The sequence below is a fragment of the Reyranella sp. GW821-FHT12G01 genome (assembly GCF_058806575.1).
In genome coordinates, this window is sequence record NZ_JBXAPV010000001.1 from 614815 (window position 1) to 726742 (window position 111928).

A 111928-nucleotide genomic window follows, 5' to 3' on the forward strand; every position below is an offset into this window, starting at 1 on the left:
CGACACCGAGTACGAGCTGCGCGTGCTGTGGGCGGTGGCGATCTACGAGACCTTCACGGGAAGATCGCGCGAGGCGATCGGCCATCTGCTCGAATTCGAATCGATTGCCGAGCGGGCGCAGGACTGGTCGGTGCTTCCCGACGGGCAACGCCTGATGGCGCTGGCGCGCGTCTATGTCGGTGACGTGCGCGAGGGCGAAGAGCTGCTGGAGCAACTCGCGCGGCGCTTCAACCGCGTCGAGAAGCAGGCGCGCGTCACGCGCTTCTCGATCGACCGGTACTGCATCATCCGAAGCTCGCTGGCCTTCACGCGCTGGCTGCGCGGCCGCGCCGACTCCGCGCTCTCGGCCACGACGGAATCGGTCGATGCCGCGCGCGCGGTCGGCCACGTCTCGCACTCCAACGCGCTCGCGTTTGCGGGCGTGCCCCTGGCGCTGTGGACGGGGGATCTCGACCGCGCCGGTGAGGCCATCGTGGCGCTGCGGCGGAACCTCCACTTCCGTAACAACTCGATCTGGCACCGGCTCACGCGCTTCTTCGAGGCGTCACTGCGTCATGCACGGGGCGAGCGGGCGGCGATCCCGGAGATGAGCGAGAGCCTCGACGAGCTGCTGGCGACGCGGTTCGTCACCCGCGCGCCGATGTATCTTGCCATGCTCGCCGAAGCGCTCCTCGCGGAAGGTCTGCTCGCGGAAGCGCAGGCGCGGATCGACGACGCTTCGGCGCGGCTCGACCGATATCGGGAATGCTGGTGCCGGCCGGAGATCCTGCGCCTCCGAGGCCTGATCCAGGCGGCGAAGGGCGATGGCGCGGCCGCACGGGCCAGTTTCGCGGACGCCATCGCGGATGCCGATGAACTGGGCACGCTGGCCTTCGAACTGCGCGCGGCGCGTGATCTGGCGAAGGTGCTGGCGGCCGACGGGCGCCGGGAGGCGGCCGTCGAGGTCCTGGGCCGCACCTGCGCCAAGTTCCCGGAAGAAGAGCGCGGCCGGGAAATCGTCACGACGCGGGCGCTGCTTGACCGCCTCGCTGCCCATTAACTGCGATTAACTCGCCATACGCCCGGTCGCCGGCGCATCCCTGCGCGATGCCCATAAGGGAAAGGATCGCGGGATGAGACTTCACGGGAAAGTGGCGCTGGTCACCGGTGCGGCGAACGGCATCGGCCGCGCCGTCGTCGAACTCTTCGTCAAGGAAGGCGCGACCGTCGTGGCGAGCGACATTGTCTCGCCGGGGCAGGCCTATTCCAGCGGGATCGAGGAGATGCGCCTCGACGTCACCAGCGAGGCGGAGTGGAAGGCCGTCGTCGATGCCGTCGTCGGCAAGCACGGTCCTCTCGACATCCTGATCAACAATGCCGGCATCATCGCCTACGAGCCGCTGGACGCGCTCGACATGAAGGACTGGATGAAGATGATCGCCGTCGACCAGACCGGCGTGTTCCTCGGCATGCGCGAGGCGGTGCGCTCGATGCGCGGTCGCAAGGGCGGCTCCATCGTCAACATCTCGTCGATCTGGGGCTGCGCCGCGGTCGCGGGAGCCCATGCCTATCACGCGACCAAGGGCGCGGTCCGCAACATGACCAAGAACGCGGCGATGACCTATGTGGCCGACGGAATTCGCGTCAACTCGGTGCATCCCGGTTTCATCGACACGCCGCTTACCCAGGCGCAGGCGGCGGATCTCAACGCCGCCGTCATCGCCGCGACGCCGATGAAGCGCGGCGGAAAGCCGATCGAGGTCGCCTATGGCTGCCTGTTCCTGGCCTCCGACGAGGCGAGCTTCGTGACCGGCACCGAGCTGGTGATCGACGGTGGCTACCTGGCCCAATGAAGGGCGCTACGGGGTCGGCTTGAGCGTGTTCAGCACGCTGCCCAGCGATGCCTGGGGCTCGTGCGGGATGAAGTTCTGGAACGGCGAATCGAAGATCGCCGCGAAGGCCAGGCACACGCTGAAGGCGACCGTGAACAGGCCCACGGCAACCCGCATCGCCCGGCGCGGACCGCCGACATGGACGAGCATGATCGCGACCTGCGTCAGCGCGCCGAAGAGCACCATGGCGAGCCGCTTGAGCGGCAAGGTGCCGTCGTCGGCGAGATGCGCCCGGTCGTCACGCGCCTTCATCATGTCGCGGGCCTCGCCGACCAGGATCGCGCGTGACGAAGCGTCGAGACGCGGCTCTCGTACGATCGAGGCCACCAGCTCGGCGAATGCCTGTTCCGTCCGGGCGCGGGCCGCGGCGATCATCGTCCCGCGATTCATCTCGCTGCCGGATGCTTCTAGATAGGCCCGGAGCTTCGGCACCACGGCCGTCTCGACGTCCATGGCGTTCGCCGTGTGGGCAATGAGGCGGGCGGCGTTGGCCTCGTCGCTGACGAGGCGGCGGGCGTGGACGTCCTTTTCCCAGGCGTCGCTGGCGAGCAGGGCGGCATACAGGCTGAAGAGAATGGCGACGGCGTTGAAGTAGGGCGTGACGATGCCCTTGCAGGACTGGATCGGCGCGGCGAGCGGGCCGCGTGCTTCGGCCGTCAGGATGATGATCGCCAGCAGGACCGGGACGGCAATCGCCAGCGCAAGCTGCCAGCCGATGCCCAGCCCCAGCTGGCTCATCCGCCGAACATTTCCTTCACCTTGCTGAAGAAGCCCTCGGATTCGGGGCTGGTCTTGCCGGCCTTCTCGAACTCCTTGAGCAGTTCCTTCTGCTTGGACGTGAGATTGGTCGGCGTCTCGACGTTGATCTCGATGTACATGTCGCCGCGCTGGCTGGAGCGCACGATCGGCATGCCCTTGGCGCGCATGCGGAACTGGTGTCCGCCCTGGGCGCCGGCCGGGATGTTGATGCGGGCCATCTTGCCGTCGAGCGTCGGCACTTCGATGCTGCCGCCGAGCGTGGCCTGCACCATCGAGATCGGCACGCGGCAATGCACGTCGGCGCCCTCGCGCTCGAACAGCTGGTGGCGGCGCACCGACAGGAAGACGTAGAGGTCGCCCGCGGGTCCGCCGCGCGCGCCGGCTTCGCCCTCGCCGCTCAGGCGAATGCGCGTGCCGTCCTCGACGCCGGCCGGGATGTTGACCTTGAGCGTCTTCTCGCGACGCACGCGGCCCTGGCCCGCGCAGTTCTTGCACGGCTTGTCGATCACCTGGCCCGCGCCATGGCAGGTGTGGCAGGCGCGCTCGACGGTGAAGAAGCCCTGCTGCGCGCGGATGCGGCCGCGGCCCTGGCAGGTCGGGCACTGCTGCGGCTTGGAGCCGGCTTCGGCGCCGCTGCCGTGGCAGACTTCGCAGGAAACGGAACTGGGCACGCGCACCGTGGCTTCGGTGCCGCCGTAAGCCTGCTCCAGCGTGATCTCGAGATTGAAGCGCAGGTCCTGGCCGCGCATGTCGGCGCGTCCGCCGCGCCCGCGCTGGCCGCCGAACATCTCCTCGAAGATGTCGCCGAACACCGAGCCGAAATCGAAGCCCTGGGCGCCCGGACCGCCGGGACCCGCGCCACCCTCGAAGGCGGCCGCGCCGTAACGGTCGTAGGCGGCACGCTTCTCCGGATCCTTCAGGATGTCGTAGGCGTGGTTGATTTCCTTGAACTTCCGTTCCGCCTCGGCGTCGCCGTCGTTGCGGTCCGGATGGAATTGCATGGCGAGCTTGCGGTACGCCTTCTTGATGTCGTCGGCACTGGTCGTGCGACTCACCCCAAGCAGCTCGTAAAAGTCTTGCGCCATAACGCTCTACGCAGCCCCCGCTCGCCCCTTACAGGTCGGCCTCCCGCTTGCGCGGGAGGCCGTCTTGTCGTCCCGGATGTCCCTGATCAGGAACCCGTCTTCTTGTTCTTGTCGGTGACGTCCTCGAACTCGGCGTCGACGACCTTCTCGCCCTTCGCCTCGTTCGCAGCGCCTCCGGCGGCACCGGCCGCGGCACCCGCACCGGCCTGCGCCTCGGCCTGCTGGGCCTTGTACATGGCCTCGCCGAGCTTCATCGCCGCCTGGGTCAGGTCGTTGGTCTTGCCCTTGATGGCCTCGACGTCCTCGCCCGTCAGAGCCGTCTTCAGGCCCTCGAGCGCACCTTCGATCTCGGCCTTCTCGGTGGGGCTCACCTTCTCGCCGTACTCCTTCAGGTGCTTGTCCGTGGAGTGGACCAGCGCCTCGCCCTGGTTGCGGGCGTCGATCAGCTCGCGCTTCTTCTTGTCTTCCTCGGCATGCAGCTCGGCGTCCTTCACCATCTTCTGGATGTCGGCCTCGCTGAGGCCGCCCGAAGCCTGGATGCGGATCTGCTGCTCCTTGCCGGTGGCCTTGTCCTTGGCCGAGACCTGCACGATGCCGTTGGCGTCGATGTCGAACGTGACCTCGACCTGAGGCACGCCGCGCGGCGCCGGCGGGATGCCGACCAGGTCGAACTGGCCCAGCATCTTGTTCTGGGCGGCGATCTCGCGCTCGCCCTGGAACACGCGGATGGTCACCGCGGTCTGGTTGTCGTCGGCCGTCGAGAAGGTCTGGCTCTTCTTCGTCGGGATCGTCGTGTTGCGCTCGATGAGGCGCGTGAACACGCCGCCCAGCGTCTCGATGCCGAGCGACAGCGGCGTCACGTCGAGCAGCAGGACGTCCTTGACCTCACCCTTCAGCACGGCCGCCTGGACCGCCGCGCCGACCGCGACGACTTCGTCGGGATTGACGTTACGGGCCGGCTCCTTGCCGAAGAACTGCTTCACGACCTCGATGACCTTCGGCATGCGCGTCATGCCGCCGACCAGGATGACCTCGTCGATCTGGCCGGCCTGCAGGCCGGAGTCCTTGAGCGCCGCCTTGCAGGGCTCGAGCGTCCGCTGCACCAGGTCGTCGACCAGGGCCTCGAGCTTGGCGCGCGAGAGCTTGATGACGAGATGCTTCGGGCCGCTGGCGTCCGCCGTGATGAACGGCAGGTTGATCTCGGTCTCCTTGGAATTGGAGAGCTCGATCTTGGCCTTCTCGGCCGCTTCCTTCAGGCGCTGGAGCGCGAGCTTGTCGTTGCGCAGGTCGATGCCCTGCTCTTTCTTGAACTCGTCGGCCAGGTAGCTGATCACGCGCTGGTCGAAGTCCTCGCCGCCCAGGAACGTGTCGCCGTTGGTGGCCTTCACCTCGAACACGCCGTCGCCGATCTCGAGGATCGACACGTCGAACGTGCCGCCGCCCAGGTCATAGACCGCGATCGTGCCGCTCTTGCGCTTGTCCATTCCGTAGGCAAGGGCAGCCGCCGTCGGCTCGTTGATGATGCGCAGCACTTCGAGGCCGGCGATGCGGCCGGCGTCCTTGGTGGCCTGGCGCTGGGCGTCGTTGAAGTAGGCCGGGACGGTGATGACCGCCTGGTCGACCTTCTCGCCGAGATAGGCCTCGGCGGTCTCCTTCATCTTGCCCAGGATGAACGCCGAGATCTGGCTCGGGCTGTACTGCTCGCCGTTCACGTCGACCCACGCGTCGCCGCTCGGCGCCTTGTCGATCTTGAAGGGGACCAGCGACTTCTCCTTCGCGACCATCGGGTCGTCGAAGCGGCGGCCGATCAGGCGCTTCACGGAATAAAGGGTCTTCAGCGGATTGGTGACCGCCTGGCGCTTGGCCGACTGGCCGACCAGGCGCTCGCCGCCGTCGGTGAAGGCGACCATGGACGGCGTGGTGCGCGCGCCCTCGGAATTCTCGATGACCTTGGTGTCGCCGCCTTCCATGACCGCGACGCACGAGTTGGTCGTACCCAAATCGATGCCAATGACTTTCGCCATGATTTCTACTCTCTTCCCTCGGCAGATCGTCCCGGACCCAAAGGCGCCCGACCGATCCCCGTACTATGGTTACCTGCCGGAAAAACCGGATCAGGACAGGGGCTATATAGGTCCTGTCCGGCTGCCTGCAATGGACTTAAGGACCAAAATCTCCGCTGGAAAGCGCCGTTTTCAGCACTACCCGCGGATTCGCGAGGAAAGGCCGGCGGGGCCGGCCGTTCCCTAGTTTTCGTTGCTGGCGTTGGGGCTGGCAGCGGGGCCGCCCTTGGACACCGCGACCATGGCCGCCCGCAGCAGGCGGCCGGCGATCAGGTACCCCGGGATCAGCTCCTGGACGACCGTCCCGGCCGGCACGTCGGGCTTCTCGACCTCCATCATGGCCTGATGGAACTCGGCGTTGAACGGCTTGCCCAGGCTCTCGATGCGGGTGACGCCGTGGCGCTCCAGCACCGACTGCAGCTCGCGGTCGGTCGCCTGGATGCCGACGATCACGTTGCGCAGCGCCGGATCGATGGCGCCGGTGTCGGCCGGCAGGGCCGACAAAGCGCGGCCGAAATTGTCGGCCACCGACAGCACGTCGCGGGCAAAGCGCTCGACACCGAACTTGCGCTCCTTCTCGACATCCTGCTGGGCCCGGCGGCGCACGTTCTGCGCCTCGGCCAGGGCCCGGAGCTGCTTGTCCTGGAGGTCGGCCTTCTCGGCCTGGAGCTGCTCGACGAGGCGCTGCCATTCGGCGGCGCTTTCCGGACGGGGCGGAATGTCGAGGCTGTCGGGGTCGACCGGCATATCCGCCGGGGCGCCGCCCGCGGATGGATCGCTGGCCATGTTGTGTCCCTTTTGTTGGTCTCTTGAGGTGGCCTTCACTTAGGGACGACCCCGGCGCGGGTCAACTGCGCTCAAACAGCCGCGAGCGGGGCCTGCAGCTTGGTGCCGCGCACGATGATGCCGCCGCGGTCGCCGATGGTCACCTGGCCGTAGCGCTGGGCGAAGATCTCGGGCAGCGGCCGGGCGCGGGCCGCCGCCAGCCACAGTCGCAGCAGATGGCGGCGACGCTCCGGCTCGGGCCAGTCCTCGAAGCCCGTGCGGTCGTGCAGCATCGTGTGGTTGTGAACCAGCTGCACGTCGCCCGGCTTGAATTCCATGAAGGTGTTGAGCGCGGGGTCGTTGGCCAGCGAATCGAACATGTCGAGCGCCTCGACCAGCTCGGGCGTGAGCCGCGGCGCCTCGGGGAAGCGCTGGGCCGAGTCGATGTACTGGCGCTGGTAGATCGCGGTCAGGTAGCCCTGGTGCCAGTTGAACACCGGGATCTCGAAGAACGGCTTCTGGCCTTCCGGCACCTCGCCGCGGCGGTCGGTGGCGATCGGCTGGAACAGCAGCTTCAGCAGGTCGGGCCGGCGGCGGCGCATCTCGTTGAAGATGGTCGTGGAGCTGACCAGCGCCGACAGGCCGCCCGACTTGGCGGTCTTGAGGCAGAGCAGCCCGACGATGTCGCAGGAATCGGTGTGGTAGGTCTGGCGCTCGTGCGTCTGGTAGATGCGGACGTTGGGATCGTTCACGTCCATGCCGAGATCCTGGACGTGGCCCAGCACATGGCCCTTGCCGTTCTGCGAGCGCGCGCTGCCCATGTGGGCGCCGAGGCCGAAGAAGGCCGTCGCCGCCTCGCGCATCGACCAGCGCTCGACCGGCAGGCCGCGCAGCAGCAGGAAGCCGCGGCCGTTCAGCACCTCGTCGTCGACGCGCGCGCGCAGCTTGGGTCCAAGCGTCGGCAGCGGGAAATCCTGCGGCTTCAGGGCGGCGATGTCGGCATCGCGCGCCACCAGCGCCTTCGTGGCGGCTTCGACCTCGGCCACCTCGGCGGCGCCGAGCGGCATCATCCAGTCGTCGCGCCTGGCGATCTCGGGGCCGTACCAGGCGGCAGCGCCGGTCTGCTCCGGCGGGAGTTCGTACGACATGATCGGCGTTCCTCGGTTCGTCTTGTTTATGCGTCCCAGGGAAACCTTGGGGCGAAGAGTTCGGTGTCGCTGGTCGACAGCCGGTAGCTTTCGGTGGCGTTGACGAGGGCGGCGCGGATGCCGGGCTCCAGCGCGCTATGGCCGGCATCGGGCACGACGACGTAGCGCGCCTCGGGCCAGGCGCGGGCCAGCGCATCGGCGGTCACCGGCGGGCAGACGATGTCGTAGCGGCCCTGCACGATGGTGCTGGGCAGGTGGCGGATGCGGCCGAGATCGGCCCACGGCCAGCCTTCCGGCACGAAGGTGCCGTTGGCGAAGTAGTGGGCCTCGATGCGCGAGAGGGCGAGCGCGAAGCCGCCATGGTCGGTCTCGAACGGCGCCCGCACCGTCGGATAAAGCGTCGAGCAGGCCGCCTCGTAGCGGCTCCAGGCGCGCGCCGCGGGCCGGTGCAGGTCGGGATTGCGGTCGATCAGGCGGCGGTAGTAGTTGCCCAGCAGGTCGCCGCGTTCGTCCGGCGGCAGATGCTCGGAGAAGTCGCGCCACGCCTCGGGGAAGATCGTGCGCATGCCGTGGAGGAACCAGTCGATCTCCGGTCGCGCGCCGAGGAAGATGCCGCGCAGGATGAAGCCGGTCGCGCGCTCGGGGTGCGTGAGGCCGTAGGCCAGCGCGAGCGTGCTGCCCCACGAGCCGCCGAACAGCAGCCAGTTCGGAATGCCGAGATGCTTGCGCAGCTTCTCCATGTCGGCCACGAGCGCCGACGTGGTGTTGTCCTGCAACTCGCCGAGCGGCATCGAGCGGCCGCAGCCGCGCTGGTCGAACACGACGATGCGGTAGAATTGTGGATCGAAGAAACGGCGATGCACCGGCGCCGAGCCCGCGCCCGGCCCGCCATGCAGGAAGACCACGGGCACGCCTTCGGGGTTGCCGCTCTGCTCCCAATAGATCGTGTGTCGGCCATCGACCGCCAGCATGCCGCTGGCGTAGGGCGAGATCTCGGGGAACAGATCGGAACGGAGCGGAGTCTCTGAGCGCGGCATGCGATTGTCCTCGCGCATCACTGCCATAGAGGCGGCGCTCATGCCAGCCTTGCGGGCGATTGCCGCCGCGTCGCCCGAGCGTCTAAGGTTGTGGCGTCCCAGGAGGATTCGTGGAAATTCGCCGTATTCTGGCGCTGGTCGCGTTGCTGGCCGGCGTCGTTGCCTGCACGCCATCCGCAGAACCGCCATCGACGTCGGCTTCGGCTGCGGCGTCCGGACGCGCCACCGGCACCCTGCCCCGCGAGATCGAGAAGCTCGTCGGACCGGCCGATCCCGATCCCGCGCTCCAGGCCTATGTCGATCGCGTGGGCCAGCGGGTGGTCGCGGCCGCGGGCATCTCCGGCGGCTTCCGTTTCGCCGTCCTCGACTCGCCGGTCTCCAATGCCCACGCGGTTTCGACCTATGTCTTCGTGACGCGCGGGCTGCTCGCGCTGCTCGAGGACGAGGCCGAGCTCGCCGCCGCGATCGGTCACGAGCTTGGCCATCTGGTGCAGCGTCACGCCGCTCAGCGCGCGCGCGTCCGGCAGGGTGTGCTCGATGCCGCCGTCGAAGCCGCCGCCACCAGCGGTTCGGTCACGGTCGGCCGCTCGGTGGCGCAGGACGGCCTGCTCGCCCTGCGGCGCTACTCGCGCGAACAGGAACTCGAAGCCGACCGGCTGGCGCTGGGCTACATCGTGAAGGCCGGCTACCGCGGCAGCGCGGTGGCCTCGCTGATCGACCGGCTGCGCCGGCAGTCGTCGCTCGAGGCACAGATCATGGGCGAGTCGCCCGACATCGGCGACCGGCCCAGCGCCTCGTCGACCCATCCCGTACCGATCGAGCGGACCTCGGCCATCGCGGCGCTCCCGCAGGCGAATGCGCCGGGCGAATCGAACCAGAAGGGCTACTTCGCCGCGATCAACGGCATGTCGGTCGACGATTCGCCGAGAGAAGGATTCATCCGGGGGCAATCGTTCCTGCACCCCACGCTGCGGATCGCCTTCACCGCGCCGCCGGGTTTCCGGCTGATCAACGACAGCGACGGCGTGCTGGCGGTCGGCCGCGACCGGTCGATGATGGTCTTCTCCTGCCTGCGGACGCCGGTGGCCGGGCCGCTCGACGACTGGATGCGCAACAAGCTGAAGCCCACGCCGACCGACATCCATCCGCTCGAGATCAACGGCGCCGAAGCCGCGATCGGCGCGCGGCCGCGCGGCTCCGATACGGGGCTGGGGCAGGCCCGCTACGTCGTGGTCCGCCAGGGTGAACGGGTCTGCAACTTCGCGCTGGTGAGCGAAGGCGCCAACCAGGACCGGCAGATCGAGAACATGATCCGCGCGGCGCAGACTTTCCGGTCGCTCTCGCCCGGCGAGGCCGCCGCCCTGCAGCCCTACCGGCTGCGCATCATCTCGCCGGCCGGATCGACGCCGGCGTCGCTCGCGGCCTACATGCCCTATCCCGATCTCAAGATGGAACGGCTGCTGGTCCTGAATGCCGCCCAGACGCCGGCCGAACTCAGCAGCCGGGCGCAGATCAAGGTCGTCGAGCGTTAAGGCTCGATCCTGTCGATCACCGCGCCGTCGGCATCGAGCGCCACCACGGCGGGCGTTCCGCGCGTGACGGTGAGCACGCGGCCTCCGTCCTGCACGGTGTTCTTCGACGGGCCCGCGCCGCGCACCACGCGGGCGATGGCGGGCCAGCCGCCGTCGCTGGCCTTGCCCAGGGCCTCGTCGAGCGCAGCGTCCGATTGCGCGTTCCACCAGAAGGCGTCGGCCTGCTCGCCGAGCGGGCGGCCGGGGTCGACACCGGTGGCGGCGAACACGAGGTTGCCCTCGGCGCTGAGGGCGGCCCGCGACAGGGCGTTCAGCAGGTCGTTGTGGCCGGGCTGCAGGGCCTGACGTTCGCGCAAGCCCGTCGTCCAGCGCGCGATTGCCAGCGGCCCGTTGCGGCAGGCCACCCGGCCCTCGACGATCGAATGGCCGTAGCCCTCGATGATGGCGGCCAGGCCGCGGGCCAGCATCCAGTCGAGCACGTCGAGTGGCGCCAGGGCGAACTGGAGCTGCAGCACCTTGTGCCACATCTCCTCCTGGGCGCCGCGCAGGAAGACGAAATCCTCGACCTCGGCGCCGGGCCGCGCCAGCAGGCGGCGGCGCAGCAGCAACATCAGGTCGATCATGCGCTGGGTATGGCCGGCCGCGCCCAGCATGTTGCCCAGCACGACCAGCCGGTCGCCGGGCTGCCAGCGCTGCATCAGGGCGCCGCCCAGCCGTTCCAGCGCGGCGTCGTCGCCGTCCAGGGCCCCCAGGGCCCAGGTGGAGCCGCCATCACGCAGGCGGGCGATCGAGGCGACTGTACTCATGAATCAGATGGCGGGTCTCAAAAGGCGGACATGAAAAAGGCGGCACGACATTTTTGTGTCGGCCGCCCTTTTATCTCATTCCGTGACAGAACCGCCTAGGCGACCTTCTGAAGAACGCTGTTGAGCTTTTGGGTCGCGACTTCCTTGTCGATGCGCTCGACGGCGGCCAGCTCGCGGGCCAGACGGTCCAGCGCCGCTTCATAGATCTGGCGTTCGCTGTAGGACTGGTCGGGCTGGCCGGCATTGCGATGCAGGTCACGCACGACTTCGGCGATCGACACCGGGTCGCCGGAGTTGATCTTGGCTTCGTATTCCTGGGCGCGGCGGTTCCACATGGCGCGGCTGACGCGGCTGCGGCCCTTCAGGGTCACCAGCGCGCTCTCCATGATCTTGCGCGAGCTGAGCTTGCGCAGGCCGGAAATCTTGGCCTTCGCCACCGGAACGCGGAGCATCATGCGCTCCTGCTCGAACGAGATGACGAACAGGTCGAGCTTGTGACCCGCGATCTCCTTCGCCTCGATATCGATAACGCGGCCGACGCCATGCGTCGGATACACAACGAAATCGCCCTTTTCGAAGGCATATTCCTTCGGCTTGGCGGGCGCCTTCTTCGGCTTGGCCATATCGTCTAGTCCCTTCACAACAGCCCCGCTTTCTGCGATACCGCGACCCACCGCATACGCTCCCCTGCGTATTCGGCCCAGTGCCTCGGCATCGGTAAGTTTCTTTCGGATACCGACGCGGACACCGAGCGAGCGGCGGACCGGACCCCGGACCGCTTCAAGCCGTACTGTTGTATCACAAATTCCGCACAGAGTCGCGCCCGATGTTGCATTTCAGCAACGGTCTGGCTATGCAAAAACTGCATGCCTATTGCAAAAGGTACAATAAAAGACTTGCGAGACGTAGAATCTAGCGGGCGGCGGGCTTGTCGCTGAAATACTTCTCGAACTTGTCCTTTTGGTCCCTGAACTCTTCGGCATCGGCCGGCGCCTCACCCTTGCGGGTGATGTTCGGCCAGGAGGCCGACAGGTTGCGGTTCAGCTCCAGCCACTTCTCCAAGCCCTTCTCGGTGTCGGGCAGGATGGCATTGGGCGGGCATTCGGGTTCGCACACGCCGCAATCGATGCATTCGTCCGGATTGATGACCAGCATGTTCTCGCCCTCGTAGAAGCAATCCACGGGGCAGACTTCAACGCAGTCCATGAACTTGCACTTGATGCAAGCATCGGTGACGACATAGGTCATATCGGCTCCAGCAACGAGCGGCGCGTGCTTAACGTGCCAACTCCAGTGACGCAAGGCTCGCGATGCGAAGGTCGTTCGTCAGGGCGAGTCAATCTCCTCATACAACGTGCGTGCTTCGGGTGCCGGACCCCGTCGTTCGCCCAGAGCCATGACACGCACGACCCTTACATTGGGCCCGAGCGCGAAGGTAAGCACCATTCCCGGCGCCACGTTGGCGTGCGGCTTGTCGACGGCGCGTCCATCGATCCTGCAGCGCGACTTTTCGACGTAGCGGGCCGCCAGGGTGCGTGTCTTGAAGAAACGCGCGTGCCAGAGCCACTTGTCGAGCCGCATCGCGCGTCAGGACCTCAACGGCGGCTACTTCTTTCCACCGAGCTTGAGCTCGAGCAGCTTGGCGAACGGCGAATCGGCGGTCGAATCGCCCTTCGTTTCCGTCGTCGCGTAGAGGCGCAGCGCCGGGCCGCCACTGTCGCGGCGCGGCGGGCGCGGACCGCGCCGGTCGTCGCGTCCCCTGTTGTCCTGCGGCGGACGTCCGTCCTTGTTGCCCGGGCCGCGATCGTTGCGCGGGCCGTCGGCACGCTGACCTTCGGGCCGCTGACCATCGGACCGGTGGCCCTGCGGCCGCGGTCCGTCGTTGCGCGGGCGATCGTCCTTGCCGCGCGGCGGGCGCGGCGTGTCGGAGAAGAACTGGCGTTCGTTGGGGCGCTCCGGCCGGTCGCGGCGGCGCTGGTCGCGCTCCTCGCGCTGCTGCTTCTGCTGCAGGCGCTGCCGCTCGCGCTGCTCCTCGCGCTCGCGCACGAAGCGCGGCTTGATCGAGAAGGCGTAGAGCGGACCGTTCTCGTCCGACGGCGGATGAACCCGATAGCCCAGGCCGCGCAGCACGTTGGCCATCTCGGGCTCGGAGCAGCCGACCAGCGACATCATCTGCGGCGTGGCGCGGAACCAGCCCGGCGGCAACGGCCGGGGTTCTTTCTTCGCAGGCTGAGCAGCTTCTGCCGTCGTCTCCGGGGCGGACGCTTCGGGAGTCGGTTCAGCGGCAGCCTCGGTGGCAGGTGCCTCTTCGGCGGCAGGCGCTGCGTCAACGGGAGTCTCGGCAGCGGATTCGGCAACCGGTTCCGGCACGGCCTCGGAAGCCGGTTCGGCGGCGGCCTCGACGACGGGCTCGGCCTCGGCAACGGGTTCAGGCGCGGCGGACTCTGCCTCGGGGGCAGCCTCGGCCATCGGCGCGGGTTCGTTTTCGCCAAAGGCGGCGGCAACGATCGCCCATTCGCTGATCTCGTCGGCCGTCGCGGCCGGCGGGATCGCGGGCGCAGCATCGGCGGCCGGCTTCTTCTCGGGCTTTTCCTGTTTCTCCTGCTGCTGCGAACGTCGCGAGGCCTCGCGGCTGTCGCGCACGGCGGCGCGGGCCATGGCGGCCAGCCGCTCGACCATGTCGGCGCGGATCGCATGATCGCCCAGCGGCAGGTAGCCGATGGCGGCGTAGAAATCGCGCTCGGCATCGCGCGGCAGGTCCATCGACGTGCGGCCTTCGGCCGGCAGCGTCGGGATCGTCTCGCGGCCCTTGGCGACCATCCAGAGGCCGGCGCGCAGGCGAATCGGCACCGGCTTCAGCATGCTGGGGAAGTAGAGCGAGAAGACGCCGACCCTCACGCCGAGGCGCGCCAGGGCCTTGCGGTCCTCCTCGCCGAGCTGGGCGAGCTGTTCCTCGATCGCGCGGCGCGGCAGGACGCCGAGGCCTTCACAGAGCTGGAAGATGACGCCGCGTGCGCCGGCCGGCAGTTCGGTCGTGGCGCGAGCATCCATCAATTCGCTGAGACCGAGCCGGATGCGGGTCTCGACCCAGGTCGCGGCGCGCTTGCGCACGTCCTCGCGGGCCGGGCCATCGAGCAATTCCGACGCGATCGCTTCGACCTTGGGCGCCAGCACGTCGCCCGACGGCAACAGGCGCGCGACCGGGCCGCCGCCCCAGCAGACGCGGAGCTGGGCGTCGAAAACGATCTCGCCATCGGGACTGTTGGTGAAGGCCGCCAGACGGTCCGGCAGATCCTGGCGCAGCGCGCGCAGAGCCGCGGTCAGCACCGCCTTCTGGTCGGTCTGTCCTTCCGTCGCATCCGGCACGAAGCGGAAGCCCTCGATGCGTCCGAGATGCTCGCCTTCAACCGTGACTTCGCCTGCAGCGGCGACCGTCGAATTCATTTCACCCTCATCGCGCAATCTTCGTACAAGCAGCGCCGCACGTCTATCGACAAACCGTTGCGTGAGCCGCTGGTGCAAAACGTCGGACAGCCGGTCCTCTATGGCACGCGCGCGTTCCTGCCAATGGCTGGCGCGCTGAATCCAGTCGGGACGATGTGAAATATAGGTCCACGTGCGAACGTGCGCGATGCGTGCCATCAGCGTGTCGATGTCGCCGTCGAAACGCTCCAGGCGCTTCACGTGACTGTCGATCCAGTCCTCGGGCAGTCGCTCGCCGCCTTGCGTCAGATGCTCGAAGATCTGCCCCAGCAAGGTCGTGTGCTCTTCCGTCATCGTCTTGCGGAAATCGGGGACCTGACACACTTCCCAAAGCAGCTTCACGCGCTTGGGCGAGTGCAGGCGCGGCATAAAAGCCGAGTGCGCGGCGAGAGTCTGCAGAGCGAGCTGGTCGTCCTGCTCGCGCACGCGCTGGAGCGCCGCGTGCGGCGGACTCGCATTCAACGCGGCGATCAGGGTCTGCACGGAGCGAAAGTCGAGCTCGCTGTTGCGCCACTGCAGATCGCGCAACGGATCGAAGCGATGGTTCTCGATCGCTTCCACGACATCGGGATCGAGGCCGCTGACGCCGGCCGTCGTGCCGAAGGTGCCGTCATTCATGTGACGGCCGGCGCGGCCCGCGATCTGCGCCAACTCGCCGGTGCGCAGCGGGCGCGAGCTGCGGCCGTCATATTTTCGCAACGACGCGAACCACACATGGTTCACGTCCATGTTGAGGCCCATGCCGATTGCGTCGGTGGCGACGAGATAGTCGACCTCGCCCGACTGGAACATGTCGACCTGCGCATTGCGCGTGCGCGGGCTCATCGCGCCCATCACGACCGCCGTGCCGCCGCGCTGGCGCCGGATCAGCTCGGCGATCTCGTAGACCTCGTTGGCCGAGAAGCCGACGACCGCAGAACGACGTGGCAGGCGCGTCGCCTTCTTCGAACCGACATAGGTGAGGTTGGAGAAGCGCGGACGCGCGACGACATCGATGTCGGGCAGCAATCTGTTCAGCACCGGACGGATCGTGTCGGCGCCCAGCAGCATGGTTTCGTTCAGGCCGCGCGCATGCAGCAGCCGGTCGGTGAAGAAGTGGCCGCGCTCGGGATCCGACGCCATCTGCACTTCGTCGATGGCGAGGAAGGAGACCGCCCGGTCGACCGGCATCGATTCGACGGTGCAGACGAAATATCGCGCGCTGGCCGGCGCGATCTTCTCCTCGCCGGTGATCAACGCGACCTGGCTCGCCCCCTTCAGCTTGACGATGCGGTCGTAGTTCTCGCGCGCCAGCAGACGCAGCGGGAAGCCGATCATGCCCGAGTCGTGGCCGAGCATGCGCTCGATCGCGAGATAGGTCTTGCCGGTGTTGGTGGGTCCGAGGACGGCGGTCAGGCGGCCGGAGGCGCCGGAAAACGACATGCGCGGAGCTTCGCCCGCAGCCGCGGCGGAAGCAAGGCGGTCGGCTCAGCCCGAGTAGGAAGGTTCCAGCTTGTTGCAGCCGATCATCGGCCCGTGATCGGTCTGCTGCACCAGCACCGCCACGCCCTGGGTCGGACCGATGCGATCGGCGGAAATGGTCCAGCTCTTCGCCGTGCCGTCCCAATGGTCGATCAGCTCGACCTGCCGCACGATGTTGAAGTTCTCGAGCATGCGGCCCTGGTTTTCGCCGCTCTTCACCGGCGTGGTGTGCCGGCGGTCGTAGATGGCCAGGGTCACGTCGGCGATGCGGCCCTCGAGCGGGAACGCAGCCAGCTTGATGGTGAGCGGGCTGCCCAGCGCGCGTGAAAGTTCAGGCGTCGCGCGTTTCGGAGACTGGGCCTGCGCACGGGCCAGCAGCGCCTCGATGGGTGCGCGCTCGCGGCCGGTGTCGTGGGCGATGCCGTCGACCACCATCTCGGGCGTATAGACGTAGCGCTGCTTCAGGACGCGGGCATAGGCGCGCTGGCGTTCCGTCGTGTCGCGCGAGGCGAACGGATCCTTCCAGCCGATGTAATCCCAGTAGTCGACATGGAAAGCCAAGGCGACGATGTCGGGTCGCATGGACAGGCGGCCGAGATGGACGTCGGCCGGCGGGCAGGAACTGCAGCCCTGCGAGGTGAAGAGTTCGATCGCCCACGGTCCCTCGCCGGCCGGCTTGGCCGGGACTGCCTGCGAAAGGCTGGTCACCGCGACCGCGGCGCCGCCGATCAGCAAGGATCTCCGGCCGGGGAAAGAGGGCATCGACATGGCGACAAGATGCGCGCGCGGGCCACCGCCTGCCAATCAACAATCGGTCACTGACAGGTGACGTCGACATCACGTCGGCCAAGCTCTCCCCTTCTGGACTCTGTGAGGGTAATATTATAACAATCTATTTCCATGCACCGGCCCGTTTCCCCCGGCACGACCCTGCTCGCCATGAGTGCGCCCACGCGCGTCGCGGCGGCGCTCGGCCTGTCGGCCGTGCTGTGGCTGTGCGCCTGGTGGGCGCTCTAGGTCCTTCATGAATTCAGCCCTTCGCCTGGTCGACCTGACCGTGAGCTACGATCGCCATCCCGCGGTCCATCACGTGTCGGCGGAAATCCCGGCTGGTGAGATCACGGCCATCGTCGGCCCCAACGGCGCCGGCAAGAGCACCTTGCTCAAGGCGATGCTCGGCCTGGTGCCGAGGGTCGAGGGCCGCATCGAATGCAAGGCGAGGCGCATCGCCTATCTGCCGCAACAGGCCGAGATCGATCGCTCCTTCCCGATCTCGGCGCTCGACACGGTCCTGCTCGGCCGCTGGTCGCGCTTCGGCGGCTTCGGGTCGGCCACGAAGGCCGATCTGCACGATGCCCAGCATGCGCTAGAGGCGGTCGGGCTCTCGGGCTTCGAGCGCCGCCCGATCGATACGATGTCGGTCGGTCAGTTCCAGCGCGTGCTGTTCGCGCGCCTGCTTCTGCAGGACGCCGATCTCGTCCTGCTTGATGAGCCGTTCGCCGCCATCGACAGCAAGACCGTGGCAGACCTGATGGTCGTGATCCGTCGCTGGCAGGAAGAGAAGCGGACGGTCGTCGCGGTGCTGCACGACCTCGACCAGGTGCGACGCGACTTCCCGAATTCGCTGCTGCTGGCACGCGAGCTGGTCGATGCCGGCCCGACCTCGCGCGTGTTGTCACCGGAGAACCTGTTGCGCGCCCGTGCCATGGCCGAGGCCTGGGACGAGCATGCCGGCGCCTGCGAAGTGCCGATGCGGCTCAGCGCCTGATCGAGCGCTTCGCGTCATGCTCTACGAATATGTGATCGCGCCCTTCGCCGATTTCGGCTTCATGCGCCGTGCGCTGGTCGCGAGCCTGGCGCTGTCGATCGGTGGTTCGTCGATCGGCGTGTTCCTGATCCTGCGTCGCATGAGCCTGATGGGCGATGCGCTGGCGCATTCGCTGCTGCCGGGTGCGGCCATGGGCTTCCTGATCGGCGGGCTGTCGTTGCCGGCGATGAGCCTGGGTGGCTTCATCGCGGGCGTCGCCACGGCGCTGCTCTCGGGCGTGATCGCGCGCTTCTCCAGCATGCGCGAGGATGCGAGCTTCGCGGCCGCTTACCTGACGGCGATGGCGCTGGGCGTGCTCATCATCTCGATACGCGGGTCGGCGGTCGATCTGATGAACATATTGTTCGGCGCGATCCTCGCGGTCGACGATGGCGCGCTGATCCTCGTCGTGTCGACGGCGACGGTGACCTTGATCGGCCTCGCCGCCATCTATCGCCCGCTGGTCGTCGAATGCTTCAACCCGGGCTTCCTTGCCGCGATGGGCGTGCGCGGCTCGCTCTATCACTATCTCTTCCTGTCGCTCGCCGTGCTGAACATGGTGGCGGGCTTCCAGGCGCTGGGCACCTTGATGGCGCTGGGCCTCATCCTGCTGCCAGCCGTCGCCTCGTCCTTCTGGGCGCGCGAGGTCTGGTCGATGAGCCTCGTCGCGGCGCCGATGGCGTTTGCCTCGGCGGCCATCGGTCTTCTGGTGTCGTTCCATGCCGGCCTGCCGTCGGGTCCGGTGATCGTGCTGTTCGCCAGCTTCTTCTTCCTGCTGTCTCTGCTGTTCGGCACGCGCGCCTCGGTGCGGGCGCGCCTGTCACGGCCGGTTCACTTGCGCGGCTAACACGGCAGGCTAGGGTGACCTCCGCGGAGGAAACCAGAATGACGAACTCACCGGTGCCGGGCGTCACGCTCAAGACGACGACCGCCAACAACATTCACATGCGATACGCTGAAGCGGGAACGGGACCGCTCGTGCTGTTCTGCCATGGTTGGCCGGAGAGCTGGTATTCGTGGCGCCATCAGCTCCAGGCGGTGAGTGCCGCCGGCTTCCGCGCCGTCGCGCCCGATATGCGCGGCTATGGCGGCACGCAATCGCCCGAACCGATCGACCAGTACACGCTCTATCATCTCGTGGGCGACATGGCCGAGCTGGTGAAGGCACTCGGCGAGACGAAGGCGGTGATCGTGGGTCACGACTGGGGCGCGCCCGTCGCCTGGCATGCCGCCCTCTGGCGGCCCGATCTCTTCACCGCCGTCAGCGCAATGAGCGTGCCTTATGCGCCGCCGGGCTATGTCGACATCCTGTCGGCGCTGGAGAAGCTCGGCATCGACAACTTCTATCTGCAGTACTTCCAGAAGCCGGGTGTCGCCGAGGCCGAACTGCAGCAGGACATTCGCGGCGCCCTGCGCAAGCTCTACTACACGGCCGGCGGCGAGATGATGGAGAAGGACAAGGGCTTCGGCCGCCTCACCGGCGGGTCGCTCCTGGCCAACACCGTCGATCCCGAAACGCTGCCGGCGTGGCTGAGCGATGCCGACCTCGATTACTACGCCGGCGAGTTCGCGCGCGCGGGCTTCCGCGGTGGCCTCAACTGGTACCGCAACCTGCGCCGCAACTGGGAGCTCAGCGGTCCGTGGCGCGGCCAGCCGATCCGCCAGCCCTCGCAGTTCATCGCGGGCAGCCGCGACGGCGTGCTGCGCTTCCCGGCCGCCAAGAGCCAGCTCGAAGCCTATCCGAAGACCCTGCCGGGTCTGCGCGGCAGCCACATCCTCGAGGGCGCCGGCCACTGGGTGCAACAGGAGCGCGCCGCCGAGGTGAACCGTCTGCTGATCGAGTTTCTCAAGGGCCTGTAAGCCCTAGACCAAGGTGCGCAGCTCGGCGGTAGCGACCGACAGCATGGCGAGGTCGATCGCGCCGGTGGCGGCGAGGTCTTCCCGTAGAAGACGGTCGACCCGCTCCAGCGCGAGCTTGCGCGGTTCGCTCCAGGCCGCCAGCGCGGCATCGGGATCGCAGTCGTTGCCGCCGCCCGCGCGCAGGGCCGACCGCAGCAGGTCGGCATGCAGCGCCGCCAGCTCGTCCTGCATCGCAAGTGCCGCCTGCGAGGGCCACAGTCCGTCGCGCGGCAGCTTCTGCGCGGCGTTGGCCAAGAGGGCCAGCGACAGCCGTTCGCCCAGCCGGAAATAGAGGCGGGCCGTACTGCCGATCGAGCAACCATTGGCTTCGGCGGCCAGTGCGAGATCGCCGGCGGCGGCCAGCGTTTCGAGCGCGGCCGCGCGGCGGGCGAGGTCGGCCGGCGCGCCCATGGCTTCGAGCGCCGCCGAGCGTTCGCCCAGCGCCGCGCCTTCGGCCTGGCCGACCAGATCGGCGGACAGATCGCCCAGCTCCGCGACGGCGCGGCCGAGCTGCGCCGTGGCCGCGGTCGTGTCGAGCGGCTGCGGCAGGCGACGCAAGGTCCATTGCACGCAGCGCAGCACGAAGCGCTGCGAGGCGACCAGCATGCGCACTTGCGCCTCGGCCTTGAGCATCGGATCGAGTGCCTCGATGTCGGCCCACAGGTCGCGTAGTTTCCAGGCATCACGCACGACGGTGAAGGCCTGCGCGATGGCGGCGGCCGAGGCGCCGGTCCGTTGTCCGACCGTGTGCACGAAGGTCGGGCCGCAGCGATTGACCAGCGAGTTCACGACCTGCAGCGCGGTGATCTCGCGGCGCAGGCGATGGCCCTGGATCGCCGCCGGATATTTTTCCTGCAGCAGGGTCGGGAAGTAGCGCAGCAGTTCTTCTTCCAGGCGCGGATCGTCGGGCAGGTCGGAGGCCAGGATCTCCTCGTTGAGGTCGATCTTGGCGTAGGCCAGCAGCACGCAAAGCTCGGGGCGCGTCAGCGGCTGGCGATTCTGCGCGCGCACGCGCATCGCAGCCGAGTCGGGCAGGAACTCGACGGCGCGATCGAGCTTTCCCTTGCGCTCCAGCGCGCGCATGAAGCGCTCCAGCCGATCATGTTCCTCGGCCGCCTGTCCCTCGACGACGCTGATCGCCTGGCTCTGCTGGTAGTTGTTGCGCAGCACCAGGCTTGCCACTTCGTCGGTCATCGAGAACAGCAGCGGATTGCGCGCCTCGGCTTCCAGCGCGCCGGCCGCGATCGCGCCGCCCGTCGCGATCTTGATATTGACCTCGTGATCGGACGTGTCGACGCCCGCCGAATTGTCGAGCGCGTCGGTGTTGATTTTGCGCCCGGCGAGCGCTGCTTCGACACGACCGCGTTGCGTGAAGCCGAGATTGGCGCCCTCGCCGACCACGCGCGCCCGCACCTGACCGGCGTCGATGCGCACCGCGTCGTTGGTGCGATCGCCGGCATCGCCATGGCTCTCGCTCGCCGCCTTCACATAGGTGCCGATGCCGCCGAAATAGAGCAGGTCGACCGGCGCCGTCAGGATGGCGCGCAACAGGTCGAGCGGCGCCATGGTCGGCGCCTCGATGCCGAGTACCGCGCGCGCCTCGGGCGAGAGCGACACCGACTTGGCGGCCCGATCGAAGATCGCGCCGCCCGCCGACAGCAGGCTCTTGTCGTAGTCCATCCACGAGGAGCGCGGCAGCGCGAACAGCCGTTGCCGTTCGGCCAGGCTGGTCGCCAGATCGGGCGAGGGATCGATGAAGATGTGGCGGTGATCGAACGCCGCGACCAGCCGGGTGTGCGGCGACAGCAGCATGCCGTTGCCGAACACATCGCCCGACATGTCGCCGACGCCGGCCACGGTGAACGGCGTTTCCTGGATGTCCTGGCCCAGTTCGCGGAAATGGCGCTTCACCGACTCCCACGCGCCGCGCGCGGTGATGCCCATCTTCTTGTGGTCGTAGCCCGCCGATCCGCCCGAGGCGAAGGCATCGTCGAGCCAGAAGCCGTAGTCGTGGGCCAGGCCATTGGCGATGTCGGAGAAGGTGGCGGTGCCCTTGTCGGCGGCGACCACGAGATAGGGATCGTCCACATCGTGGCGAACGACGTCGGCCGGCGGCACGATGCCGCCGCCCGCATAGTTGTCGGTGATGTCGAGCAGGCCGCGGATCAGCGTCTGGTAGCAGGCGATGCCCTCGGCTTGGACCTGTTCGCGCGTGCCACCGACCGGTGGCTGCTTCACGTAGAAGCCGCCCTTCGAGCCGACCGGCACGATGACGGCGTTCTTCACCATCTGCGTCTTCATGAGGCCGAGGATCTCGGTACGGAAATCCTCGCGCCGGTCGGACCAGCGGATGCCGCCGCGCGCGACGCGGCCGCCGCGCAGGTGGATGCCCTCCATGCGCGGGCTGTAGACGAAGATCTCGACCAGCGGGCGCGGGGCCGGCAATTCGTCGATCGCGCGGCTGTCGATCTTGAAGGAGATCCAGTCCTTCGACCCGCCGGCCTGCCAGTAGTTGGTGCGCAGGGTGCAGAGCACGGCGTTGTGCAGGCGCCGCAGGATGCGGTCCTCGTCGAGCGTCGTGACCGCTTCGAGGGCCGAGGCGAACTCCGTCTCGATATTCGCGATCTTCCCGGTGCGCGCGTCGGACGCCGCCTCGCCCAGCGCCGGATCGAAGCGCGCCACGAAGAGATCGACCAGCAGGCGCGCCACCTTCGGATAGGCCGACAGCGCGCGCTCCATATAGTCCTGGCTGAACGGTATGCCGGCCTGCCGCAGATACTTCACATAGGCGCGCACGATGGCGATCTCGCGCCACGCGAGGCCGGCGCCCAGCACCAGCCTGTTCAGCCCGTCATTCTCGAGCGCGCCGCCGCGCAGTTTCTCGATCGCCTCGATAAAGCGCGGGCCCGCGGCGTCGAGATCGACCGCCGACTTGTCCGCGGTCTCGACGCGCAACACCTGCATCGCCACGCCATGCGTCTGGTCGTCGCCGCCCTCCTTGCGCAGCAGGAACGGCGCCTCGCTGATGACCCGCAGGCCGAGATTCTCGGCGAGTGGCAGGATGTCGGAGAGCGCGATGGGCTTGCGCGGATGGAACAGGCGGAGCGCGAAGCGGTGCGCGGGCATGCCGGTCCGCCGCCCGACCTGCACGCCGAAGCCCGCGCCGTCGCCGAACGTCTTCAGCAGGTCGATGTCGATGACGGCTTGCGCCGCGTCGAAGGTCTCGCGATAGACCGGCGGGAACCAGTCGCGCCAGCGCTTCGCGGCGGCGCGGCCCTCGGCCTCGCCGAGCTTCGCCTGGAGCGCGTTGCGCAGCCGGTCGCTCCACGAGGTCGCGGCCTCGGCCAGCCTGTTCTCGAGTTCGGTGAGATCGGGGCCAGGCTGCTCGGGCGCCTGGAGCTTCAGCGTATAGAGTGACTGGATCAGCGCGGAATCGCTGCTGCCCGACGCCACGATCGACGTCACCTTGCCGTTCCAGGCCTTCTCCAGCATCGCGGCGAAGCGCGCCGAGAGCGTCGCATCGAAGCGTTCGCGCGGCGCGAAGACCAGCGCGGTGGCGAAGCGGCCGACCGTGTCGAGGCGCGAGAACAGCGCCACCCGCCGCCGCTCCTGCAGCTGCAGAATGCCCAGCACGTGGTCGTAGAGCGTGTCCTCATCGATCTGGAACAGCTCGTCGCGCGGATAGGAATCGAGGATCGCCAGCAGCGCCTTGCCGTCGTGGCCATGCCGGTCGAAGCCCGACCGGCGCAGCAGTGTCTCGATCCTGCCGCGCAGCAGCGGCACGTCGTGTACCGCCGCGTGATAGGCCGCCGAGGTGAACAGGCCGACCAGCCGATGCTCGCCGGTGACCCTTCCGTCGGCATCGCAGGTCTTCACGATCACGCAGTCCATCGCGCCGCTGCGATGGACCAGCGAGGCACGGTCGGTCTTCACGACCAGGATGTTGTGCGGCCCGCGTGCGAAGCGGGCCATCGCCTCGCCGCTGCCGACGCCCGGTTCGAACAGGCGAACCTCGTCGCGACGCAGGATGCCCAGCGCCGATCCCGGCACCAGTTCATAGCGCAGGCCGGCGGGCTGGCTCGCATCCTCGACGTAGCGATAACGGCGATGGCCGAGGAAGGTGAAGTGGTTGGCTTCGAGCCAGCGCAGGAAGTCTTCGTATTCCGCGAAGTTCGGCGCGCGACCGGGCGCCAGGTTGGTGATGGCGTCGAGACACGCGTGACGCATCGCGCGCCAGTCGTCGACCGCCAGGCGCACCTCGGCCAGCACGCGGGTGAGCGCGGCGGCGATCTCGTCGATCACGATCGCATCGGCCTGCCGGTCGATTTCGATATGCATCATCGATTCGGCGCGCGCGCGTTCACCGGCTTCGAGCGCGATGCCCACCAGGTCGCCGTCGAGATCGCGGCGCGCCGCCATCACGGGATGGGCGAGCAGGTGGACAGAGATGTCGCGGCGATCGAATTCGTTGGCGATCGAATCGACCAGGAACGGCATGTCGTCGTTGACGATCTGCACGATCGTATGCCGGCTCTCGAACCCGTGGTCGGCCATCGACGGATTGAAGAGGCGCACCTTGGCTACGCCGGGCAGCCGGCGGCGGGCGAAGGTCAGCAGCGAGGTCGCGGCGGCGGCCCGCTGGTCGACGGGCGCGGCGGCCAGGTCCTTATCGGACAGACGGCCGAACAGCCTGCGCGCAAATTGGGCGGATTCCTCACCGCCGGCCTGCAGGGCGGCGGCACAAATGGCGTCCAGCCCGTAGACTCGCGGCACCGAAGCGATGGCCATATTTTGTGCATTCCTCCGGGATTTCGCGGCGGATGTTACGCCTCACCATGACATTCTGACGACGGACTCTTGGCGATGCCAAGAATGCCCATCGAATCTCGCCTTTCGCGGACTCGACCCGACGCGCTGAGCCGATTCGCTGCGGTTTCTGTCTGGGATCCACGGAATCCGTGGAGAAGCGCGTTTTGTTCTCATAGAATGCTGCACTTGCGAAGGTTCGTGAACGGTCAAAGAAATACAATTTCAAACCTATTTTTCGCACGCTTTTTCAATGGCTTAACCAACCATTCTTGAGATTCACAAACCGGGAATAAATTTCGCAATGACAGGGTCGGCGGCTCGCGTACTATCTATGGATAGTGGGGAGAGACGAACCGCTCCCTACATCTAGGTGTCTTCCACAGACTGTTCTATCCACAACTGTGGACAAAAAGAAAAAGGGGACCGCAAGTGTTTGATGTCGTTCAAGTTCGAAGCGGTGCGCGGGTTGTTACCGATTCCTCTCGGGATTCCCGGCTCACCATCTTTGGCAAGGCTACACTGAACGACCGGTACCTGTTACCGGGCGAAAGCTATCAGGACATGTTCGCGCGCGTCGCGGCGGCCTATGCCGACGACGACGCCCACGCCCAGCGTCTCTACGACTACATCAGCAATCTGTGGTTCATGCCGGCCACACCCGTTCTCAGCAATGGGGGGACCAGCCGCGGCCTGCCGATCTCGTGCTTCCTCAACGAGGCGAATGACAGCCTCGAGGGCATCGTCGGGCTGTGGAACGAGAACGTGTGGCTCGCGTCGCGCGGCGGCGGCATCGGCTCCTACTGGGGCAATCTCCGTTCGATCGGCGAAAAGGTCGGCATGAACGGCAAGACCTCGGGCGTGGTGCCGTTCATCCGTGTGATGGACTCGCTCACGCTCGCGATCAGCCAGGGCTCGCTGCGCCGCGGCTCGGCCGCCGTCTACCTGCCGGTGAACCATCCCGAGATCGAGGAGTTCATCGAGATCCGTCGCCCGACCGGCGGCGACCCGAACCGCAAGGCGCTGAACCTGCATCACGGCCTGCTGATCTCCGACGCCTTCATGCGCGCGGTGGAGAACGACGAGGAGTGGGCGCTGGTCAGCCCGAAGGACGGCGCCGTGCAGCGCACCGTCTCGGCCCGCCACCTCTGGATTCGCATCCTGACGGCGCGCGTCGAGACCGGCGAGCCGTACCTGATCTTCGTCGATCACGTGAACAATGCCCGTCCCGAGCACCACAAGCTCGCGGGCCTCGAGGTCAAGACCTCGAACCTGTGCAGCGAGATCACGCTGCCGACCGGCATCGACCATCACGGCAAGCAGCGCACCGCCGTTTGCTGCCTCTCGTCGCTCAACCTCGAGACCTACCTCGAGTGGCACGAGCATCCGACCTTCATCGAGGACGTGATGCGCTTCCTCGACAACGTGCTGCAGAGCTTCATCAACACCGCCGGCTCCGACTTCGCGCGCGCGACCTATGCCGCCATGCGCGAGCGTTCGGTCGGTCTCGGCGTGATGGGTTTCCACTCCTTCCTGCAGGCCAACAACATTCCGCTGGAATCGGTGATGGCCAAGGTGTGGAACAAGAAGATGTTCAAGCACGTCCGCGCCCAGTGCGACGAGGCGTCGATGACGCTCGGCAAGGAGCGCGGTGCGTGCCCGGATGCTGCCGACTTCGGCTTCCAGGACCGCTTTTCCAACAAGCTCGCGATCGCGCCGACCGCGTCGATCTCGATCATCTGCGGCGGCGCCTCGCCCGGCATCGAGCCGTCGGCGGCCAACGTCTACAACCACAAGACCCTCTCGGGCTCGTTCGTGGTGCGCAATCCGTACCTCGAGAAGGTCCTGATCCAGAAGGGCAAGAACGACGAGGACACCTGGACGGCGATCACGACCGACCAGGGCTCGGTGCGCAACGTCGACTGCCTCGACGATCACGAGAAGGCGGTGTTCAAGACCGCGTTCGAGATCGACCAGCGCTGGCTGGTCGAGCATGCGGCCGACCGCACGCCCTATATCTGCCAGAGCCAGTCGCTGAACCTCTTCCTGCCGGCCGACGTGCACAAGCGCGACCTGCACCAGATCCACATGATGGCCTGGAAGCGTGGCGTGAAGAGCCTCTACTACTGTCGCTCGCTGTCCATCCAACGCGCCGAGAGCGTCGCGGGCGAAGCCCTCGCCGCACCGCTCGGCGACCATGCCCTTACGGCGCCTAGAATCGATGCTCCCTCTTCTCTGCCGCTCGGAACGCCGCCGGGTACTCAGAGCAATGACTACGAAGAATGCCTTAGCTGCCAGTAACTAGCGTCATCCCCAGCTGCGCCCCCCTTGCTTCGGGGCCGTGGCTGGGGATTTTGATTTCAAGCGATCCCATTTTTATACGCCCGACCGAATTGGACGCCGCGCCATGTCACTCCTCGACGCCAAGCCGATCTACAAGCCGTTCCACTATCCCTGGGCCTACGACGCCTGGCTGACGCAGCAGCGCATCCACTGGCTGCCCGAGGAAGTGCCGCTGGCCGACGACGTGAAGGACTGGCGCAACAAGCTCACCGACAGCGAGCGTCATCTGCTGACGCAGATCTTCCGCTTCTTCACCCAGGCCGACGTCGAGGTGAACAACTGCTACATGCGGCACTATTCGCGGGTCTTCAAACCCACGGAAGTGCAGATGATGCTGGCCGCCTTCTCGGCGATGGAGACGGTGCACGTCGCCGCCTACAGCCACCTGCTCGACACGATCGGCATGCCCGAGACCGAGTACTCCGTCTTCCTCACCGTCAAGGAGATGAAGGACAAGTACGACTACATGCAGGGCTTCAACGTCGATTCGAAGGCCGACATCGCCAAGACGCTGGCCGTGTTCGGCGCCTTCACCGAGGGCCTGCAGCTGTTCGCCAGCTTCGCGATGCTGATGAACTTCCCGCGCTTCAACAAGATGAAGGGGATGGGCCAGATCGTGACCTGGTCGGTGCGCGACGAGACGCTGCACTGCAACTCGATCGTCAAGCTGTTCCGCACCTTCATCCAGGAGAACCCGGAAGTCTGGACCGAGGAGCTGCAGCGCGAGATCTACGTCGCCTGCTCGACCATCGTCGATCACGAGGACGCCTTCATCGACCTCGCCTTCGAACTGGGCGGCATCGAGGGCATGACCGCCGTCGACGTGAAGCGCTACATCCGCTACATCGCCGACCGCCGCCTGACCCAGCTCAGCCTGCAGCCCATCTATCGCGCGGACGCCAAGAACCCGCTGCCGTGGATGGACCAGATGCTGAACGCCATCGAGCACACCAACTTCTTCGAGAACCGCTCGACCGAATACTCCAAGGCGTCGACGCGCGGCACCTGGGACGAGGCGTTCTCCTAAGACGGGCCTCCCGGCGTCTTCCCCTCGACTGAAACTGGAGCAACCGCTAGGTTGCTCCAACGGGGGGAATTTAAAGATGATCAAACTACTTGGGCTGGCATTCACGATCGTCGCGCTGACGTTGGTCGGCGCCTGCGCCAGTCCGTCGATGTCGGGCTACATGGTTCCCACTCCCGAGACCATCGACACCGCCCGCGGACCGGCTCCTGCCTATCGCGATGCCATAACGGTGGGCTCCGTGACGGGCGGCAAGGACACCACGATTCTCCACGTCCCGAACGTCAGCAATGCGGAGCTTCGCGATGCCCTGCTGCAGACCCTGGCTCGCGCCAACTTGGGGCGCGCCGAAAACGGCCGCTTCCGCCTGGACGCGGTCCTTCAGAATCTGGAGCAGCCGTTCATCGCCTTCGACATGACTGTGACGGTGACGGTCGCCTACAAACTCACGGAAGTGGCGACGGGCGCGGTCGTCTACGACAAGGTGCTGACGACTCCGGCCACGGCGAAGCTCACCGAGCAGGTTGTCGCGTCCGAGCGCATGAGGCTCGCCAATGTGAGGGCCATCAAGGCCAACATGCAGCGGCTGGTCGACGAGCTCTATGCCCTTCCCGATCGTGGCGTGAGCACCTCCTTTCTTCGGGCCTCGTAGCGCGGCAGGAGCAGCAGCGCCGCGCCGGCCCCGACGGCCGCCGCAAGAGCCGCCCACAGGAAGAGGTCTGCATAGGAACTTGTGGCACGCTCGGCGCCGAGGGCCGCGCCCAAGGCGGCGATGCCGATGGCGAAGCCGCCCTGGCGCATGACGATGGTCAGCGCCGAGGCCATGCCGGCCTGCGCCGGCGGGGCGAGCGTCACGACCGCGCCCGAGAGTTGCGACTGTACGAGAGCCGTGCCGGTCGCGATCACCACCATGCCGACGAGCGCCATCGTCCATGTCGGCCACAGCGCCAGGATGATGTCGCCGATCGCGATCAGCGCGAGCCCGCTCGTGAACAGGACGCGCCAACCCCAATGCGTCGCCAGCCGGCCGGCAAGCGGCGGCAGGAAGATCATGGGCAAGGTCGCGGCCAGCAGCATCACTCCCGCCTGCTCGGTCGACAGGCCGAACAGCGCCGTCGCATAGAGCGGCAGATAGACCAGGACCGCCCAGTAGCCGATCGACACCGTGACCAGGAGGAGGGCGACCGCGATCATCGCGGGTTGCGCCAGCAGCGCCAGATCGAGGATCGGTCGGGCCTGTCGCCGCTGCTGCAGTACGAAGAGGGCCGCGAACCCGAAGCTGGCGACGGCGCCGATCGCGAGATGTGCCGCCGTGCGACCGGCCAGCAGCGTCTCGATGGCGATCCCGAGCGCCAGGGTGAGCAGGCCGATGCCCAGCGGATCGAGCTGTCGTGGCTCGGCGGCGCGTTCTTCGGGGACGAGGCGCGGCACGATCCAGGCGGCCAGCAGGCAGAAGGGAATGTTGGCGAGGAAGATCCAGCGCCAGCCGAGCCACGCCGCCACCATGCCACCCAAGGTCGGCCCGATCGCCATCGCCGCGCCCGAGACGATGCCGGCGAGGCCAAAGGCTCGCGCGCGATCGGCCGGATCGGGATAGGCGCTGGCGGTCAGCGAGATCGAGCCGGTGATGACGAAGGCCGCGGCGAACCCTTGAGCGACCCGCGCGGCCCACAGTGTCGGTCCGTCCCAGGCCAGTCCACAGGCGAGCGATGCCACGGCGAACAAGGCGTTGCCGGCCAGCAGGGCGCGGCGGCGCCCGTAGCGGTCGGCCAGCGCGCCTGAGGCAAGCAGGGTCGCGGTGAAGGCCAGGCTGTAGGCATCCACCGTCCAGGCATAGGCCGCGAGGCCGAAGCCGAGATCGTCGCCGATCGCGGGCAGGGCGACGATGACGGCGGTGACGTCGAGCTGGGTCAGGAAGCCCGCAAAGGAGAGGGCGAGGGCAGGGGTGCTGCGGAAGCTTTTCATGGTGTCGAGTGATGCCGCCGCGCGCGCGTGAGGCCGAGCGACAAGCATTCACTTCGACATGAATGTGGTTCATGATGGGGGAAATGCGCTCACTTCCGCCTTTCGACGCCCTCGTCGCCTTCGACACCGCGCTCCGCCATCGCAGCATGACCCTGGCGGCGGCCGAGCTCGGCATGACGCAAAGCGCGGTCAGTCACCGCCTGCGCCGGCTCGAAACCTATGTCGGCGCGCCGCTACTTCATCGCTCCAGCACCGGCCTCAGCGCGACGCCTGCCGGTACGGCGCTCGCCGCCGGCCTCGCCGACCTTCTCGACGGACTGTCCGATCTCCGTACGAAGTGCCGCGCCATCGCCGTTCCCTCGAGCCTGCGCGTCGGCGTGGGCGCAGCACTTGCCGACTACTGGCTGGTGCGGCGGCTGCCGTCCTTTGCCGCGGCCAACGCTGGGATGGAAGTCGAGCTCACCGTCGTGGAGAGCGAGATCGAAGCACGCGCTCCGGAAATCGACGTCCAGATCCTGTGGCAGCCCGCTGCGACGGCGCGCTCATCCTCCACGCAGCGCCTCCTGTTCCAGGAGCAGGTCTTTCCCGTCTGCGTCCCCGGCCTGTTGCCGGGCGGCAAGCCGCTGCGCGATCCGCAGGCGCTGGCAAAACTGCCGCTGCTGCACAAAGGCCAGCCCGGCCGCGGGCAGGGCGCGGAATGGTCATGGCCCGTCTGGTTCGAGCGGCTTGGCATCGCGGGCAAGCCGCCGGCGGCGGCGCTACGCTTCGGCAACATCCACACCGCGATCTCAGCGGCCCTGCAGGGGGCGGGCGTCGTGATGGCGCGCTCGCTGCTGGTGCACGATGCGCTGAAGGACGGACGGCTGGTGCGCGTGCTGCCATCGTCGTGGGACATGCCGTCGAGCAAGGCCCATGTCGTGCGCTGGCCCGCCGCCCTGATGGGCGACGAGCGTGTGCGCCAGTTCGTGAAGTGGGCGGTCGGTGAGGCCGAAGCCACCACCGGCCGCCGCGCGGCTTAGCTCTCGCCGAAGGTCTTCTTGTAGGCCTTGGTCATCACTTCATCGAAGCGCGAGCCCGGCACGAAGTCGGACATCTCGTCGGGACGCGTCAGGCCCGGAAGCTGGCGCGGGCAGTCGGACGGCTCGCCGAGCACCTGCGTGATCGGATACATCGCCGACCAGGCGGGAACGCCCTCGTAGTCTTCCTCCTCGTCGGCAACGTGCGTGTTGCGGATCTTGCCCGACGCCGTCTCGATCTCCATGCCGATCATCGTCGTCGCCTTGAACTCCTGCTTGTTCGGCTGGCGAATGAGCTTGGAGCGGCCGGGATAGATGCGGTCGATGAAGCGGTCCATCAGCTTCAGCTTCTCTTCCGGATCGTCGATCACATGGGCCTTACCGAAGGCCATGACGGCGCGATAGTTCACCGAGTGATGGAAGCCCGAACGCGCCATCACCAGCGAGTCGAGATGGGTGACCGTGAGGCAGACGTCGACGCCTTCCTTCTGGTTGCGGATCATGCGGCTCGCGGAAGAGCCGTGCCAGTAGAGGTGGCTGCCCTCGCGCCAGAAGCCGGTCGGCGTGCAGTAGGGACGGCCGTCGATCACATAGGCGATGTGGCAGACCAGGGCGGCATCCAGGATCGCGTGGATGCTCTCCTTGTCGTAGCGACCACGATCGTGGACGCGCTTCACCTTGTTGACGTTGGTGACGGGATAGCTGTCGGCCGGAGGAGTGACTGAATCGGGAGGGCTCATGACGTGACCTTTGGCGCACCGAGAAAGGGGTTGCTTGCAGCCCGACCATCGTTGGAATACGGATCAGGTGAAAGAGCCAGTTTGGTGGAAAGAGACTGGACCAGTTGAAGCCCCGCACAACGCCTCGCTCCCGCCGCGCCCCGCCGCTCGGCCTGGCGCTCGATCCTTCCTCGCCCGAGCCGCTGCATCGGCAGATCGGCGAGCAGATGCGGCGCGCCATCCTCGAAGGGCGGCTGAAACCCGGCACGCGGCTGCCGTCCTCGCGGCTGATGGCCCAGGATCTCGACTGCGCGCGCGGCACGGTCGTGCTGGCCTTCGACCAGCTCGTCGCCGAAGGCTACGTCGTGAGCCAGGCGGGCTCGGCCATGTCGGTCGCGGCCAACCTGCCCAACGAGATGCTGGTCGTGCCGCGCACCGGCGCACCGGCCGAGGGCAGGGCGGTCGCCAAGCCCGCTGTCGCGCGCCGGACGCGCGCCCTGATGGCCCAGGAGCCAGCGCCCCTCTCGGGCGGCCTGCCGGTCGCTTTTCCCACCGGCCAGCCCGATCGCGAGGCCTTTCCCTTTGCGCTATGGGCCAAGCTGCTGGAGCGCGAATGGCGGCGGCCCGGCGCGGAGGAGGCCAGCGCCGCCCATCCGTTCGGCCATGCCGGGCTGCGCGAGGCGATCGCGACCTATCTCGGCGTGGCGCGCGGCTTCACGTGCGATCCGAACTCCGTCGTGGTCACGACCGGCATCCGTCATGGCCTGTCGCTGTTCGCCCAGGTCGTGCTCGACGCCGGCGATACGGCCTGGATCGAGGAGCCGGGCTTCATTGGCGTGCGGGAGTCGCTCGCGGCGTCGGGCGTCCGCGCCGTGCCGGTCGACATCGACGAAGCAGGGTTCTCGCCCGAAGCGGCGTTGGCTCTTGCGCCCGAAGCGCGTCTCGCGGTCGTGGCGCCGGCGCATCATTTTCCGCTGGGGGCGGTACTCAGCCTGCAGCGCCGTCTCGAGCTGCTGAACTGGGCGGAACGCACCAAGGGCTGGATCGCCGAGGACGATTTCGACGGCGAGTATCGCTACAGCGGCCGGCCGCTGGCGCCGCTGCGCGCGCTCGACCGGTCGGGCCGCGTCGCCTACTTCAGCAGCTTCTCCAAGCTGCTGTTTCCCGCGCTCCGTCTCAGCTTCCTGATCCTGCCCGCCTCGCTTGTCGAGGCCACCGAGCGGATCATGGACCGCGTCTCGGTGCGTGCGCCGCTGCTGGGGCAGGGTGCGCTGGCCCGTTTCATCGCCGAGGGCCACTTCGCCAGCCATCTGCGCCGCACGCGGCAGCTCTATGCCGGCCGCCGGCAGGCCCTGCTCGACGGCGCGGCGCGACATCTCGATGGGCTGCTGACCGTCGAGCCCGATCCCGGCGGCATGCATGTGATCGCCAGCCCCACGCCCCAGCTTGCGCCCCGCTTCGACGACGTCGCGGTGACGGCCGCCGCGGCGGCTGGGGGCCTGATCGTCCAGCCGCTGTCGGTCTGCTACGCCGGCCGTGCGCGGCAGCACGGGCTCATCCTGGGCTATGCCGGAACAGCCGAGCCTGAGATCGACCGGGCGCTGGTCAGGCTGCGCGAGGTTGTGCTCGCAGCGACTCAGCGCGGCAAGCGGGCACGCCCCGCCCTCTAGGGGCGCCATTCCAGACCGGGAATCCGGTGTTGTCATCCGATTGCATGACAAGAGACTTTTGCACGTCGTATAAAATTCGATTGCACCTGGAAATGGTCGCCGGTGCGATCGGGGGACGACTATGCGGATTGCAGGGATAAATCTTCTTGTCTGTGTCGCGTTGTTGGTATCGGGCTGCAGCGGCCAACAGCAGGGCCTGTTCCGGTCGGCGGCGAACCGGGTCACGCTCGCCAGTTCGCATCAGGCCTATCTGTTCCAGGCCGAGGTGGCGATGATGTTCCTGTCCTACGTCGCGACCGAAACGAGCGACCGCACGCCGGCGCAGGCGGTCGCCGCGGTGAGTGCGCTCAACGAGGCCTCTTTGGCAATCGACTGCATTCGAGGCGGGAACGCGCAGTCCGCTTGGAAGGCCGAGGACTGGGACGCCAACTGCGGCAACCCCGGTTATGCGGAGTTCTTCTACACCAAGCTGTTGACGGTGGCCCGTTCGGTGCTCGCTCTGGCGCGGGCGAGCCTGCCCGACGCCAGTCTCGGCAACCTTCTCGCGGCCCTGCCACAGGCAACCACCAATCCGCTTGCGCTCGTCACGCCACTGCTCGGTGTCGCAATGGATGCTGTTGTCATCCTGCCGCGCGGTGGCGCGGCTTACCTCGACTACCGGGACATCATCGTCGTCTCCTACTGCCGCAAGCTCGGGAACCCTACCGATTGCATGGAGACGGCGCTCGACAAGTTGAGAGGCAGCGTGAAGGAGGGGCAGGATCTCCAGATCGAGAGCGGATCGTTCGAAGCCGCGCGCAGCCTCACCAGGGTCAACTGCGAACGGCTGGCGGAGCGGGTCAAGTCGCCGGCGGGCGCGGTCAAGGTCGAATGCAAGCTGGGAGTTCGCGCAAGCTGACGGAGGTCGGCGACTCGGCTAGCCGGCGCGTGCCGCCTTCGCAGCTTCGAAGGCGGCCAGGCGTTCGGGGAGTTTGCCGAGAGAAGAACTCGCCGTTGAGGCTGCCGCCGGCTTGGGCAGCGTCTCGTAGAAATGACAGGCGACGCGATGGCCTTCGCCGGCGTCGCGCAGTTCGGGCTGTTCCTGTCGGCAGCGCGGCTGGGCGTGGATGCAGCGAGTATGGAAGCGGCAGCCCGGTGGCGGCGCAAAGGGGCTGGGCACGTCGCCGGCCAGCAGCACGCGTTCCTTGCGCACGCTGGGGTCGGGACGGGGAATCGCCGACAGCAGCGCCTGCGTATAGGGATGCAGCGGCCGGTCGTAGAGGTCGCGCTTACGCGCGATCTCTACGAGCTGGCCGAGATACATCACCGCGACGCGATCGCTGATGTGCTTCACCACGGCGAGGTCGTGGGCGATGAACAGATAGGAGAGGCCGAAGCGCTGCTGCAGGTTCTGCAGCAGGTTCACGATCTGCGCCTGGATCGACACGTCGAGTGCCGAGACGGGCTCGTCGCAGATGATGAGGTCGGGATTGACTGCCAGCGCGCGGGCGATGCCGATGCGCTGGCGCTGGCCGCCCGAGAACTGGTGCGGATATCGCCGCGCGTGTTCGGGCAGCAGGCCCACGACGTCGAGCAGCTCCTTGACCCGCGTCGCGCGCTCGGCCTCGGTGTGCAGATCGTGCACCGCCATCGGCTCGGCCAGGATCTCGCCCACCGTCATGCGCGGGTTGAGCGAGGCGTAGGGGTCCTGGAAGATGATCTGCATGTGGCGGCGCAGGCGGCGCAGCGACTGCTTGTCGAGGGTGGCGATCTCCTCGCCCTTGAAGCGCACCGAGCCCGCCGTCGGGTCCATCAGGCGCAGCACGAGGCGGCCAGTCGTCGACTTGCCGCAGCCCGATTCGCCCACCAGCGCCAGGGTCTCGCCGCGCGCGATCTCGAAGCTCACGCCCTCGACCGCGCGCACCATGCCGATCACCTTGCGGCGGATCAGGCCGCGGCTCACCGGGAAGTGCTTCACCAGCCCGTCGACCTGAAGGACGGGCGTCGGCTCCATGAGGCTCATGCCGCCCTCGCCAGTTCGACGGGCGCCTTCCAGCAGGCGACGCGATGCTGCGGTCCGAGGTCGCGCAATGGCGGCGGCTCGACATGACAGCGCGGATCGGCGAAGGGGCAGCGCGGTGCGAAGCGGCAACCCTTGGGCTGGTTGTTGGGGCTCGGCACCGAGCCTTCGATCGTCGACAGCCGCTCGCGGTCGACCTCGATGCGCGGGATCGAGCCCAGCAGGCCGATCGTGTAGGGATGCTGCGGATCGGCGAACAGCGCATCGACCGGCGCGCTTTCGACGATCTTGCCGGCGTACATCACCACCACCTCGTCGGCGATCTCGGCGATGACGCCGAGATCGTGGGTGATGATCAGCATCGCCATACCAAGCCTTCGCTGCAGGTCCTGCAGCAGGTCGAGGATCTGGGCCTGAATCGTCACGTCCAGCGCCGTCGTCGGCTCGTCGGCGATCAGGAGTGCTGGCTCGCAGGACAGCGCCATCGCGATCATGACCCTCTGGCGCATGCCGCCGGACAGGAGGTGCGGATAGTCGTCGACCCGCTGCTTGGCCGAGGGGATGCGCACCAGTTCGAGCATTTCGATGGCGCGGGCCTTGGCGGCCTGCGGCGACAGTTGCGTGTGCGCCATGATCGCTTCGACGATCTGCTGGCCGATCGTGTGGACCGGGTTGAGCGAGGTCATCGGCTCCTGGAAGATCATCGACATCTTGCCACCGCGCAGGCGACGGCGTTCGTCGGCGGAAAGGCCGAGCACGTCGCGGCCCTCGAACAGGATCGCCTCGGCCTCGACCTGGCCGGGCGGGCTTGCCACCAGGCCCATGACCGAGAGCGAAGTCACGCTCTTGCCGCAGCCGGATTCGCCGACCAGTCCGACCGTGCGGCCGCGACCGACGGAGAAGTCGATGCCATCGACCGCGCGAAACAGGCCGCGGTCGGTGTGGAAGTGGGTGCGGAGACCGCGGACCTCTAGGAGCTTTTCCATCAGAAGGAATAATCCAGGCCCTTGTAGAAGGTGTTCTGGTAGAGCATGTGCGGCCGCACGCCCTTCAGCTTCTTCAGGCTGGTCGTGTACATCGCGATGTTCATGACCGGCATCCAGAGATGCTCCTCGGTCACCCGCTGCTGGGCCAGCGCGTAGTACTTGGCGCGGTCGGCGTCGGAGATCGAGGCGCGACCCATCTTCAGGTACTCGTCGGTCTTGGCATCGTTCCAGTTCATGCGGTTGGGCGCCGGCATGTTCTTGGAATCGAAGTAGAAGTTCAGCAGGTCGCCGGACGAGATGTAGGGGAAGGTCACCGTCCACAGCTCGAAGTCCTGCTTGCCCATCTCGGCCGGTGCGATCGTCGAGTCGTAGCCCACGATCTTCCAGTCGACGCCGATCTTGCGCATGTAGCCCTGGATCGCCTCGGAGACGCGCGGGAAGTAGGCGACCTGGGTGAACAGGACCTTGGGCGCGAGCTTCACGCCGTCCTTCTCACGGATGCCGTCGCTGCCGACCTTCCAGCCGGCCTCGTCGAGCAGTTTCTTCGCCCGTTCGACATCCTCCTTGATGATGCTCTTGGTCGATTCGGCGAAATCGAGCGTCTTGGGATCGATGAAGGTGTAGGCGGGCTCGGCGTTGCCCAGCATGATGCCCTTGGTGATCTCGGCGCGGTTGATGGCGATGTTCATCGCCTCGCGCACGCGCTTGTCGGCCACCATCGGGCGCGTGGTCTTGTAGCCGTAGTACATCAGCTGGAAGTTGGGCTTGGCCTCCTGGACGTTGAGGTTGGGCGAGGCCTTGACCTGCTGGATGAACTGCAGCGGGATCTGGTGTGTGACGTCGAACTGCCCGCCCATCATCGCCGCCAGGCGGCTGGAATCCTCCGGTACGATCTTGATGCTGAGCTTCTCGAACTTCACCGGCCCCTTGTTGGCGTACATGGAGGGCCCCCATTTATAGGCGTCGTGCCGCTTCAGCACGATCTCGGTGCGGGGCTGCCAGCTCTCGAAGCACCAGGGTCCGGTGCCGTCGATCGCCTTGGTGCCGTAATCCTTGCCGAGCTGCTCCACGCTCTCCTTGTTGTGGATCGCCGTGGTGAACATGGTGAGCTGCAGCAGCAGGTCGGCGAACGGCTCGTTCAGCTCGTACTCGACCGTGTAGGGATCGGGTGCGCGCAGGTCCTTGATGTTGCCGGCGCGCCAGGCGAGCGGCGCCTTCAACTCGGGGCTGGTCAGCCGCTTGAAGGAGTAGATTACATCCTCGGCCGTGAACTTCTTGCCGCTGCAGAAGCTCACATCGTCGCGCAGCTTGAAGGTGTAGAGCTTGCCGTCGGGGCTGATCGTCCACGACTTGGCGAGGTAGGGAATCGCCGTCTTGCCGTCCCAGTCCATCGCCACCAGCGTGTCCTGGAACATGTTCACGATATCGGAGGTCGGCGACCAGGTCGTGCGCTGGCCGTCGTAATGCGGCGCGTCGAGAGCCTTCATCATCCGCAAGGTTTGCGCCTCTGCCACCGAGGAGAGACCTGCTACGCCGAGCAACGCTGCTACGCCCTTCAAGAAGTTACGCATCGTTTCCTCGCTCCGTTGTCGTTGTTCGTTCAGTGCGTCGCGTCGAGCCCCTTGTAGAAGGTGTTCTGGTAGATCATGTGCGGGCGGGCACCCTTCAGCTTTTTGCTCGTCACCTGGTGCATGTTGATGTTCAGCACCGGGATCCACAGATGCTCGCGCGTCACCTGCTGCTGCACCGCCGCGTAATACTTTGCGCGGTCGGCGTCGTTCAGCGCGGCACGGCCAAGGCGCAGCGTCTCGTCGGTCTCGTCGTTCTTCCAGTTCATCCGGTTGGGCGTCGGGATGTTCCTGGAATCGAAGTAGATGTTCATCAGGTCACCGGCCGAGAGATAAGGCACGGTCACCGACCAGATCTCGTAATCCTGCTCGGCCATCTTCACCGAGGAGATCGTCGAGTCCCAAGGCTGGAGCTGCCATGCCACGCCGATCTTGCGCATGTAGCCCTGGATCGCCTCCGCAACGCGGGCCGAGTTGCTCGACTGCGTGTAGTAAACCTTGGGCGCGAGCTTCACGCCGTCCTTCTCGCGGATGCCGTCAGCGCCGGGTTTCCAGCCGGCCTCGTCTAGAAGCTTCTTCGCCCGTTCGACATCCTCCTTCACGATCTCGCGGCTCTTGGGATCGAAGTCGAGCGCGTCGGGATCGACGAAGGTGAAGGCGGGCTCGGCATTGCCCAGCAGCACGCCCTTGGCGAGTTCGGCGCGGTTGATGCCGATGCTCATGGCCTCGCGGACGCGCTTGTCGGCCACCAACGGCCGCGAGGTCTTGAAGCCGTAGTAGAGGAGCTGGAAGTTGGGCTTGGCCTCGGTCACCGCCAGCATCGGCGCGGCTTTGGCCTGGGAGATGAACTGCGACGGGAATTGATGGGTGATGTCGAACTTGCCCGCCATCATCGCCGCGACCCGGCTGGAATCCTCAGGGACAATCTTGATGACCAGCTTCTCGAACTTCACCGGCCCCTTGTTGGCGTACATGGAGGGGCCCCACTTGTAGGCGTCGTGGCGCTTCAGCACGATCTCGGTGCGTGGTTGCCAGCTTTCGAAGCACCAGGGGCCGGTGCCGTCGGCGCCCCTGACGCCGTAATCCTTGCCCAGCTGCTCCACGCTTTCCTTGTTGTGGATCACGTTGGTGAACATGGTGAGCTGCAACAGCAGCTCGGAGAACGGCTCCTCGAGTTCGTACTCGACCGTGTAGGGATCAGGTGCGCGCAGCTCCTTGATGGTGCCGGCGCGCCAGGCGAAGGGGCCCTTGATCTCGGGGCTCTTCAGGCGCTTGAAGGAATAGACGACATCGTCGGCGGTGAACTTCTTGCCGCTGCAGAAGCTCACATCGTCGCGCAGCTTGAACGTATAGAGCTTGCCGTCGGGGCTCACCGTCCACGATTTGGCGAGATAGGGTATCGGCGTCTTGCCGTCCCAGTCGAGCGCCACCAGCGTATCCTGGAACATATTGACGATGTCGGAGGTCGGCCCCCAGGTGGTGCGCTGGGCGTCGTAATGCGGTGCATCGATCCCCTTCATCATGTTGAGGGTCTGCGCCGTCGCCGGATACGCAATACTCAACGCGAACGCTGCACTCAGAGCATGTCTGATCATGTCTGCAGCCTCGGATCGAGGACGTCGCGGAGTGCGTCGCCCAGAAGATTGGCGGCCAGCACGATCACGAAGATCATGAAGCTCGGGATCGTCGCGATATGCGGCGCCATGAACAGGAAATCGCGGCCTTGTGCGGCCATCATGCCGAGCTCGGCGGTCGGCGGCTGGGCGCCCATGCCGAGGAAGCCCAGCGCCGAGCCGATCAGGATGATCTGGCCGAAGCGCAGGGTCAGGAACACGAAGATGGTCGAGATGCAGTTGAGCGTCAGGTAGCGCCAGATCAGCGTCCGGTCGGAGACGCCGACGGCGCGGCCGGCCTCCATGAATTCCTGGCTCATGATGCCGATCGCGGCGCCACGCGCCACGCGCCCCACGTCCGGCACCGTCGCCACGACGAGCGCGATAACCACCGCGGTGAGGCCGGCGCCGAAGATCGCCGCCACCGCGAGGCCGATCAGGATCGCCGGGAAGGCCAGCATCACGTCGACCAGGCGCATGATCCAGCCGTCGAGGCGGCGGTGATAGGCCGCCATGATGCCGAGGAACCCGCCCAGGAAGCCGCCGAAGATGACGCCGATCAGGCCCAGCATCAGCGTGTTGCGCGAGCCGTAGATGACGCGGCTCAGTATGTCGCGGCCGGTATTGTCGGTGCCGAACCAGTGCTCGGCGCTGGGCGGCTGCATCACCTTGGTGAGGTCGGTGAGGTAGGGATCGTAGGGCGCGACCAGCGGCGCGAAGATGGCGGCGAGGCCGATCGTGGACAGCAGCAAGGCGGCCACGACCGCCACCTTGTCGCGCATCAGTCGGCGCAGGACGCCGGACCGCGAGAAGATGCCGTTTTCTTCGCTGCGGGCGGGGGCGGTGTTGAGGGCTTCGACGCTCATGACCGCTGCATCCTCGGATCGAGATAGACGTAGAGAACGTCGACGATCAGGTTGATCGTGAGGAAGGCGATCGCGAGGATCATGATCGCGCCTTGCGCGGTCGGGAAATCGCTCGACACGATGGCGCCGACCGCGAGCCGCCCGACCCCCGGCCACGAGAACATCGTCTCCGTGACGACGGCGCCGCCCAGCAGAAACGCCGCCTGCAGACCAATCAAGGTGACGACCGGGATCATCGCGTTGCGCAGCGCGTGGTGGATGATCACCACCGTCTCGCGCAGGCCCTTGGCGCGGGCGGTGCGGACATAGTCGGCGCCCAGCACTTCGAGTACGGCGGTGCGCGTCAGCCGCGCGATCGGCCCGATCAGCACGCTGCCCAGGGTGAGGGCCGGCAGCACGAGGCTCGGCAGGCCGCCGTCCCAGATCGGCCCGGTGCGGCCGGTGAAGGGGAACAGGCCCCACTGGAAGCCCATGTACTGAATGAGGACCAGGCCGATGAAGAAGACCGGCATCGACACGCCGGCGACCGAGACGGCCATGATCGCGCGGTCGACCAGGGTGCCGCGCCGCACGGCGGCCAGCGTGCCCAGGGTCAGCCCACAGGGAATGGCGATCAGCATGCCGCCCAGCATCAGCTCGACCGTCGGGCCGATGGTGAGCGCCAGTTCCTCGCTCACCATCTTGTTGGAGATGATGGAGCGGCCGAGGTCACCCTGCAGGACGCGGCCGATGTAATCGGCGAACTGGACGGGGATGGAGCGGTCGAGCCCGAGTTCGAGACGGATCGCCGCGATGGTCTCGGCCTTGGCATCCGGCCCGGCGATGATCATCGCCGGATCGGCGGGCACCACCTGCAGGAGACAGAAGCACAGGAAAAGAACCCCGAGCAGCGCGGGGAACGAGACCAGCAGGCGGTGGACAATCTGTCTTCCCATGCGCCGTCCTCGGACCGATTCGGCCAAGGGGAAGCGCGCCGGTTTCCCGACGTGTCTCGACGTTTCTCCCTGGCAGCCGCTGCTTCGGTCAGACCTGCGCGGCGTTCGTTATGCAGGGATAGTGCATGTGATTTTTGCCGATGTCACGCCCAGCCGCCGGCATGAGGCAGGACATGTCCGGTGATGAAGCCGGCACCGTCGGAGCAGAGGAAGCAGACCGTGGCGCCCAGCTCGTCGGATTTGCCGAGGCGACCGAGCGGGATCTGCGCTGTCATCTTGGCCATCGCCGCACTGTTGGCGAGCAGCGCCGGCGGGAAGTAGTCGGGGTTCTCGACATAGTTCGAACCGACCGCGTTCACCGTGATGCCGTCGCGCCCCAGTTCCTTGGCGAGCGAGGAGACGAGACCGTTCCCTGCCGCGCGCGCGGAGACATAGGGCGCATAGTTGGCGATGCCGCGCAGGGGTGCGGCCGAGGAGACGAACACGATGCGACCCGATTTGCGCTTGCGCATCGACGGCGCGACGAGCTGCGTCAGCCGGAACGGCGCCACGGCCATGACTTCCAGCGCGTCGCGGAAATCCTCGATGCGGGCTTCGCCGAGCGGCGCGCGCAGCGCCGGATAGGCGTCGTTGTTCACCAGAGCATCGATGTGGCCGTGCCGCTTCAACGCCAGCTCAACCATCGTGGCCGGCTCGGTCGCCGACAGGGCATGGGCGCCAGGAAACTCCGCCTCGTACTTGCGGCGCGCGCTGGGCGCCTCGAACGTCGGATCGTGCGCCAGGACGGTGGCGCCGTTGGCCAGGGCGACCCTTGTGGTGCCGTGGCCTGCGAATTTCTCGACGTTGGTGATCAGGATGACCCGGTCTTTCAGCAGCATGGCGATTCCTCTAGGTTGCGGCCCCATGGACCCAGCCTTTCCAGACGATCCTAGCGCAGCCCGTCCCGAGGGACAGGCCCCGGACGGCCGTGCGTCCTTCGGATTCCGCGACGTTCCGGCGGCCGAAAAGGCCGGGATGGTCCGCGAGGTCTTCGCCAGCGTGGCCCCGCGCTACGACCTGATGAACGACCTGATGTCGGGCGGCGTGCACCGGCTCTGGAAGAACACCATGGTCGACGTGGTCAATCCGCGTCCGGGCGAGAAGCTGCTCGACGTGGCGGGCGGCACCGGCGACATCGCCTTCCGTCTGTTGCGCCGGCAGGGCGAGCGCCCCGACGTCACCGTGTGCGACATCAATCCCGCAATGCTCGAGGTCGGGCGCGACCGCGCGGTCGATCGCGGCCTGTTGCAGGGGCTCACCTGGGCGACCGGCGATGCCGAGCACCTGCCGTTCCCCGATCGGTCGTTCGACGCTTACACGATCGCCTTCGGCCTGCGGAACGTCACCGACATCGACCAGGCGCTGCGCGACGCCCATCGCGTCCTGAAGCCCGGCGGGCGGTTCTACTGTCTGGAATTCAGCAAGGTGACTTCGGCGCCGGTTGGCCGCGTCTACGACGCCTATTCCGAACGCGCGCTGCCGTTTTTCGGCAAGGTCATCGCCAAGGACGCCGACTCCTATCGCTATCTGCACGAAAGTATCCGCCGCTTCCCGCCGCAGCGCGAGCTGGCGGCGCGGATGCGGGCCGCCGGCTTCGAAAACGTCTCGTGGCGCGACATGTCGCTCGGCGTCGTGGCGCTGCATCAGGGCTGGCGCATCTAGATGTTCCGCGCGTTTCGCAACGGCTGGCGCCTGCTGCGCATGGCGCTGAGCTTTGCCCGTCACGACGCGCTGTTTCCGCTCGAGACACTCGGCATCGCGCCGGCGCTGATCGCCTGGGCCCGCCTCTTCGCGCTGCGTCGCGATTCGCGGCGTCCCGGCGAACGGCTGGCGGCGGCGCTGCAGGACATGGGTCCCTCGTTCATCAAGCTCGGTCAGGCGCTGTCGACGCGCGCCGATCTCTTCAGCGAGGAAGTGGCCGCCGACCTTGCGCGCCTGCAGGATCACATCCCGGCCTTCTCCGGTGCCGAGGCGCGCCGCATCATCGAAAGCGAACTGGGCCAACCGCTTGGCGCCCTCTTCTCGGCCTTCGACGACGTGCCGATTGCGGCGGCGTCAATCGCCCAGGTGCATTTTGCGGTCACGACCGATGGCCGCGACGTCGCCGTGAAGGTGTTGCGGCCGGGCATCGCCAAGGCCTTCGAGCAGGATCTCGATCTCTTCTACTGGATGGCCGAGCTGGTCGAGCGCACCCAGCCGCGCTTCCGTCGCCTGAAGCCGGTCGAATCGGTGCGCGCCTTCGCCGACGTGGTGCGAGTCGAGATGGACCTGCGCATGGAAGCCGCGGCCGCCGAGGAGCTCGGTGAGAATTTCGCCGACGATCCGAATTATCGCGCGCCCAAGATCGACTGGGATCGCACCGCCGAGCGCGTGATGACGCAGGAGCGGGTCGACGGCATCTCGATCGGCGACCGCGACGCCATCATCGCCGCCGGTCACGACCCGCACGAGATCATGCGCAAGTGCGCCGAGGCCTTCTTCTATCAGGTGTTCCGCGACGGCTTCTTCCATGCCGACATGCATGGCGGCAACGCCTTCGTCGACCGCCAGGGCTGCATCGTGCCGGTCGACTTCGGCATCATGGGCCGGGTCGACGAGGACACGCGCGGCTATCTCGCCGAGCTGCTGGTCGCCTTCCTGCGGCGCGACTACCACGCCGTCGCAGAGGTCCAGTTCCGGGCAGGTTATGTGCCACCGGATCAATCGCTCGAAACCTTCGCCCAGGCCTGCCGCTCGATCGGCGAGCCGATCTTCGGCAAGCCCAGCCACCAGATCTCGATCGCCCGCCTTCTCGCGCAGATGCTGCGGGTCACCGAGCAGTTCGAGATGAGCGCGCAGCCGCAGCTCCTGTTGCTGCAGAAGACGATGCTGATGGCCGAGGGCATGGGCACCAAGCTCAATCCCGACGTCAACATCTGGGAACTGGCGCGGCCGCTGATCGAAGACTGGATGGTCACCCATTTCGGCCCGCGCGCCACGGTCGGCCGCGCCGTCGAGGACCTGGCCCAGGGCCTGCGCCGTCTGCCGCGCCTGATCGACAGCCTGCATCTCGTGGCCGAGCACGAGCGGCGCAAAGCCGAGCGCGATGCGCTGCAGCAGCCGCAATCCAGCCGCTTCCGGCCGCGTTTCGCCGAGGTCGTCGCCATCCTCGCCCTGATTGCGGCCATCGCCGCGTGGTGGCACTGACCCGTGACGACCGATCAGATCGTCATCGGCCTCGCGATCTTCCTGCTCGCCGGCACCGTCAAGGGTCTGGTGGGGCTCGGCCTGCCGGCGATCTCCATCGCGTTGATGTCGCTCTTCCTGCCGCTGTCGGAGGCGATCGCGCTGATTGCCCTGCCGACGGTCGTCACCAACGTCTGGCAGGCTTCGGTCGGCGGTAATTTCCGGCACATCGTGCGCCGCCAGTGGCCGTTGATCGTGCCGCTCGCCGTGGTCCTCTACCTGACGGTCTGGCTGGTCGGCCAGAAGGGGCCCGGCTGGGCCTTCATCGTGCTGGGCACGGTGCTGATCATCTACAGCACGCTCGGCCTGTTCCGTATTCGCCTCACCATCCATGAAGACCTCGAGAAGCCGCTGGCGCCGATCATCGGCGTCGTGTCGGGTTTCGTGGCGGGACTGGTGGGTGTGCCGATCGTCCCGCTGATGCCCTACCTGCAGGGGCTCGACATCAAGCCGGTCGAGCTGGTCCAGACGCTAGGGGTGGTGCTGTGCGCCACGTCCCTGACCCTGACGGCCTCGCTGCTCTTCTTCGGCGTGCTCGACGGGCCGCGCGCCATCGTCTCGGGGGCCGCCATCGCGCCGGCCATCGGCGGCATGTGGATCGGCCAGCAGATCCGCTCACGCCTCTCGGTCGAACAGTTCCGGCAGGCCGTGTTCTGGGCGCTGCTGGCGACCGGCCTCTATACTGTCGCCACCCGGCTCTTGTGATAGGCTGACGGCCATGTTGCACGGCAAGCGTATCCTGCTGATCGTCGCGGGCGGCATTGCTGCCTTCAAGTCGCTGGACCTGATCCGGCGGCTACGGGAACGCGGCGCGTCGGTGCGCTGTGTGCTCACCGAAACCGGCGCGAAGTTCGTGACGCCGCTGTCGCTGCAGGCCCTGACCGAAGACCGCGTCTACAGCGACATGTTCTCGCTGACCGACGAGAGCGAGATGGGTCACATCCAGCTTTCGCGCGACGCCGACCTTCTGGTCGTCGCACCGGCCACCGCCAACCTGCTGGCCCGCATGGCCGGCGGCATGGCCGACGATCTTGCTTCCACTGTTTTGCTCGCCACCGACAAGCCGGTTCTCGCCGCGCCCGCGATGAATGTGCGCATGTGGACGCATGCCGCGACTGTGGCCAACGTCGAGACGCTGAAGAAGCGCGGCGTCACCTTCGTCGGGCCGAACGAAGGCGCCATGGCCTGCAACGAATTCGGTGCCGGCCGCATGTCCGAACCGCTCGAGATCGTGGCGGCAATCGAGGCGATGCTGGTGCGCGACCAGCCGCTGGCCGGCAGGCGCGCGCTGGTGACCTCGGGCCCGACACGCGAGGCGCTCGATCCGGTGCGCTTCATCTCCAACCATTCCTCGGGCAAGCAGGGCCATGCCATCGCCGCGGCTCTGGCGCAGCTCGGCGCCGATGTGACCCTGGTGAGCGGCCCGGTCGCCGTGCCCGATCCGCACGGTGTGAAGGTCGTGAAGATCGAATCGGCCGACCAGATGCTGGAAGCCTGTCTCGGCGCCGGCGCGCTCGACATCGCTGTCTGCGCCGCCGCCGTGGCCGACTGGAAGGCGGCGAAGCCGGCCACCGGCAAGATCAAGAAGAAGGCAGGCGCCCCGCCGCCGGCGCTCGAACTGGCGCCCAATCCCGACATCCTGGCCACGCTCTCCGAGGCCGGCCCGAAGCGGCCGGCGCTGGTGGTGGGCTTCGCCGCCGAGACCGAGAACGTGGTTTCGAACGCCATCGAGAAGCGAGCCCGCAAGGGCTGCGACTGGATTGTTGCCAACGACGTGTCGCCGGCCACCGGCACCTTCGGCGGCGAGCGCAACACCGTGCACCTGATCAGCGCCGAGGGCACCGAGGACTGGCCGCCGCTGGGCAAGGGTGATGTCGCCATGCGGCTCGCCGGCCGGATCGCGCTGCATCTCGCGCAGGCAGGAAAGAAGCAGGCGGCGGAGTGAGGACCGGCCCACCGGGGGGTGGGCAGGGTTAACGGGTACAAACGAGGGGGCCGATGAAGGGAATCGAGAGCATCGAGATCGAAGTCGTGCGGCTGCCGCATGGGCGTGACCTGCAGCTTCCCGACTATGCGACCGCCTCCGCGGCCGGCGCCGACCTGCTGGCTGCCATCGACCAGGATATCGAGCTGGGGCCGCTGGAACGAAAGATCGTGCCGACGGGCATTTCGATCGCCCTTCCCGTGGGCTTCGAGGCCCAGGTCCGGCCGCGCTCCGGGCTGGCCGCCAAGCACGGCGTGACCGTCGCCAACGCCCCCGGCACCATCGACGCCGATTATCGCGGCGAGGTCGGGGTCATCCTGATCAACCTGGGCAAGGAGCCGTTCCGCATCGAGCGCGGCATGCGAATTGCACAGATGGTCATTGCACGCCATGCCCGTGCCGTCTGGCGAGAGGTCTTCACCCTCGACGAGACGGCGCGCGGCGCGGGCGGCTTCGGTTCGACAGGGGTAGCGGCCGGCTCCACCAAAAGGGCCTGATAGGGACGAGAGAACGGGATGCCTCGCCTTAGCAAGAAGACGATGTTCGCAATCGAGGCGGTCCTCGACGTGGCGTTCCACGTCGGCGAACACCCGGTGCGCAGCGGTGACATCACCGAGCGCCAGCGTATTCCCAAGCGATACCTCGAGCAGGTCCTGCAGCACCTCGTGCGGGCGGGCATCCTGGCCGGCAAGCGCGGCCCGCGCGGCGGCTATCGCCTGGGACGGGAGAGATCGACCATCACCCTGGGTGAAGTCGTCCGGGTGGTGCGCAACCTCGAGGTCGAGACGGAACCAAGTGACCCCTCGATCGGCTCGCCGCTCGCCCATGAGGTCGTCTGGCCGCTGTGGGAGAAGCTGCGCGAGGAGATGATGGCGCAACTCGACCGGGTCACCATCGAGGATCTCTGCCAGCAGGCCCGCTCGAAGGGGCTCAATGTTTCGGCAACGCTGCAGCACGCAGGCCACGCGACGATCTGATATACAGCTCCCCGGTTTTTATTCCGGAGGAGCAAGACATGGCCAAGAAGACCGCCGTTGCGAAGGCTAAGAAAGCCAAGCCGCTGCCGCGCAACAAGAAGCTCTACGACGAGGGCATGAAGATGCGCAAAGCCGTGCTGGGCGCGGCTTACGTCGACAACTCGCTGGCCGGCGCCGCGAACGACGAGTTCATGATGGCCTTCCAGGACATCACCACCGAATACTGCTGGGGCTATGCCTGGACGCGTCCGGGCCTGTCGAAGAAGAACCGCTCGATGCTGAACCTCGCCATGCTGGCGGCGCTCAATCGCGGCCCCGAGCTCAAGCTGCACATCAACGGCGCGCTGAACAACGGCCTCACCAAGGACGAGATCAAGGAGATCTTCCTCCAGGTCGCGATCTATTGCGGCATCCCCGCGAGCCTCGATGCCTTCAAGACGGCCAGCGGCGTGTTCAAGGATCGCGGCATCTGAGACATGGCCGAAGTTCGGCCGGCACGGAGCGGTGAGGCGGCAAGCCTCACCGCGCTCTGCCTGCGCTCGAAGGCCCATTGGGGGTATGACGCGGAGTTCATGCGACTCTGCGTGCCCTCGCTCACGGTCGAGGAACAAAGCATCGCCGAGGGCCGCGTGCTGGTGGCAACCGACGCGTCCGGCAGAACGGTCGGCACCGTCAGTGTCGGCCGCGACGGCGACGATGCCGAACTGGCGTTGATGTTCGTCGATCCGGTTTCCATCGGCAGCGGGACGGGGCGGCTGTTGTTCGAAGCCGCGGTCGCCCTGGCGCGGGAGCTGGGATACCGGCGCATGACCATTCTCGCCGACGTGAACGCCGCTCCTTTCTACGAGCGCATGGGCGCTCGCTTCCTGCGAAACGAGCCGTCGGATGCGATTCCCGGCCGCGTTTTGCCGTTCTATGAATACGATCTCATTGCAGGGGTTGAACCATGACCACGACGCTCACGCCTCCCGCCACCATCGCTTTCATCGGCCTCGGCATGATGGGTCGCCCGATGGCGAAACGATTGGTCGAGGCGGGCTTCACGCTGCGCGTGTTCGACGTCTCGCAGAAGGCGGTCTCCGATTTCGTCGGCGCCCATCCGTCGGCGCTGGCGACGGCGTCGGCGAAGGCGGCCGCCCAGGGCGCCGCGGCGCTGATCACCATGCTACCCGACGGCAAGATCGTGCGGCAGGCCGTGCTGGAGGGCCGCGATCCCGCAATCGAAGGGCTGGAGCCCGGCGCGGTGGTGATGGACATGAGCTCGTCCAACCCGGTCGACACCCAGAAGCTCGCGCGCGATCTCGCGGCCCGTGGCGTGGCGCTGCTCGATGCGCCGGTGTCGGGTGGCGTGAAGCGCGCGATCGACGGCTCGCTCAGCATCATGGTGGGCGGTGGGTCTGCCGATCTCGAAAAGGTGCGGCCGGTCTTCGGCGCCATGGGCAAGACGATCACCCTGTGCGGTCCCGCGGGCGCCGGTCACGCGCTGAAGGCACTCAACAACTATCTCTCGGCCGCAGGGCTGGTGGCGATGTGCGAGGCACTGGTCGTGGGCGAGGCATTCGGCCTCGATCCCGGCACCATGGTCGACGTCTTCAATACGTCGACGGGCAAGAGCAACGCCACCGAAGTGAAGGGCCGCCAACAGGTCGTCTCGCGCGCCTTCGCCGCGGGCTTCACCACCGCGCTGATGGCCAAGGACCTGCGCACCGCGGGCGACGTCGCTTCCCATCTCAAGCTGCATGTGCCCGGTCTCGAGCAGGCGGTGGCCTACTGGACCGCCGCCGATGGCAAGCTGGGCAAGGGCGCCGACCACACCGAGATCTTCCGCTACGCCGAGATGCTGGCCGAGGAGAAGTGACGGCGGAAGGGTCGTAAGCCGAGCTTCGCTCGCCTGTAACCCAATCCCCCGTGGCAGCCCGTCGCGACGGGCTGCCTTTACAGGGCCAAAATCGGCCCGTATATAAAGGTTACCTAGGGTCCTTGGCGTCGTCTCCCCGGCGGCAACTCGATAGGATCCCTTCCAGTACGACACAGCGCTGTTTTTCCAAGCTCGGCCGCCCGGTCGCTGCAAGCGCGTGCGTCATTTCCCCCACCAGATCGAAGACACATGAATCTCCAGGACCTCAAGAAGAAGAAGCCCCCCGAACTCCTGGCCTTTGCCGAAGAGCAGGGCGTGGAGGGTGCGGCGATGATGCGCCGCCAGGAGCTGATGTTCGCCATCCTCCAGAAGCTCGCCGCCGCCGACCAGGCGATCTTCGGCGTCGGCACCATCGAGGTGATCCCCGACGGCTTCGGCTACCTGCGCTCGATGGAAGCCAATTACCTGCCCGGCGCCGACGACATCTATGTCAGCCCCCAGCAGGTTCGTAAGTTCGGCCTGCGCACCGGCGATACGGTCGAAGGCGAGATCCGCGCGCCGAAGGATGGCGAGCGCTACTTCGCCATGGTGCAGATCAACAAGATCAACTTCGACGATCCCGATGCGCTGCGCCATCGCATCAACTTCGACTCGCTGACGCCGCTCTATCCCGACGAAAAGCTGAAGCTCGAGCTCGAAGGCGGCGCTGCCGTCATGGCGCCTGCCATCACCGAGGAAGCCGTCGGCGGTTCGAAGGCGACTTCGTCGGGCCGTGTCGGCACGCGCCGCACCGGCACGCTGACCAAGAAGGCCGGCTCGACGCCGCAGCAGCAGCTCGACATCTCGACCCGCGTGATCGACCTGATCGCGCCGATCGGCAAGGGCCAGCGCGCCCTGATCGTGTCGCCGCCGCGTACCGGCAAGACGGTGCTGCTGCAGAACATCGCGCACGCCATCACCGCCAACAATCCCGAGGTCTTCCTCATGGTGCTGCTCGTCGACGAGCGCCCCGAGGAAGTCACCGACATGCAGCGCACGGTGAAGGGCGAGGTCGTGAGCTCGACCTTCGACGAGCCGGCCAGCCGCCACGTCGCCGTCGCCGAGATGGTGATCGAGAAGGCCAAGCGCCTGGTCGAGCACAAGAAGGACGTGGTGATCCTGCTCGACTCGATCACTCGCCTCGGCCGTGCCTACAACACCGTCGTGCCGAGCTCCGGCAAGGTGCTGACCGGCGGTGTCGACGCCAACGCCCTGCAGCGCCCGAAGCGCTTCTTCGGTGCGGCCCGCAACATCGAGGAAGGCGGCTCGCTCACCATCATCGCGACCGCCCTGATCGATACCGGCAGCCGCATGGACGAGGTCATCTTCGAAGAGTTCAAGGGTACCGGTAACTCGGAAATCATCTTGGACCGCAAGGTCTCCGACAAGCGCACCTTCCCGGCGATCGACATCACCAAGTCGGGCACCCGCAAGGAAGAGCTGCTGGTCGACCGTGCGACGCTGTCGAAGATGTGGGTGCTGCGCCGCATCCTCATGCCGATGGGCGCGGTCGATGCGATCGAGTTCCTGCTCGACAAGCTGCGCACGGCCAAGACCAACCAGGATTTCTTTGGGTCGATGAATCAATAAGGCGCGCTACGCGCCTTATGGTGGGCGGCAGCGCTTGTAACCACGCGCGAGAGCCCACACGGCTCAGAACAGATAAGAATTCAAAGAGCGCCGCGAAAGCGGCGCTCTTTCGTTTTCACGGCAGGTCCCGAGCCTCCCGGCTCGACGCAAACCACAGCCACAGCGCCGCCTGCATCGCCAGCACCGCGACCGTCACGATCTGATGCGCTTCGGCACGCGGCAGGCCCTGCACCGCCTCCATCCAGGCCAATGCCGGTCCGATCGACGCCTGCAGAACGAAGGCGATCAGCATGCAGACGAGATTGATCGTGGTATTGACCCGGCCGGCGAGCTCGGGCGCGAAGGCACGCGTCACCAGCGCGTAGCAGACCACCGGCATGCCGCCGAACATGACGTAGGCGAACCACAGGAGCTTGGGCATCGCCGTGACGTTGAGGGCGATCGGTATGTGGATCGCGAGAAACAGCAGCCCGTAGACCAGAAGCACCCGGCCGCCGCGGATGCCGCGCTTGTGCAGGATGTCGACGATCATGCCGCTGAAGAAATAGCCGGGCACGATGGCGATCGAGAGCGCGAACAGCGCAACGCCGACCGTCGGCTCGTCGAGATGCGCCACGTCGCGCAGCCAGCCCGCCGCCCAGAAGCTCGCGTAGCAGATCCAGACGCCTAATGAGAAAGCAGGTGCGAGGGCTGCACTCCAGAACAGCCGTGTCTTCAAGATGCCGACCAAGCCCATGATCTCCTGGCCGATCCTGCCGCCGCCGGTACGCGCATAACGGGGCGCGGCGAAAAGCTGATAGAGCGCGACTGCGACGGTGATCGCGCCGAGACCCAGGAAGACCTGCCGCCAGTCGAAGTCGACCAGCAGCCACTGCACCGGCCGCGTCGCCATGGCGGCGCCCAGTCCGCCGAACGTCATCATCACTGCGTTGACCAGCGGCAGGCGGCCAATCGGCCAGTAGAGGACATTGGCCTTGAAACCGCACATCAGCGCGACGGACAGGCCAAGCCCGATCAGCGCGCGGCCGATGCTCAGTGTCACGACATCGTGTCCCAGGGCAAAGACGACGGCGCCAAGCGCAGTCACCAGCAACATCATGGGCGCAACGCGTCGCGGCCCGAACCGGTCGAGCGCCACGCCGGCCGGCAACTGGGCCAACACGAAGGCCGCGAGATACATCGAGGTCACGACGCCGATCGCGGCATCGTCGAGGCCGAGTTCGCTGCGCAGCGCCGGCGCCACCACGGCGTTCAGCGAGCGGAACAGGAAGCTCAGGAAGTAACCCAGCGCGAACGGCAGGAATGCCGTGAAGACGAGCCTCAAGATCGATCGCCCGTCCGCGCGAACACCGCGCTCGCGTGCACGATGCGCTCCTCGCCGACCTTCAGGTAGCAGTTGGCGAAGGCGAGACGCCCGCCGACCTTGTGCACGTCGACATGGGCCTCGACCCAGTCGCCGATCTTCGCCGAACCCGCGAAGTCGGTCTTCACGCTGGCGGTGACGATCAGCGGCGAGGGCGTCTGGCTGCGCGTCGTGCGATAGCCCAGCGAGATGTCGCACAGGGTCATCAGGATGCCGCCATGGGCGACGCCGCGCGCATTGGCATGCTTGGGCTGGATGCGCAGGCCGACGACAAAGGTGCCGTCGCCGTTCTCGCGATAGAAAAACGGCCCGTTGTGATCGAGGAACGGGCTCGTCCGGAACAGCGGCTTGAAGCCGTCCGGCGGATTGCTCTCGGTCGTCATGCGCCGAGATCGGCCGCAACGGCGCGGCGCTGCTCGACCGAGACGTCGACCTTGGGGCCGAACCACGCTTCGAAGCCCGGCCGGCCCTGGTGCAGCAGCATGCCGAGCCCGTCGACGCAGCGATTGCCGCGCGAGCGCGCGCTCGCCAGCAGGTGCGTCTCGAGTGGCACATAGACGATGTCGTAGACCGCCGCCTCGCGTGGCAACCTGGCGAGATCGATGTCGAGGGCCGGCTGGCCCTTCATGCCGAGCGACGTCGTGTTGACCAGCAGGGTCGCCCCCTTGAGCAGGCCGGCACGTTCCTCCCAGGAATCGACCACGATGCGCTGGCCGCCCGACGGCGTGAAGGCGACGCCGAGATCGACCGCGGTCTGCCGCGTGCGATTGACGAGGCGGAGTTCCGGCACGCCGGAATCGATCAGGCTGGCGACGACGGCACGCGCCGCGCCGCCGGCGCCCAGCACCACCACCGGACCGGCTTCGGGCGTCCAGTGCGGCGCGTTGTATTTCAGTGCTTCGAGGAAGCCGAATCCGTCGGTGTTGCGGCCTTCCAAGGTGCCGTCGGCCTGCTTCACCACCGTATTCACCGCGCCGATGCGGCGGGCCACCGGGTCGATGCGATCGAGGAACGGCATGATCTCGATCTTGTGCGGCAGGGTGAGATTGCAGCCGCGCGCATTCGGCGTGGCGCGCAGGAAGGCGACCAGCTCCTCCAGCGCCTCGCGCCGCGGTTCGACGGGCAGGCGGCCGTAATGGCCTTTGATGTGATGCTGCTTCAGCCAGTAACCGTGCAGCGCGGGCGAGCGCGAATGCTCGGCCGGCCAGCCGACGATGGCGGCGAACGGCCGACCGGCGGCCTCGGCGATCAGGGTGTCGTAAGCGCTCATCCGGCTTTCTCCAGACCGATGCCGTGTCCCGCGAGGAACGACAGCAGCGGCAACAGCGGCAGGCCGAGGATGGTGAAGTAGTCACCCTCTACCTTCGTGAAGAGATGCGCGCCCACGCCTTCTAGCTGGTAAGCGCCGACCGACGTGGTCACGACCTCGCCGGCACGCGCCAGATAGGCATCGAGGAAAGCGTCGGTCAGCGGCCGCATCGTGAGCCGCGCATGTTCGTTGCAATGCCACAGCCGCACACCGCCTTTGGCGACGACGACAGAGGAATGAAGCTCGTGGGTCTGGCCACCCAGTGCCAGCAGTTGCGTGCGCGCAGCCGCCAATGTGGGCGGCTTGTCGAACAGTCGTCCGTTGCAGGCCAGCGTCGAGTCCGCGCCAATCACCATCGCCTCGGGATGCCGCTTGGAAACGCGCTGCGCCTTCAGCTCTGCGAGAGTCTCGGCGATGTCCCGCGGCGTCGCCTTCTCGGCCGCGAGGCTCAGCTTCACCTCGTCCTCATCGACGCCCGACGTCTCGACCGTGAAGTCGAGGCCGGCATTCTGCAGCATCTGCCGGCGCGAGCGGCTGGCGGAAGCGAGGATCAGCATGGGCGTTACGCAGGCTCCAGGCGATAAAGGCCACCGCTGTCGGTATGGGTGACCAGATAGATGAGCCCATCGGGGCCCTGTCGTACGTCGCGGATATAGGGAAGCACGTCGACGAGCAACCGCTCCTCGCCGACATAGCGGTCACCGTCGAGTTCGATCCGATGCAGTGCGGTATCCGACAGCGCCCCGGTGAAGACCGAACCCTTCCAGCCGGGGAAGCGGTCGCCGGTATAGAAGGCGAGGCCGCTGGGCGAGATCGACGGCACCCAGACGCGCACCGGATCTTCCATGCCAGGCAGGCTCTTGTTCGGACTTATGATCGAGCCGTTGTAGTCGATGCCATGGGTGGCCAGCGGCCAGCCATAGTTGGCGCCGGCCTTCAGCAGATTGAGTTCGTCGCCACCCCGCGGCCCGTGCTCGGCCTCCCAGATTCGACCGGTGCCGGGATGCATGGCCATGCCCTGCGGATTGCGATGGCCGTAGGTGAAGATCTCCGGCCGTGCGCCTTCGCGGCCGACGAAGGGATTGTCGGGCGGGACCGATCCGTCGTCGCGCAGTCGCACGACCTTGCCGCCGAGATCGGCCAGGTTCTGCGCCCGCTGCATCTGATAGCGCTCGCCGCAGGTGACGTAGAGGAGCCCGGCGCGATCGAAGACGATGCGCGAGCCAAAATGCAGACCGCCGGACGTGCGCGGCAGGGCCTCGAAGATGCGCTGCAGGCCGACCAGCGCATTGTTGCGGAATTCCGCTCGCGCCAGCACTGTCGCGGCGCCGCCGTCACCCTCGCCCGAATAGGTGAGATAGAGCAGCGAATTGCGGGCGAAGTCGGGGTGCAGGCAGACATCGAGCAGGCCACCCTGGCCGCGCGCATAAACCTTGGGCATGCCGCCGACCGGCGCCCGTTCGAGCCGGCCGTTGGCGAAGATGCGCAGCCGGCCCGGCCGTTCGGTGATCAGGAGACGGCCATCGGGCAGGAAGGCCATGCCCCAGGGCTGTTCGAGGTCGAGGCTGAGCATCCTCAGGCTGTAGGAGGCCTTGGTGCTGCGCAGCACCTGCTGGGCATGTGAGACGGACGGGGCGATTGCGGGAGCCGCCAAAATGGCGGCACCGGTCGCGGTGAGAAGGCGGCGGCGTCCGATCAGGAGCTTCCTGGGCATAAACTCTCCTCGTGAAGGCCGCGCCGGGCTGGCGCCTGAAAGGCCGGGCACTATACTCGACGCCCGCAAGCGGGCGACGTTCCTCGGTCGCCGCTGCAAGGGGAGAAATTTCAGATGTCAAAGTCCATCCTGATTCATGAAAACGGCGGCCCGGAGAAGATGCAGTTCGAGGACGTCGAGGTCGGCAAGCCCGGTCCCGGCCAGGTCAAGCTGCGTCACACGGCGATCGGCCTGAACTTCATCGACGTCTACACCCGCTCGGGCCTCTACCAGACCCCGATGCCGAACGCGGTCGGCCGCGAGGCGGCGGGCGTGATCGTCGAGGTCGGCCCGCGCGTGAAGGGCTTCCGCAAGGGCGACCGCGTCGCCTATTGCGGCGTGCTGGGCGCCTACTGCCAGGAGCGCCTGATGGGCGTCGACCAGCTCGTGCACGTGCCGAAGGGCGTGAGCGACGAGCAGGCCGCCGCGATCATGCTGAAGGGCATGACCACCGAATATCTCGTCGACCAGACCGCCAAGGCGTGGCTGAAGAAGGGCGACACCATCCTGTTCCATGCCGCCGCCGGCGGCGTTGGCCTGCTGTTCGGCCAGTGGGCCAAGGCCCGCGGCTACAAGGTGATCGGCACGACTTCGTCGCCGGAGAAGGCCGCTCTCGCCAAGAAGAACGGCTACAAGTGGGTGATCGACTACACCAAGCAGGACATCGTCACCGAGGTGAAGAAGATCACCAAGAACAAGGGCGTGCCCGTCGTGTTCGACGGCGTCGGCAAGGACACCTGGGCCGCTTCGCTCGACTGCCTGCAGCCGCGCGGCCTGATGGTCTCGTTCGGCAACGCCTCGGGCGCCGTGGCGCCGGTGCCGATCGGCATCCTGAACGCGAAGGGCTCGCTCTACGTCACGCGCCCCAGTCTCGGCGCCTACACCGCGACCCGTGCCGATCTCGAAGCCAGCGCCCGCTCGCTGTTCAAGATGGTGAAGAGCGGCAAGGTGAAGATCTCGATCGACCAGCACTATCCGCTGGCCGAAGCCGCCCAGGCCCATATCGACCTGGAGAGCCGCAAGACCACGGGCCAGACCGTCCTGGTCCCCTGATCCTGCCGCAGGCGTTGCCGTAGATGGTCCCATAAATGGTCATCGTCGGACTGACCGGTTCGATCGGCATGGGCAAGTCGACCGCAGCCAAGATGCTGCGGGAGATGGGCGTGCCCGTGTACGACGCCGATGCCGCCGTCCATGCGCTGCAGGCACCGGGCGGCGCGGCGCTGCCCGGTATCGAGGCGGCGTTTCCCGGCGTCGTGAAGGCGGGCGTGCTCGACCGTCAGGCGCTGGGCGCGCGCGTCTTCGGCAACAAGGAGGCGCTGCGCCGGCTCGAAGCCATCGTGCATCCGCTGGTCCACCTGAAGCAGCGCGCCTTCCTTCGGCGCGCCGCACTGGCGGGCGAAAAGCTGGTGGTGCTCGACATCCCGCTGCTGTTCGAGGGGCTGGGCGAGCGGCGCGTCGACGCCACCCTGGTGGTGAGCGCGCCGGCTTTCCTTCAGCGCCGCCGCGTTTTGGCTCGCCCGGGCATGACCGTGGAGAAATTCGAAGGCATCCTGCGCCAGCAGGTACCGGACGCGCTCAAGCGCCGGAAGGCCAGCATCGTGATCCCGACCGGCATGGGTCTCGCCCCGACGCGCGTTGCGTTGGCCGTGGCCGTGGCCGAGTTGCGCGGCCTGCGCGGGGAGTTCTGGCCGCCCAATCCGTGGCGGGAAAAGTTCACAGCCCGGCTCGCGCGCGCCCGTCGCAAGTAAACAGGCAAATGGGCTAGAAGATCGGGATGCGTGAAGTCGTCCTCGATACCGAGACCACGGGCCTCGATCCTCTCGCCGGCCATCGCGTGGTCGAGATCGGCTGCATCGAACTGCTGAACATGGTGGCCACCGGCCGCTCACTGCAGCTCTATCTCAATCCCGAGATGCCGATGCCGGCCGGCGCGCAGGAAGTGCACGGCCTCTCCGACGAATTCCTGGCCGACAAGCCGCTGTTCGCCGACAAGGCGGAGGAATTCCTGGAGTTCCTGGGCGATGCCCAGCTCGTCATCCACAACGCACAATTCGACCTGGGCTTCCTGAACGCCGAGCTGGCGCGCGCCGGCAAGTCGAAGCTCACCAACGACTATGTCGACACGGTCTCGATGGCGCGCCGCAAGTTTCCCGGTCAGCGCGCCAGCCTCGATTCACTGTGCGACCGGTTCGGCATCGACAACACCAAGCGCACCAAGCACGGCGCGTTGCTCGACTCGGAGCTGTTGGCGGAAGTCTATCTGGAGCTGAGCGGTGGCCGGCAGCGCGATCTTGGCCTGGCGCCGGAGATGGTGGCGGCGGGGCTTCAGGGCGTGGTCGACCCGAGCCGCCCGATGCGTGAGGCCCGTCCACACGCGGCGAGCCCTGCCGAGCTTGCCGCGCACGCGGAGTTCCTGAAGAAGATCAGCGACCCGATCTGGCTGAAGGTCGACGCCTGACCTTCAGTTAAGCGTGGCCGACCGGACCGGCGGGGACGCCCGGCATCTGGCCGCCATTGGCCTCGAGCTGCTGGCGATAGAGCGCCACGAAATCGACCGGCGCGATGTTGAGCGGCGGGAAGCCGGCTTCGCGCGTGGCGTTCGCGACGATGGCGCGGGCGAACGGGAACAGCAGGCGCGGCGTCTCGATGAACAGCATCGGACCGGTGGCTTCCGCCGGCAGCTCGCCCAGGGTCACGGTGCCGGCATAGATCAGCTCGAGCATGAACAGCGGCTCTTTCTCCGGCGTATGCGCGGAGGCCTCGATCGTGATCGACACTTCGAAGGTCTTGGCGTCGAACTGGCGGTTGGAGACCTGCACGTTCAGCGTGAGCTGCGGCTGGGTCTGCTCGATCAGGCTCTGCGGCGCGCGCGGATTCTCGAAGCTGAAATCCTTGATGTACTGGCCGTGCATGGTCAGTGGCGCGGCGGGGCCCGCCTGGGCGGTCTGGCCGGAGGGCGGGGCGGACGGCGGAGGGGTGGTCGTCATGGCGCTCTTTCCAATTGTCTGGGCAATGTCTTGCTGCGGCGCGGCGGTACCATGCAGGGCTGCAGTGCACAAGATGCGGGCAGGTTCAGGTGCCGGGCAATTGCCAAGGCGTGAACCAGCGGCGAAAATGGCAGCTCCGCTATTTGCATGCCTCGGCAGACTATGAACCGCTCCGCTTCTCGCCCCCTGATCGGTATTCCCGCCTGCTACAAGGAGAACGGCCGCGGCGGCTGGCATCACACCGTGGGCGAAAAATATGTCCAGGCGGCGCTCCGGGCCGCCGGCGGCCTGCCGGTGATCATCCCGGCCGTCGGCGCCGATTTCGGCGACGAGCCGGGATTCGTCGAGGCGATGGACCGCCTGCTCGACACGCTCGACGGCGTGCTGCTGACCGGCAGTCCCTCGAACGTCGAACCGCATCACTACGGCAAGGAAAGCCGCGAGGGCACGCTCCATGACCGGGCGCGCGATTCCACGACCCTGCCGCTGATCCGGCACGCGATCGACCGCGGCGTGCCGCTGTTCGCGATCTGTCGCGGCCTGCAGGAAGTGAATGTCGCGCTGGGCGGCTCGCTGCATCAGCATGTGCAAGAGGTCGAGGGCCGACGCGATCACCGTTCGCCCAAGTCGCCCGACATGGATGTGAACTATGCGCCGGCGCACGACATCGACGTGGCCGAGGGCGGTGTGCTGCAGAAGCTCCTGGGCGAGAAGCGCGTGCGCGTGAACTCGCTGCACGGGCAGGGCGTCGACGTGCTGGCGCCGCGCGCGCGCCTCGAAGCGACCTGCAGTGACGATGGACAGGTCGAGGCGCTGAGCGTGCCCGACGCGCCGGGTTTCGTGCTCGCGCTGCAGTGGCACCCTGAATACAAGGCGCTCGAGAACCCGGTCTCGATGAAGCTGTTCGATGCCTTCGCCACGGCCTGCCGCGCGCGCATGGTGGCGCGCTCCGCTCCGATGCTGCGCGCCGCCGAGTAACGCCCGCATGTCCGCGCCGACGACAGGCAACAACGCTCGGCGCGATTTCTACGAGCGCATCGGCGGCCTCTCGATGGCGCCACTCTGGGAATCGCTGCACCAGCTCGTGCCGCCGAGCCCCGCGCCGAAGTACCAGGCCGCGCATTGGGATTATGACGCGGTCAGGCCGTTCCTGATGGAATCGGGTTCGCTGATCACCGCCAAGGAAGCGGTGCGACGTGTCCTCATCCTCGAAAACCCCGCGATGACCGGCAGCGCCTGCATCACGCCGACGCTCTATGCCGGCCTGCAGCTCATCCTGCCGGGCGAAGTCGCGCCCAGTCATCGCCACACGCAGTCGGCGCTGCGCTTCATCGTCGAGGGCGAAGGCGCCTACACGGCGGTCGATGGCGAGCGCACGATCATGCACGAGGGTGACTTCGTCATCACGCCGACCTGGACCTGGCACGATCACGGCAACGATTCGTCGAAGCCGATGGTATGGCTGGACGGTCTCGACATCCCGCTGGTCGCGATGTTCAACGCGGGCTTCGCCGAGAACGGCGAGACCGACGAGCAGGTCGTGACGACGCCGCAAGGCACGTCGGACGCGAAGTATGCCAGCGGTATGTTGCCGGTGGACTGGAAGCCGGCGAAGCAGACCTCGCCGATCTTCAACTATCCCTACGCGCGCACGCGCGAGGCCCTGCACGCGCTGGCCAAGGCCGGCGCGCCCGATCCCTGTCACGGCTACAAGCTGCGCTACGTCAATCCGGCGAGCGGCGGTGCGCCGATCGCCACCATGGGCACCTTCATGCAGCTCCTGCCGAAGGGTTTTGCGACCGCGCCCTATCGCTGCACCGACGGCACCGTGTTCTCGGTCGTCGAAGGCGAGGGCGAGAGCAGGATCGGTGACAAGGTGATGCGCTGGAAGAAGCGCGATCATTTCGTCGTGCCGAGCTGGGCGAAGGTCGAGCATCGCGCCGACAGCGAGGCGGTGCTGTTCTCGTTCTCCGATCGCCCTATCCAGGAAAAGCTCGACCTGTGGCGCGAGGATCGCGGCGGCCGCTGAGGCTGGCTTCCGTTAGGTCTCCAGCCAGCCTGCTTCCCTGACACTATCCCTGTAGGTCTTGCTGACCGGGACCTTCAGCCCGTTGCGCAGCACCAGGACGACACGGCCGGGCGTGCGATCGACCGAGGCGACTGCGCCTGTCGCCACCCACCAGGACCGGTGGACCTGCAGGCCACGCGCTGGCCCCAGCTCGGCCAGCGCATCGCGCAGCCGCATCAAGACGAGATCGCTGCCGAGCACCGTGTGGATGCGCAGGTAATGATCCTCCATTTCCAGCGCCAGCAGGTCGCGGCCCAGCGCCGGCGGGACGCGGCGCAGGAAATCGGGCGAGGCCGCAGATGCCGTGACGGGATCCGGCGCGGCCGGTGGCGGCAAGGCGGCGACGCGCTCGCGCTCGGCATCGGCTTTGGCGCGCAGACGCTGCTCGACGAACAGGCCGATCGTCACCGAGATGATGACCGTCAGGAAGGCATTCTCGGGATAGAGCCTTGGCGCCCACGCCAGCGGCATGGGCCGCACGAGCCAGGAGTGAACCGCGATGACCTCGAACGTGCTGGGCACCGCCGCCAGCAGACCCACCAGGGTCATGCGGCCGGCAACCGGCCAGCGGTCGATCGGCTCGATGGTGCCGAACCAGGCGGCGAGCAGGACCACCTGGATCCAGCTCAAGGCACCGACAATGCCGAAATGGGCCAGGCGCTGCGCGAGGTCCATGTGCTCGTAGGTCCCGAACGGACCGAGTACGGCCAGGAAGATGGCGACGCCAAGCACCGGCAAGAGCTGGTACGGGAGCGACCGAACGTAGGGCGATTCGCGCATCGTGAACGGATGAATGACGGCAGATCGCGAAAAACGCCAGCACTTCCACGTAGCGACGATGGATCGGGGACGGTGCCACCCGGAAGGTGAGGGCAACGCCGCCCTCTCCGGAGCCCGTCATGTCATCGCCGTTACAGGTCGTGTTGCAGATTGTCTTGAACACCCCGCTCTGGGTGTGGCCGCTGATGGCCCTCGTCGTCTGGCTGGGGGTGAAGGGGCTGCAGACCCGCGTCCTGCCTCTCTGGCGGTTGGCCGTGCTGCCTGCAGTCGGACTGATCCTGTCCTTCGTCGGCATCGGCCAGGCCGTCCAGCCGGCGCTGGCCTTGATTGCCTGGCTGGTGGCCCTGGCAGTCGCGCTGCCGCTGGGCTTCCTGCTGGGGCGCCGCCGCGCCGTGCGCCGCCTCGATGACGGTCGGATGGAGATCGCCGGCGGCTGGTTCATGCTGGTCTTCGGCGTCTCGATCTTCGCCGTGCGCTACGCGCTGGGCGTCGTGTTCGGGATGACGCCGTCCCTAAGGGCTGAGCCTGCGTGGATCGCCGTGGCCGGCGGTGTCGGCGGCTTCGTGGCGGGGATCGGCCTCGGTTGGCTGGGCGGGGTGGGCGGCCGGTCGAGCCGCTGGGTCCAGCGACTCGGATGGGCGCCGGCCGTTATCGTCCTGGCCACCGTCGCGGGTTTTGCGGGCGTCATTGCCTTCAGCACCCCCGGCGAACTGCCGCGTCTGCTGGCGGGCGATTCGCTGCCGGGAATGGCGAGCTGGAACATGGCCGAGCTTCCCGAGGTACGGCGCGTCACGGCTCGCGATGGCGCACCGCTCGCCTACCGTCTCTATCCGGCGCGTCCCGATCGTGCCGTGGTGTTGGTCCATGGGTCGTCGAGCGCCAGCATCTCGATGCACAAGGAAGCGCAGGCGCTGCAGGCGGCTGGCGCCACGGTCTATTCGATCGACCTGCGCGGTCACGGCGGCAGCGGCACGGTGAACGGCGACACCTCGTATCGCACCCAGCTCGACGACGACCTCGCGGATTTCCTCAAGGCGACCGGCCTCAACGATCCAAAGATCCATCGCACACTGATCGGCTTCTCGTCGGGCGGTGGCTTCGTGCTGCGCACGGCCAGCGGCGTCAATCGAAACGTCTTCGATGCCTATCTCGCGATCTCGCCCTACATCGCGCAGGACGCACCAACGACGAGGCCTGCTTCGGGCGGCTGGGTGAGCGTGGCGGTGCCACGCGTGATCGCGCTGACCATTCTCGATGGCTTCGGCATGCCATGGTTCCAGGGATTGCCGGCGGTGCGCTTCGCGACCGCGCCGGGGCCCAGCGCCCATCGCACGCCCGTCTATTCCTTCCGCCTCGCCGCCGGCCTTCAGCTCGGCCGCGACTGGCGGGGTGAGCTCGCACGCATCGATCGGCCCACGATCATCGCCGTCGGTTCGAACGATGAACTCTTTCGCGCGGAAGAGTACGCGCCGCTCTTCGCCAGCCTCAATCCCCGCATTTCCGTAACGGTGGTGCCGGGCCTCGGCCATCTCGACATGATTGCTCAGGATCAGGCCTGCACAGCCGTCGCCAGTCTATGGCGACGGCTGTCGGGAGAAAGCGGGACCTGAGGCCCGGTGGGTTGGTGTCGTCTAGTTGGTGACGGCGATGTCGACCAGCTTGCCGGTCATGCCCTTCACGGCGCCGACCTGCGTGGCCTTGCCGCTCGCAAGATCGATCGTGTAGAGCGTGCCGCCGCCGATCAGCCAGGCGGTGTTCTTGCCTTCGCCTTCGTTGGCGATGTCCATCACGACATCGGGTGCGCCGGAAATGCCGACCGCGCCCCGCGTCTTCAGGATTCCGTCGTTCGGCGGATTCTGGAGCACGAGACCGCCGGTGCCGCCATCGACATGGAACAGCTCGGTGGCCTTCGCGCCCTTCATCGAGTTGGTGTAGGCGCCCGCGGCCACCATCGGCTTCTTGCCGGTGTTGGCATCGGCCGCGTCGTAATTCAGCGGCTTGTCGACCGTGGTCGCGCCGGTGTCGACGTTGATGCGCAGGCTAACGCCATCAGCGGCGATCACGCGCAGGCGGTCGGCGACCGGATTGAAGTCGACGACAGGTCGGGCGCCGAGCATCACCTTCTCCGAGAGCATGCTGCCGGGAGTTGCCGTGCCGGTCGCCGGATCGATGGTGACGAGCTGGCCGGTTTCGGTGAGACCCCACAGCTTGCCGTCGGCCGGACGCACATCGATGCCGACCACCTTGCCGGTGCCGGAGATCGCCATCGGGGCCGAGGCCTGCATGGTGCCGGTGTCGATCTTGACCAGCTTGTTGTCGTTGGTGAGCCCGACGAGGGTTCCGGCCTGCGCGGCGGTGGCCGCCATGCCGATCGCAAGTGCCAGCAGCGAAGCACCACCCAGGCGCGCGATACGGTTCGTGAAAGCCATCGAAGCTCCTCCTGTTTCCAATTGCGTGCGAATGCACGAGTCTTAGACGCAGAAGGACTGCGATTCGGATTGCACACCTCACGCAGTCGTGAGAGCTGCGCGTTAAGCGCGACTTAGTTCTTCGCGGGTTGGCACCCGGCCCTCGGGTGTGAGCTCGTCGATGGTCTGAGGAAGCTTCTCGCTGAGGCCTGCCAACAAATCCTGCTTGCTCAGGCCGGTCCGTTCGCTGAGGAACGCAATCTGTTCTTCGCTGAGTACCTTGGAAAGGTCGTTGGCCGTGACGGGTTTGTTCTCGCCCGTGCCGATCCAGGATTCGACCGCCGTACCCTTGCCGGCTGCCTGGAATTGCCGGACCAGATCCATCATACCGCCGGTCAGCAAGGCGCCGATGAAGCCGCGTGTCGTGCCGTCGGTTGGTTTTGCCGGTGTACTCCCGAACAGCCCTCCAAGGGGGCTGTTCCGCAGCAGACCTTCGAGGCTGCCCGGTGATTGATCGCCTTCGCGTTGGCCAGCCGCGCCCGGCTTTACGCCATTCCAGGCGAGCAGTCCGAGTATCGCCGTCGTGAGAGGGGAAGTGGCGCCGTTGGCTCGGGGCGAGAAAATATCAAGAAGGCTCATCGACCGGTTCCCTTCGTGAGAGAGACCGATCAACGAGCCTTCCAACATGGCGTTGCGATTTTGGAACGCTAACCCTTGTTGGTGCCGCCCTTCACACCGGTCAGCTTCTCGTCTTCCGAATGGACAGGTGCGGCCTGCACGAACGACACGGGGTCGCTGCTGGGGAAGCTTTCCTTGAGCGCCGCGTCGAGCTTGCGATCGAGCACCTTCTCCGCCGACTCACCGGGCTTGGCGGTGATTGTGGCCGCCTCGGAGGGCTTGCCAGCCTCGCGCTTCATTTGAAGCCGCTGCGCCTGCACTTCCTGCTCGAGAATCTTGAGGTCGGCGGCGTCGCGCTCCGACGAGTCCGGCGCGTTCGCGACTTTCTTCGCGTTCCGCAGTTTCTCGACGTTGTCCTTCAGTTCCGTGCGAGCAGTGTCCATGCCGCCCTCCTGTGATTTCGGGTGTCGGTCGTGAATGCCGACGCCCCGTAACAACAGGATCGGAGGGGAAAAGTTGCGCTCGCGCTGAGGGTCGAACCGCCTAAATTTTGGTTACAACGCAACCAAACAACGACCCGGCCTCAGGCAACGCGCTTCTTCTGTGCGGCGATGGAACCGGCGCACTGATCGGTCGGCAGGGGGCGCAGTTGCGTGTCGTAGGCGTCCGCGAAGTCGGCAACGAACGGCTGGCCGTTGCGCTGGTACATCGTGACGAAGAGCGTGCAGGCGTCCGACTGGTAGCGCAGCACGCGGGCGGTGCCGTCCTTGCGATCGAGCTGGGGAGCGCCGAACAGCGCCACGACCTGCGCCTCATCGAGGCCCTTGATGCGTTCCGCGGGAATCGGCGAACCGGCATTGCGCGAGCTGAACACGCCCCTTTCCCCGGCGCCGAGCGAATATTCCTGGGTACCGCCCGTCTGGCAGCCTCCCAGCAGGAGGGTGACGGCAAGTGCCCCGTATGCGGATTTCATGACGCCAGTCTAACGCGACGATGCCGGCCGGTTAAGGGGCGGCTTCAGCGTCTGGGCGATATGGACCATCATCGCGACGCCGAGCACCGGCACGATCAGGTTCAGGATCGGAATGGTGCCGAGGAAGACGATGACGATACCGGTCAGCCACAAGGTGCCGGCATTGGCCTTGCGCCAGGCCTTGACCTCCGCCGGATCACGCCGGCGGAGGGCCACCTGCTCGTAATATTCGCGACCGGTCAGCAGGCCGTTGACGCCATAGAAGAGCACAGCACCCAGCCCGGCGATGAACAGGGCGATCAGGTAGAAGGGCATCATCACAAGGTTGATCACCACCAGGGTGGCCAGGAAGACGAGGCCCGACCAGATGCCGGTCCACATCGGAATGCCGCGCGCCGGACCGAGCTGCGGATAGTGCTTGGCTTCGACGATGTCGGCGATCTTCTCCATGAAGATCGAGATCACGATGCCGAAGCTCGCCGGAAACAGCATCAGCGCCAGCACCGCCACGGCGCCGCCGCCCAGCCAGCGGATGGTCTCGTTGACCCAGCTCCACTGAAACGTCGCGAAGGATTGCAGCGCCCACCAGGCCAGCACGCCCAGGCCGACCTGCAGCACCAGCGACAGCGCCAGCGATTGCCAGACGATGCCGCGCAGCCTGGGATCGCCAAGCTGCGCTACCGCCAGTTCGAAGGCGCGGATCATCGACGGACCGCGGGGCTCCAGCCCCGCTCATGAGCTTGAGCGGACCTGGAGGTCCGCGGTCCGACGACAGCGATCATTGAGCGCCGACGACGCCGGCGGCCTTCAGCTCGCCGATCTCCTTCGCCGAGAAGCCGCGCTCGCTCAGGATCTCGTCGGTGTGCTGGCCGCGCTTGGCGGCGGGGCCCTTCACGCCTTCCTTGGTGCGCGAGAAGCGCGGGGCCGCCGCGGGCTGCGGGAAGCCGGCCACGTCGACATAGGCATTGCGCGCCTTGGCGTGCGCGTGGTTCGGGGCCTCCTTCATTGTGAGGACCGGCGCGAAGCAGATGTCGGTGCCTTCCATGATTTCGCACCATTCGTCGCGCGTCTTGGTCTTGAAGATGGCGCCCATGCGGCTCTTGAGCTGCGCCCAGGCCTTGCGATCCATCTGTGCCGGCAGCGATTCGTCCTTGAGACCGGTCTTTTCGAGCAGCAGGGCGTAGAACTGCGGCTCGATCGAGCCGATGCAGACATGCTTGCCGTCACGGGTCTCGTAGGTGCCGTAGAAGTGTGCGCCGCCGTCGAGCAGGTTGCTCTCGCGCTCCTCGGAATTCCAGAGACCGGCGCCGGACATGCCATAGAGCGCGCCCAGCAGCAGCGCCGTGCCGTCGACCATCGCGGCGTCGACCACCTGGCCCTTGCCGGAGCGCTGCGCCTCGAGCAAGCCGCACACCATGCCGAAGGCCAGCAGCATGCCGCCGCCGCCGAAGTCGCCCACCAGGTTGAGCGGTGGCGTCGGCTTGTCCTTGCCGCCGATCGCATGCAGCGCGCCGGTCAGCGCGATGTAGTTGATGTCGTGGCCGGCGGCCTTGGCGAGCGGCCCTTCCTGGCCCCAGCCGGTCATGCGGCCGTAGACCAGCTTCGGATTGCGCGCCAGGCAGACATCGGGCCCGAGACCCAGCCGCTCGGCGACACCGGGGCGGAACGGCTCGGTCATGCCGTCGGCCTTCTCGATCAGGCGCAGCACGACCTCGACGCCTTCCTTGCTCTGCAGGTCGACCGAGACCGAACGGCGGCTCCGGTTGTGAACCGCGAACTTCGGGTCGGCCAGGCGGTCCATCACGTGCGCCTTGGTGCGGTCGACGCGGATCACGTCGGCGCCCATGTCGCCCAGCATCATCGAGCACATCGGGCCCGGACCGATTCCGGCCAGTTCGACGATCGTCAGCCCCGAGAGTGGACCCGCCATGATTTCCCTCCTGCAGAATGCGTGTTCTTCTGTCGGGCGATGGTAGCCGAAGGGTTCGGCGTTACAAAACGTATCACCCGGTCTAAAGTTCGCGCCGCGAATGGGACGGTCGGAGGAAATCGGGATGGGGTTGGGCCGCATTGTCGCGACGGCGGTGCTTGCTTTCGGCGTAGTTGGTAGCGCGTGGGCGCAGCAGGCGGAAGCGCCGCCGCCCAAGGAATACAGCCAGCAGTTCCTGGTGCCGGGATCGTGGTTCCATGGCGTGCACGGGCTTGCCTTCAACAAGGACGACCAGCTCTTCGCCGGCTCCGTGATCGGCCAGACGCTTTATCGCGTGCAGGTCGATTCGGGTGAGGTCGACCGCGTGATCGATCCGCCGACCGGCATGGCCGACGACATCGCCTTTGCCGAAGACGGCACCATGGCTTGGACGGCATTCCTGATCGGCAAGGTCTATATCCGCAAGCCCAATGGCAAGACCATCGAGGTCGCCAACGGCATGACCGGCCCCAACTCGCTGGCCTTCGGCAAGGATGGACGGCTGTTCGTGTCCGAGGTCTTCCTCGGCGACGCGCTCTACGAGATCGACATCAAGAACGTCGACAAGCCGGACTTCAAGCCGCTGGGGCGGCCCGAGTTGCGGCGCATCGCCGAGAAGCTCGGCGGCCTGAACGGCTTCGAGGTCCACAAGGACGACGGCTTCCTCTACGGCCCGCTGTGGTTCAAGGGCGAGATCGTGAAGGTGAACCTCGAGACCGGCGCCACCGAGGTGATCGCCTCGGGCTTCAAGACCCCGGCCGCCGCCAACATCGATCCGCAGAACCGCGACAACGTCTATGTCGTCGACACGGGCACCGGCGGCATCTGGAGCGTAAGCCTCACCAGCAAGGCCAAGAAGCTGGTGGCTTCGATGAAGCCCGGCCTCGACAACCTCGCCTTCGATTCGCGCGGCCGCCTGTTCGTGTCGTCTATGACCGACAACGGCATCTACCTGGTCGACAAGCAGACCGGCGCCCATCGCACGATCGTCGAAGGCAAGCTCGCGGTGCCGACCGACCTCGCCGTCTCGACCGACGGCGGCAAGGACACGGTGCATGTCGCCGACGTGTTCAGCTATCGCACGGTCGACGGCGCCGATGGCGCGGTCACCGACGTACTGCGCGTGCATGGCGACACGCACGCCTATCCGATCGGCATTTCGATCGGCACGAAGAACGTGCTGCTCAGCAGCTGGTTCTCCAACACCGTCGAGAAGGTCGACCGCAAGACCGGCAAGCTGGTGGCGACGCTGGGCGATTTCGCGGCGCCCGTCGATGCCGTCGAGTTCGCCGATGGCACGATGTATGTGGCCGAGCTGGCGAGCGGCAACCTCGTGAAGGTGAGCGCCGACGGCAAGGAACGCAGCATCGTCGTCAAGGAACTGCGTGGCCCTGTCGCCATGGTCCATGGCGCGGGCCCGCTGATCTACATCACGGAGATCTCGGCCGGCGCCGTCACCCAGATCGACGTCGCCACGGGCGCGCGCAAGGTGGTGGCCGACAATCTCGCCGGGCCCGAAGGCATCGATCTCGGTCCGGACGGCCGGCTCTACGTGGCCGAGGTCGGCCAGAAGCGGGTCGTCGCCATCGATCCGGCGACTGGCGCCAAGACCGTGATCGCCTCGAACCTCGACATCGGCCTGGCACCGTTCCCGGGCGGCCCGCCTGCACTGGTGCCGACGGGTGTCGCGGTCGGTCGCACCGGCATCGTCTATGTCAGCGCCGACATCAGGAACTCGCTCTACAAGTTGACGCCCCCGTAGTTCCAACGAGGCTGAAATGGCCGGCATTCCCTTCATCAGAGACTTCAAGTTCGACTACGGCACGGCGATGGAAGTGACGCCGCTGATCCGAAGGGTCGTCGCCAACAATCCCAGCCCCTTCACCTATAAGGGCACCGGCACCTACATCATCGGCCACGGCAATGTCGCGGTCGTCGATCCCGGTCCCGACGATCAGGAGCATATCGACGCCGTGCTGCGCGCGCTGCGCGGCGAGACGGTGACGCATATCCTGGTGACGCACACCCATATCGACCATGTGCCGGCGACGCCCGCGCTCGCCAAGGCGACCGGAGCCAAGGTCTACAGCTACGGGCCGCATCCCACGCCGGAAGGCGTCACGACCGAGCAGGCCGGCGACTTCTCCTTCGCGCCCGACATCAAGCTGAACGACGGCGACGTGATCGAGGGCGACGGCTGGAACGTCGAGGCGGTCTACACACCCGGCCACATCTCCAACCATCTCTGCTTCGCGGTGAAGGAAGACAAGGCGCTGCTGTCAGGCGACCACGTCATGGGCTGGTCGACGGCGGTGATCTCGCCACCCGACGGCAACATGGCCGACTACTTCAACTCGCTGCGCAAGCTGCTGCCGCGCGACGAGAGCCTCTACATCCCGACCCATGGCGCAGAGATCCGCGACCCCAACCCGTTCGTGCAGGCCTATATCGAGCATCGCCTGGGCCGCGAGGCGCAGATCATCGCGCGCCTCAAGGACGGGCCGCAGACCGTCCCGCAGATGGTCGCCAAGAACTACGCCGATACGCCGGTCCACCTGCATCCGGCCGCCGGTCGTTCGATGCTGGCCCATCTCGTCCAGATGGTGAAGGACGGACGGGTCAAGACCGAGGACGGACGCGCGACGATCGACAGCGTCTACCGGCTATAGGGGGAACGACAAATGGACATGAAGCTTTCCGGCAAGACCGTGCTGATCACTGGCGGCAGCCGTGGCATCGGCTTTGCCTGCGCGATGGGTTTCGCGGCCGAGGGCTGCACCGTGCACATCGCCTCGCGCTCCAAGGAATCGCTCGAAGCGGCGCGCGACAAGATCCGCGCCCGTCATAATGTGCCGGTCGAGATTCATCCCGCCGACTTCTCCAACGGCGACGTCGCGCGCAGCGTCGTCGAGGCCGTGGGGCATGCCGACATCCTGGTGAACAATGCCGGAGCCATCCCGCAGGGCGACGTCTTCGGCATGACCGAGCCCAAGTGGCGCGAGGCCTGGGACCTCAAGGTGTTCGGCTACGTCAACGCCACGCGCGCCATGCTGGAAAAGATGTACGCTCGCAAGAAGGGCGTGGTCGTGAATGTGATCGGCCTCGCCGGCGAGAGCTTCAATTACGACTATGTCGCCGGCACGATGGGCAATGCCGGCATCATGGCCTTCACGCGCGCGGTGGGCTCGAAGAGCGTCGATCACGGCGTGCGCGTGGTCGGGATCAATCCGCCGGCCACCCGTACCGACCGCATGCTGACGCGGCTGCGCAGCGTGGCCGAACAGAAGTTCGGCGATCCCGAGCGCTGGCCCGAACTGACGACGCACATGCCGTTCGGCCGCGCCGCCGAGCCCGACGAGGTCGCCGACCTCGCCGTGTTCCTGGCCTCGGACCGCGCTAGCTACATCAGCGGCGTGGTCGTGACCCTTGATGGCGGGCAAGCCGCCCGCCACTAGGGTATTCGATCGCTTTCCTCCCCATTCAAATGGGGAGGTGTCGCGTCTTACGCGACGGAGGGGTCATGACCTTTGCGGCGCCCATGACCCCATCGCCCCGGTAAGACCGGGGCACTTCCCCATCTGAATGGGGAAGCGTTCGGCAGGACTAATAAACCTGACGCATCACCTGGGCGGCGAAGCCGTCGACGGCCGACTTCTTCTGCGCTTCGCTCAGCTTCTTGTCGGCCGCGACGGCCGGGCAGTAGGCGGTGACGAGATAGTTCACCACCTCGGCGCTCTCGACTCCGGGGTAGCGGATGCGCAGATCGGCGGTCGCCGACGCGATCGCATTGAAGGTGTCGCCGCTGGTGAGCTGCTTGCCGACCGCGGCGGCCTGCGCAGGCGTTTCCTTGAGGATGCCGGGCTTGGCCGTCGGCTGCGGCTTGGGGCAGTCGAGCGCGAAGGCAGGGAACGCCGAGACTGCGAGTAGGGCGGCGGCGGCCAAGGGGGCAAGGCGAAGCATGATCGGTCTCCCGTAATTATGTCCGGGAAAGCGATAGCAAAACGCGATTCAATAGTCCTCTGGCTTAGACGCGCTGGGCGACGATCCGTACGGGGGCCGTCTGCTGGGAGGAACTGGACGGGGTATGTTCGCTAACGGTCACGGCCGCCACGAGGACGAGAAGCCCGCCTGCGACGGTGCTCGGCCCATAGCCCCAGCCGGCGCTGTACCGCCAGCACGGAAAGGCCGCGATGCCCGCGGCCGCAAGCAGCACGGCGAGGCTCAATCCCAGCATTCGTATCCCCTTATTGTTGGTCGGTGAACGAGCACGAGGGGTGCGGGTTCCGCGCAAAAGCGATCTTTTTGCGATACGGGATCGGACAGTGCCTCATCCCCCCAGCGACGGCATTCCACATGGTCGCAGGCCGGTAGGCAGGGGTAGTTTGCAGCCAATAATGAACGATCCCCTCTCCAGCGCCCGCTCGCTGCTGCATTCCGTCTTCGGTTTCAATGCCTTCCGGCCGGGGCAGGAGGAGATCGTGCGCGCCGTGCTCGACGGCGAGAACGTCATGGCCGTGATGCCGACGGGCAGCGGCAAGTCGCTTTGCTTCCAGCTGCCGGCCCTCGTGAAACCCGGCCTCACGCTCGTCGTGTCGCCGCTGATCGCCCTGATGCGCGACCAGGTGCAGGCGCTGACCGCGGCCGGCGTGGCTGCCGGCAGCCTCAACTCGAGCAACGAACCGTCCGAGAATTCGCGCGTCATGGGCCTGCTGCGCCGCCGCGAGTTGCGCCTGCTCTACGTCGCGCCGGAGCGTCTGGCGCGGCCCGACACGGTCGAGATGCTGGCCGAGGCGCAGGTCACGATGATGGCGATCGACGAGGCGCACTGCGTCTCGCAATGGGGCCACGACTTCCGGCCTGAGTATCTCACGCTCGGCAATCTGGCGCGCCAGATTGGTGGGCGCCTGCAGACGCTGGCCTTCACCGCGACCGCCGATGCGCCGACCCGCGGCGACATCGTCGAGAAGCTGTTCGCCACCGAGCCGCGCGTGTTCGTGCGCAGCTTCGACCGGCCCAACCTCAAGCTCGCCTTCAAGCCCAAGGAACGCTCGACGCGGCAGGTCCTGTCCTTCGTGCAGGCGCATCCGGGCGAGAGCGGCATCGTCTACTGCTCGTCGCGCCGCAAGGTCGAGGAGCTGGCCGAGACGCTCAAGGCCGCCGGCATCAACGCGCGGCCCTATCATGCGGGTCTCGAGAAGTCGGTGCGCGACGCCAACCAGGATGCCTTCCAGCAGGAAGACGGTCTGGTGATGACCGCCACCGTCGCCTTCGGCATGGGCATCGACAAGCCCGACGTGCGCTTCGTTTGCCACGCCGACCTGCCGTCCAACGTCGAGGCCTACTACCAGGAGATCGGCCGCGCCGGTCGCGACGGGCTGCCGGCCGACACGCTCACGCTCTATGGCCTGGGCGACATGCAACTGCGGCGCCTGCAGATCGAGCAGGGCGATTCCTCGGACGAGCGCAAGCGCATCGAGCGCCAGCGGCTGGGCGCGCTGCTGTCGCTGGCCGAAGCACCGCGCTGCCGCCGCCAGACCCTGCTCGCCTATTTCGGCGAGGCGTCGGAGACCTGCGGCAATTGCGATCTCTGCCAGGAGGGCGTCGAGCTGTTCGATGCGACGGTCGACGCGCAAAAGGCTATGTCTGCTATCGTACGGACCGGCGAGCGATTCGGCATGGAGCATCTCATCGCCATCCTGACCGGCGACCTCACCGATAATGTCACGAAGTTCAATCACGACAAGCTGCCGACCTTCGGCGTCGGGAAGGACCGCAAGCCCACCGACTGGCGCTCGATATTCCGCCAGCTCTCCGCGGTCGGGCTGATCGCGCAGGATCTGATGGAGCACGGTCGCTGGTCGGTCACCGACGAGGGCTGGGGTGTCCTGAAGGGCAAGCAGAAGGTCGAGTTGCGCAAGATCGTCGCGACGCCCTCGGCGAAGGGGGCGCGTCGCGACCGGCGCGCCGCGACGGCCGCCATCGTGGGCGATGCCGACACGGCCCTGCTGGAGTCGCTGCGTACCCTGCGAACCAAGCTGGCGCGGGCCCAAAATGTTCCTGCCTATGTGGTTTTTTCCGACCGCACCTTGGTAGAGCTTGCCACTCACCGCCCCACGACCGCAGCCGCGATGCGGGAAATCCACGGGATCGGCGATGCCAAGCTGGAGCGCTACGGTGCCGAATTCCTGGCGATCATCGAGCCTCGCGCGAGCTGATAGCGGTTCGCTTCCGGAACTTTTTCCGGCACTTCTACGTTGTGAAAATCGCGCTGCCCGGACATGGGAGTGAGCATTTCCGGGCTTTTGGCTGCAGGGATTGGGGGAGATTTCGGATGGAGGCCAAGACGGGTACGTCGAAGGACCGCACGGGTGTGCCGGGCCTAGACGACATTCTCCTTGGGGGCCTCGCGGCTGGTCGCGTCTTCCTGCTCGAGGGCAGTCCCGGGACCGGCAAGACGACGATGGCCATGCGCTTCCTTATCGAGGGAGCGGAGTCCGGAGAGCATGGCCTCTACATCACGCTGTCGGAAACCGTATCGGAGCTACGCGCCACGGCGGATGCGCATGGCTGGCGAATCGACGACAAGATCGAGATCTTCGAGGTCGTGCCGCCGGAGAGTCTGCTTGACGCCGACCATCAGCAGAGCCTGCTCTATTCCTCCGATCTGGAACTCGGCGAGACAGTCAAACTGATCTTCCAGGCCGTCGAGCGCAGTAAGGCGCAGCGTATCGTGCTCGACTCACTGTCGGAAATCCGGCTGCTGGCGCAAAGCTCGCTACGCTACCGCCGCCAGATTCTGGCGATGAAGCATTACTTCGCCCGTCACGGCGCCACCGTCCTGATGCTGGATGACCTGACGACCGACACGCTCGACAAGACGGTGCACAGTGTCGCGCACGGCGTCATTCGACTGGAAGAAATGACTCCCGACTATGGCGCCGAGCGCCGGCGCCTCAGGGTCGTGAAGTACCGCGCGCAGGGTTTCCGGGGTGGCTACCACGACTTCGTCATCCGCGCCGGTGGCGCTCACGTGTTTCCGCGGCTGGTTGCGGCGGAGCATCGTCGCGAGTTTGTTCGTGGCCGCATCGGTACCGGCATTCCGGCCTTCGACGGCCTGCTGGGTGGCGGTATCGAGCAGGGGTCGAGCACCCTGCTGCTCGGGCCGGCCGGTTCGGGCAAGACGACCCTGGCCTGGCAATTCGTGGCGGAAGCCGTCCGCAACGGCGACAAGGCGGCGATGTTCATCTTCGACGAGGAACTCGGTCTGTTGTTCGACCGGGCCAAGCCGCTGGGCTTCGACTTCGCGGCGATGCAGGCCACCGGCCGGCTGCAGATCACGCAGTTCGATGCAGCCGAAATGTCACCCGGCGAATTCGCTTTTACCGTTCGTCGGGCTGCTGACGATCCCGCGATGAAGACGGTCGTGATCGATAGTCTCAATGGCTACCAGGCATCGATGCCGCAGGAAAACGCGCTGATCCTGCACATGCACGAGCTTATCCAATATCTCAATCGTGCCGGGGTCTCGACTTTCCTCACGGTGGCGCAGCACGGGCTGGTCGGCGAAATGAAGTCGCCCGTCGACGTGACGTATCTCGCCGACGCCGTGATCCTGCTGCGCTTCTTCGAGGCCGAGGGTTCGGTGCGTCGAGCGCTCTCGGTGATCAAGAAGCGCGGCGGCAAGCATGAGGACACGATCCGGGAATTCTGGATCGATAGGGGCGTGCATATCGGCGAGCCCTTGTCGCAATTCCAGGGGGTTCTGCGTGGCACGCCCTCTCTGCCGGGAGACCGCGCGCCTCCCCGACCTCAAACGCGCGGATGACGGATCCGCACGCCGAGCGGCCGTTACGAGCGTTGGTATTGGCCCCGAGGGGCCGCGACGCGGCGGTGGCTTGTTCTCTGATCGAACAGACGGGCGTGTCGTGCGTCGTGTGCCCCGGCCTCGCGGCCGTGGTCGATTTCCTCGACAATGACGTCGCCTTTCTGCTGATTACGGAAGAAGCGATCCGCGGCGCGGACTTGAAGCCTCTGTCCATCTGGCTCGCCAATCAGCCGCCGTGGTCCGACCTGCCGTTCCTGCTGGTGACCAATCATGGCGGCGGGCCGGAGCGCAATCCTATTGCATCCCGCTGGCTGGAAACGCTGGGCAACGTCTCGTTCATCGAGCGGCCCTTCCATCCGACGACCCTGCTCAGCGTCGCTCGTGCGGCCGTGAAGGGCAGGCGGCGCCAGCACGACACCCGCCGGCTGCTCGCCAACCTGAGCGAAAGCGACCAACGCCTGCGCACCGCGCTGCATGCCGGGCGGCTCGCGGCCTGGGAGTTCGATTTCGCAACATCGCGCCTCGCCGTCTCCGCCGAAGGGAAATCGATCCTCGGCCGGACCGGCGCACAGGAGGTCGGGCTGGACGATCTCATGCACGGGATTGCGCCCGACGATCGTGTCCAGGTGACGCAGGCGCTCGGCCACAGTGTCAGGACCGGCGAGGATTTCGCGGCCGATCTTCGCTTCAGGCGGCTCGACGGCGGCATCATCTGGCTCGAGGTCCGCGCACGTCTGGTCCGTGACGTCGTAAGGGCGCCTCGACGGTTCGTCGGCCTGGCCGCCGATATCACCGAGCGCAAGTCATCCGAGGCCGCGCTGCAGGACATGAACGAACAATTGGAGAAGCGCGTCGAGGAGCGGACGGCGCAGCTTCGCAACGCCCATGACGAGCTGGTAGCTCAGGTCGCCGAGCGCGAGCGCACGGAAGCGCAGTTGCGCCAGATGCAGAAACTGGAATCGATCGGCCAACTCACGGGCGGCGTGGCCCACGATTTCAACAATCTGCTGACGGCGGTGATTGGCAATCTCGAGCTGCTGCGCAAGCGCGTGCCGGCCAACCCGTCCAGCGACCGGCTCATCGACGGCGCGATGCAGGGCGCACAACGTGGCGCCGCACTGACGCAGCGCCTTCTGGCTTTTGCGCGTCACCAGGCCCTCGATGCGAAGCCTGTCGATCTTGCCGAGCTGGTGCATGGCATGGATGACCTGCTGCGTCGCTCACTCGGCCCCTCGGTCACGATGGTGCAGAATTTTCCACCGGGTATCCCGCCGGCCCATGTCGATGCCAATCAGGTCGAGCTCGCTTTGCTCAACCTCGCAGTTAATAGCCGCGATGCCATGCCGGACGGTGGCACGCTGACCCTGGCGCTCGACGTGGCGGAGACCGGCGCGACACGTGATCTCGCTGCGGGTCGCTACGTGAGGCTCACCGTGTCCGACACGGGCTCGGGCATGGATGACGAAACGCTGCGCAAGGCGATCGAGCCGTTCTTCTCCACCAAGGAAGTCGGCAAGGGAACGGGGCTTGGTCTGTCGATGATCCATGGCCTCGCCCAGCAGCTGAAAGGTGCCCTCCGCCTGTTCAGCACGCCCGGTCGCGGCACCCGGGCGGAACTCTGGCTGCCTGTCGCCGAAGGAGCGGCCGAGATCGCCGTCGTCGAAGCGGCATCGGATGCACCCGAAATCAAGCGTCGCGCGACGTTGCTGTTCGTCGACGACGATTTCCTCATCAGCCTCAGCACCACCTCGTTGCTCGAGGATCTGGGACACATCGTCGTCGCGGCCTCGTCGGGATCGGAGGCGCTCGACGTGCTGCGCACCGGCAAGCCCATCGACATGATGATCACGGACTACGCCATGCCCGGCATGACCGGCTTGCAACTGGCCGAGGAAGCGCGGGCGCTGCGGCCCGGCCTGCCGATCCTGCTGGCCACCGGCTATGCCGACCTGCCGACGCGCGGCAAGTTCGACCTGCCGCGCCTCAACAAGCCCTATCAGCAGACCGAACTCGCCGAGCAGATCCAGGGCCTGCTCGGCTGACGTCCGGCTAGTCGAGGAACGGCATGACCCGCCGCACGCGCGGGTCGCGCAACCACAAGCCGCCCCACACGAAAAGGCCGAGGTAGACGCCGAACAGCGTGTGGCTGAACAGCGGGCTTCCGAGCTTCAGGTGCGTGGCGATGGCGCCTCCGAACAGGCCCGTCAGCAGGACCGCGCCCAGCAGGGCGGTGCGCGGCCAGGCGTAGAGCGCCGTGGAAACGAGGGTCACGACGCCCAGGAAACGCGCGAACGACTCGGTCGCCGGAAGCCCCATTTCCTTCGAGGTGGTGAGCACGATCTCCAGCGGCGGCAGCTTGATGGCGCCGTCGAAGAGCAGAAATAGGATGGCAAGGCCGCTCATGATGCGGCCCGCCCAGAGCGCGGGGCGCGAGATCATGGTCAGGCTGCCTTGAGGCGGGCGCCCATGGTCCACATGACGCCGAACGGATCGACGAGCTGGCCGTAGCGGTCGCCCCAGAACATGTCCTGCACCGGCATCTTCACCGTTGCGCCGGCCTTCACCGCCTTGTCGAAGGCAGCATCGACGTCCTCGACCTGGAGGTGGAGCATGAAGCCCGCCGGCTTCTCCAGCGGCGCGCCGTGCTCGGGAAAGGGGTCGGCCAGCATTAGCGAGCCGCCGTTGATCACGAGATGGATGTGCATGTAGCGGCCCTTGTCGTCGGGCGGCATGCGCGCGACTTCCTGGGCGCCGAACGCCCTTACATAGAAGTCGGCGGCCTTGCCGGCGCCGTTCACCGACAAATAGGGGCAGGGGCCACCGAGGACGGGAGGCTGGGCAGTTGTCATGACGGTCTCCTTGGCTGGTGTCATATCCCGAGGACGAACGGCCGACGGATGATCCGACATCGGCCATGGAATTTTTTCCGAGCTTACGGCGACAGCCGGTCGAGATGCTGGCGAATGTGCGCGGCCTCGGCCGGGGTGTTGGCGAGCGCGATCGCACGGCCGAAGGCTTCCCGAGCTTCGGCGGGTCGCTCAAGCTTCTCCAGCAGCGCGCCCTTCACGCCATGGAAATAGAAATAGCCGCTCAGCCGTTCGCCGAGAGGCTCGATCATTTCGAGCGCGGCTTCCGGACCGCGGACCTTGGAGACGGCGACAGCGCGATTGAGCGTCACCACGGGCGAGGGTTGCAGACGCTCGAGGTTGGCGTAGAGTAGGTCGATCTGCGCCCAGTCCGTATCCTCCGCCCGCTTGGCCCGCGCATGAAGTGCCGCGATGGCGGCCTGGATCTGGTACGGGCCGGACCGGCGGTGGCGCATCGCCTTGTCGATCAGGGCCAGCCCCTCGGCAATGCGCGGTTGGCTCCACAGGCTGCGGTCCTGGTCTTCGAGCAGGACGATGTTTCCGTTCGCGTCGAAGCGGGCTTTCGCACGGGCGCGCTGCAGGAGCATCAGCGCCGTGAGGCCCATGATCTCGGGCTCGGTCGGGAACAGGCGCAGCAGCAGGCGGACCAGCCAGATCGCCTCCTCGGCCAGCGGTTTCCGCACCTCGGCCTCGCGGCTGTTGCTCGACGAATAGCCCTCGTTGAACAACAGGTAGATCATGGCCGCCACGACGGCGAGCCGCTCGGCGCGCTCGGGTGCGCCCGGCGTTTCGAAGGCGGCACCGGCGTTTCCGATGCGCGCCTTGGCCCGCGTGATGCGCTGCTCCATGGCAGCTTCGCCGACCAGGAAGGCCTGCGCGATCTGCTTCACCGACAGGCCGCAGACGATGCGCAGCGCCAGCGCGATCTGCTGGGTCGCCGGCAGCTCCGGATGGCAGCAGATGAACAGCAGCCGCAGGATATCGTCCTTGTAGTGCTCGCCGTCGAGCCGGTCGGCGAGCGACGCCTCCGCATCGTCGAGGTCCGACAGGACGGACTCGTCCGGCAGCTCCGTCTGCCTGGCCTGGCGACGGACCTGATCCATCGCCGCGTTGCGCCCGACCATGATCAGCCAGGCGGCCGGATCGCGCGGCGGGCCGTTCTGCGGCCAGTTCTTCAAGGCACGCAGGCAGGCTTCCTGGAAGGCTTCCTCGGCCGTATCGAGATTCCGGAAGTAGCGCAGCAACGCCCCCATGACCTGGGGCCGCGCCGCGCTGAATACCGGATCGATCCAGCCGAGATCGTTCATGCCGCGGGCTTCTTCGCGTGACGCTGTTCGTCGGGAAGCTGGCTGGGATGGAACTCGGCCACCGGGCGGATCTCATAGCTGCCGGTGCCGGGATTGGCCTTGGCCAGATCCTTCGCGGTGTCGATGGCAGCCTCAAGAGAGGCGCAGTCGATGATGTAGAAGCCCAGGAGCTGCTCCTTGGTCTCCGCGAACGGCCCGTCGATCACCATCTCCTCGCGGCCCTTGCGCAAGGTCGTGGCGGCCGTGGTCGGCAGCAGGCGGGCGACCGGGCCGATGCGGCCCTGCTTGGCCAGCTTGTCGTGCACGGCGTAGAGCTTCGTCATCGTCTCGTCGTGGTACTCCTTCGACCACGAGCCGATGGCTTCTTCGGAATTGTAGCAAAGAATGGCGTAGAGCATGGATCTGCGGTCCCTCTGTTTCCCAGGACGTACGAGCGGGCCGTCTGCCGACAGCCCGAAGCAAAAAATTATCGCCTATTCGGCGTCGGAAGAGGCCGGATTCTCGAGCGGAATACCGGCTTTCAGGATGCGATAGCGCCCGTCCTGGATTTCCGCTCCCGCCACGATGCCCGTGCGGGCGCTGCCGCCATCGAGACACAGGCGATCGCCCTCAAACAGGTGCGTGTCTTCCATGCCGCTGATCGCGCGGTGCTTGTCGGGCGGCGTATGTCCATGGACGACCAGCGTGCCGCCAAAACCCTGCTTCCAGTCGAGGAAGCCGTGGTTGATCCACGCCCAGCGCGCCTCGGTGAAGATCAGCCAGGGGCGGGCCAGGAACTCGTCCTCCTCGGCATGCGGATCGAGGCCGCCATGGACGAACACCGTGTTGCCCAGCCGGACATGCGAGCGCATGCCCTGCAACCGGTGCACGACCGTCTCGCCCAATCCATCGTGGAGAAGCGTCTGGTCGGCATGCGCGGCCGGGCGGCCGGCACGGGCCGCCATCTCGTCGAGCAGGATATGGCCGCCCATGCGCTTCGACAGCCACATTGTCTCGGCCTTATGGGCATGTGGCCCGCCGACGACAGTGAGCATCATCATGATCTCGTGGTTGCCCATCAGGCGGTCGACGTGGTCGACGCCATGGACCTCTTCGCTCTGGGCCCATTGCTCCAGCACGCCGACACTGTCCGGGCCGCGATTGATCATGTCGCCGAGATAGACCAGACGGCGCTTCCCCGTCGTATTGCCGGCGAGGGTCCGGATCGTGCCCAGCAAGGCCCGGAGCTCGGCGGCACAGCCATGCACATCGCCGATGGCGAACACGGTCTCGCCCATCACGTCGAAGGGGGCGGGCTTCCACTCGGAGATCTCGACGGGCAGTGCGGCGGCGCTCATGGAGGGCGAGGTTAGCCCTATCCGGCGCGGCGCTCCACCGCCGCAGGCGGCTTACGGTCGAACTCTTCCTTGATGCTGCGGTTGAGGTCGAACTTGAGCGCGGTAACGGAGTCGCGCTGCGTCCAGACCTGTGCAGCCAATGTGTACTTGTCGGCTTCGAGGGTCTCGATGCCGATGGCCGATATGTTCAGGGCACGCCTGTCTCGCTCGATCAGCTTCTTAAGGCGCGAGATCGAGGTGCCGACGTCTTCGTTGGCCGGCCGCGGCACAAGGAGGTCGATGCGCGCTGTGTCGTTGCGCGTTGGAACCTTCACGATCTCACCCCACAGCTTGCCGTTCGGGATAATGACCCGCGTATTGTCGTCGCCGTCGATCTCGGTGAAGAAAAGATTGATCTCGCGCGTGACGCCCGTGACGCCGCCGGTCTCGACCCGGTCGCCGATATGGAAGGGCCGGAACACGACCAGCATGATACCGGCGGCGAGATTGCTGAGGGTACCCTGCAGGGCGAGGCCGATGGCGATACCCAGCGCGCCAAGCACGGCGACAAAACTCGTCGTGGCGATACCGAAGGTCGTGAGGACCGCAACGAAAGTGAAGACGAGAACGGTGTAGCGCACCGCATTGCCGACGAAGAGCGCGACAGTGCGATCGATGCGCGGCGATTGCTGGCAGAGGCGTACGACGGCGGTATAGAGCAGCCGTGACGTCATCCAGCCGACGCAGAAAATGAGGAAAGCACCGACGACCCGGAGGCCGTAGGTGGTGACCAGCGCCACGAGGACGTTGGCGGCGTTATTCCACTGTTGCTCGATACCCATGAGGGAACCAACGCCGGTTGGACGGAGCGGGTTGCCTCGGACTTCAGCGTATATGTTGCTGAAGTGTTCGCATCCTAGAGGGCGTCGTTCTCGCGGATGAAGGTGCGGACGCGCGGCATGATCTGCTCACGCCACTTGCGGCCGTTGAAGATGCCGTAGTGACCCACGCGCGGCTGTTCCCAATGCACATGACGCGCGCCCGGAATGTTCGGCGTGAGAGCATGAGCGGCCTTGGTCTGGCCGACACCCGAGATATCGTCGAGTTCGCCCTCGACCGTCATCAAGGCGGTCTCGATGAACGATGGATCGATCTTGCGGCCGCGGCTCACCCACTCGCCGCGCGGCAGCAGATGGCTCTTGAACACGACATCGATGGTCTGGAGATAGAATTCCGCGCTCAGGTCCATGACCGCGAGATATTCGTCATAGAAGGCGCGATGCGCCTCGGCCGGACTGTCGTCGCCTTTCACCAGATGCTCGAACTGCCGCATGTGCGCGTTCACATGGCGGTCGAGATTCATGCTGATGAACGAGGTGAGCTGCAGGAAGCCCGGATAGACGCGGCGCAGTGCGCCCGGATAGTTGAGCGGCACTGTCGAGATGACGTTCTGGCGGAACCACATCATCGAGTTGCGCATCGCGAGGTCGTTGGGGACCGTGGGGCTGACTCGCGTGTCGATCGGGCCGCCCATCAGGGTGATCGACTTGGGCTGACGCGGCTCCTTGGCCTCGGCCATCAGCGCGGCGGCGCCCATCACCGGGACCGACGGCTGGCAGACGGCGATGACATGCACATTGGGGCCGAGGTAGCGGCAGAACTCGGCCACGTAGTCGATATAGTCGTCGAGGTCGAAGTTGCCCTGGCTCAGCGGCACTTCACGCGCATCTATCCAGTCGGTGATGTGCACGTCATGATCGGGCAGCAGCGCCTCGACCGTGCCGCGCAGCAGGGTGGCGTAGTGGCCGCTCATCGGCGCCACGACCAGCACCTTCGGATCGCGCCGCGTGGTGTCGCGATGGAAATGCAGGAGCTGGCAGAACGGCTTGCGCAGCAGGATCTCTTCGTTGACGGCAACGGTCTCGTCGCCGACCTGAGTGGTCTTCAGCCCGAACGCGGGCTTGCCGTAGTTCTGGGTCAGGCGCGTCATGATCTCCGCACTGGCGGCGACCGACTTGCCGAACCACGTCTCAGCCCAGGGATTGTAGGGGCTGGAATAGACCTGCTCGAGGGCGCTGGCCCACATCCGGATGGGAACGGCGAGCTGGCGCTGGAATTCGTACGCTTGGTAAAGCATGGGGCGCGGATTGTACGCGCAAGCGGGGGCTTGTCACGCCCATAGTGCGATGCAGCAATCGTGAAGAATCAATGACTTAGAGCAACCGTCCCACGGCGTTGGCCATGGTTTCGGCCTTGGCGTCGTGGGTGAAGTGGGTGACGAAGCGTCCGTTGCGGTCGAGCAGGTAGACGATCGACGAATGGTCCATGAGATAGGGCGAGCCGTCCTTGCCCGGGACCTTCTGGTAATAGACGCGATAGGCCTTGGCGACGTCGGCGATCTGCTGCGGCGTGCCGGTCAGGCCGATGAAGTTCGCACCGAAGTTCGGCACATAGCCCTTCAGCAGCGCCGGCGTGTCGCGCTCCGGATCGACGGTGATGAACACCAGGTTCACCTTCTTGGCGGCATCGGGCCCCAGCTTCTCGATCGCCGTTTCCATCAGCAGCAGCGAGGTCGGGCAGACGTCGGGGCAATAGGTGAAGCCGAAATAGATCAAGGTCGGCTTGCCCTTGAGCTGGTCGCTGGAGAAGGGGCGGCCGTCCTGGTCCACGAGCTTGAACGGCCCGCCGATCGACGGCTTGCCGCCTTGGGTGGCGTCCCAGGCGATCCAGCCGGCGGCGACGGCGAGGGCGGCGATCCAGACGCCCAGCAGCGCCTTCATGGTGCGTGACATGGCGCGGAACATGGGCCTGCCGGCCCGGCTCGACAAGCCGGACGCCTCGTCGCACAACCCGATGTGATGAAGAGCCGGATCCTGGTTCTGGGCGGTGGGTTCGCGGGCCTGTGGAGCGCGCTGGCCGCGGCGCGCGCGCGCGAGGTGCTGGGCGCCGATCTCGAGATCGTGCTGCTGAACGACACGGAATGGCACTCGATCCGCGTGCGCAACTATGAGGCCGACCTGTCCGATACGCGCGTGGCGCTCGACAGCGTGCTGGCACCGGTCGGTGTGCTCCGTCTCCAGGGCAAGGTGACGGCCATCGACGTTGCGAGCCGCATCGTCTCCTACGAGAGCGAGGGCGCGGTGCGGCAGATCGGCTACGACCGCCTCGTCTTCGCGCTGGGGAGTCAGCTCGCGCGGCCGCCGGTGCCCGGCCTCGCCGAGTATGGGTTCGACGTCGACACCTATGACGCGGCGATGCGGCTCAACGAACACATCGCAAAGCTACCCGCGGATGCTTCGACGGTGCTGGTCGTGGGCGGTGGCCTGACCGGCATCGAGGCGGCGGCCGAAATGCCGGGCAAGCTGCGCGCCGCCGGCATTGCTTCGCCACGCGTGATCCTGGCGGATCATGCGTCGCGCATCGGCTCGGACATGGGGGCGGAGGCGGTGCCGGTCATCGAGGAAGCGCTGCAGGCGTTGGATGTCGAAATGCGCGGTGGCGTGTCGGTCGCTGCGGTCGATGAACGGGGCGCGACCTTGCAGGGTGGCGAGCGCATCGAGGCGGCGACGGTCGTATGGTGTGCCGGCATGCGGGCCCATCCGTTGACGTCGGCCTTCCCGGTGGAGCGCGACCGGCTCGGCCGCCTGCCGGTCGATGCGACACTGAAGATCGAGGGGCTCGCCGCCGAGTTCGCGGCGGGCGATGTGGCCACGTTCCCGATCGACGGGATGCATGGCTGTGTCATGTCCTGCCAGCACGGCCGGCCGATGGGCCGCTTCGCCGGCCACAACGCCGTCTGTGACTTGCTGGGCGAGAAGAGGCTGCCGCTCGAAATCGGCTGGTACACGACGATCCTCGATCTCGGGCCGTGGGGTGCGCTCTACACCGAGGGCTGGGACCGCAAGCTGGTCTCGCGCGGTGCCACGGCCAAGCGCACCAAGGAACTCATAAACCGCGAACGCATCTATCCGCCTCGGTCAGGCGACCGGCAGGCGCTGCTTGATGCGGCCGCGCCGACAGTGCAGACACCACCAGTGAAATTCGGGTGAGGAAAGAGCGATGTTCTACGATGCCTCGAAGCGCGACCATGGACTGCCGCAGGATCCGTTGAAGGCGCTGATCGTGCCGCGGCCGATCGGCTGGATCTCGACAGTCGACGGCCAGGGCAGGGTCAACCTCGCGCCCTACAGCTTCTACAACGGCGTCGGTGAGTTCCCGCCGATGGTCTACTTCGCCATCACCGGCACCTACGGCGACACGCCGACCAAGCACAGCCGCATGAACGCCGAGGAGACCGGCGAGTTCGTGGTCAACATGGTGACCGCGGAGATGAGCGAGAAGATGAACATCACCACCGCGATGGTGGCCTACGGCATCGACGAGATGAAGCTCGCCGGTCTCACGCCCGAACCGTGCCGCTTCGTGAAGCCGCCGCGGGTCAAGGAATCGCCGGTCGCGCTCGAGTGCAAGTACTGGAAGACCATCGAGCTGCCGGAAGAGCCGGGCTTCGAGGCCAAGCGCGGCTCGATCGTGCTGGGCCAGGTCGTCGGCATTCATATCGACGACAGCCTGCTCAAGGACGGCCGGGTCGACATCATGTCGATGAAGCCGGTCGCGCGGCTGGGCTACAGCGAATACACGACCACCGAAAACGTCTGGAAGATGCGCCGCCCGGACGATCCCCGGTATCAGTGAGATCCCGTCGTCTCGACCGGAGCCGAGCGTACCTCGGCGTAGTGGAGAGACCTTCTCTCTACGATTTGACGGCTTTTGGTGGAGAGAAGGTCTCTCCACTCCGCGCTGCGCGCTCCGGTCGAGACGACGGAGTTTTCTGTTACTGCCCCGCGACGACCGGCGCCACGGAGCGCGCCATCGCCAGCACGCGCTTGTCGGCCATTGCCTCGCCCATCAGCATGAAGCCGACCGGCAGCTCGCCCTTGGCGTGGCAGGGGAGGCTGATGCCGCAGCGGTCGAGGAAGTTGCCGACCGTGGTGTTGCGCAGCAGCAGCAGGTTCTTCTTGGTGAAGCCCTCGGGCGTCGAGATTTCCTCGATCGTCGGCGCCACGATGGCGCAGGTCGGCATGATCACCGCGTCGTAGTTGGAAGTGATCGCCGAGACGCGGCGGCAGAGGTCGGCGCGCTTGGCCAGCAGCTCGATGTAATCGGCGGCGGTCATGTCCTTGCCGCGCATGATGCGTGGATGGACGAACGGGTCGTAATCCTTGCCGCGGCGCGCGATCAGGTCCTTGTGCCAGGCATAGGCTTCCGATGCCGCGAAGCCGCCCTTGGCGTTGATGACGGGCAGCTCGTTCAGTTCGGCGAGGTCGATCTGCTCGATCTTCACGCCCTTGGCAGCCAGCGCCTTGCAGGCACGCTCGAAGGCCTTGGCGACGGTCGTGTCGAGGTCGTCCATCACGAAGTGCTTGGGGATGGCGAAGCGCAGGCCGGCGAGCGGCGCCGCTTCGGGCACCGAGATTGGCTCGGCCGCGAAGACGCCATCGACGATGGCGCAGTCCTCGACCGAATTGGCGAGCGGGCCGATCGAATCGAGCGAGGTCGAGAGCGGAATGACGCCATCGATCGGCACACGACGCGCCGTCGGCTTGAAGCCGACCAGGCCGCAGACCGCGGCGGGAATGCGCACCGAGCCGCCAGTGTCGGTGCCCAGCGCCGCGACGGCCATGCGGTCGGCCACCGAGACGGCCGCGCCGGCGGAGGATCCGCCCGGCACGCGCGTGCGGTCGGCCGGATTGCCCGGCGTGCCGTAATGCGGATTGAAGCCGACGCCGGAGAAGGCGAATTCGCTCATGTTGGTGCTGCCGACGATCACCGCGCCGGCCGCGCGCAGGCGCGCCACGACGGGTGCATCCTCCGTGGCGGGCTTGGCGTCGTCGAGCGCCTTCGAGCCCGACAGCGTCGTCTCGCCTGCGACGTCGCACAGGTTCTTGATCGAGACCGGGATGCCGGCAAGCGGCGAGGGCACGAGGCCCGCCTTGCGCATCGTGTCACTCGCCTGCGCGGCGGCCATCGCCTGGTCCTTCCAGGCCTTCACGAAGACGCGGCTGCCCTCGCCCTTGGGATCCTCGATCCGGGCGAAGGCCTCTTCGGTGAGCTTCGTCGAGGTGGTGCGGCCGGCGGCCAGGTCCGCGGCGAGCTGGGTGATCGTCGGGTTGGCCATCGGGTTCCTTACTTGCCGCGGTTCTTGACGAGATCGTCGACCACCATCGGGTCGGCGAGGGTGGACGTGTCGCCCAGGTTGCTGAAGTCGTTCTCGGCGATCTTGCGCAGGATGCGGCGCATGATCTTGCCCGAGCGCGTCTTGGGCAGGCCGGGCGCCCACTGGATGACGTCGGGCGTGGCGATTGGGCCGATCTCCTTGCGCACCCAGGCGACCAGTTCCTTGCGCAGTTCCTCGGAGGACTGCTCGCCGGCCTTCAAGGTCACGTAGGCATAGATGCCCTGGCCCTTGATGTCGTGCGGGAAGCCCACCACGGCAGCCTCGGCCACCTTGGTGTTGGCGACCAGCGCGCTCTCGACCTCGGCGGTGCCGATGCGATGACCCGAGACGTTGATCACGTCGTCGACCCTGCCGGTGATCCAGTAGTAGCCGTCCTCGTCGCGACGCGCGCCGTCGCCGGTGAAGTACTTGCCCGGATAGGTCTTGAAGTAGGTCTCGATGAAGCGTTGGTGATCGCCATAGACCGAGCGCATCTGGCCGGGCCACGAATTGATCAGGCAGAGATTGCCGGTGCAGGCGCCTTGCAGCTCCTTGCCTTCGGCATCGACCATCACCGGCTGCACGCCGAAGAACGGCTTGGTCGCCGAGCCGGGCTTCAGTGCCGTGGCGCCGGGCAATGGCGTGATCAGGATGCCGCCGGTCTCGGTCTGCCACCAGGTGTCGACGATCGGGCAACGGCTGTCGCCCACGACGCGGTGATACCAGAGCCAGGCCTCGGGATTGATCGGCTCGCCGACCGAACCCAGCAGGCGCAGGCTCTTACGGCTCGTCTTCTTCACCGGCGCCTCGCCCTCGCGCATCAGCGCGCGGATGGCCGTGGGCGCGGTGTAGAAAATGTTCACCTGATGCTTGTCGATCACCTGCCAGAAGCGGCTGGAATCGGGATAGTTGGGCACGCCCTCGAACATCAGGGTCGTGGCGCCGTTCGCCAGCGGTCCGTAGAGGATGTAGCTGTGGCCGGTCACCCAGCCCACGTCGGCGGTGCACCAGTAGACGTCGCCGTCATGATAATCGAACACGTACTGATGCGTCATCGACGCGAAGACGATGTAGCCGCCGGTCGTGTGCAGCACGCCCTTCGGCTTGCCGGTCGAGCCTGACGTATAGAGGATGAACAGCGGATCCTCCGCGCCCATCGGCTCCGGCGCGCAGTCGGCCGGCACCTTGGCGGCGATCTCATGCCACCACACGTCGCGGCCGGCATCCCAGCCGACCTTGCCACCGGTGTGCTTCACCACCAGCACCTTCTTCACGCCCGGCGCCTTCTTCAGCGCCTCGTCGCAATTGGCCTTCAGCGGCACGTGCTTGCCGGCGCGCAGGCCCTCGTCGGCGGTGATCACGACGTTGCTGTCGCAGTCGACCAGGCGGTTGGCGAGACTGTCGGGCGAGAAGCCGCCGAACACGACCGAATGGATGGCGCCGATGCGCGTGCAGGCCAGCATCGCGTAGGCCGCCTCGGGGATCATCGGCAGGTAGATGGTGACCCGGTCGCCCTTCTTGACGCCGAGTTCCTTCAACGCGTTGGCCATGCGGCAGACTTCGCCGTGCAGCTCGCGGTAGGTAATCTTCTTCGACTTCGACGGATCATCGCCTTCCCAGATGATGGCGGTCTGGTCGGCGCGCTTGGCGAGGTGACGATCGACGCAGTTGGCCGAGACGTTCAGCACGCCGTCGTGGAACCAGCGGATGCGGACGTCGCCATTATAGTCGACGTCGCGCACGGCAGCCGGCGTGTAGGGCTTGATCCAGTCGACCCGCTTGCCGTGCTCGTCCCAGAACTTGGCGGGATCCTTGATCGAAGCCTCGTACATCGCCTTGTACTTGGCATCGTCGACATAGGCGCGCTTGGCCCACTCGGCGCTGACGGCGATCACCTCATCGGCCATGGCTCTTCCTCCGGCGTTCGGCTTTATGCCCTGAATTACCTGCGTTTTAGCGTGTGCCCGGCGGGCTCGGCAATTCGACTTTGGGCGTCACTCCGCGATCCAGGTCGTGAAATCACCGATCGGCGCCCGCTCGGTGATCAGGCTGTTGGGCACCACGTCGGGATCGGCGTAGCCCAGCGCCAGGCCGCAGATCACGGTCTGGTCGTCGGGGATGTTGAGCTCGCGCCGCACCACGTGCTGGTAGCGGCTGAACGCGGCCTGCGGGCAGGTGTGCAGGTCCTTCTCGCGGGCCAGCAGCATGAGCTGGTCGAGGAAGATGCCGCAGTCGATCCACTGGCCGTTGCCCATGCGCTTCTCGACGGTGAGGATCATGCCGACCGGTGCGTCGAAGAACTCGTAGTTCTTGCGGAACTGCTTCAGCATGCCGGCCGCGTCGCCACGCGGCACGCCGAGCAGGGTATAGAGCTGCTTGCCGACCAGCTTGCGGCGCGCGTCGTAGACTGGCGTCATTTCCTGCGGGTAGACATTGTATTCTGCGCCCGGGCCGTTATCGCCGTCATCCATCGCCTTCAGGATCGCCGCCGACAGCCGCTTCCGCGCCGCGCCCATGGTCACGTAGAGCTTCCACGGCTGCAGGTTGCCGTTCGAAGCCGAGCGGTTGGCATTCTCGATGATCCATTCGACGTCGGCCTTGGCCACTGGATCGGGCTTGAAGACGCGCATGGAGCGGCGGGAATTGACGGCTTCTGACACGCGCATGGACGCTAGCTCCGGGTGAGATGACGACGCAGGAAGTCGAACAGCGTGCGCCGCGCGGCGGCGTTCTGCTGCTCGGTGAAATAATGGGTGGCGCCGGGCACCACGACGGCCTCGGCATCCTTGCCATGGGCCCGCAGCGCTTCGGCCATGGCGAGCGACTGCTCGACCGGCACGTTCTCGTCGCGATCGCCGTGCAGCAGCAGGACCGGCGCGTCGATCTGCGCGACCCGCAGGATCGGCGAGCGCACCGGCAGGCCCTCGGGGCCGCAGAGATCGTCGAGATAGTCGCGCATGAACGGATTGGCTTCGCGCCAGCGCGCGAGATCGGTGGGCGCGAAGAAGGCGGCGACGGCACGCACCGGCGGCTTGTGCGCGGCGGCGAGCAGCGCCACCTGTCCGCCCATCGAGGCGCCGACCAGCGCGATGCGATCGCGATCGACCAGCGGGCGCTTGGCCAGCCAGTCGATGGCGGCCAGCACGTCGAGCGGCTGGCGCAGGCCCTGGTCGTTCTCGCCTTCGGAGCCCAGCCAGCCGCGCAGCGACAGAGCCAGTGCCGCGTAGCCGTTGTTCGCCGCGGCGCGTGCGAGGCCCACCATGTTGTGGGCATGGCCGGCGAAACCATGCAGCAGGATCAGCGCTGGATAGGGCGGCTGGCCGGCCTGCGGCTTGAAGAAGTAGCCGCCGAGACTGACGCCGTGGCCGGGCACGCGCACCTGCTCGGCGTCGGGAACGTCGGGCAGGTCTTCCCAGCGGTGCATGACCTCGATGGGCACGCCGTCGGGATCGCGGAAGCCCACCGAGTAATAACCGGGTGCGAGATAGTCGAGTTCCTGCGGCCGCTGGATGATCTCGGCGCCGGCGTCGCGCAATTCGGCGAAGACCTGGTCGACCTGGCCGCGGCTCTCGGCCGAGACGGCGAGCCACAGCGCGCCCGGTCCGTAGGAGATGCCGTCCTTGGCCTGGCGCATCACGAAGTGATCGTAGCCGCGCGACCACATCACCCGGTCGGGACTGGTCCAGACGCGATGGAAGCCCAGCATCGGCAGCCACAGGCGATGGAAAGCCACGGAGCGCGCGAGATCGCTCACCTCGATGGCCGCTCCGGCGAAGGAAGAGCGCGGGCGCATCAGCTCGGTTCGAGGCCCAGCGCCAGCAACTCATCGCGCCGCAGATGCTGCTCGCCCGCGAGGAAGAACTCGTCGAGCTGCGGCGGCTTCACCGGCGTGCCGGCCAGCATGGCGTGCGCCTGGCCGCGATGATGTGTCTGGTGCTGGAAGAGATGTTCGAGGATCGAGATGACGCTGGAGGGCGGTGGCGTCCGGTTGGGGCGCGGCAGCGACAGGCCCTCGGCCAGGCTCTCCTCGGTCTGGCGCTCGCAGAAGGCGAGCAGCCTGCGGTCGCTCGCGATCTGCTGGTCGTAGAGCGACGCGGCGTCAGGGTAATCCGGAATCGGGTCGTGATAGCGCTTCAACACCGTCGGGTCGCGTTCGAGCGCGTCGATGTAATAGCGATCGACCCAGAGGATGTGATTGAGCGTGGCGCGCAGCGAGGGAAAGAAGCTCGTGCGCGGGGCGGCGAACTCTTCCGGCGTCAGCGCCTTGCAGGCGTTGAGCAGCCGGTGGTTCGCCCAGATGTTGTTGCGGGCCATGGCGACGGCATGGCCTGGTAGCCCCGCCGCCATGGGTCCCGTGTCCGCCGGCGTCAGGCCGCGTGGGCCAGGTTGCGCAGCACGTAGTGCAGCACGCCACCGTTCTTGAAGTAGCCGACCTCTTCCGCGGTATCGATGCGGCAGGTCAGCATGATGGTCTCCGACGCGCCGTCGGGACGATGGATGGTCAGCGGCACGTCCATGCCGGGCTTCAGCTCGCCGTCGATGCCGCTCACGTCATAGGTCTCGCGGCCCGTGAGGTTCAGCGTCTTGCGCGTCATGCCGTCCTTGAACTGCAGCGGCAGCACGCCCATGCCGACCAGGTTCGAGCGATGGATGCGCTCGAAGGTCTCGCAGACGACGGCCTTGACGCCCAGCAGGTTCACGCCCTTCGCCGCCCAGTCGCGCGACGAGCCGGTGCCGTATTCCTTGCCGGCGATCAGGACCTGCGGCGTGTGCTCCTTCTTGTAGCGCATCGCCACGTCGTAGATCGGCTCGGGCTGGTCTGTCGTGAAGTGGTGGGTGTAGCCACCCTCGATGCCCGGGACCATCTCGTTCTTGAGGCGGATGTTGGCGAAGGTGCCGCGCATCATCACCTCGTGATTGCCGCGACGCGTGCCGTACTGGTTGAAGTCCTTCGGCTGGACGTCGTGTTCCATCAGGTACGAGCCGGCGGGGCTGTCCTTCTTGATCGAACCGGCCGGCGAGATGTGGTCGGTCGTGATCGAGTCGCCGAACTGGCCGAGCGGGCGGGCGCCCTTGATGTTGCTGAGCGCGCCCGGCGTCGCCTGCATGCCCTCGAAGTACGGCGGGTTGCGCACGTAGGTCGAGTTGTCGTCCCAGGTATAGGTCAGGCTGGGCTTGGTCTTGATGCCGCGCCAGAACCGGTCGCCCTCGAAGACGTTGGCGTAGCGCTTCTTGAAGGCCTTGGCCGTCACGAACTTGTCGACGGTCTTGGCGACTTCCATGTTCGAGGGCCAGAGGTCCTTCAGGTAGACCGGCTTGCCGCCCTTGCCGACGCCGATCGGATCCTTGGTGATGTCGATCTTCATCGAACCGGCCAGCGCGTAGATCACCACCAGCATCGGCGAGGCGAGGTAGTTGGCGCGGGTCAGCGGATTGACGCGACCCTCGAAGTTGCGATTGCCCGAGAGGACCGAGCTCACGACCAGGTCGCCGTCGCCGATCGCCTTGGTGACCGGATCGGGCAGCGGGCCGGAGTTGCCGATGCAGCTCGTGCAGCCGTAGCCCACGAGGTTGAAGCCGATCTTGTTCAGGTCCTTCTGCAGGCCCGAGGCTTCGAAGTATTCGGTCACGACCTGCGAGCCCGGGGCCAGCGAGGTCTTCACCCACGGCTTGACCTTGAGGCCGAGCTTCACCGCGTTGCGCGCGATCAGGCCGGCGCCCAGCATGACGTAGGGGTTCGAGGTGTTGGTGCAGGAGGTGATGGCCGCGATCACCACGTCGCCGTGGCCGAGGTCATAGTCGGTGCCCTCGCAGGCGATGCGCTTGCCGTCGTCCTTGCGGTCGAACTCCTTCTCCATGTTCGCGACGAACTGGTGGGCGGCTTCGGCCAGCGGCACGCGGTCCTGCGGGCGCTTCGGGCCCGCCATGCTCGGCACGACGTCGCCGAGGTCGAGCGACAGCGTGTCGGTGAAGATCGGCTCCGGCGACTTCTTGGAGCGCCACAGGCCCTGCTTCTTGGCATAGGCCTCGGTGAGCTTGGCGGCCTGGCCACGGTTGGTGGTCTTGAGGAAGCCCAGCGTGATCTCGTCGATCGGGAAGAAGCCGCAGGTCGCGCCGTATTCCGGGGCCATGTTGGCGATGGTCGCGCGGTTGGCCAGTGGCAGGTCCTCGAGGCCCTCGCCGTAGAATTCGACGAACTTGTTCACCACGCCCTTCTTGCGCAGCATCTGCGTGACGGTGAGCACCAGGTCGGTCGCGGTCGCGCCTTCCTTCAGCTTGCCGGTGAGCTTGAAGCCCACCACGTCGGGAATGACCATCGGCTGCGGCTGGCCGAGCATGGCGGCCTCGGCCTCGATGCCGCCGACGCCCCAGCCCAGCACGGCCAGGCCGTTCACCATCGTGGTGTGCGAGTCGGTGCCGACCAGCGTGTCGGGATAGGCGATCGTCTCCTTGCCTTCCTTCTTGGTCCACACGACCTGGGCCAGGTACTCGAGGTTGACCTGGTGGCAGATGCCGGTGCCCGGCGGCACGACGCGGAAATTGTCGAACGCCATCGAGCCCCAGCGCAGGAACTGGTAGCGCTCGAGGTTACGCTCGTACTCGAGCTTCACGTTGGCGCCGAAGGCGCTCGAATTGCCGAAATTGTCGACGATCACCGAGTGGTCGATGACCAGGTCGACGGGGACCAGCGGGTTGATCTTCTTGGGGTCGCCGCCGAGCTTGCTCATGGCGTCGCGCATGGCGGCGAGGTCGACCACGGCCGGGACGCCGGTGAAGTCCTGCATCAGCACGCGGGCGGGGCGGAAGTTGATTTCCTTGGCCGAGCGGCCACCGTTCTTCAGCCATTCGCCGAAGGCCGAGATGTCCGTCTTCTTGACGCTGGTGCCATCCTCGTTGCGGAGAAGATTTTCCATCAGGACGCGGAGGGAGAAGGGCAGGCGGGAGAGGTCGCCGACTTCCTTTTCAACCGCCTTCAGGCTGAAATAAGTGTAGCTGCGGCTCCCGACCTTCAGCGTCTTGCGGGCTTTGAAGCTGTTGGGATGGGCGGCGGCCATATCTTTACTCCTGAAGGGTCGGTCTCTGCGGATGTGGGGCAAAATAGGGGCATGAACCCCCACAGGCAATCGGCGGATGCGGCTTTGCGGCTGTTATGCCAGATTGGGCGCATGAGACGCCAAATTGTTCATGTATTTGCAGCTTTTGCGTCGTTTCTCGCCCTCGCGGGCGAGGCGTCGGCGCAGCGCAATGCGACTGAATCCTGGGACCCGTCGGCACGCGAATTCTCGTCAGGCGGTTCGTCGAGCCCTGCCGCGCCCGCCGCTCCAGGCGGCAGCGGCCCGGGTTCGCTCGAATCGCTGAACAAGATCCTGTCGGCCTCGCAGCTCTCGGCCTTCGACCGCTCGATCTATCTCAGCATCCGCGCCTTCCAGCTCAGCCGGCTGGGCCGTGAGGCCGATAGCCAGAAGGACATTGCCGAGATGGGCAAGGTCCTGCCGGCCAATTGGCAGGTCGTGCTGTCGACCACGATGCCCGGTCTGGCGGGTGGCGGCGACCGGGCGGCGGCGCTGCGCACCCTGGACAGCGCGCTGCAGCGCAAGCCCGGCGATCCCTCGCTACTGATCGCCCAGGCGCAGGTCTATATGCAGATCGCTGACTTCCAGCGGGCGCTGGGCCTGCTCGATAACGCCCTGGCTGGCGCCCAGACCCCGGGCGAGCGCTCGTCGGCGCTGTTCTACCGGGGCCAGGCCAATTTCAATCTCGGCAACTATTCGCAGGCCGCCGACGATTTCGAATCGACCCTGGCGGGCCGTCCCACATTCAAGTCCAAGCAGGCGCCGCTGCTGTGGCGCTACGCGTCGCAGGTCCGCGCCAAGCGCGACGCCCGGGCGGCGCTCACCCGCGATGCCGGGGCGGAGAGCCTCAACGAATGGCCGGGTCCGATCATCCGCTTCCTGATCGGCAAGGGCACGGCCGGCGAACTCGAAGTGGCCGCCGAATCCGACGACGCGGCCAAGCGCACCAATGGCAAGTGCCCGGCGGCCTTCTTCATCGGCATGGATGCGGTCCGCCGCGGCGACAAGCAGAAGGCGCGCGAGCAGTTCCAGCTGGCCCAGGCGCGCTGCCCGACCACGTCCGAGCTGAACTGGGCCGCGTCCAGCGAGCTGAAGCGGCCCTAGGCGCTGGTCAGCCGGCCAGTGCCAGCGGCGACACGAAACGGGTGATTTCCGACAGCGTATAGGCGGGCTGCTGCAGGTGCGGGCTGTGGCCGCAGTCCGGCACCAGCCGCGTCTCGCAATAGCCGCCGACTTTGCCGGCGATGATGCCGAGCTGAAGCTCGGTGCCGTATTCGTCGTCCTCGCCCTGGATCGCCTGTACCGGCACCGCGACGCCGGGTAGCCGGCCGTTGGCGTCCATCGGCTCGAAGCCTGGTGCCACCCAGGCATCGGCCCAGAGATGGAAGGCGCCGTCGACATTGGCGCCGTGATACTTGGCGAGCTTCTGGCGCAGGTCGCCCGTGGCGAATGCCGCGCGGGCCTTGGCGATGGCCTCGACGCAGATCGGTTCGTTGATCGCGTGTGCCGCCAGGGTCACCACCGCGCGCAGGGGTTCGGGATCGGTGGCGGCGTAGTTCAGCGCGATCGTGCCGCCGTCGCTGTGGCCGACCAGCACGCAATCCTCGACCCCGAGCGTGGCCAGCAGGCGCGGCAGGACGAGATCGGCCTCGATCTCCATGTAGCGGACGCCGGGATCGGACGGCCATGCGCTCGACCCGCCATAGCCGGTGCGGTCGTAGACGATGCCGGTGCAGCGCGTGGCGTCGCAGAGTCTTTGCGGGAAATCGCGCCACATCTCGATGCAGCCCAGCCCTTCGTGCAGGAAGACCAGCACCGTGCGGTCGAATCCGTCATCGTGTGCGGGCGCCAGCCGGCGCACGCGCAGGCGGCGGTCGCCGAGATCGATCAATTCGTCGGGAGAGGGCATCGCCTCTTTTCGAGGGGCCTCAGGCTTCGGTCAAGGCGGTGTCACGTCCGAGATCGCCCTGGGCTGCGGGCGCTGCGACCCGGCGGCGCGAGAACACACCGATCGCGGCTGGCAGCACCGTCAGGAACAGGAAGGGTGCCAGCAGAGTGCCGCCCACGACGACGATGGCGAGGGGCCGTTGGACCTGGCTGCCAATCGCCGTCGAGAAGGCGGCGGGCAGCAGGCCGACGGCGGCGGCGACGCAGGTCATCAGGACGGGGCGCATCTGCTGTTCGCAGGTTTCGCGCAGTGCCTGCTCGCGTTCGACACCCGCGGCCACAAGGCGGTTGAAGCAGCTCACCACCATGATGCCGTTCATGGCCGCGATGCCGAACAGGGCGACGAAGCCGATGGCGGCGGAAATGCTGAACGACATGTCGGCCAGCCACAGCGCGATGATGCCGCCCGACAGCGCCAGCGGCATGGCCGCGCCCGCGAGCAGCGTGTCGGTCAGCGAGCCGAAGCTCACATAGAGCAGCAGCAGGATCAGCCCGATGGCGATCGGCACCGCGATGGCAAGCCGCGCGATGGCGCTCTCGAAGTTCACGAAGTCGCCGGCCCAGTCGAGGCGATAGCCGCTCGGCAATTGCACCTGTTCGGCCACTTTCTGCTGGGCCTCCAGGACCGCGCCGCCGAGATCGCGGCCACGCACGCTGAACTTCACCGGGATGTAGCGTTCCTGCTGTTCGCGATAGATGTAGAAGGCGCCCGTCGCGAGCTTCACCGTCGCGATCTCGCCCAGCGGGACCTGCACGACCGTGCCGTTGGGACCGGGCGTGCCGATGGCGATGCGACGGATCGCGTCCATGTCCTGGCGATAGCGCGGCGCCAGCCTGACGAGCAGCGGGAAGTGGCGGTCGCTGCCTTCCTCGTAGAGATCACCCGCCGCCTGGCCGCCGATCGCCGCCTGGATCGTGGAGTTGATGTCGCCCGGCGACAGGCCGTAACGCGCGGCCTTGGCGCGATCGATGTCGATGCGGATGGTGGGCTGGCCGAGCAGCGGCGGCACCTGGATGTCGGTGATGCCCGGCACCCGTTCCAGCACGCGGCGGATGTCGACGGCGATCTTGCGCAAGGTCGTGAGGTCGGGGCCGGAGATCTTGATGGCGTTCTCGGCATCGATGCCGGAGGCCGCCTCCTGGACGTTGTCCTGGATGTACTGCGAAAAGGCGAAAGTGACGCCGGGGAAACCCTTGCGCAGCGCGTCGGCCATTTCGTTGATGAGGTCGGGTTTCTCCAGCCCCTTGCGCCACTTGTCGGCCGGCTTCAGCGGCACGAAGAACTCGGCGTTGGAGAAGCCGTCCGGATCGGTGCCGTCGTCGGGCCGTCCGTGCTGGGAGATCACCGTCTCGACTTCGGGAAAGCTCTTCACCAGCTTGCGCATGCGGTTGACGTAGCCGTTGCCCTCGTCGAGCGAGACCGAGGGTGGCAGCGCCGCGCGCATCCAGATGTTGCCTTCCTCCAGCTTCGGCAGGAACTCGAGGCCGACGGTGCTGGCGGCGAAGCCCGCCGTCACCAGCACGCCGAGGCCGACGGCCAGCATGACGTGGCGCCAGGCCAACGCCAGCGAATAGGCCTGGCGATACAGACGGCGCAGTCCGCGCACGAGGAAGGTCTCGGTCTCGGAGACCTTGTTCGGCAGCAGCAGCGCCGAGAGCGCGGGTGACACGGTGAAGGTGGCCAGCAGGCCGCCCGCCAGCGCGTAGGCGTAGGTCTGCGCCATCGGTCCGAAGATGCGACCCTCGACGCCCGACAGGGTGAACAGCGGCAGGAAGCCCGCGATGATGATGGTGGCGGAGAAGAAGATCGCCTTGGTCACTTCGCCCGAGGCTTCGTAGATCGTGAACAGCTTGCCGGTGAGGCCTTCGGGTTCCTGCCTCAGTCGTCGCCTGCCCGGCGCATGGCTGGCCTCCGCGAGATGGCGGAAGATGTTCTCGACCATGATGACGGTGGCATCGACGATGATGCCGAAGTCGATCGCGCCCATCGACAGCAGGTTCGCCGACTCGCCGTTCAGCACGATGATGGCGACGGCAAACAGCAACGCGAAGGGGATGGTGGCGGAGACGATCAGCGCGCTGCGCAGGTCGCCGAGGAACAGCCACTGGATCAGGAAGATGAGGCAGACGCCCATCACCATGTTGTGCAGCACCGTGTGGGTCGTCACCTCGACCAGGACGCTGCGGTCGTAGATGCGCTCGATGCGCACGCCGGGCGGCAGCAGGCTCGACGCGTTGATACGTTCGACCTCCTTCTCGACGGCGCGCAGGGTCGGCATGGTTTCCGCGCCGCGCCGCATCAGGACGATGCCTTCCACGACATCGTCATCGTCGTCGTGACCGGCGACGCCCAGGCGCGGCTCGTTGCCGATCGAGATGTCGGCGATGTCGGACACCAGGACCGGCGAGCCGTCGCGCACCATCAGCATGGTGTGGCCGATATCCTCCAGCGACCGGATCTGGCCGACCGCGCGCACCACGGCCGATTGCGGCCCGAGATTGACGGTGTTGGCGCCGACATTGATGTTCGCGCCGTTCAGCCCGTCGACGACCTGTTTCAGCGTGAGGCCGTAGGCCTGCAGGCGGTCGAGATCGACGGTGATGTCGAAGGTCTTGCTCTTGCCGCCCCAGGTGGTGACGTCGATCACGCCGGGCACGGCCTTCAGCCGGCGCAGCAGGATCCAGTCCTGGATGGTCTTGAGGTCGGTGACGCTGAATCCCTTCGGACCGGTCACGCGATAGCGGAAGATCTCTCCGATCGGGCTGGTCGGCGAGATGATGGGTTGCGCGCCGTTGGGCAGAGGACCGAGCTGGGCCAGCCGGTTGGTCACGAGCTGGGCGGCCTCGCGATAGGTCAGGTCGTAGGTGAACTGCACCTTCACGTCGCTGAGGCCGACCAGGGAGATGGAGCGGATCGACTTCACGTAGGGAAGCCCTGCCATCTGCACTTCCATCGGGATGGTGATGTAGCGCTCGATCTCTTCCGACGACTGGCCGGGATTCTGGGTCACGATGTCGACCAGCGGCGGCACCGGGTCGGGATAGGCCTCGATGTTGAGTTGCTTGTAGGCGAACAGGCCGCCGGCGATCAGCAGAGCCGCGAGAATCAATACCAGGATGCGCTGACGGAGTGCAGCGCCGACGATTGCATTCATCCACGACCCTCAATGGCAGGCCGTTGAGCGGCGGTGCCTTCGAAGGGGAGCTATACACAAGTCGCGCACACGCACTAGCGTTGCGAGTACACTGTCTCTGCAACCGTGTGTTCTTGTGCAAAACCGGGCGACGCAAGGCGCAGGATACCCGAGACGCCGTGCACGTCCTCGTCGACCAGATCGTGCCAGCCGTCGAACGACATGCCGCTGCGTGTCGCTTCCGCCATGGCATCGGCCGACACGAGGAGCGGCGAGCCGTACTTCTTCGTCAACCGTTCGATCCGCGAGCAGACGTTCACGGCATGGCCGACGACGGAATATTCGAGGCGCTGTGCGTCGCCGATGGCGCCAATGACGATCTCGCCATGATGCACGCCGACGCCGACCCGCACCGGCGGCTCGCCCTGGCGGGCTCGCTCCTTGTTCCAGGAGTCGATCGCTCCGACCAACCGCGCGCCGCAGCGGATTGCCGAGGCGGCGTCGCCGGCCGAGGGTCGCACGGCGCCGAAGACCACGAGCACGCCGTCGCCGATGAACTTGTCGATGAGGCCGCCCTCGGCCTCGACGACGCGCGAGATCAGCGTGCGATATTCCTGCAGGAAGCCGAACAGGGCGTCGGGCTCCATGGTCTGCACGGCGGCGGTGAAGTCGCGCATGTCCATGAACAGGATCGCGGCATTGGTGCGACGGCCATGGGCGGCGCTCAGGCCTTCGCGGGCCAGCAGGCCGGCCAGCTCGGAAGGCACGTAGCGTGACAGGTTGAGATTCTGCAGCCGCTCCCGTTCGAGACTGTGCCGTAACCGGTCGGCCAGGATGGCGCAGGCCAGGAACACTGCCGCCGTGCCGATGCCTTCAACGACGTAATAGGTGATGCGGGGGCCGGTGAAGGGCGGCGGCGGATTGGCGCCGATCATCCAGGCGAAATCGATCAGCGCGGCAATGACGCCGATCCAGCGGCCGGCGAGCCACGAAGCGCCGAAGATGATGACGAGATAGAGGGCGGTGAGGCGCAGGTCGCCGGTGACGACGTCGCCATATCCCACGACGGCGGACAGGATGAACGCCGAGAGCAGGACGCCGGCTTTCGACGACGCTATCGGGATGGATTGTTCCCCGGTGGCCATGCGCGACATCGCGCCCGGGCTGCCGTATCAGCGCTGGGTGTTCGAGGAGATGGACCAGGGCGAGGCCGGCGGCTTGCAGCGCGAGCGGCCGTTGCCCGGGCTGCTGCCGCCGCCGTCGCGGTTCCACCAGCCGCCGCCCAGCGCCTGGAACAGCACAGCGGTGTTGGTCAGGCGCGCCGCCTGCGCCTGGACGCGGGTAAGCAGCGTCTGCTGGTAGGTCAGCTCGGCAATCAGGACGAACACATAGGTCGTATCGCCGAGTTCGAGCCGGCGGCGCGCGATGTTGAGCGCGGTGGCGGCGGCCCGTTCGGCCTCGACGGCGGACTTCAGCGCGAGCGCGTCGTATTCGAGCGCGTTCAGCGTGTCGGCCACGTTGCGGTACGCGGTGAGTACGATCGACTGGTACTGGGCATCGGCCTGCTCGAGCGCTGCGACCGCCGACCGCTTCTTGGCCGCGAGCGCGCCGCCATCGATCAGCGTCTGCAGGGCGCTGGCGCCGGTGGTGGCGCCGGCCAGGCCCGGCATGAACAGTGTGCCGAGCGTCAGCGCGCTGGAGTTCATCCCGAAGCCCAGGGTGACCTGCGGCAGCTGGTTGGCGATCGCGACACCGACCTGTGCGCTGGCAGCATGCAAGTTGGCTTCGGCGGCGCGGATGTCGGGCCGCTGCTCGACGAGCTGAGAGGGCAGGGTGAGCGGGAGTTCGGCCGGCAGCTTGAGGTCGGTGAGCTCGAAACGCTCGGAGACCTGATCGCTGGGCAGTCGGCCGGTCAGCGTGGTCAGCAGGTTCCGCTGCTGGGCCAGCGCCTTTTCGAGCGGTGGCAGCGTGGACTCCGCCTGCGCGAGAGCTGCCTGCTGGGTGGCGACGTCGGCGCCGGGAATGGCGCCGAGGCCCGACTGCCGCGTCAGGATGCCGAGCGTGTCTCGCTGGGCAGCGATGATGCGTTTGGTCGCCTCGACCTGGCCGCGCAGCGACGCCTCGACGATGGCGGCGGCGACGACGTTCGAGGCCAGCGACAGATAGGCGCCCTCGAGCTGGAAGCACTGCGCCTCGGCCAGCGCGTCCATCGATTCGATCTGGCGGCGATTGCCGCCCCACAGGTCGAGCGCGTAGGTGATCTGAAGGCCCGCGACGAACAGGCCATAGATCGGCTGCTGGTCGGCCGTGGCGGATTGCAGGGTGTCGGGGGTCTGGTTCTGCGTGGCGCTGAAGCTGCCCGAGACCGTCGGGAACATCGTCGCCCGCTGCGCCCGGGCATTCTGCTGGGCAACCCGCAGGCCGGCAATGGCGGCCTTGATGTCGGGATTGGCGCGCAGCGACCGCTCGATCAGGCTGTTGAGCTGCGGCGACTGGAACACGCCCCACCACTGGCCGGGGATGTCCATGCTCTGCACGATACGCTGCGCCTCGCCGCCCGGAATGCCGGCGGCGACCAGGTTGCTCTTCTGGTCGGGAACGTAGGTCGCGGCCTTCGGCCCCTCGGGAGATTCGAAGTCGGGGCCGACGGTGCAGCCGGCGAGGGCGCCTGCCGCCAGGAGCGGCAGCGCCGCGATCAGGGAGCGTCGCATCATGTTGCCTCCGCGACTGTATCGTGAGCGTGGGACGCCGGCACCGGCGCACGGCGGCGCGAGAACAGCGCGATGGTCGCCGGCAGTACCGTAAGGAAGAGCAGCGGCGCGAGCAGCGTGCCACCCACGACGACGATGGCGAGGGGCCGCTGGACCTGGCTGCCGATCGCCGTCGAGAAGGCGGCGGGCAGCAGGCCGACGGCGGCGGCAATGCAGGTCATCAGAACGGGGCGCATCTGCACGTCACAGGTTTCATAAAGAGCCGTCTCGCGGTCGCGCCCATCGTCGATCAACCTGTTGTAGCAGCTCAACACCATGATGCCATTCATGGCAGCGATGCCGAACAAGGCCACGAAGCCGATGGCGGCCGAGATGCTGAACGACATGTCGGCCACCCAGAGGCCCAGGATGCCGCCGATCAGCGCCATCGGGATTGCGCTGGCGGCCAGCAGCGTGTCGCGGAACGAGCCGAAGCTCATGTAGAGCAGCAGGCCGATCAGGCCGATGGCGATCGGCACGGCGATGGCCAGCCGCTGCAACGCGTTCTTCAGGTTGCCGAATTCGCCGACCCATTCGATGCGGTAGCCGCCCGGGATCTTCACCTTCTCCGCGACGCGCTCCTGCGCCTCCAGGATGGCGCTGCCGAGGTCGCGGCCGCGGACGCTGAACTTCACCGGGACGTAGCGTTCCTGCTGTTCGCGATAGATGTAGTAGGCGCCCGAGACCAGCTCGACCTTGGCGACTTCGCTCAACGGCACCTGGGTGACGCCGTTCGTGCCCTGGACGCCGATCGGGATGCGGCTGATCGCATCGAGGTTCCCGCGATAGCGCGGCGCCAGGCGGACGACCATCGGGAAATGGCGATCGCTGCCGCTCTCGTAGACGTCGCCTGCCGCCTGTCCGCCGATCGCCGCCTGGACGGTCGCGTTGATGTCGCCCGGCGCCAGCCCGTAGCGCGCGGCCTTCGCGCGGTCGATGTCGATGCGGATGGTCGGCTGGCCGAGCGACGCCGACACGGCGAGGTCGGTGATGCCGGGCACGGTGGCGAGGACCGCCTTGATCTCGTTGCCGAGCGTGGCCAGCGTCTCGAGGTCGTTGCCGGAGATCTTGACCGAATTCTCGCCCTTCACGCCGGAGGCCGCTTCCTGGACGTTGTCCTGGATGTACTGGGAGAAGGTGAATTCGACGCCGGGGAATGCCTTCTCGAGAGCGCTGTCGATCTCCGCGATCAGCGCTTCCTTGTCGAGACCCTTGCGCCACTGGTCCATGGGGCGCAGCGGCACGAAGAACTCGGCGTTGAAGAAGCCGGTCGAGTCAGTGCCGTCGTCGGGACGGCCGTGCTGGGAGATCACGGTCTCGGCTTCGGGGAAGCTCTTGATCAGCTTGCGCATGCGGTTGGCGTAGTCGTTGCCGGCTTCCAGCGAGATCGACGCCGGCATGACGGCGCGGATCCACATGTTGCCTTCCTCGAGCTTGGGCAGGAATTCCAGGCCGATCGAGCTGCCGGCCAGGCCGGCCAGCGCCAGCGCGCCCAGGCCGGCCGCGACCGTCGCCTTGCGGCTGGCCATCGCCAGGTTTCGCAGTTTCTCGTAGCCGCGGCGCAGGATCCGCACGGCACGTGTCTCGACATGCGCCATCTTGTCGGGCAGCAGCAGGGCGGAGAGCGCGGGCGACACGGTGAACGTGGCGATCAGGCCGCCCAGTAGTGCGTAAGCATAAGTTCGCGCCATCGGTCCGAAGATGTGGCCTTCGACGCCCGACAGGGTGAACAGCGGCAGGAATCCCGCGATGATGATGGTGGCGGCGAAGAAGATCGCCTTGGTGACCTCGGTCGAGGCATTGAAGATCGTCGCCAGCTTGCCAGTGAGGCCGTCCGGCGCGCGTCGCTGCGGACCGCTCTTGTGGTCGCCCTCCGAGAGATGCCGGAAGATGTTCTCGACCATGATGACGGTGGCGTCGACGATGATGCCGAAGTCGATCGCACCCATCGACAGCAGGTTCGCCGATTCGCCGCTCAGCACCAGAACGACCACCGCAAACAGCAACGCGAACGGAATGGTGGCGGAGACGATCAGCGCGCTGCGCAGGTCGCCGAGGAACAGCCACTGGATCAGGAAGATGAGGCAGACGCCCACGATCATGTTGTGCAACACGGTATGGGTCGTGATGTTGACGAGCGAGCTGCGGTCGTAGATGCGCTCGATGCGCACGCCGGGCGGCAGGATGCCGCCGCTGTTGATCTTGTCGACCTCGGCCAGCACGCCGGTCAGGGTCGGCATGGTCTCCGCACCGCGCCGCATCAGCACGATGCCCTGCACGATGTCGTCGTCGTCGTTCTGGCCGGCGATGCCGAGCCTGGGCTGGTTGCCCACGGTCACGTCGGCGACATCGGAGACCAGCACCGGCGCGCCGTCGCGCACGGTCAGCATGGTGTTGCGGATGTCGTCCATCGAACGGATCTGGCCGACGCTGCGCACGATCGCCGACTGCGAGCCGATGTTCACGGTGTTGGCGCCGACGTTGACGTTGGCGTTGTTCAGTCCGTCGAGTACCTGCTTCAGGGTGAGCCCGTAGGCCATCAGCCGGTCGAGGTTGACCGTGATGTCGTAGGTCTTGGTTTTGCCGCCCCAGCCGGTGACGTCGACGACGCCCGGGATCGCCTTCAGCCGGCGCTCCAGCACCCAGTCCTGCAGCGTCTTGAGGTCGGCCACCGAATAGCCCGGCGGGCCGACGATGCGGTAGCGGAAGACTTCACCGATCGGGCTGGTGGGCGACAGGGTGGGCTGGGCGCCATTGGGTAGCGGCCCGAGCTGCGACAGGCGGTTGATCACCATCTGCGACGCCTGCTGGTAGGTCACGTCGTAGGTGAACTGCACCTTCACGTCGGAAAGTCCGAACAGCGACACCGTCCGGATGGCCTGGATGTAGGGCAAGCCCGCCATCTGGACCTCGATCGGGATCGTGATGTAGCGCTCGATCTCTTCCGACGACTGGCCGGGATTCTGCGTGATGATGTCGACCAGCGGCGGCACCGGATCGGGATAGGCCTCGATGTTCAGCCGTGCGTAGGCGAACAGGCCGGCGATCGAGAGCACCACGCTCAGGATGACAACGAGGATTCGCTGCTTGAGGGCGGCGGCGACAAGAGACTGCATGAGACGACCGTCGTGTTGAGGAAGGCCGGGCCGCGCGAACGCGGCGGGCCGTCAGTCGCGCTTGGCGGCGCGATCGATGAAGAGCGTTCCGCTGGTCACGACGTTCTCGCCCACGGCCAGGCCCTTCTTGACCTCAACCATGCCGTTCGAGGTCATGCCGACTTCGACCGGGCGCGAAACGACGGACTTGTCCTGCGGACGGGTCACCCAGACGCGCGCGTTGGCGCCTTCATAGACGACGGCTTCCTGGGGGACGGCGGGGTTGGTCGTGGGCTCACCCGTGACGATGCGGAAACTGGCGAACATCTCGGGCAGCAGTTCGCGATCGGCGTTCACGATCTCGGCGCGCACCGGCAGGCGGCGTGAATTGGGGTCGAGCGACGGCGCGACATAGGCAAGCTTGGCATTGAAGGTGCGGCCGGGGTGGGCGAGCACGGAAACCTCGACCGGCGCGCCGACCTTCATCTTGGGGGCGTCGGACTCGCGGACGTTGGCGATCAGCCAGACCTTCGACAGGTCGCCGATGTTGAACACGGGGTCGGTGGCGCCGGCGTTGATGTACTGGCCGAGGCCGACCTTGCGCTGGATCACGGTGCCGGCGATCGGCGCCGTCACGATGGTTTCCGCGCCGATATGGTCGACCTTCTCCAGGGCGTCGATCTCGGCGTCGGTGCGGCCGAGGATGCGCAGGCGGTTGCGCACGGCGGCCAGCGCGATCTCGGAGGAGCGCAGGTCGCCCTGCGCCGCGACGAGGTCGGACTGGGCCTGTTCGAGGTCCTTCAGCGAGCCGCCGCGGATCGACAGCAGTTCCTTCTGGCGCTTCTCGAAATTCTGGGCGAGGCCGAGCTTCGACCGCGCCTTTTCGACACCGGCGACGGCCGTCACGAGATCGTTCTGGCCCTGGACGAATTCGTTGGCCTCGACGGCGAACAGGGGGGCGCCGCGCTCGACATGGTCGCCCGGCTTGGCGATCAGGCGCGTCACGCGGCCGGAATAGGGCGAGAAGACCGGGGTCGTGGTGTCCTCGTTGATGCCGATCTTGCCGTCGGTCGCGCGCTCGTCGCGGAAGGACACGGCATCGACCGGGGCGAAGCGGAGGCCCGCCCACTGCGTCTCGCTCGGATGGAACGCGCCGTCGTTCTCCACGGCGACCACGGGGCGGACGAGGGCGTTGGTCGGCCCGGTATCGACCATCCACACGCCGGCAAGCACGACGGCGGCAATGCCCGCACCGGCAAACCACAGGCGGTGGCGTCGCAGGCGGGAAACGGTGGGAGCTTGGGGGGCGCTGGTCATGGCGCGCAACCTAGGTGCTTCACATTACGTGCACCTGACTTGGGCCTGACTTGGCACCCGACTTGCCGCTTAGTTGCCGGTCTACCCTCGCGGGCGTGCTAGGATCGGCGCAACGCGATCATGGCCAGGGAGGGCCGGCACCCCATGAGGGTCCTTCTCGTCGAGGACAATACCGAGCTCGTCGCCTTGCTGGTCAAGGGCCTCGCTCGCAACGGATTCTCGGCAGATTCCGTCGGAAATGCCGGCGATGCGGCCCATTCTCTGGCCGCGATGCGCTATGCCGCGATCGTCCTCGATCTCGGCCTGCCCGACCAGGATGGCCTGTCGCTGCTGCGCGGCATCCGCGGGCGCGGCGATTCGACGCCGGTCCTCGTGCTGACGGCGCGCGATGGCGTGAGCGACCGGGTCAACGGCCTCCGCGCGGGCGCCGACGACTATCTGGTGAAGCCGTTCGCCATGGAGGAGCTGGTGGCGCGGCTGCAGGCGCTGCTGCGCCGGCCGGGCAACCTGCTCGGGCGGCAGCTTACTTTTGGTAACGTCTCGCTGGAGACGGAGGGGCGGCAGGTCTTCGTCGACGGCACGGTGCGGGTCTTCCCGGCGCGCGAAACGGCGATCCTGGAAATCCTGCTGCGGCGCGGCGGCAACGTGGTCCCCAAGCGCCTGTTCGAGGATCAACTTTTCGGCCTGTCGGGCGATGTCGGCTCGAACGCCGTCGAGGTCTACGTCCATCGCCTGCGCAAGATGCTCTCGGATTGCGGCGCGACGGTGAGGATCCATACGGTGCGCGGCGTCGGCTATCTGCTGGCCGAGGAAAAAGCCGCTTGAGGCGTTTCCGCTCGATCATCTCCCGCGTCGTCGCGCTTCATGTCGTGGCGATCGGGGTCACGTCGATCCTGATGCCGCTGGCGCTCTACTGGCTGCTGAACGAAGCCGCCAACAGCCTCCATCGCGACGCCCTGCGGGCCCAGGCCCTGACCATCGCCAGCTTCCTGCGGCCGACGGCGGACGGCGACGTCACGCTCGACATCCCGCAGGAAGCCGAGCCGATCTATTCGGGCGGCTACGGCCTCTACGCGTATGCGATCCTCGATTCCAAGGGCAAGGTCCTGTTCACATCGCGGCATGACGACGTGCCGCTTTCGGCGGCCAACGAATCGCTGACGACCGATTCCTTCACCCGGCGGCGTAGCAACGGCACGGTCCTCATCGGCGTCAATGTTCCGCGCGCCATCGGCGATCACCTCTATTGGATCCAGGTCGGCCAGGACCTGGCGCATCGCGACGTCATCATCGACGACATCGTCGCCTCGTTCTTCCCGCGGGTCGCCTGGATCACCTTCCCGATCCTGCTTCTGCTGCTGCTGATCGACATCATGATCTTCCGCCGCGCCCTCGATCCGGTGCGCGAAGCCTCCGACACGGCGGCGTCGATCGGGCCGACCAGCGCCGATATCCGGCTGTCGGAGCAGTCGATGCCGGCCGAGATCGTGCCGCTCGTGCATGCCGTCAACCAAGCGCTCGACCGCCTCGAGACGGGGTTCCGCGCCCAACGCGAGTTCACCGCCGACATGGCGCATGAACTGCGGACGCCGCTCGCGATCATGCGCGCGCGCGTCGACACGATGGAAGACGTGCCGCTGCGCCGGTCGCTCGAAGCCGACATCGTCAACATGACGCGCACGGTGAACCAGGTCCTCGACATCGCCGAACTCGAGGCCTTCGTCGTGGGGGGCGATTCGAAGGCCGACCTGCAGTCCGTCTGCGTCGATGCTGTGACCTTCATGGCGCCGCTCGCGGTCGACAGCGGCAAGACCATCGCGCTCACCGGGGTCGAGACGCCGGTCTGGGTGCGCGGCCATGCCGAGGCGCTGTTCCGCGCCGTGCGAAACCTGGTCGAAAACGCCATCCGCCACACGCCGGCCGGCGGTACGATCGAGGTCGATGTCGCCGCCGACGGGACGGTGCGGGTGCTGGACGAGGGTCCCGGCGTGCCGATGGCCGAGCGCGAGACGATCTTCAAGCGCTTCTGGCGGCGCGATCGCTCGCGGCCCGAGAGCCGCGGGTTGGGCCTGGCCATCGTGACCCGCGTGGCCGCCGCTCATGACGGCACCATCACGGTCGACGACCGGCCGGAAGGCGGATCGGTCTTCACCTTGCGCCTGCGGCTCGCTTGACCGCTCCGAAGGGCCTGTGGCCAACTGCCTGACGGAACTGCCTCAAAACCAAGTGAATAAAGGGCAGGCCACGGGAGCGACGCAGGGATGACGACGGGCACGGCCGTTACCGCGATCGACGAAGAAGACACGTTTCCCAAGCGCCTGGCGGGGCTTGCGCGGACGCGCGCCCATCTGCCGGCCTACCGGGAAAAGGAATTCGGCATTTGGCAGACCTACGACTGGGCCCATGTCGCCGACGAGGTACGCCTGCTGGCCGCCGGATTGGCGGACCTCGGCTTTCGTCGCGGCGACCGGTTGATCGTGGTCGGCGACAACCGGCCCAAGCTCTACTGGTCGATGTGCGCGGCTCAGTCGCTGGGTGGCGTGCCCGTGCCGGTCTACCAGGATTCAGTGGCCGACGAGCTGGCCTATGTCGTCGAACATGCCGGTGCCCGCTTTGCGCTCGCCGAAAACCAGGAGCAGGTCGACAAGCTCCTGGAGATCCAGAAGAAGGTGCCGTCGCTCACGACCCTTCTCTACGTCGATAAGCGCGGGCTGCGGCACTACACCAACCTCGAATCCTATGCCGACGTGCAGGCGCGGGGCGCCCGGCTCCTCGCGACGGCGCCCGATACCGTGTCGTCGGAAGTCGCCAAGGGCGCCGGCAGTGACGACGCCATCATGCTCTACACGTCCGGCACGACCGGCCGGCCCAAGGGCGCGGTGCTGAGCTACGACAATCTCGTCTGGGCGGCGAAGGCCGGCGCGGCGTTCGACGGGCTCAGGGCCGGCGACGAATTGCTCTCGTACCTGCCGATGGCCTGGGTCGGCGATCACATCTTCTCCTATGCGCAGGGCTACGTCGTCGGGCTGGTGGTCAACTGCCCGGAATCGGCAACGACGGTGATGACCGACCTGCGCGAGATCGGCCCGACCTATTACTTCGCGCCGCCGCGCGTGCTGGAGAACCTGATCACCCAGGTCACCATCCGCATGGAGGATGCCGGCGTGCTGAAGCGCCGGATGTTCCAGTTCTTCATGGGCGTCGCACGGCGCGTGGGGCCTTCGCTGGTCGACGGGAAACCGGTGCCGGTCGGCGATCGGCTGCTCTATGCGCTGGGCAGCCTGCTGATCTACGGGCCGCTCAAGAACACGCTGGGCATGAGCCGCGTGCGCGTGGCCTACACGGCGGGCGAGGCGGTCGGGCCCGAGATCTTCAACTTCTATCGCGCGCTCGGCGTGAACATGAAGCAGCTCTACGGTCAGACCGAAGCTTCGGTGTTCCTCACCATCCATCCCAACGGCGAGGTCTATCCCGAAACGGTCGGCAAGCCGGTCTCGCAGGTCGAGCTCCGGATCGCGGACTCGGGCGAGGTGCTCTATCGCAGCCCCGGCGTGTTCAAGGAGTATTTCAAGAACCCGCAGGCGACCAACGACGCCAAGACCGACGAGGGCTGGGTTCATACCGGCGACGCCGGCTATCTCGACGAGCGCGGCCACCTGCGCATCATCGACCGGGCGAGCGATGTCGGGAAACTGACCGACGGCACGCTGTTCGCGCCCAAGTATCTCGAGAACAAGCTCAAGTTCTTCGCCCATATCAACGAGGCGGTGGCCTTCGGCAATGGCCGCGATTTCGTGTCCGCCTTCGTCAACATCGACATGACGGCGGTCGGTGACTGGGCGGAACGGCGCAACATCGCCTATGCGAGCTATCAGGAGCTGGCGGCACGAGCGGAGGTCTACGACCTGATCCAGGGCGAGATCGAACAGGTCAATCGCGACCTCGCCGCCGATCCGCGTATGTCGGGCGCCCAGATCCGGCGCTTCCTGATCCTGCACAAGGCGCTCGAAGCCGACGACGGCGAGCTGACGCGCACCAACAAGGTTCGGCGCGGCTTCATCGCCGAACGCTACAAGCCACTGGTCGACGCGCTCTACGACGGCTCGCGCAGCGCCTACATCAAGGTCGACGTGACTTTCGAGGATGGCCGCAAGGGCACGATCGAAGGCGATGTCGCCATCCGCGACGTGTCGCCTCACACGGCCCTCAGGAAAGCGGGCTGAACGCGATGGACGTTCGCGCGCGTTCCTTCAGCGAGGTCCTGCTGTCCGTCGAAGGCATCAGCCTGTCGTTCGGCGGCGTGAAGGCGCTGACCGATATCAGCTTCGACATCCGCAAGGGCGAGATCCGCGCCATCATCGGTCCCAACGGCGCGGGCAAGTCTTCTATGCTGAACTGCATCAACGGCTTCTATCACCCGCAGCAGGGCGCCATCACCTACAAGGGCGTGAAGCGCAGCCGCATGCGGCCCTACGAGGCGGCGGCGCAGGGCATCGCGCGCACCTTCCAGAACATCGCGCTGTTCCGCGGCATGTCGACCCTCGACAACATCATGACCGGGCGCAACCTGCGCATGAAGACCAGCCTGTTCTGGCAGGCGCTGCATTTCGGTCCCGCGCGGCGCGAGGAAATCGCCCATCGCCGCGTCGTCGAGGACATCATCGACTTTCTCGAGATCCAGCATGTCCGCAAGGTGCCGGTCGGCCGGCTGCCTTACGGCCTGCAGAAGCGCGTCGAACTCGGCCGCGCGCTCGCCGCCCAGCCTGACCTGTTGCTGCTCGATGAGCCGATGGCCGGCATGAACATCGAGGAAAAGCAGGACATGTGCCGCTTCATCCTCGACGTGAACGACGAGTTCGGCACGACGATCTGCCTGATCGAGCACGACATGGGCGTGGTGATGGACATCTCCGACCGGGTCGTCGTCCTCGACTACGGCAAGAAGATCGGCGACGGCGTGCCCGACGAGATCAAGAGCAATGAGGCCGTTATCGCCGCCTATCTCGGCGTCGGTCACTGAAGGGACGGGACGATGGGTTTCTTCCTCGAAGTGCTGATCAGCGGGCTCCTGGCGGGCGTGCTCTACTCGCTGGTGGCACTGGGTTACGTGCTGATTTTCAAGGCGTCGGGCGTCTTCAACTTCGCGCAGGGCGCGATGGTGTTGACGGCCGGGCTGGCCCTCGTGCGGGCGCTCGACCTGATGCAGACGCAGTGGAAGTGGCCGTTCGCCCTGGCGCTGATCTGCGCCTTCGTCTTTGCCGCCGCCGTCATGGCGCTGGTCGCCTGGGGTTGCGAGCGGCTGGTGCTGCGCAAGCTGGTGAACCAGGAAGGCATCATTCTGTTCATGGCGACGATCGGCGTCACCTTCTTCATCGAGGGGCTGGCGCAGACCGTGTTCGGGTCCGACGTCTATCCGCTCAACATCGGCCTGCCCAAGGAACCGATCTTCGTCCTGGAATCGCTGTTCGACGGCGGCATCCTGGTCAACGAACTCGACATCTGGGCGGCTGTCATCGCGGGCCTGCTGGTCGCGGGTCTGGCGTTGTTCTTCCAGACGACCCGGATCGGCCGCGCGCTGCGCGCCGTGGCCGACGACCATGCGGCGGCCCAATCGGTCGGCATTCCGCTGAATTACATCTGGTTCGTCGTCTGGCTGGTGGCGGGACTGGTGGCGCTGGCGGCTGGCGCGGTGTGGGGCAGCAAGCTCGGCGTCCAGTTCTCGCTGTCGCTGCTGGCGCTCAAGGCGCTGCCGGTGCTGATCCTGGGCGGTTTCACCTCGGTGCCCGGCGCCATCGTCGGCGGCCTGATCATCGGCGCCGGCGAGAAGGTCGCGGAGGTGTTCCTCGGTCCCTCGTTGGGCGGCGGCATAGAAATCTGGTTCGCCTACGTGCTGGCGCTGCTGTTCCTGCTG

General features: G+C 66.7%; 99 protein-coding genes (2 of these 99 running past the window's edge). 42 read left to right on the forward strand and 57 right to left on the reverse strand.

Annotation, left to right across the window (positions count from 1 at the left end):
- Together AC1RP5_RS02980 and AC1RP5_RS02985 are read left to right on the forward strand one after the other, a co-directional pair.
- Positions 1-1039: the 3' end of an ATP-binding protein gene (locus tag AC1RP5_RS02980; RefSeq protein ID WP_493109086.1), read on the forward strand. Its footprint begins 1925 nt before the window's first position; only the last 1039 of its 2964 coding nucleotides appear in the window; its start codon lies beyond the left edge, outside the window; the stop codon is at positions 1037-1039.
- A 73-nt stretch (positions 1040-1112) separates the two neighbouring features.
- Complete coding sequence (locus AC1RP5_RS02985) at positions 1113-1832, forward strand: SDR family NAD(P)-dependent oxidoreductase (protein ID WP_493109087.1); 720 nt, start codon at positions 1113-1115, stop codon at positions 1830-1832.
- A 6-nt stretch (positions 1833-1838) separates the two neighbouring features.
- Here AC1RP5_RS02985 and AC1RP5_RS02990 read toward each other — a convergent pair whose 3' ends face one another.
- The 6 genes from AC1RP5_RS02990 to pip form a co-directional block, all read right to left on the reverse strand.
- Positions 1839-2609 carry a bestrophin-like domain gene (locus tag AC1RP5_RS02990; RefSeq protein WP_493109088.1) on the reverse strand — a complete coding sequence of 257 codons (771 nt, stop codon included), beginning with the start codon at positions 2607-2609 and terminating at the stop codon, positions 1839-1841.
- Positions 2606-3715, reverse strand: a complete 1110-nt coding sequence (dnaJ, locus tag AC1RP5_RS02995; RefSeq protein ID WP_493109089.1) for a molecular chaperone DnaJ — start codon at positions 3713-3715, stop codon at positions 2606-2608. Before dnaJ ends, AC1RP5_RS02990 begins: the two co-directional genes overlap by 4 nt.
- An 86-nt stretch (positions 3716-3801) precedes the next feature.
- On the reverse strand, positions 3802-5739 hold the full coding sequence (gene dnaK / locus AC1RP5_RS03000; RefSeq protein WP_493109090.1) for a molecular chaperone DnaK: 1938 nt from the start codon (positions 5737-5739) through the stop codon (positions 3802-3804).
- 222 nt (positions 5740-5961) lie between these two features.
- Positions 5962-6564 (reverse strand): nucleotide exchange factor GrpE, encoded by a 603-nt coding sequence (locus AC1RP5_RS03005; RefSeq protein ID WP_493109091.1) that lies wholly within the window; start codon positions 6562-6564, stop codon positions 5962-5964.
- A 71-nt stretch (positions 6565-6635) separates the two neighbouring features.
- A complete protein-coding gene (locus tag AC1RP5_RS03010) occupies positions 6636-7691 on the reverse strand; it encodes a TauD/TfdA family dioxygenase (RefSeq protein ID WP_493109092.1) in 1056 nt (351 codons plus the stop codon).
- A gap of 26 nt (positions 7692-7717) precedes the next feature.
- Positions 7718-8770 (reverse strand): prolyl aminopeptidase, encoded by a 1053-nt coding sequence (pip, locus tag AC1RP5_RS03015; protein WP_493109093.1) that lies wholly within the window; start codon positions 8768-8770, stop codon positions 7718-7720.
- A 68-nt stretch (positions 8771-8838) separates the two neighbouring features.
- Here pip and AC1RP5_RS03020 point away from each other — a divergent pair, with 68 nt between their 5' ends.
- Positions 8839-10260: a M48 family metalloprotease gene (locus tag AC1RP5_RS03020; protein ID WP_493109094.1), complete on the forward strand. Its 1422-nt coding sequence runs from the start codon at positions 8839-8841 to the stop codon at positions 10258-10260.
- Here the strand turns inward: AC1RP5_RS03020 and AC1RP5_RS03025 are convergent.
- The 6 genes from AC1RP5_RS03025 to AC1RP5_RS03050 all read right to left on the reverse strand — a co-directional run bounded on the left by AC1RP5_RS03025 (position 10257) and on the right by AC1RP5_RS03050 (position 16778).
- Entirely contained in the window at positions 10257-11066 is an 810-nt protein-coding gene (locus AC1RP5_RS03025) for a hypothetical protein (protein WP_493109095.1), read from the reverse strand. The genes AC1RP5_RS03020 and AC1RP5_RS03025 overlap by 4 nt on opposite strands.
- A 95-nt stretch (positions 11067-11161) precedes the next feature.
- Positions 11162-11689, reverse strand: a complete 528-nt coding sequence (locus tag AC1RP5_RS03030) for a CarD family transcriptional regulator (protein WP_493109096.1) — start codon at positions 11687-11689, stop codon at positions 11162-11164.
- Positions 11690-11978: 289 nt separating this feature from the next.
- Entirely contained in the window at positions 11979-12314 is a 336-nt protein-coding gene (gene fdxA / locus AC1RP5_RS03035; RefSeq protein ID WP_493109097.1) for a ferredoxin FdxA, read from the reverse strand.
- Between the two features lie 78 nt (positions 12315-12392).
- The gene (locus tag AC1RP5_RS03040; protein WP_493109098.1) at positions 12393-12647 is read right to left on the reverse strand and encodes an RNA-binding S4 domain-containing protein; all 255 of its coding nucleotides are present in this window, start codon (positions 12645-12647) and stop codon (positions 12393-12395) included.
- 24 nt (positions 12648-12671) lie between these two features.
- Positions 12672-15971, reverse strand: a complete 3300-nt coding sequence (locus AC1RP5_RS03045; protein WP_493109099.1) for a helicase-related protein — start codon at positions 15969-15971, stop codon at positions 12672-12674.
- A gap of 45 nt (positions 15972-16016) precedes the next feature.
- Complete coding sequence (locus AC1RP5_RS03050) at positions 16017-16778, reverse strand: DUF1223 domain-containing protein (protein ID WP_493109100.1); 762 nt, start codon at positions 16776-16778, stop codon at positions 16017-16019.
- 256 nt (positions 16779-17034) lie between these two features.
- Between AC1RP5_RS03050 and AC1RP5_RS03055 the strand changes: the two genes are divergently transcribed.
- From AC1RP5_RS03055 to AC1RP5_RS03065, 3 genes are read left to right on the forward strand one after another with little or no spacing between them, the layout of a single operon-like run.
- Complete coding sequence (locus AC1RP5_RS03055) at positions 17035-17778, forward strand: metal ABC transporter ATP-binding protein (RefSeq protein WP_493109101.1); 744 nt, start codon at positions 17035-17037, stop codon at positions 17776-17778.
- A gap of 16 nt (positions 17779-17794) precedes the next feature.
- Positions 17795-18664, forward strand: coding sequence for a metal ABC transporter permease (locus AC1RP5_RS03060; protein WP_493109102.1), 870 nt, complete (start codon positions 17795-17797; stop codon positions 18662-18664).
- A gap of 38 nt (positions 18665-18702) precedes the next feature.
- Positions 18703-19677 carry an alpha/beta fold hydrolase gene (locus tag AC1RP5_RS03065; RefSeq protein ID WP_493109103.1) on the forward strand — a complete coding sequence of 325 codons (975 nt, stop codon included), beginning with the start codon at positions 18703-18705 and terminating at the stop codon, positions 19675-19677.
- Positions 19678-19680: 3 nt separating this feature from the next.
- Here AC1RP5_RS03065 and AC1RP5_RS03070 read toward each other — a convergent pair whose 3' ends face one another.
- Positions 19681-24504: an NAD-glutamate dehydrogenase gene (locus tag AC1RP5_RS03070; RefSeq protein ID WP_493109104.1), complete on the reverse strand. Its 4824-nt coding sequence runs from the start codon at positions 24502-24504 to the stop codon at positions 19681-19683.
- A gap of 522 nt (positions 24505-25026) precedes the next feature.
- Between AC1RP5_RS03070 and AC1RP5_RS03075 the strand changes: the two genes are divergently transcribed.
- The 3 genes from AC1RP5_RS03075 to AC1RP5_RS03085 all read left to right on the forward strand — a co-directional run bounded on the left by AC1RP5_RS03075 (position 25027) and on the right by AC1RP5_RS03085 (position 28541).
- On the forward strand, positions 25027-26823 hold the full coding sequence (locus AC1RP5_RS03075) for a ribonucleoside-diphosphate reductase subunit alpha (protein ID WP_493113284.1): 1797 nt from the start codon (positions 25027-25029) through the stop codon (positions 26821-26823).
- A gap of 106 nt (positions 26824-26929) precedes the next feature.
- A complete protein-coding gene (locus AC1RP5_RS03080; protein WP_493109105.1) occupies positions 26930-27892 on the forward strand; it encodes a ribonucleotide-diphosphate reductase subunit beta in 963 nt (320 codons plus the stop codon).
- A 76-nt stretch (positions 27893-27968) separates the two neighbouring features.
- Positions 27969-28541 carry a hypothetical protein gene (locus AC1RP5_RS03085; RefSeq protein ID WP_493109106.1) on the forward strand — a complete coding sequence of 191 codons (573 nt, stop codon included), beginning with the start codon at positions 27969-27971 and terminating at the stop codon, positions 28539-28541.
- Here AC1RP5_RS03085 and AC1RP5_RS03090 read toward each other — a convergent pair.
- On the reverse strand, positions 28490-29854 hold the full coding sequence (locus AC1RP5_RS03090) for an MFS transporter (protein ID WP_493109107.1): 1365 nt from the start codon (positions 29852-29854) through the stop codon (positions 28490-28492). The genes AC1RP5_RS03085 and AC1RP5_RS03090 overlap by 52 nt on opposite strands.
- Before the next feature lie 83 nt (positions 29855-29937).
- Between AC1RP5_RS03090 and AC1RP5_RS03095 the strand changes: the two genes are divergently transcribed.
- Positions 29938-30873: a LysR substrate-binding domain-containing protein gene (locus AC1RP5_RS03095; RefSeq protein WP_493109108.1), complete on the forward strand. Its 936-nt coding sequence runs from the start codon at positions 29938-29940 to the stop codon at positions 30871-30873.
- On the opposite strand, the gene AC1RP5_RS03100 is transcribed toward AC1RP5_RS03095, so the two are convergent.
- Positions 30870-31610 (reverse strand): pyridoxamine 5'-phosphate oxidase family protein, encoded by a 741-nt coding sequence (locus AC1RP5_RS03100; RefSeq protein ID WP_493109109.1) that lies wholly within the window; start codon positions 31608-31610, stop codon positions 30870-30872. The genes AC1RP5_RS03095 and AC1RP5_RS03100 overlap by 4 nt on opposite strands.
- A gap of 104 nt (positions 31611-31714) precedes the next feature.
- Between AC1RP5_RS03100 and pdxR the strand changes: the two genes are divergently transcribed.
- Together pdxR and AC1RP5_RS03110 are read left to right on the forward strand one after the other, a co-directional pair.
- Entirely contained in the window at positions 31715-33259 is a 1545-nt protein-coding gene (gene pdxR, locus AC1RP5_RS03105; protein ID WP_493109110.1) for a MocR-like pyridoxine biosynthesis transcription factor PdxR, read from the forward strand.
- A 121-nt stretch (positions 33260-33380) separates the two neighbouring features.
- Complete coding sequence (locus tag AC1RP5_RS03110) at positions 33381-34157, forward strand: hypothetical protein (RefSeq protein WP_493109111.1); 777 nt, start codon at positions 33381-33383, stop codon at positions 34155-34157.
- An 18-nt stretch (positions 34158-34175) separates the two neighbouring features.
- Here AC1RP5_RS03110 and AC1RP5_RS03115 read toward each other — a convergent pair whose 3' ends face one another.
- The 7 genes from AC1RP5_RS03115 to AC1RP5_RS03145 all read right to left on the reverse strand — a co-directional run bounded on the left by AC1RP5_RS03115 (position 34176) and on the right by AC1RP5_RS03145 (position 42104).
- A complete protein-coding gene (locus AC1RP5_RS03115) occupies positions 34176-35261 on the reverse strand; it encodes an ABC transporter ATP-binding protein (protein WP_493109112.1) in 1086 nt (361 codons plus the stop codon).
- Positions 35258-36244 (reverse strand): ABC transporter ATP-binding protein, encoded by a 987-nt coding sequence (locus tag AC1RP5_RS03120; protein WP_493109113.1) that lies wholly within the window; start codon positions 36242-36244, stop codon positions 35258-35260. Before AC1RP5_RS03120 ends, AC1RP5_RS03115 begins: the two co-directional genes overlap by 4 nt.
- Entirely contained in the window at positions 36244-37815 is a 1572-nt protein-coding gene (locus AC1RP5_RS03125; RefSeq protein WP_493109114.1) for an ABC transporter substrate-binding protein, read from the reverse strand. Before AC1RP5_RS03125 ends, AC1RP5_RS03120 begins: the two co-directional genes overlap by 1 nt.
- Positions 37816-37844: 29 nt before the next feature.
- Positions 37845-39407, reverse strand: a complete 1563-nt coding sequence (locus AC1RP5_RS03130) for an ABC transporter substrate-binding protein (protein WP_493109115.1) — start codon at positions 39405-39407, stop codon at positions 37845-37847.
- Positions 39404-40291, reverse strand: a complete 888-nt coding sequence (locus AC1RP5_RS03135; RefSeq protein ID WP_493109116.1) for an ABC transporter permease — start codon at positions 40289-40291, stop codon at positions 39404-39406. The genes AC1RP5_RS03130 and AC1RP5_RS03135 overlap by 4 nt, the downstream gene beginning before the upstream one ends.
- Positions 40288-41226, reverse strand: coding sequence for an ABC transporter permease (locus tag AC1RP5_RS03140; protein ID WP_493109118.1), 939 nt, complete (start codon positions 41224-41226; stop codon positions 40288-40290). The genes AC1RP5_RS03135 and AC1RP5_RS03140 overlap by 4 nt, the downstream gene beginning before the upstream one ends.
- 143 nt (positions 41227-41369) lie before the next feature.
- Positions 41370-42104, reverse strand: a complete 735-nt coding sequence (locus AC1RP5_RS03145) for an SDR family oxidoreductase (RefSeq protein ID WP_493109119.1) — start codon at positions 42102-42104, stop codon at positions 41370-41372.
- Between the two features lie 25 nt (positions 42105-42129).
- Between AC1RP5_RS03145 and ubiE the strand changes: the two genes are divergently transcribed.
- The 10 genes from ubiE (at position 42130) to rho (ending at position 50938) form a co-directional block, all read left to right on the forward strand.
- Positions 42130-42927, forward strand: a complete 798-nt coding sequence (gene ubiE / locus AC1RP5_RS03150) for a bifunctional demethylmenaquinone methyltransferase/2-methoxy-6-polyprenyl-1,4-benzoquinol methylase UbiE (protein WP_493109120.1) — start codon at positions 42130-42132, stop codon at positions 42925-42927.
- The gene (gene ubiB / locus AC1RP5_RS03155) at positions 42928-44451 is read left to right on the forward strand and encodes a 2-polyprenylphenol 6-hydroxylase (RefSeq protein WP_493109121.1); all 1524 of its coding nucleotides are present in this window, start codon (positions 42928-42930) and stop codon (positions 44449-44451) included.
- A gap of 3 nt (positions 44452-44454) precedes the next feature.
- Positions 44455-45195 carry a sulfite exporter TauE/SafE family protein gene (locus AC1RP5_RS03160; RefSeq protein WP_493109122.1) on the forward strand — a complete coding sequence of 247 codons (741 nt, stop codon included), beginning with the start codon at positions 44455-44457 and terminating at the stop codon, positions 45193-45195.
- Positions 45196-45208: 13 nt separating this feature from the next.
- A complete protein-coding gene (coaBC, locus tag AC1RP5_RS03165) occupies positions 45209-46435 on the forward strand; it encodes a bifunctional phosphopantothenoylcysteine decarboxylase/phosphopantothenate--cysteine ligase CoaBC (RefSeq protein WP_493109123.1) in 1227 nt (408 codons plus the stop codon).
- Between the two features lie 53 nt (positions 46436-46488).
- Positions 46489-46971, forward strand: coding sequence for a dUTP diphosphatase (gene dut / locus AC1RP5_RS03170; protein ID WP_493109124.1), 483 nt, complete (start codon positions 46489-46491; stop codon positions 46969-46971).
- An 18-nt stretch (positions 46972-46989) separates the two neighbouring features.
- A complete protein-coding gene (locus tag AC1RP5_RS03175) occupies positions 46990-47451 on the forward strand; it encodes an RrF2 family transcriptional regulator (protein WP_493109125.1) in 462 nt (153 codons plus the stop codon).
- 38 nt (positions 47452-47489) lie between these two features.
- Positions 47490-47924: a carboxymuconolactone decarboxylase family protein gene (locus tag AC1RP5_RS03180; protein WP_068195818.1), complete on the forward strand. Its 435-nt coding sequence runs from the start codon at positions 47490-47492 to the stop codon at positions 47922-47924.
- Between the two features lie 3 nt (positions 47925-47927).
- Entirely contained in the window at positions 47928-48401 is a 474-nt protein-coding gene (locus AC1RP5_RS03185; protein ID WP_493109126.1) for a GNAT family N-acetyltransferase, read from the forward strand.
- Positions 48398-49309, forward strand: coding sequence for an NAD(P)-dependent oxidoreductase (locus AC1RP5_RS03190; protein WP_493109127.1), 912 nt, complete (start codon positions 48398-48400; stop codon positions 49307-49309). The genes AC1RP5_RS03185 and AC1RP5_RS03190 overlap by 4 nt, the downstream gene beginning before the upstream one ends.
- Positions 49310-49558: 249 nt before the next feature.
- Positions 49559-50938 (forward strand): transcription termination factor Rho, encoded by a 1380-nt coding sequence (gene rho / locus AC1RP5_RS03195; RefSeq protein WP_493109128.1) that lies wholly within the window; start codon positions 49559-49561, stop codon positions 50936-50938.
- 115 nt (positions 50939-51053) lie between these two features.
- Here rho and AC1RP5_RS03200 read toward each other — a convergent pair whose 3' ends face one another.
- From AC1RP5_RS03200 to AC1RP5_RS03220, 5 genes are read right to left on the reverse strand one after another with little or no spacing between them, the layout of a single operon-like run.
- Positions 51054-52262, reverse strand: a complete 1209-nt coding sequence (locus AC1RP5_RS03200; protein WP_493109130.1) for an MFS transporter — start codon at positions 52260-52262, stop codon at positions 51054-51056.
- On the reverse strand, positions 52259-52684 hold the full coding sequence (locus AC1RP5_RS03205) for a PaaI family thioesterase (protein WP_493109131.1): 426 nt from the start codon (positions 52682-52684) through the stop codon (positions 52259-52261). The genes AC1RP5_RS03200 and AC1RP5_RS03205 overlap by 4 nt, the downstream gene beginning before the upstream one ends.
- Positions 52681-53571 carry a shikimate dehydrogenase gene (locus AC1RP5_RS03210; RefSeq protein ID WP_493109132.1) on the reverse strand — a complete coding sequence of 297 codons (891 nt, stop codon included), beginning with the start codon at positions 53569-53571 and terminating at the stop codon, positions 52681-52683. Before AC1RP5_RS03210 ends, AC1RP5_RS03205 begins: the two co-directional genes overlap by 4 nt.
- The gene (locus tag AC1RP5_RS03215; protein WP_493109133.1) at positions 53568-54167 is read right to left on the reverse strand and encodes a Maf family protein; all 600 of its coding nucleotides are present in this window, start codon (positions 54165-54167) and stop codon (positions 53568-53570) included. Before AC1RP5_RS03215 ends, AC1RP5_RS03210 begins: the two co-directional genes overlap by 4 nt.
- 5 nt (positions 54168-54172) lie before the next feature.
- A complete protein-coding gene (locus tag AC1RP5_RS03220) occupies positions 54173-55324 on the reverse strand; it encodes a PQQ-dependent sugar dehydrogenase (RefSeq protein WP_493109134.1) in 1152 nt (383 codons plus the stop codon).
- Positions 55325-55438: 114 nt separating this feature from the next.
- Here AC1RP5_RS03220 and AC1RP5_RS03225 point away from each other — a divergent pair, with 114 nt between their 5' ends.
- Genes AC1RP5_RS03225 through dnaQ form a run of 3 tightly spaced genes read left to right on the forward strand, consistent with a single transcriptional unit; the run spans position 55439 to position 57824 of the window.
- Positions 55439-56416 carry a quinone oxidoreductase family protein gene (locus AC1RP5_RS03225; protein WP_493109135.1) on the forward strand — a complete coding sequence of 326 codons (978 nt, stop codon included), beginning with the start codon at positions 55439-55441 and terminating at the stop codon, positions 56414-56416.
- A 35-nt stretch (positions 56417-56451) separates the two neighbouring features.
- Positions 56452-57114, forward strand: coding sequence for a dephospho-CoA kinase (coaE, locus tag AC1RP5_RS03230; protein WP_493109136.1), 663 nt, complete (start codon positions 56452-56454; stop codon positions 57112-57114).
- Positions 57115-57140: 26 nt separating this feature from the next.
- The gene (gene dnaQ, locus AC1RP5_RS03235; RefSeq protein WP_493109137.1) at positions 57141-57824 is read left to right on the forward strand and encodes a DNA polymerase III subunit epsilon; all 684 of its coding nucleotides are present in this window, start codon (positions 57141-57143) and stop codon (positions 57822-57824) included.
- Between the two features lie 7 nt (positions 57825-57831).
- On the opposite strand, the gene secB is transcribed toward dnaQ, so the two are convergent.
- The gene (secB, locus tag AC1RP5_RS03240) at positions 57832-58353 is read right to left on the reverse strand and encodes a protein-export chaperone SecB (RefSeq protein ID WP_493109138.1); all 522 of its coding nucleotides are present in this window, start codon (positions 58351-58353) and stop codon (positions 57832-57834) included.
- A 162-nt stretch (positions 58354-58515) separates the two neighbouring features.
- Here secB and AC1RP5_RS03245 point away from each other — a divergent pair, with 162 nt between their 5' ends.
- Together AC1RP5_RS03245 and gtdA are read left to right on the forward strand one after the other, a co-directional pair.
- On the forward strand, positions 58516-59331 hold the full coding sequence (locus AC1RP5_RS03245; protein WP_493109139.1) for a gamma-glutamyl-gamma-aminobutyrate hydrolase family protein: 816 nt from the start codon (positions 58516-58518) through the stop codon (positions 59329-59331).
- A gap of 7 nt (positions 59332-59338) precedes the next feature.
- Positions 59339-60382 (forward strand): gentisate 1,2-dioxygenase, encoded by a 1044-nt coding sequence (gtdA, locus tag AC1RP5_RS03250; RefSeq protein ID WP_493109140.1) that lies wholly within the window; start codon positions 59339-59341, stop codon positions 60380-60382.
- Between the two features lie 12 nt (positions 60383-60394).
- Here the strand turns inward: gtdA and AC1RP5_RS03255 are convergent, their stop codons facing one another.
- Positions 60395-61201: a LytTR family DNA-binding domain-containing protein gene (locus tag AC1RP5_RS03255; RefSeq protein ID WP_493109141.1), complete on the reverse strand. Its 807-nt coding sequence runs from the start codon at positions 61199-61201 to the stop codon at positions 60395-60397.
- Positions 61202-61320: 119 nt separating this feature from the next.
- On the opposite strand from AC1RP5_RS03255, the gene AC1RP5_RS03260 reads away from it, so the two are divergent.
- Positions 61321-62811, forward strand: coding sequence for an alpha/beta fold hydrolase (locus tag AC1RP5_RS03260; protein ID WP_493109142.1), 1491 nt, complete (start codon positions 61321-61323; stop codon positions 62809-62811).
- A 21-nt stretch (positions 62812-62832) separates the two neighbouring features.
- Here AC1RP5_RS03260 and AC1RP5_RS03265 read toward each other — a convergent pair whose 3' ends face one another.
- The 6 genes from AC1RP5_RS03265 to AC1RP5_RS03290 form a co-directional block, all read right to left on the reverse strand.
- Complete coding sequence (locus tag AC1RP5_RS03265) at positions 62833-63630, reverse strand: DUF4394 domain-containing protein (protein WP_493109143.1); 798 nt, start codon at positions 63628-63630, stop codon at positions 62833-62835.
- Between the two features lie 102 nt (positions 63631-63732).
- Positions 63733-64248, reverse strand: a complete 516-nt coding sequence (locus tag AC1RP5_RS03270; protein ID WP_493109144.1) for a YidB family protein — start codon at positions 64246-64248, stop codon at positions 63733-63735.
- Positions 64249-64316: 68 nt separating this feature from the next.
- Positions 64317-64670 carry a hypothetical protein gene (locus AC1RP5_RS03275; RefSeq protein WP_493109145.1) on the reverse strand — a complete coding sequence of 118 codons (354 nt, stop codon included), beginning with the start codon at positions 64668-64670 and terminating at the stop codon, positions 64317-64319.
- A gap of 140 nt (positions 64671-64810) precedes the next feature.
- Positions 64811-65200: a hypothetical protein gene (locus AC1RP5_RS03280; RefSeq protein WP_493109146.1), complete on the reverse strand. Its 390-nt coding sequence runs from the start codon at positions 65198-65200 to the stop codon at positions 64811-64813.
- 9 nt (positions 65201-65209) lie between these two features.
- Positions 65210-65905 carry an EI24 domain-containing protein gene (locus AC1RP5_RS03285; RefSeq protein WP_493109147.1) on the reverse strand — a complete coding sequence of 232 codons (696 nt, stop codon included), beginning with the start codon at positions 65903-65905 and terminating at the stop codon, positions 65210-65212.
- A gap of 73 nt (positions 65906-65978) precedes the next feature.
- Positions 65979-67130 carry a CaiB/BaiF CoA transferase family protein gene (locus AC1RP5_RS03290; RefSeq protein WP_493109148.1) on the reverse strand — a complete coding sequence of 384 codons (1152 nt, stop codon included), beginning with the start codon at positions 67128-67130 and terminating at the stop codon, positions 65979-65981.
- 124 nt (positions 67131-67254) lie between these two features.
- Between AC1RP5_RS03290 and AC1RP5_RS03295 the strand changes: the two genes are divergently transcribed.
- From AC1RP5_RS03295 to AC1RP5_RS03305, 3 genes are read left to right on the forward strand one after another with little or no spacing between them, the layout of a single operon-like run.
- A complete protein-coding gene (locus AC1RP5_RS03295) occupies positions 67255-68931 on the forward strand; it encodes a hypothetical protein (RefSeq protein WP_493109149.1) in 1677 nt (558 codons plus the stop codon).
- Positions 68932-68947: 16 nt separating this feature from the next.
- A complete protein-coding gene (locus AC1RP5_RS03300; protein ID WP_493109150.1) occupies positions 68948-69838 on the forward strand; it encodes an MBL fold metallo-hydrolase in 891 nt (296 codons plus the stop codon).
- Between the two features lie 12 nt (positions 69839-69850).
- Positions 69851-70624, forward strand: a complete 774-nt coding sequence (locus tag AC1RP5_RS03305) for a short-chain dehydrogenase/reductase (protein ID WP_493109151.1) — start codon at positions 69851-69853, stop codon at positions 70622-70624.
- A gap of 148 nt (positions 70625-70772) precedes the next feature.
- Here AC1RP5_RS03305 and AC1RP5_RS03310 read toward each other — a convergent pair whose 3' ends face one another.
- Positions 70773-71129: a hypothetical protein gene (locus AC1RP5_RS03310; protein WP_493109152.1), complete on the reverse strand. Its 357-nt coding sequence runs from the start codon at positions 71127-71129 to the stop codon at positions 70773-70775.
- 64 nt (positions 71130-71193) lie between these two features.
- Positions 71194-71403, reverse strand: coding sequence for a DUF3309 family protein (locus tag AC1RP5_RS03315; protein ID WP_493109153.1), 210 nt, complete (start codon positions 71401-71403; stop codon positions 71194-71196).
- A gap of 160 nt (positions 71404-71563) precedes the next feature.
- Between AC1RP5_RS03315 and recQ the strand changes: the two genes are divergently transcribed.
- The 3 genes from recQ to AC1RP5_RS03330 all read left to right on the forward strand — a co-directional run bounded on the left by recQ (position 71564) and on the right by AC1RP5_RS03330 (position 77036).
- Positions 71564-73384 carry a DNA helicase RecQ gene (recQ, locus tag AC1RP5_RS03320; RefSeq protein ID WP_493109154.1) on the forward strand — a complete coding sequence of 607 codons (1821 nt, stop codon included), beginning with the start codon at positions 71564-71566 and terminating at the stop codon, positions 73382-73384.
- Between the two features lie 116 nt (positions 73385-73500).
- Entirely contained in the window at positions 73501-74994 is a 1494-nt protein-coding gene (locus AC1RP5_RS03325) for an ATPase domain-containing protein (RefSeq protein WP_493113286.1), read from the forward strand.
- The gene (locus tag AC1RP5_RS03330) at positions 74991-77036 is read left to right on the forward strand and encodes an ATP-binding protein (protein ID WP_493109155.1); all 2046 of its coding nucleotides are present in this window, start codon (positions 74991-74993) and stop codon (positions 77034-77036) included. Before AC1RP5_RS03325 ends, AC1RP5_RS03330 begins: the two co-directional genes overlap by 4 nt.
- A 7-nt stretch (positions 77037-77043) precedes the next feature.
- On the opposite strand, the gene AC1RP5_RS03335 is transcribed toward AC1RP5_RS03330, so the two are convergent.
- From AC1RP5_RS03335 to AC1RP5_RS03370, 8 genes are all read right to left on the reverse strand, one after another.
- Positions 77044-77433: a DoxX family protein gene (locus tag AC1RP5_RS03335; RefSeq protein ID WP_493109156.1), complete on the reverse strand. Its 390-nt coding sequence runs from the start codon at positions 77431-77433 to the stop codon at positions 77044-77046.
- 2 nt (positions 77434-77435) lie between these two features.
- Positions 77436-77843 (reverse strand): VOC family protein, encoded by a 408-nt coding sequence (locus tag AC1RP5_RS03340; RefSeq protein ID WP_493109157.1) that lies wholly within the window; start codon positions 77841-77843, stop codon positions 77436-77438.
- Positions 77844-77926: 83 nt separating this feature from the next.
- Entirely contained in the window at positions 77927-79168 is a 1242-nt protein-coding gene (locus AC1RP5_RS03345; RefSeq protein WP_493109158.1) for an RNA polymerase sigma factor, read from the reverse strand.
- The gene (locus AC1RP5_RS03350; RefSeq protein WP_493109159.1) at positions 79165-79566 is read right to left on the reverse strand and encodes a YciI family protein; all 402 of its coding nucleotides are present in this window, start codon (positions 79564-79566) and stop codon (positions 79165-79167) included. Before AC1RP5_RS03350 ends, AC1RP5_RS03345 begins: the two co-directional genes overlap by 4 nt.
- Before the next feature lie 75 nt (positions 79567-79641).
- Positions 79642-80505: a metallophosphoesterase gene (locus AC1RP5_RS03355; protein ID WP_493109160.1), complete on the reverse strand. Its 864-nt coding sequence runs from the start codon at positions 80503-80505 to the stop codon at positions 79642-79644.
- Between the two features lie 17 nt (positions 80506-80522).
- The gene (locus AC1RP5_RS03360) at positions 80523-81326 is read right to left on the reverse strand and encodes a mechanosensitive ion channel family protein (RefSeq protein ID WP_493109161.1); all 804 of its coding nucleotides are present in this window, start codon (positions 81324-81326) and stop codon (positions 80523-80525) included.
- A gap of 74 nt (positions 81327-81400) precedes the next feature.
- Positions 81401-82621 carry a polyhydroxyalkanoate depolymerase gene (locus AC1RP5_RS03365; RefSeq protein WP_493109162.1) on the reverse strand — a complete coding sequence of 407 codons (1221 nt, stop codon included), beginning with the start codon at positions 82619-82621 and terminating at the stop codon, positions 81401-81403.
- 76 nt (positions 82622-82697) lie between these two features.
- The gene (locus tag AC1RP5_RS03370) at positions 82698-83288 is read right to left on the reverse strand and encodes an SCO family protein (protein WP_493109163.1); all 591 of its coding nucleotides are present in this window, start codon (positions 83286-83288) and stop codon (positions 82698-82700) included.
- Positions 83289-83342: 54 nt separating this feature from the next.
- On the opposite strand from AC1RP5_RS03370, the gene AC1RP5_RS03375 reads away from it, so the two are divergent.
- Both AC1RP5_RS03375 and AC1RP5_RS03380 read left to right on the forward strand, forming a co-directional pair.
- Positions 83343-84533, forward strand: a complete 1191-nt coding sequence (locus tag AC1RP5_RS03375; protein WP_493109164.1) for an NAD(P)/FAD-dependent oxidoreductase — start codon at positions 83343-83345, stop codon at positions 84531-84533.
- Positions 84534-84543: 10 nt separating this feature from the next.
- Positions 84544-85179: a flavin reductase family protein gene (locus tag AC1RP5_RS03380; protein WP_493109165.1), complete on the forward strand. Its 636-nt coding sequence runs from the start codon at positions 84544-84546 to the stop codon at positions 85177-85179.
- 139 nt (positions 85180-85318) lie between these two features.
- Here AC1RP5_RS03380 and AC1RP5_RS03385 read toward each other — a convergent pair whose 3' ends face one another.
- The 6 genes from AC1RP5_RS03385 to acnA form a co-directional block, all read right to left on the reverse strand.
- Positions 85319-86662 (reverse strand): amidase, encoded by a 1344-nt coding sequence (locus AC1RP5_RS03385; protein ID WP_493109166.1) that lies wholly within the window; start codon positions 86660-86662, stop codon positions 85319-85321.
- An 8-nt stretch (positions 86663-86670) separates the two neighbouring features.
- A complete protein-coding gene (gene acs, locus AC1RP5_RS03390; protein WP_493109167.1) occupies positions 86671-88608 on the reverse strand; it encodes an acetate--CoA ligase in 1938 nt (645 codons plus the stop codon).
- Positions 88609-88695: 87 nt separating this feature from the next.
- A complete protein-coding gene (locus AC1RP5_RS03395) occupies positions 88696-89367 on the reverse strand; it encodes a nitroreductase (RefSeq protein WP_493109168.1) in 672 nt (223 codons plus the stop codon).
- A 5-nt stretch (positions 89368-89372) separates the two neighbouring features.
- Complete coding sequence (locus tag AC1RP5_RS03400; protein ID WP_493109169.1) at positions 89373-90494, reverse strand: alpha/beta fold hydrolase; 1122 nt, start codon at positions 90492-90494, stop codon at positions 89373-89375.
- Positions 90494-91048 (reverse strand): DinB family protein, encoded by a 555-nt coding sequence (locus AC1RP5_RS03405; protein WP_493109170.1) that lies wholly within the window; start codon positions 91046-91048, stop codon positions 90494-90496. The genes AC1RP5_RS03400 and AC1RP5_RS03405 overlap by 1 nt, the downstream gene beginning before the upstream one ends.
- 20 nt (positions 91049-91068) lie before the next feature.
- A complete protein-coding gene (gene acnA / locus AC1RP5_RS03410) occupies positions 91069-93756 on the reverse strand; it encodes an aconitate hydratase AcnA (RefSeq protein ID WP_493109171.1) in 2688 nt (895 codons plus the stop codon).
- A gap of 111 nt (positions 93757-93867) precedes the next feature.
- Between acnA and AC1RP5_RS03415 the strand changes: the two genes are divergently transcribed.
- Positions 93868-94878: a tetratricopeptide repeat protein gene (locus tag AC1RP5_RS03415; protein WP_493109172.1), complete on the forward strand. Its 1011-nt coding sequence runs from the start codon at positions 93868-93870 to the stop codon at positions 94876-94878.
- 7 nt (positions 94879-94885) lie between these two features.
- Here the strand turns inward: AC1RP5_RS03415 and AC1RP5_RS03420 are convergent, their stop codons facing one another.
- The 6 genes from AC1RP5_RS03420 to AC1RP5_RS03445 form a co-directional block, all read right to left on the reverse strand.
- A complete protein-coding gene (locus tag AC1RP5_RS03420) occupies positions 94886-95683 on the reverse strand; it encodes an alpha/beta fold hydrolase (protein WP_493109173.1) in 798 nt (265 codons plus the stop codon).
- Between the two features lie 19 nt (positions 95684-95702).
- Positions 95703-98876, reverse strand: a complete 3174-nt coding sequence (locus AC1RP5_RS03425) for an efflux RND transporter permease subunit (RefSeq protein WP_493109174.1) — start codon at positions 98874-98876, stop codon at positions 95703-95705.
- A gap of 74 nt (positions 98877-98950) precedes the next feature.
- Entirely contained in the window at positions 98951-100000 is a 1050-nt protein-coding gene (locus AC1RP5_RS03430; protein WP_493109175.1) for an adenylate/guanylate cyclase domain-containing protein, read from the reverse strand.
- A 27-nt stretch (positions 100001-100027) separates the two neighbouring features.
- The gene (locus AC1RP5_RS03435; RefSeq protein ID WP_493109176.1) at positions 100028-101569 is read right to left on the reverse strand and encodes an efflux transporter outer membrane subunit; all 1542 of its coding nucleotides are present in this window, start codon (positions 101567-101569) and stop codon (positions 100028-100030) included.
- On the reverse strand, positions 101566-104721 hold the full coding sequence (locus AC1RP5_RS03440; protein ID WP_493109177.1) for an efflux RND transporter permease subunit: 3156 nt from the start codon (positions 104719-104721) through the stop codon (positions 101566-101568). The genes AC1RP5_RS03435 and AC1RP5_RS03440 overlap by 4 nt, the downstream gene beginning before the upstream one ends.
- 51 nt (positions 104722-104772) lie before the next feature.
- A complete protein-coding gene (locus tag AC1RP5_RS03445) occupies positions 104773-106017 on the reverse strand; it encodes an efflux RND transporter periplasmic adaptor subunit (RefSeq protein ID WP_493109178.1) in 1245 nt (414 codons plus the stop codon).
- A 144-nt stretch (positions 106018-106161) separates the two neighbouring features.
- Between AC1RP5_RS03445 and AC1RP5_RS03450 the strand changes: the two genes are divergently transcribed.
- From AC1RP5_RS03450 to AC1RP5_RS03470, 5 genes are all read left to right on the forward strand, one after another.
- The gene (locus tag AC1RP5_RS03450; protein WP_493109179.1) at positions 106162-106842 is read left to right on the forward strand and encodes a response regulator; all 681 of its coding nucleotides are present in this window, start codon (positions 106162-106164) and stop codon (positions 106840-106842) included.
- On the forward strand, positions 106839-108191 hold the full coding sequence (locus AC1RP5_RS03455) for a sensor histidine kinase (RefSeq protein WP_493109180.1): 1353 nt from the start codon (positions 106839-106841) through the stop codon (positions 108189-108191). The genes AC1RP5_RS03450 and AC1RP5_RS03455 overlap by 4 nt, the downstream gene beginning before the upstream one ends.
- 87 nt (positions 108192-108278) lie before the next feature.
- Positions 108279-110240 carry an AMP-binding protein gene (locus AC1RP5_RS03460; RefSeq protein WP_493109181.1) on the forward strand — a complete coding sequence of 654 codons (1962 nt, stop codon included), beginning with the start codon at positions 108279-108281 and terminating at the stop codon, positions 110238-110240.
- Between the two features lie 5 nt (positions 110241-110245).
- Complete coding sequence (locus tag AC1RP5_RS03465; protein WP_493109182.1) at positions 110246-111037, forward strand: ABC transporter ATP-binding protein; 792 nt, start codon at positions 110246-110248, stop codon at positions 111035-111037.
- A gap of 12 nt (positions 111038-111049) precedes the next feature.
- A protein-coding gene (locus AC1RP5_RS03470) for a branched-chain amino acid ABC transporter permease (protein ID WP_493109183.1) crosses the window boundary here: on the forward strand, positions 111050-111928 show its 5' portion. It continues 48 nt past the right edge of the window; 879 of the gene's 927 nt are visible here — the first part of the coding sequence; the start codon lies at positions 111050-111052; the stop codon falls past the right edge of the window.

Excerpts from the sequence above, each read along its gene's own strand:
- AC1RP5_RS02985 (WP_493109087.1), top strand. The coding sequence starts at position 1,113 with ATGAGACTTCACGGGAAAGTGGCGCTGGTCACCGGTGCGGCGAACGGC.
- AC1RP5_RS02990 (WP_493109088.1), bottom strand. The coding sequence starts at position 2,609 with ATGAGCCAGCTGGGGCTGGGCATCGGCTGGCAGCTTGCGCTGGCGATT.
- dnaJ (WP_493109089.1), bottom strand. The coding sequence starts at position 3,715 with ATGGCGCAAGACTTTTACGAGCTGCTTGGGGTGAGTCGCACGACCAGT.
- dnaK (WP_493109090.1), bottom strand. The coding sequence starts at position 5,739 with ATGGCGAAAGTCATTGGCATCGATTTGGGTACGACCAACTCGTGCGTC.
- AC1RP5_RS03005 (WP_493109091.1), bottom strand. The coding sequence starts at position 6,564 with ATGGCCAGCGATCCATCCGCGGGCGGCGCCCCGGCGGATATGCCGGTC.
- AC1RP5_RS03010 (WP_493109092.1), bottom strand. The coding sequence starts at position 7,691 with ATGTCGTACGAACTCCCGCCGGAGCAGACCGGCGCTGCCGCCTGGTAC.
- pip (WP_493109093.1), bottom strand. The coding sequence starts at position 8,770 with ATGAGCGCCGCCTCTATGGCAGTGATGCGCGAGGACAATCGCATGCCG.
- AC1RP5_RS03025 (WP_493109095.1), bottom strand. The coding sequence starts at position 11,066 with ATGAGTACAGTCGCCTCGATCGCCCGCCTGCGTGATGGCGGCTCCACC.
- AC1RP5_RS03030 (WP_493109096.1), bottom strand. The coding sequence starts at position 11,689 with ATGGCCAAGCCGAAGAAGGCGCCCGCCAAGCCGAAGGAATATGCCTTC.
- fdxA (WP_493109097.1), bottom strand. The coding sequence starts at position 12,314 with ATGACCTATGTCGTCACCGATGCTTGCATCAAGTGCAAGTTCATGGAC.
- AC1RP5_RS03040 (WP_493109098.1), bottom strand. The coding sequence starts at position 12,647 with ATGCGGCTCGACAAGTGGCTCTGGCACGCGCGTTTCTTCAAGACACGC.
- AC1RP5_RS03045 (WP_493109099.1), bottom strand. The coding sequence starts at position 15,971 with ATGTCGTTTTCCGGCGCCTCCGGCCGCCTGACCGCCGTCCTCGGACCC.
- AC1RP5_RS03050 (WP_493109100.1), bottom strand. The coding sequence starts at position 16,778 with ATGTCGATGCCCTCTTTCCCCGGCCGGAGATCCTTGCTGATCGGCGGC.
- AC1RP5_RS03055 (WP_493109101.1), top strand. The coding sequence starts at position 17,035 with ATGAATTCAGCCCTTCGCCTGGTCGACCTGACCGTGAGCTACGATCGC.
- AC1RP5_RS03060 (WP_493109102.1), top strand. The coding sequence starts at position 17,795 with ATGCTCTACGAATATGTGATCGCGCCCTTCGCCGATTTCGGCTTCATG.
- AC1RP5_RS03065 (WP_493109103.1), top strand. The coding sequence starts at position 18,703 with ATGACGAACTCACCGGTGCCGGGCGTCACGCTCAAGACGACGACCGCC.
- AC1RP5_RS03070 (WP_493109104.1), bottom strand. The coding sequence starts at position 24,504 with ATGGCCATCGCTTCGGTGCCGCGAGTCTACGGGCTGGACGCCATTTGT.
- AC1RP5_RS03080 (WP_493109105.1), top strand. The coding sequence starts at position 26,930 with ATGTCACTCCTCGACGCCAAGCCGATCTACAAGCCGTTCCACTATCCC.
- AC1RP5_RS03085 (WP_493109106.1), top strand. The coding sequence starts at position 27,969 with ATGATCAAACTACTTGGGCTGGCATTCACGATCGTCGCGCTGACGTTG.
- AC1RP5_RS03090 (WP_493109107.1), bottom strand. The coding sequence starts at position 29,854 with ATGAAAAGCTTCCGCAGCACCCCTGCCCTCGCCCTCTCCTTTGCGGGC.
- AC1RP5_RS03095 (WP_493109108.1), top strand. The coding sequence starts at position 29,938 with ATGCGCTCACTTCCGCCTTTCGACGCCCTCGTCGCCTTCGACACCGCG.
- AC1RP5_RS03100 (WP_493109109.1), bottom strand. The coding sequence starts at position 31,610 with ATGAGCCCTCCCGATTCAGTCACTCCTCCGGCCGACAGCTATCCCGTC.
- AC1RP5_RS03110 (WP_493109111.1), top strand. The coding sequence starts at position 33,381 with ATGCGGATTGCAGGGATAAATCTTCTTGTCTGTGTCGCGTTGTTGGTA.
- AC1RP5_RS03115 (WP_493109112.1), bottom strand. The coding sequence starts at position 35,261 with ATGAGCCTCATGGAGCCGACGCCCGTCCTTCAGGTCGACGGGCTGGTG.
- AC1RP5_RS03120 (WP_493109113.1), bottom strand. The coding sequence starts at position 36,244 with ATGGAAAAGCTCCTAGAGGTCCGCGGTCTCCGCACCCACTTCCACACC.
- AC1RP5_RS03125 (WP_493109114.1), bottom strand. The coding sequence starts at position 37,815 with ATGCGTAACTTCTTGAAGGGCGTAGCAGCGTTGCTCGGCGTAGCAGGT.
- AC1RP5_RS03130 (WP_493109115.1), bottom strand. The coding sequence starts at position 39,407 with ATGATCAGACATGCTCTGAGTGCAGCGTTCGCGTTGAGTATTGCGTAT.
- AC1RP5_RS03135 (WP_493109116.1), bottom strand. The coding sequence starts at position 40,291 with ATGAGCGTCGAAGCCCTCAACACCGCCCCCGCCCGCAGCGAAGAAAAC.
- AC1RP5_RS03140 (WP_493109118.1), bottom strand. The coding sequence starts at position 41,226 with ATGGGAAGACAGATTGTCCACCGCCTGCTGGTCTCGTTCCCCGCGCTG.
- AC1RP5_RS03145 (WP_493109119.1), bottom strand. The coding sequence starts at position 42,104 with ATGCTGCTGAAAGACCGGGTCATCCTGATCACCAACGTCGAGAAATTC.
- ubiE (WP_493109120.1), top strand. The coding sequence starts at position 42,130 with ATGGACCCAGCCTTTCCAGACGATCCTAGCGCAGCCCGTCCCGAGGGA.
- ubiB (WP_493109121.1), top strand. The coding sequence starts at position 42,928 with ATGTTCCGCGCGTTTCGCAACGGCTGGCGCCTGCTGCGCATGGCGCTG.
- coaBC (WP_493109123.1), top strand. The coding sequence starts at position 45,209 with ATGTTGCACGGCAAGCGTATCCTGCTGATCGTCGCGGGCGGCATTGCT.
- dut (WP_493109124.1), top strand. The coding sequence starts at position 46,489 with ATGAAGGGAATCGAGAGCATCGAGATCGAAGTCGTGCGGCTGCCGCAT.
- AC1RP5_RS03175 (WP_493109125.1), top strand. The coding sequence starts at position 46,990 with ATGCCTCGCCTTAGCAAGAAGACGATGTTCGCAATCGAGGCGGTCCTC.
- AC1RP5_RS03180 (WP_068195818.1), top strand. The coding sequence starts at position 47,490 with ATGGCCAAGAAGACCGCCGTTGCGAAGGCTAAGAAAGCCAAGCCGCTG.
- AC1RP5_RS03185 (WP_493109126.1), top strand. The coding sequence starts at position 47,928 with ATGGCCGAAGTTCGGCCGGCACGGAGCGGTGAGGCGGCAAGCCTCACC.
- AC1RP5_RS03190 (WP_493109127.1), top strand. The coding sequence starts at position 48,398 with ATGACCACGACGCTCACGCCTCCCGCCACCATCGCTTTCATCGGCCTC.
- rho (WP_493109128.1), top strand. The coding sequence starts at position 49,559 with ATGAATCTCCAGGACCTCAAGAAGAAGAAGCCCCCCGAACTCCTGGCC.
- AC1RP5_RS03205 (WP_493109131.1), bottom strand. The coding sequence starts at position 52,684 with ATGACGACCGAGAGCAATCCGCCGGACGGCTTCAAGCCGCTGTTCCGG.
- AC1RP5_RS03210 (WP_493109132.1), bottom strand. The coding sequence starts at position 53,571 with ATGAGCGCTTACGACACCCTGATCGCCGAGGCCGCCGGTCGGCCGTTC.
- AC1RP5_RS03215 (WP_493109133.1), bottom strand. The coding sequence starts at position 54,167 with ATGCTGATCCTCGCTTCCGCCAGCCGCTCGCGCCGGCAGATGCTGCAG.
- AC1RP5_RS03220 (WP_493109134.1), bottom strand. The coding sequence starts at position 55,324 with ATGCCCAGGAAGCTCCTGATCGGACGCCGCCGCCTTCTCACCGCGACC.
- AC1RP5_RS03225 (WP_493109135.1), top strand. The coding sequence starts at position 55,439 with ATGTCAAAGTCCATCCTGATTCATGAAAACGGCGGCCCGGAGAAGATG.
- coaE (WP_493109136.1), top strand. The coding sequence starts at position 56,452 with ATGGTCATCGTCGGACTGACCGGTTCGATCGGCATGGGCAAGTCGACC.
- dnaQ (WP_493109137.1), top strand. The coding sequence starts at position 57,141 with ATGCGTGAAGTCGTCCTCGATACCGAGACCACGGGCCTCGATCCTCTC.
- secB (WP_493109138.1), bottom strand. The coding sequence starts at position 58,353 with ATGACGACCACCCCTCCGCCGTCCGCCCCGCCCTCCGGCCAGACCGCC.
- AC1RP5_RS03245 (WP_493109139.1), top strand. The coding sequence starts at position 58,516 with ATGAACCGCTCCGCTTCTCGCCCCCTGATCGGTATTCCCGCCTGCTAC.
- gtdA (WP_493109140.1), top strand. The coding sequence starts at position 59,339 with ATGTCCGCGCCGACGACAGGCAACAACGCTCGGCGCGATTTCTACGAG.
- AC1RP5_RS03255 (WP_493109141.1), bottom strand. The coding sequence starts at position 61,201 with ATGCGCGAATCGCCCTACGTTCGGTCGCTCCCGTACCAGCTCTTGCCG.
- AC1RP5_RS03260 (WP_493109142.1), top strand. The coding sequence starts at position 61,321 with ATGTCATCGCCGTTACAGGTCGTGTTGCAGATTGTCTTGAACACCCCG.
- AC1RP5_RS03265 (WP_493109143.1), bottom strand. The coding sequence starts at position 63,630 with ATGGCTTTCACGAACCGTATCGCGCGCCTGGGTGGTGCTTCGCTGCTG.
- AC1RP5_RS03270 (WP_493109144.1), bottom strand. The coding sequence starts at position 64,248 with ATGAGCCTTCTTGATATTTTCTCGCCCCGAGCCAACGGCGCCACTTCC.
- AC1RP5_RS03275 (WP_493109145.1), bottom strand. The coding sequence starts at position 64,670 with ATGGACACTGCTCGCACGGAACTGAAGGACAACGTCGAGAAACTGCGG.
- AC1RP5_RS03280 (WP_493109146.1), bottom strand. The coding sequence starts at position 65,200 with ATGAAATCCGCATACGGGGCACTTGCCGTCACCCTCCTGCTGGGAGGC.
- AC1RP5_RS03285 (WP_493109147.1), bottom strand. The coding sequence starts at position 65,905 with ATGATCCGCGCCTTCGAACTGGCGGTAGCGCAGCTTGGCGATCCCAGG.
- AC1RP5_RS03290 (WP_493109148.1), bottom strand. The coding sequence starts at position 67,130 with ATGGCGGGTCCACTCTCGGGGCTGACGATCGTCGAACTGGCCGGAATC.
- AC1RP5_RS03295 (WP_493109149.1), top strand. The coding sequence starts at position 67,255 with ATGGGGTTGGGCCGCATTGTCGCGACGGCGGTGCTTGCTTTCGGCGTA.
- AC1RP5_RS03300 (WP_493109150.1), top strand. The coding sequence starts at position 68,948 with ATGGCCGGCATTCCCTTCATCAGAGACTTCAAGTTCGACTACGGCACG.
- AC1RP5_RS03305 (WP_493109151.1), top strand. The coding sequence starts at position 69,851 with ATGGACATGAAGCTTTCCGGCAAGACCGTGCTGATCACTGGCGGCAGC.
- AC1RP5_RS03310 (WP_493109152.1), bottom strand. The coding sequence starts at position 71,129 with ATGCTTCGCCTTGCCCCCTTGGCCGCCGCCGCCCTACTCGCAGTCTCG.
- AC1RP5_RS03315 (WP_493109153.1), bottom strand. The coding sequence starts at position 71,403 with ATGCTGGGATTGAGCCTCGCCGTGCTGCTTGCGGCCGCGGGCATCGCG.
- recQ (WP_493109154.1), top strand. The coding sequence starts at position 71,564 with ATGAACGATCCCCTCTCCAGCGCCCGCTCGCTGCTGCATTCCGTCTTC.
- AC1RP5_RS03325 (WP_493113286.1), top strand. The coding sequence starts at position 73,501 with ATGGAGGCCAAGACGGGTACGTCGAAGGACCGCACGGGTGTGCCGGGC.
- AC1RP5_RS03330 (WP_493109155.1), top strand. The coding sequence starts at position 74,991 with ATGACGGATCCGCACGCCGAGCGGCCGTTACGAGCGTTGGTATTGGCC.
- AC1RP5_RS03335 (WP_493109156.1), bottom strand. The coding sequence starts at position 77,433 with ATGATCTCGCGCCCCGCGCTCTGGGCGGGCCGCATCATGAGCGGCCTT.
- AC1RP5_RS03340 (WP_493109157.1), bottom strand. The coding sequence starts at position 77,843 with ATGACAACTGCCCAGCCTCCCGTCCTCGGTGGCCCCTGCCCCTATTTG.
- AC1RP5_RS03345 (WP_493109158.1), bottom strand. The coding sequence starts at position 79,168 with ATGAACGATCTCGGCTGGATCGATCCGGTATTCAGCGCGGCGCGGCCC.
- AC1RP5_RS03350 (WP_493109159.1), bottom strand. The coding sequence starts at position 79,566 with ATGCTCTACGCCATTCTTTGCTACAATTCCGAAGAAGCCATCGGCTCG.
- AC1RP5_RS03355 (WP_493109160.1), bottom strand. The coding sequence starts at position 80,505 with ATGAGCGCCGCCGCACTGCCCGTCGAGATCTCCGAGTGGAAGCCCGCC.
- AC1RP5_RS03360 (WP_493109161.1), bottom strand. The coding sequence starts at position 81,326 with ATGGGTATCGAGCAACAGTGGAATAACGCCGCCAACGTCCTCGTGGCG.
- AC1RP5_RS03365 (WP_493109162.1), bottom strand. The coding sequence starts at position 82,621 with ATGCTTTACCAAGCGTACGAATTCCAGCGCCAGCTCGCCGTTCCCATC.
- AC1RP5_RS03370 (WP_493109163.1), bottom strand. The coding sequence starts at position 83,288 with ATGTTCCGCGCCATGTCACGCACCATGAAGGCGCTGCTGGGCGTCTGG.
- AC1RP5_RS03375 (WP_493109164.1), top strand. The coding sequence starts at position 83,343 with ATGAAGAGCCGGATCCTGGTTCTGGGCGGTGGGTTCGCGGGCCTGTGG.
- AC1RP5_RS03380 (WP_493109165.1), top strand. The coding sequence starts at position 84,544 with ATGTTCTACGATGCCTCGAAGCGCGACCATGGACTGCCGCAGGATCCG.
- AC1RP5_RS03385 (WP_493109166.1), bottom strand. The coding sequence starts at position 86,662 with ATGGCCAACCCGACGATCACCCAGCTCGCCGCGGACCTGGCCGCCGGC.
- acs (WP_493109167.1), bottom strand. The coding sequence starts at position 88,608 with ATGGCCGATGAGGTGATCGCCGTCAGCGCCGAGTGGGCCAAGCGCGCC.
- AC1RP5_RS03395 (WP_493109168.1), bottom strand. The coding sequence starts at position 89,367 with ATGCGCGTGTCAGAAGCCGTCAATTCCCGCCGCTCCATGCGCGTCTTC.
- AC1RP5_RS03400 (WP_493109169.1), bottom strand. The coding sequence starts at position 90,494 with ATGCGCCCGCGCTCTTCCTTCGCCGGAGCGGCCATCGAGGTGAGCGAT.
- AC1RP5_RS03405 (WP_493109170.1), bottom strand. The coding sequence starts at position 91,048 with ATGGCGGCGGGGCTACCAGGCCATGCCGTCGCCATGGCCCGCAACAAC.
- acnA (WP_493109171.1), bottom strand. The coding sequence starts at position 93,756 with ATGGCCGCCGCCCATCCCAACAGCTTCAAAGCCCGCAAGACGCTGAAG.
- AC1RP5_RS03415 (WP_493109172.1), top strand. The coding sequence starts at position 93,868 with ATGAGACGCCAAATTGTTCATGTATTTGCAGCTTTTGCGTCGTTTCTC.
- AC1RP5_RS03420 (WP_493109173.1), bottom strand. The coding sequence starts at position 95,683 with ATGCCCTCTCCCGACGAATTGATCGATCTCGGCGACCGCCGCCTGCGC.
- AC1RP5_RS03425 (WP_493109174.1), bottom strand. The coding sequence starts at position 98,876 with ATGAATGCAATCGTCGGCGCTGCACTCCGTCAGCGCATCCTGGTATTG.
- AC1RP5_RS03430 (WP_493109175.1), bottom strand. The coding sequence starts at position 100,000 with ATGGCCACCGGGGAACAATCCATCCCGATAGCGTCGTCGAAAGCCGGC.
- AC1RP5_RS03435 (WP_493109176.1), bottom strand. The coding sequence starts at position 101,569 with ATGATGCGACGCTCCCTGATCGCGGCGCTGCCGCTCCTGGCGGCAGGC.
- AC1RP5_RS03440 (WP_493109177.1), bottom strand. The coding sequence starts at position 104,721 with ATGCAGTCTCTTGTCGCCGCCGCCCTCAAGCAGCGAATCCTCGTTGTC.
- AC1RP5_RS03445 (WP_493109178.1), bottom strand. The coding sequence starts at position 106,017 with ATGACCAGCGCCCCCCAAGCTCCCACCGTTTCCCGCCTGCGACGCCAC.
- AC1RP5_RS03450 (WP_493109179.1), top strand. The coding sequence starts at position 106,162 with ATGAGGGTCCTTCTCGTCGAGGACAATACCGAGCTCGTCGCCTTGCTG.
- AC1RP5_RS03460 (WP_493109181.1), top strand. The coding sequence starts at position 108,279 with ATGACGACGGGCACGGCCGTTACCGCGATCGACGAAGAAGACACGTTT.
- AC1RP5_RS03465 (WP_493109182.1), top strand. The coding sequence starts at position 110,246 with ATGGACGTTCGCGCGCGTTCCTTCAGCGAGGTCCTGCTGTCCGTCGAA.